At 68.6% G+C, this 111,652-nt stretch carries 115 protein-coding genes, 4 tRNA genes and 3 pseudogenes (2 of these 122 only partly in view); 63 read left to right on the forward strand and 59 right to left on the reverse strand.

Annotation, left to right across the window (positions count from 1 at the left end):
• Positions 1-587, forward strand: the 3' portion of a protein-coding gene (locus tag QE449_RS07310) for an ABC transporter substrate-binding protein (RefSeq protein WP_307092095.1). 361 nt of this gene lie to the left of the window's left edge; 587 of the gene's 948 nt are visible here — the last part of the coding sequence; its start codon lies beyond the left edge, outside the window; the stop codon is at positions 585-587.
• A gap of 154 nt (positions 588-741) precedes the next feature.
• Here QE449_RS07310 and QE449_RS07315 read toward each other — a convergent pair whose 3' ends face one another.
• The 4 genes from QE449_RS07315 to QE449_RS07330 are packed head-to-tail and all read right to left on the reverse strand — an operon-like array spanning position 742 to position 3,213.
• Entirely contained in the window at positions 742-1,209 is a 468-nt protein-coding gene (locus tag QE449_RS07315; RefSeq protein WP_307092096.1) for a preprotein translocase, read from the reverse strand.
• Positions 1,197-1,979 (reverse strand): twin-arginine translocase subunit TatC, encoded by a 783-nt coding sequence (gene tatC / locus QE449_RS07320; protein WP_307108557.1) that lies wholly within the window; start codon positions 1,977-1,979, stop codon positions 1,197-1,199. The genes QE449_RS07315 and tatC overlap by 13 nt, the downstream gene beginning before the upstream one ends.
• Positions 1,976-2,209 carry a twin-arginine translocase TatA/TatE family subunit gene (locus QE449_RS07325; RefSeq protein ID WP_027505561.1) on the reverse strand — a complete coding sequence of 78 codons (234 nt, stop codon included), beginning with the start codon at positions 2,207-2,209 and terminating at the stop codon, positions 1,976-1,978. The genes tatC and QE449_RS07325 overlap by 4 nt, the downstream gene beginning before the upstream one ends.
• Positions 2,210-2,232: 23 nt before the next feature.
• Positions 2,233-3,213, reverse strand: a complete 981-nt coding sequence (locus tag QE449_RS07330) for an intradiol ring-cleavage dioxygenase (protein ID WP_307092102.1) — start codon at positions 3,211-3,213, stop codon at positions 2,233-2,235.
• Positions 3,214-3,374: 161 nt separating this feature from the next.
• Here QE449_RS07330 and QE449_RS07335 point away from each other — a divergent pair, with 161 nt between their 5' ends.
• Together QE449_RS07335 and QE449_RS07340 are read left to right on the forward strand one after the other, a co-directional pair.
• The gene (locus QE449_RS07335) at positions 3,375-3,710 is read left to right on the forward strand and encodes a nuclear transport factor 2 family protein (protein WP_307092104.1); all 336 of its coding nucleotides are present in this window, start codon (positions 3,375-3,377) and stop codon (positions 3,708-3,710) included.
• A 12-nt stretch (positions 3,711-3,722) separates the two neighbouring features.
• Positions 3,723-4,535, forward strand: coding sequence for a MerR family transcriptional regulator (locus tag QE449_RS07340; RefSeq protein WP_307092105.1), 813 nt, complete (start codon positions 3,723-3,725; stop codon positions 4,533-4,535).
• A gap of 175 nt (positions 4,536-4,710) precedes the next feature.
• Here QE449_RS07340 and QE449_RS07345 read toward each other — a convergent pair whose 3' ends face one another.
• The 3 genes from QE449_RS07345 to QE449_RS07355 all read right to left on the reverse strand — a co-directional run bounded on the left by QE449_RS07345 (position 4,711) and on the right by QE449_RS07355 (position 6,520).
• Positions 4,711-5,046: a hypothetical protein gene (locus QE449_RS07345; RefSeq protein WP_307092107.1), complete on the reverse strand. Its 336-nt coding sequence runs from the start codon at positions 5,044-5,046 to the stop codon at positions 4,711-4,713.
• Positions 5,047-5,264: 218 nt separating this feature from the next.
• Positions 5,265-5,450 (reverse strand): hypothetical protein, encoded by a 186-nt coding sequence (locus QE449_RS07350; protein ID WP_307108558.1) that lies wholly within the window; start codon positions 5,448-5,450, stop codon positions 5,265-5,267.
• Positions 5,451-5,536: 86 nt separating this feature from the next.
• Entirely contained in the window at positions 5,537-6,520 is a 984-nt protein-coding gene (locus tag QE449_RS07355) for a bile acid:sodium symporter (RefSeq protein WP_307092111.1), read from the reverse strand.
• 70 nt (positions 6,521-6,590) lie between these two features.
• On the opposite strand from QE449_RS07355, the gene QE449_RS07360 reads away from it, so the two are divergent.
• Positions 6,591-6,920, forward strand: a complete 330-nt coding sequence (locus QE449_RS07360; protein ID WP_027505568.1) for a helix-turn-helix transcriptional regulator — start codon at positions 6,591-6,593, stop codon at positions 6,918-6,920.
• Positions 6,920-7,573, forward strand: coding sequence for a cation transporter (locus tag QE449_RS07365; protein WP_037185696.1), 654 nt, complete (start codon positions 6,920-6,922; stop codon positions 7,571-7,573). Before QE449_RS07360 ends, QE449_RS07365 begins: the two co-directional genes overlap by 1 nt.
• A gap of 63 nt (positions 7,574-7,636) precedes the next feature.
• On the opposite strand, the gene QE449_RS07370 is transcribed toward QE449_RS07365, so the two are convergent.
• On the reverse strand, positions 7,637-8,605 hold the full coding sequence (locus tag QE449_RS07370; protein WP_307092116.1) for a GlxA family transcriptional regulator: 969 nt from the start codon (positions 8,603-8,605) through the stop codon (positions 7,637-7,639).
• A 154-nt stretch (positions 8,606-8,759) separates the two neighbouring features.
• Here QE449_RS07370 and QE449_RS07375 point away from each other — a divergent pair, with 154 nt between their 5' ends.
• The 6 genes and pseudogenes from QE449_RS07375 to QE449_RS07400 all read left to right on the forward strand — a co-directional run bounded on the left by QE449_RS07375 (position 8,760) and on the right by QE449_RS07400 (position 16,014).
• On the forward strand, positions 8,760-9,392 hold the full coding sequence (locus tag QE449_RS07375) for an isochorismatase family protein (protein WP_307092118.1): 633 nt from the start codon (positions 8,760-8,762) through the stop codon (positions 9,390-9,392).
• Between the two features lie 33 nt (positions 9,393-9,425).
• A complete protein-coding gene (locus tag QE449_RS07380) occupies positions 9,426-10,076 on the forward strand; it encodes a dihydrofolate reductase family protein (RefSeq protein ID WP_222649414.1) in 651 nt (216 codons plus the stop codon).
• Positions 10,077-10,107: 31 nt separating this feature from the next.
• Entirely contained in the window at positions 10,108-12,888 is a 2,781-nt protein-coding gene (locus QE449_RS07385; RefSeq protein WP_307108559.1) for an AAA family ATPase, read from the forward strand.
• Positions 12,857-13,615, forward strand: coding sequence for a hypothetical protein (locus QE449_RS07390; RefSeq protein ID WP_307108560.1), 759 nt, complete (start codon positions 12,857-12,859; stop codon positions 13,613-13,615). The genes QE449_RS07385 and QE449_RS07390 overlap by 32 nt, the downstream gene beginning before the upstream one ends.
• 78 nt (positions 13,616-13,693) lie before the next feature.
• Positions 13,694-14,712: pseudogene (locus tag QE449_RS07395) on the forward strand (LacI family DNA-binding transcriptional regulator).
• A gap of 117 nt (positions 14,713-14,829) precedes the next feature.
• On the forward strand, positions 14,830-16,014 hold the full coding sequence (locus tag QE449_RS07400; RefSeq protein WP_222647458.1) for a phytanoyl-CoA dioxygenase family protein: 1,185 nt from the start codon (positions 14,830-14,832) through the stop codon (positions 16,012-16,014).
• A gap of 1 nt (position 16,015) precedes the next feature.
• Here QE449_RS07400 and QE449_RS07405 read toward each other — a convergent pair whose 3' ends face one another.
• Positions 16,016-16,219: a zinc-ribbon domain-containing protein gene (locus QE449_RS07405; RefSeq protein ID WP_307108561.1), complete on the reverse strand. Its 204-nt coding sequence runs from the start codon at positions 16,217-16,219 to the stop codon at positions 16,016-16,018.
• Between the two features lie 69 nt (positions 16,220-16,288).
• Between QE449_RS07405 and QE449_RS07410 the strand changes: the two genes are divergently transcribed.
• A complete protein-coding gene (locus tag QE449_RS07410; RefSeq protein ID WP_307108562.1) occupies positions 16,289-17,551 on the forward strand; it encodes an MFS transporter in 1,263 nt (420 codons plus the stop codon).
• A gap of 14 nt (positions 17,552-17,565) precedes the next feature.
• Complete coding sequence (locus QE449_RS07415; RefSeq protein WP_027505578.1) at positions 17,566-17,928, forward strand: metalloregulator ArsR/SmtB family transcription factor; 363 nt, start codon at positions 17,566-17,568, stop codon at positions 17,926-17,928.
• A gap of 6 nt (positions 17,929-17,934) precedes the next feature.
• On the opposite strand, the gene QE449_RS07420 is transcribed toward QE449_RS07415, so the two are convergent.
• From QE449_RS07420 to QE449_RS07440, 5 genes are read right to left on the reverse strand one after another with little or no spacing between them, the layout of a single operon-like run.
• Entirely contained in the window at positions 17,935-18,540 is a 606-nt protein-coding gene (locus QE449_RS07420) for a response regulator transcription factor (protein WP_307108563.1), read from the reverse strand.
• Positions 18,537-19,676, reverse strand: a complete 1,140-nt coding sequence (locus tag QE449_RS07425; RefSeq protein ID WP_307108564.1) for a sensor histidine kinase — start codon at positions 19,674-19,676, stop codon at positions 18,537-18,539. The genes QE449_RS07420 and QE449_RS07425 overlap by 4 nt, the downstream gene beginning before the upstream one ends.
• 40 nt (positions 19,677-19,716) lie before the next feature.
• Positions 19,717-20,502: an ABC transporter permease gene (locus QE449_RS07430; RefSeq protein ID WP_027505580.1), complete on the reverse strand. Its 786-nt coding sequence runs from the start codon at positions 20,500-20,502 to the stop codon at positions 19,717-19,719.
• On the reverse strand, positions 20,499-21,419 hold the full coding sequence (locus QE449_RS07435; RefSeq protein ID WP_307108565.1) for an ABC transporter ATP-binding protein: 921 nt from the start codon (positions 21,417-21,419) through the stop codon (positions 20,499-20,501). The genes QE449_RS07430 and QE449_RS07435 overlap by 4 nt, the downstream gene beginning before the upstream one ends.
• On the reverse strand, positions 21,416-21,643 hold the full coding sequence (locus tag QE449_RS07440; RefSeq protein WP_056448660.1) for a hypothetical protein: 228 nt from the start codon (positions 21,641-21,643) through the stop codon (positions 21,416-21,418). Before QE449_RS07440 ends, QE449_RS07435 begins: the two co-directional genes overlap by 4 nt.
• 123 nt (positions 21,644-21,766) lie before the next feature.
• Here QE449_RS07440 and QE449_RS07445 point away from each other — a divergent pair, with 123 nt between their 5' ends.
• The 5 genes from QE449_RS07445 to QE449_RS07465 all read left to right on the forward strand — a co-directional run bounded on the left by QE449_RS07445 (position 21,767) and on the right by QE449_RS07465 (position 25,178).
• Positions 21,767-21,922, forward strand: coding sequence for a hypothetical protein (locus tag QE449_RS07445; RefSeq protein WP_197027779.1), 156 nt, complete (start codon positions 21,767-21,769; stop codon positions 21,920-21,922).
• Between the two features lie 106 nt (positions 21,923-22,028).
• The gene (locus QE449_RS07450) at positions 22,029-22,700 is read left to right on the forward strand and encodes a TetR family transcriptional regulator (RefSeq protein WP_222629975.1); all 672 of its coding nucleotides are present in this window, start codon (positions 22,029-22,031) and stop codon (positions 22,698-22,700) included.
• Positions 22,697-23,629, forward strand: coding sequence for a TIGR01777 family oxidoreductase (locus tag QE449_RS07455; RefSeq protein WP_307108566.1), 933 nt, complete (start codon positions 22,697-22,699; stop codon positions 23,627-23,629). Before QE449_RS07450 ends, QE449_RS07455 begins: the two co-directional genes overlap by 4 nt.
• 80 nt (positions 23,630-23,709) lie before the next feature.
• Complete coding sequence (locus QE449_RS07460) at positions 23,710-24,114, forward strand: four-helix bundle copper-binding protein (protein WP_307108567.1); 405 nt, start codon at positions 23,710-23,712, stop codon at positions 24,112-24,114.
• A 206-nt stretch (positions 24,115-24,320) separates the two neighbouring features.
• Positions 24,321-25,178, forward strand: a complete 858-nt coding sequence (locus QE449_RS07465) for a cyclopropane mycolic acid synthase family methyltransferase (RefSeq protein ID WP_307108568.1) — start codon at positions 24,321-24,323, stop codon at positions 25,176-25,178.
• Here QE449_RS07465 and QE449_RS07470 read toward each other — a convergent pair.
• Together QE449_RS07470 and QE449_RS07475 are read right to left on the reverse strand one after the other, a co-directional pair.
• Positions 25,162-25,683, reverse strand: a complete 522-nt coding sequence (locus tag QE449_RS07470) for a hypothetical protein (RefSeq protein WP_222649406.1) — start codon at positions 25,681-25,683, stop codon at positions 25,162-25,164. The two genes, QE449_RS07465 and QE449_RS07470, sit on opposite strands and share 17 nt — an antisense overlap.
• Positions 25,674-26,348 carry an RNA polymerase sigma factor gene (locus tag QE449_RS07475; protein ID WP_307108569.1) on the reverse strand — a complete coding sequence of 225 codons (675 nt, stop codon included), beginning with the start codon at positions 26,346-26,348 and terminating at the stop codon, positions 25,674-25,676. The genes QE449_RS07470 and QE449_RS07475 overlap by 10 nt, the downstream gene beginning before the upstream one ends.
• Positions 26,349-26,581: 233 nt before the next feature.
• On the opposite strand from QE449_RS07475, the gene QE449_RS07480 reads away from it, so the two are divergent.
• From QE449_RS07480 to QE449_RS07495, 4 genes are all read left to right on the forward strand, one after another.
• Complete coding sequence (locus QE449_RS07480) at positions 26,582-27,001, forward strand: Asp23/Gls24 family envelope stress response protein (RefSeq protein WP_285185767.1); 420 nt, start codon at positions 26,582-26,584, stop codon at positions 26,999-27,001.
• 217 nt (positions 27,002-27,218) lie between these two features.
• Entirely contained in the window at positions 27,219-27,917 is a 699-nt protein-coding gene (locus QE449_RS07485) for an aquaporin (RefSeq protein ID WP_037185699.1), read from the forward strand.
• A gap of 92 nt (positions 27,918-28,009) precedes the next feature.
• Positions 28,010-28,651: a luciferase family protein gene (locus QE449_RS07490; protein WP_056448638.1), complete on the forward strand. Its 642-nt coding sequence runs from the start codon at positions 28,010-28,012 to the stop codon at positions 28,649-28,651.
• 87 nt (positions 28,652-28,738) lie between these two features.
• The gene (locus QE449_RS07495; RefSeq protein ID WP_307108570.1) at positions 28,739-30,238 is read left to right on the forward strand and encodes an amidase; all 1,500 of its coding nucleotides are present in this window, start codon (positions 28,739-28,741) and stop codon (positions 30,236-30,238) included.
• Here QE449_RS07495 and QE449_RS07500 read toward each other — a convergent pair.
• The 5 genes and pseudogenes from QE449_RS07500 to QE449_RS07515 all read right to left on the reverse strand — a co-directional run bounded on the left by QE449_RS07500 (position 30,219) and on the right by QE449_RS07515 (position 31,930).
• The gene (locus QE449_RS07500) at positions 30,219-30,368 is read right to left on the reverse strand and encodes a hypothetical protein (protein ID WP_235579003.1); all 150 of its coding nucleotides are present in this window, start codon (positions 30,366-30,368) and stop codon (positions 30,219-30,221) included. The genes QE449_RS07495 and QE449_RS07500 overlap by 20 nt on opposite strands.
• Positions 30,369-30,374: 6 nt before the next feature.
• Positions 30,375-30,419, reverse strand: a pseudogene (locus QE449_RS21430) (hypothetical protein); the annotation flags it as partial.
• On the reverse strand, positions 30,416-30,661 hold the full coding sequence (locus QE449_RS07505) for a hypothetical protein (protein WP_056448629.1): 246 nt from the start codon (positions 30,659-30,661) through the stop codon (positions 30,416-30,418). The gene QE449_RS07505 and the pseudogene QE449_RS21430, both read right to left, overlap by 4 nt.
• Before the next feature lie 28 nt (positions 30,662-30,689).
• Positions 30,690-30,986, reverse strand: a complete 297-nt coding sequence (locus QE449_RS07510; protein WP_027505588.1) for a hypothetical protein — start codon at positions 30,984-30,986, stop codon at positions 30,690-30,692.
• Positions 30,983-31,930, reverse strand: a complete 948-nt coding sequence (locus QE449_RS07515) for a DMT family transporter (RefSeq protein WP_307108571.1) — start codon at positions 31,928-31,930, stop codon at positions 30,983-30,985. The genes QE449_RS07510 and QE449_RS07515 overlap by 4 nt, the downstream gene beginning before the upstream one ends.
• Before the next feature lie 35 nt (positions 31,931-31,965).
• Here QE449_RS07515 and QE449_RS07520 point away from each other — a divergent pair, with 35 nt between their 5' ends.
• Positions 31,966-32,547: a TetR/AcrR family transcriptional regulator gene (locus tag QE449_RS07520; protein ID WP_307108572.1), complete on the forward strand. Its 582-nt coding sequence runs from the start codon at positions 31,966-31,968 to the stop codon at positions 32,545-32,547.
• On the opposite strand, the gene QE449_RS07525 is transcribed toward QE449_RS07520, so the two are convergent.
• Positions 32,521-33,546, reverse strand: a complete 1,026-nt coding sequence (locus tag QE449_RS07525) for an LLM class flavin-dependent oxidoreductase (protein ID WP_056448617.1) — start codon at positions 33,544-33,546, stop codon at positions 32,521-32,523. The two genes, QE449_RS07520 and QE449_RS07525, sit on opposite strands and share 27 nt — an antisense overlap.
• An 82-nt stretch (positions 33,547-33,628) precedes the next feature.
• Between QE449_RS07525 and QE449_RS07530 the strand changes: the two genes are divergently transcribed.
• A complete protein-coding gene (locus QE449_RS07530; protein ID WP_307108573.1) occupies positions 33,629-34,291 on the forward strand; it encodes a GNAT family N-acetyltransferase in 663 nt (220 codons plus the stop codon).
• A 19-nt stretch (positions 34,292-34,310) separates the two neighbouring features.
• Here QE449_RS07530 and QE449_RS07535 read toward each other — a convergent pair.
• From QE449_RS07535 to QE449_RS07545, 3 genes and pseudogenes are all read right to left on the reverse strand, one after another.
• Positions 34,311-35,184: pseudogene (locus QE449_RS07535) on the reverse strand (sugar phosphate isomerase/epimerase family protein).
• Between the two features lies 1 nt (position 35,185).
• Positions 35,186-36,220, reverse strand: coding sequence for a Gfo/Idh/MocA family protein (locus QE449_RS07540; protein WP_027505593.1), 1,035 nt, complete (start codon positions 36,218-36,220; stop codon positions 35,186-35,188).
• A 34-nt stretch (positions 36,221-36,254) separates the two neighbouring features.
• A complete protein-coding gene (locus QE449_RS07545; RefSeq protein WP_027505594.1) occupies positions 36,255-37,178 on the reverse strand; it encodes a sugar phosphate isomerase/epimerase in 924 nt (307 codons plus the stop codon).
• 161 nt (positions 37,179-37,339) lie between these two features.
• Between QE449_RS07545 and QE449_RS07550 the strand changes: the two genes are divergently transcribed.
• Positions 37,340-38,341, forward strand: coding sequence for a LacI family DNA-binding transcriptional regulator (locus tag QE449_RS07550; protein ID WP_037185774.1), 1,002 nt, complete (start codon positions 37,340-37,342; stop codon positions 38,339-38,341).
• Here the strand turns inward: QE449_RS07550 and QE449_RS07555 are convergent.
• Positions 38,320-38,589, reverse strand: a complete 270-nt coding sequence (locus QE449_RS07555; protein WP_027505596.1) for a WhiB family transcriptional regulator — start codon at positions 38,587-38,589, stop codon at positions 38,320-38,322. The genes QE449_RS07550 and QE449_RS07555 overlap by 22 nt on opposite strands.
• Positions 38,590-38,703: 114 nt before the next feature.
• On the opposite strand from QE449_RS07555, the gene QE449_RS07560 reads away from it, so the two are divergent.
• A complete protein-coding gene (locus QE449_RS07560; RefSeq protein ID WP_307108574.1) occupies positions 38,704-39,624 on the forward strand; it encodes an MSMEG_6728 family protein in 921 nt (306 codons plus the stop codon).
• Positions 39,625-39,627: 3 nt separating this feature from the next.
• On the opposite strand, the gene QE449_RS07565 is transcribed toward QE449_RS07560, so the two are convergent.
• The 4 genes from QE449_RS07565 to QE449_RS07580 all read right to left on the reverse strand — a co-directional run bounded on the left by QE449_RS07565 (position 39,628) and on the right by QE449_RS07580 (position 44,538).
• Positions 39,628-41,379 (reverse strand): ABC transporter ATP-binding protein, encoded by a 1,752-nt coding sequence (locus QE449_RS07565; RefSeq protein ID WP_307108575.1) that lies wholly within the window; start codon positions 41,377-41,379, stop codon positions 39,628-39,630.
• Positions 41,376-43,079: an ABC transporter ATP-binding protein gene (locus tag QE449_RS07570; protein WP_307108576.1), complete on the reverse strand. Its 1,704-nt coding sequence runs from the start codon at positions 43,077-43,079 to the stop codon at positions 41,376-41,378. The genes QE449_RS07565 and QE449_RS07570 overlap by 4 nt, the downstream gene beginning before the upstream one ends.
• Before the next feature lie 49 nt (positions 43,080-43,128).
• Positions 43,129-43,494 (reverse strand): PLD nuclease N-terminal domain-containing protein, encoded by a 366-nt coding sequence (locus QE449_RS07575; RefSeq protein WP_027505600.1) that lies wholly within the window; start codon positions 43,492-43,494, stop codon positions 43,129-43,131.
• Between the two features lie 69 nt (positions 43,495-43,563).
• Complete coding sequence (locus QE449_RS07580) at positions 43,564-44,538, reverse strand: IS481 family transposase (RefSeq protein WP_307108577.1); 975 nt, start codon at positions 44,536-44,538, stop codon at positions 43,564-43,566.
• 249 nt (positions 44,539-44,787) lie between these two features.
• On the opposite strand from QE449_RS07580, the gene QE449_RS07585 reads away from it, so the two are divergent.
• Complete coding sequence (locus QE449_RS07585) at positions 44,788-45,084, forward strand: hypothetical protein (RefSeq protein ID WP_027505601.1); 297 nt, start codon at positions 44,788-44,790, stop codon at positions 45,082-45,084.
• A gap of 10 nt (positions 45,085-45,094) precedes the next feature.
• Positions 45,095-45,820, forward strand: coding sequence for a CDP-alcohol phosphatidyltransferase family protein (locus tag QE449_RS07590; protein ID WP_307108578.1), 726 nt, complete (start codon positions 45,095-45,097; stop codon positions 45,818-45,820).
• Here the strand turns inward: QE449_RS07590 and QE449_RS07595 are convergent.
• Positions 45,753-46,616: a YhjD/YihY/BrkB family envelope integrity protein gene (locus QE449_RS07595; RefSeq protein WP_051613317.1), complete on the reverse strand. Its 864-nt coding sequence runs from the start codon at positions 46,614-46,616 to the stop codon at positions 45,753-45,755. The two genes, QE449_RS07590 and QE449_RS07595, sit on opposite strands and share 68 nt — an antisense overlap.
• Positions 46,617-46,766: 150 nt before the next feature.
• Here QE449_RS07595 and glgX point away from each other — a divergent pair, with 150 nt between their 5' ends.
• Entirely contained in the window at positions 46,767-48,821 is a 2,055-nt protein-coding gene (glgX, locus tag QE449_RS07600; protein ID WP_222638480.1) for a glycogen debranching protein GlgX, read from the forward strand.
• 36 nt (positions 48,822-48,857) lie between these two features.
• Here glgX and QE449_RS07605 read toward each other — a convergent pair whose 3' ends face one another.
• The 4 genes from QE449_RS07605 to QE449_RS07620 are packed head-to-tail and all read right to left on the reverse strand — an operon-like array spanning position 48,858 to position 52,298.
• A complete protein-coding gene (locus tag QE449_RS07605; RefSeq protein ID WP_307108579.1) occupies positions 48,858-49,985 on the reverse strand; it encodes a TetR/AcrR family transcriptional regulator in 1,128 nt (375 codons plus the stop codon).
• Positions 49,982-51,091: a sulfate/molybdate ABC transporter ATP-binding protein gene (locus QE449_RS07610; protein WP_285185730.1), complete on the reverse strand. Its 1,110-nt coding sequence runs from the start codon at positions 51,089-51,091 to the stop codon at positions 49,982-49,984. The genes QE449_RS07605 and QE449_RS07610 overlap by 4 nt, the downstream gene beginning before the upstream one ends.
• Positions 51,088-51,906 carry an ABC transporter permease gene (locus tag QE449_RS07615; protein WP_307109691.1) on the reverse strand — a complete coding sequence of 273 codons (819 nt, stop codon included), beginning with the start codon at positions 51,904-51,906 and terminating at the stop codon, positions 51,088-51,090. Before QE449_RS07615 ends, QE449_RS07610 begins: the two co-directional genes overlap by 4 nt.
• Entirely contained in the window at positions 51,906-52,298 is a 393-nt protein-coding gene (locus tag QE449_RS07620; protein WP_027505607.1) for a molybdopterin-binding protein, read from the reverse strand. The genes QE449_RS07615 and QE449_RS07620 overlap by 1 nt, the downstream gene beginning before the upstream one ends.
• A gap of 481 nt (positions 52,299-52,779) precedes the next feature.
• Here QE449_RS07620 and QE449_RS07625 point away from each other — a divergent pair, with 481 nt between their 5' ends.
• A complete protein-coding gene (locus QE449_RS07625; protein ID WP_261769329.1) occupies positions 52,780-53,994 on the forward strand; it encodes an Ig-like domain-containing protein in 1,215 nt (404 codons plus the stop codon).
• 4 nt (positions 53,995-53,998) lie between these two features.
• Here QE449_RS07625 and QE449_RS07630 read toward each other — a convergent pair whose 3' ends face one another.
• Positions 53,999-54,748, reverse strand: coding sequence for a M23 family metallopeptidase (locus tag QE449_RS07630; protein ID WP_231476309.1), 750 nt, complete (start codon positions 54,746-54,748; stop codon positions 53,999-54,001).
• Positions 54,749-55,263: 515 nt separating this feature from the next.
• On the opposite strand from QE449_RS07630, the gene QE449_RS07635 reads away from it, so the two are divergent.
• Positions 55,264-56,487 (forward strand): DUF4185 domain-containing protein, encoded by a 1,224-nt coding sequence (locus tag QE449_RS07635; protein WP_285185729.1) that lies wholly within the window; start codon positions 55,264-55,266, stop codon positions 56,485-56,487.
• Between the two features lie 54 nt (positions 56,488-56,541).
• On the opposite strand, the gene QE449_RS07640 is transcribed toward QE449_RS07635, so the two are convergent.
• Positions 56,542-56,614: transfer RNA gene (locus QE449_RS07640), tRNA-His, on the reverse strand.
• A gap of 80 nt (positions 56,615-56,694) precedes the next feature.
• Positions 56,695-57,297, reverse strand: coding sequence for an oligoribonuclease (gene orn, locus QE449_RS07645; RefSeq protein WP_056446378.1), 603 nt, complete (start codon positions 57,295-57,297; stop codon positions 56,695-56,697).
• Positions 57,298-57,420: 123 nt separating this feature from the next.
• Between orn and QE449_RS07650 the strand changes: the two genes are divergently transcribed.
• Positions 57,421-58,995, forward strand: coding sequence for a helicase HerA-like domain-containing protein (locus QE449_RS07650; protein ID WP_307108580.1), 1,575 nt, complete (start codon positions 57,421-57,423; stop codon positions 58,993-58,995).
• A 4-nt stretch (positions 58,996-58,999) separates the two neighbouring features.
• Here QE449_RS07650 and cmrA read toward each other — a convergent pair whose 3' ends face one another.
• Positions 59,000-59,806, reverse strand: coding sequence for a mycolate reductase (cmrA, locus tag QE449_RS07655; protein ID WP_307108581.1), 807 nt, complete (start codon positions 59,804-59,806; stop codon positions 59,000-59,002).
• A gap of 39 nt (positions 59,807-59,845) precedes the next feature.
• The gene (locus QE449_RS07660) at positions 59,846-61,861 is read right to left on the reverse strand and encodes an NADPH-dependent 2,4-dienoyl-CoA reductase (RefSeq protein ID WP_307108582.1); all 2,016 of its coding nucleotides are present in this window, start codon (positions 61,859-61,861) and stop codon (positions 59,846-59,848) included.
• Positions 61,862-61,884: 23 nt separating this feature from the next.
• Between QE449_RS07660 and QE449_RS07665 the strand changes: the two genes are divergently transcribed.
• Together QE449_RS07665 and QE449_RS07670 are read left to right on the forward strand one after the other, a co-directional pair.
• Positions 61,885-63,216: an MFS transporter gene (locus QE449_RS07665; RefSeq protein ID WP_307108583.1), complete on the forward strand. Its 1,332-nt coding sequence runs from the start codon at positions 61,885-61,887 to the stop codon at positions 63,214-63,216.
• Entirely contained in the window at positions 63,213-63,809 is a 597-nt protein-coding gene (locus QE449_RS07670) for a GyrI-like domain-containing protein (RefSeq protein WP_307108584.1), read from the forward strand. Before QE449_RS07665 ends, QE449_RS07670 begins: the two co-directional genes overlap by 4 nt.
• Here the strand turns inward: QE449_RS07670 and QE449_RS07675 are convergent.
• Positions 63,806-64,615, reverse strand: coding sequence for an alpha/beta fold hydrolase (locus tag QE449_RS07675; RefSeq protein ID WP_307108585.1), 810 nt, complete (start codon positions 64,613-64,615; stop codon positions 63,806-63,808). The two genes, QE449_RS07670 and QE449_RS07675, sit on opposite strands and share 4 nt — an antisense overlap.
• A gap of 20 nt (positions 64,616-64,635) precedes the next feature.
• On the reverse strand, positions 64,636-65,313 hold the full coding sequence (locus QE449_RS07680) for a TetR family transcriptional regulator (protein ID WP_056446144.1): 678 nt from the start codon (positions 65,311-65,313) through the stop codon (positions 64,636-64,638).
• Between the two features lie 202 nt (positions 65,314-65,515).
• Here QE449_RS07680 and QE449_RS07685 point away from each other — a divergent pair, with 202 nt between their 5' ends.
• From QE449_RS07685 to QE449_RS07700, 4 genes are all read left to right on the forward strand, one after another.
• A complete protein-coding gene (locus QE449_RS07685) occupies positions 65,516-66,637 on the forward strand; it encodes a ferredoxin reductase (RefSeq protein ID WP_307108586.1) in 1,122 nt (373 codons plus the stop codon).
• Positions 66,638-66,667: 30 nt separating this feature from the next.
• Entirely contained in the window at positions 66,668-67,879 is a 1,212-nt protein-coding gene (locus QE449_RS07690) for an acyl-CoA desaturase (RefSeq protein ID WP_027505619.1), read from the forward strand.
• An 11-nt stretch (positions 67,880-67,890) separates the two neighbouring features.
• Positions 67,891-68,139 (forward strand): hypothetical protein, encoded by a 249-nt coding sequence (locus tag QE449_RS07695; protein ID WP_027505620.1) that lies wholly within the window; start codon positions 67,891-67,893, stop codon positions 68,137-68,139.
• A gap of 211 nt (positions 68,140-68,350) precedes the next feature.
• Complete coding sequence (locus QE449_RS07700; RefSeq protein ID WP_307108587.1) at positions 68,351-69,529, forward strand: winged helix DNA-binding domain-containing protein; 1,179 nt, start codon at positions 68,351-68,353, stop codon at positions 69,527-69,529.
• Here the strand turns inward: QE449_RS07700 and QE449_RS07705 are convergent.
• The gene (locus QE449_RS07705; RefSeq protein ID WP_027505622.1) at positions 69,518-70,294 is read right to left on the reverse strand and encodes a LuxR C-terminal-related transcriptional regulator; all 777 of its coding nucleotides are present in this window, start codon (positions 70,292-70,294) and stop codon (positions 69,518-69,520) included. The genes QE449_RS07700 and QE449_RS07705 overlap by 12 nt on opposite strands.
• Before the next feature lie 66 nt (positions 70,295-70,360).
• On the opposite strand from QE449_RS07705, the gene QE449_RS07710 reads away from it, so the two are divergent.
• Positions 70,361-71,926 (forward strand): AMP-binding protein, encoded by a 1,566-nt coding sequence (locus QE449_RS07710; RefSeq protein WP_307092178.1) that lies wholly within the window; start codon positions 70,361-70,363, stop codon positions 71,924-71,926.
• Here QE449_RS07710 and QE449_RS07715 read toward each other — a convergent pair.
• The gene (locus QE449_RS07715) at positions 71,890-72,309 is read right to left on the reverse strand and encodes a DUF732 domain-containing protein (RefSeq protein WP_222647485.1); all 420 of its coding nucleotides are present in this window, start codon (positions 72,307-72,309) and stop codon (positions 71,890-71,892) included. The genes QE449_RS07710 and QE449_RS07715 overlap by 37 nt on opposite strands.
• Positions 72,310-72,349: 40 nt before the next feature.
• Between QE449_RS07715 and QE449_RS07720 the strand changes: the two genes are divergently transcribed.
• A complete protein-coding gene (locus QE449_RS07720; protein WP_307108588.1) occupies positions 72,350-72,988 on the forward strand; it encodes a YoaK family protein in 639 nt (212 codons plus the stop codon).
• 6 nt (positions 72,989-72,994) lie between these two features.
• Here the strand turns inward: QE449_RS07720 and QE449_RS07725 are convergent.
• Positions 72,995-73,070: transfer RNA gene (locus QE449_RS07725), tRNA-Arg, on the reverse strand.
• Positions 73,071-73,184: 114 nt separating this feature from the next.
• On the opposite strand from QE449_RS07725, the gene QE449_RS07730 reads away from it, so the two are divergent.
• Both QE449_RS07730 and QE449_RS07735 read left to right on the forward strand, forming a co-directional pair.
• On the forward strand, positions 73,185-74,276 hold the full coding sequence (locus QE449_RS07730) for an XdhC family protein (protein WP_373428375.1): 1,092 nt from the start codon (positions 73,185-73,187) through the stop codon (positions 74,274-74,276).
• A gap of 147 nt (positions 74,277-74,423) precedes the next feature.
• Complete coding sequence (locus tag QE449_RS07735; protein ID WP_056445944.1) at positions 74,424-76,460, forward strand: cytochrome c oxidase assembly protein; 2,037 nt, start codon at positions 74,424-74,426, stop codon at positions 76,458-76,460.
• Here the strand turns inward: QE449_RS07735 and QE449_RS07740 are convergent.
• Together QE449_RS07740 and QE449_RS07745 are read right to left on the reverse strand one after the other, a co-directional pair.
• A complete protein-coding gene (locus QE449_RS07740) occupies positions 76,457-76,858 on the reverse strand; it encodes a GtrA family protein (RefSeq protein ID WP_155957030.1) in 402 nt (133 codons plus the stop codon). The two genes, QE449_RS07735 and QE449_RS07740, sit on opposite strands and share 4 nt — an antisense overlap.
• Before the next feature lie 47 nt (positions 76,859-76,905).
• Entirely contained in the window at positions 76,906-77,568 is a 663-nt protein-coding gene (locus QE449_RS07745; RefSeq protein ID WP_222630196.1) for a TetR/AcrR family transcriptional regulator, read from the reverse strand.
• A gap of 125 nt (positions 77,569-77,693) precedes the next feature.
• Here QE449_RS07745 and QE449_RS07750 point away from each other — a divergent pair, with 125 nt between their 5' ends.
• On the forward strand, positions 77,694-79,232 hold the full coding sequence (locus tag QE449_RS07750) for an MFS transporter (protein ID WP_056445939.1): 1,539 nt from the start codon (positions 77,694-77,696) through the stop codon (positions 79,230-79,232).
• A gap of 36 nt (positions 79,233-79,268) precedes the next feature.
• Here QE449_RS07750 and QE449_RS07755 read toward each other — a convergent pair whose 3' ends face one another.
• On the reverse strand, positions 79,269-79,709 hold the full coding sequence (locus tag QE449_RS07755; RefSeq protein ID WP_027505630.1) for a MarR family winged helix-turn-helix transcriptional regulator: 441 nt from the start codon (positions 79,707-79,709) through the stop codon (positions 79,269-79,271).
• 73 nt (positions 79,710-79,782) lie between these two features.
• Here QE449_RS07755 and QE449_RS07760 point away from each other — a divergent pair, with 73 nt between their 5' ends.
• From QE449_RS07760 to QE449_RS07785, 6 genes are all read left to right on the forward strand, one after another.
• Complete coding sequence (locus QE449_RS07760; protein WP_307108590.1) at positions 79,783-81,597, forward strand: ABC transporter ATP-binding protein; 1,815 nt, start codon at positions 79,783-79,785, stop codon at positions 81,595-81,597.
• Positions 81,598-81,734: 137 nt separating this feature from the next.
• Positions 81,735-82,181 (forward strand): single-stranded DNA-binding protein, encoded by a 447-nt coding sequence (gene ssb, locus QE449_RS07765; protein WP_051613327.1) that lies wholly within the window; start codon positions 81,735-81,737, stop codon positions 82,179-82,181.
• Between the two features lie 142 nt (positions 82,182-82,323).
• Positions 82,324-84,003, forward strand: a complete 1,680-nt coding sequence (gene ettA / locus QE449_RS07770) for an energy-dependent translational throttle protein EttA (protein WP_027505632.1) — start codon at positions 82,324-82,326, stop codon at positions 84,001-84,003.
• Between the two features lie 154 nt (positions 84,004-84,157).
• Positions 84,158-89,023, forward strand: a complete 4,866-nt coding sequence (locus QE449_RS07775) for an NAD-glutamate dehydrogenase (RefSeq protein ID WP_307108591.1) — start codon at positions 84,158-84,160, stop codon at positions 89,021-89,023.
• 61 nt (positions 89,024-89,084) lie between these two features.
• The gene (locus QE449_RS07780; protein ID WP_027505634.1) at positions 89,085-89,516 is read left to right on the forward strand and encodes a thioesterase family protein; all 432 of its coding nucleotides are present in this window, start codon (positions 89,085-89,087) and stop codon (positions 89,514-89,516) included.
• Positions 89,513-90,184, forward strand: coding sequence for a hypothetical protein (locus tag QE449_RS07785; RefSeq protein WP_373428272.1), 672 nt, complete (start codon positions 89,513-89,515; stop codon positions 90,182-90,184). Before QE449_RS07780 ends, QE449_RS07785 begins: the two co-directional genes overlap by 4 nt.
• A gap of 21 nt (positions 90,185-90,205) precedes the next feature.
• Here QE449_RS07785 and QE449_RS07790 read toward each other — a convergent pair whose 3' ends face one another.
• The gene (locus QE449_RS07790; protein ID WP_373428273.1) at positions 90,206-91,819 is read right to left on the reverse strand and encodes a glycoside hydrolase family 13 protein; all 1,614 of its coding nucleotides are present in this window, start codon (positions 91,817-91,819) and stop codon (positions 90,206-90,208) included.
• A 247-nt stretch (positions 91,820-92,066) separates the two neighbouring features.
• Here QE449_RS07790 and QE449_RS07795 point away from each other — a divergent pair, with 247 nt between their 5' ends.
• Positions 92,067-92,498, forward strand: coding sequence for a cupin domain-containing protein (locus QE449_RS07795; RefSeq protein WP_222649368.1), 432 nt, complete (start codon positions 92,067-92,069; stop codon positions 92,496-92,498).
• Between the two features lie 10 nt (positions 92,499-92,508).
• On the opposite strand, the gene QE449_RS07800 is transcribed toward QE449_RS07795, so the two are convergent.
• Complete coding sequence (locus QE449_RS07800; protein WP_222630239.1) at positions 92,509-92,904, reverse strand: globin; 396 nt, start codon at positions 92,902-92,904, stop codon at positions 92,509-92,511.
• A 20-nt stretch (positions 92,905-92,924) separates the two neighbouring features.
• Positions 92,925-93,878: a mechanosensitive ion channel family protein gene (locus QE449_RS07805; protein WP_027505639.1), complete on the reverse strand. Its 954-nt coding sequence runs from the start codon at positions 93,876-93,878 to the stop codon at positions 92,925-92,927.
• 236 nt (positions 93,879-94,114) lie between these two features.
• Here QE449_RS07805 and QE449_RS07810 point away from each other — a divergent pair, with 236 nt between their 5' ends.
• From QE449_RS07810 to QE449_RS07820, 3 genes are read left to right on the forward strand one after another with little or no spacing between them, the layout of a single operon-like run.
• On the forward strand, positions 94,115-94,837 hold the full coding sequence (locus QE449_RS07810; protein ID WP_231476311.1) for an HNH endonuclease: 723 nt from the start codon (positions 94,115-94,117) through the stop codon (positions 94,835-94,837).
• Positions 94,838-94,855: 18 nt separating this feature from the next.
• On the forward strand, positions 94,856-95,131 hold the full coding sequence (locus tag QE449_RS07815; RefSeq protein ID WP_307108592.1) for a hypothetical protein: 276 nt from the start codon (positions 94,856-94,858) through the stop codon (positions 95,129-95,131).
• On the forward strand, positions 95,118-95,600 hold the full coding sequence (locus QE449_RS07820; protein ID WP_222630258.1) for a DUF5130 family protein: 483 nt from the start codon (positions 95,118-95,120) through the stop codon (positions 95,598-95,600). Before QE449_RS07815 ends, QE449_RS07820 begins: the two co-directional genes overlap by 14 nt.
• Positions 95,601-95,682: 82 nt before the next feature.
• Here the strand turns inward: QE449_RS07820 and pepN are convergent, their stop codons facing one another.
• A complete protein-coding gene (gene pepN, locus QE449_RS07825) occupies positions 95,683-98,265 on the reverse strand; it encodes an aminopeptidase N (protein ID WP_307108593.1) in 2,583 nt (860 codons plus the stop codon).
• A 188-nt stretch (positions 98,266-98,453) separates the two neighbouring features.
• Between pepN and QE449_RS07830 the strand changes: the two genes are divergently transcribed.
• Complete coding sequence (locus tag QE449_RS07830) at positions 98,454-99,065, forward strand: DsbA family protein (RefSeq protein WP_027505644.1); 612 nt, start codon at positions 98,454-98,456, stop codon at positions 99,063-99,065.
• Positions 99,066-99,104: 39 nt separating this feature from the next.
• On the opposite strand, the gene QE449_RS07835 is transcribed toward QE449_RS07830, so the two are convergent.
• Positions 99,105-99,815 (reverse strand): DUF429 domain-containing protein, encoded by a 711-nt coding sequence (locus QE449_RS07835; protein WP_231476312.1) that lies wholly within the window; start codon positions 99,813-99,815, stop codon positions 99,105-99,107.
• Between the two features lie 16 nt (positions 99,816-99,831).
• Here QE449_RS07835 and QE449_RS07840 point away from each other — a divergent pair, with 16 nt between their 5' ends.
• Positions 99,832-100,329 (forward strand): ribose-5-phosphate isomerase, encoded by a 498-nt coding sequence (locus QE449_RS07840; RefSeq protein ID WP_027505646.1) that lies wholly within the window; start codon positions 99,832-99,834, stop codon positions 100,327-100,329.
• Between the two features lie 39 nt (positions 100,330-100,368).
• The gene (locus QE449_RS07845) at positions 100,369-101,166 is read left to right on the forward strand and encodes an Fpg/Nei family DNA glycosylase (protein ID WP_027505647.1); all 798 of its coding nucleotides are present in this window, start codon (positions 100,369-100,371) and stop codon (positions 101,164-101,166) included.
• Between the two features lie 112 nt (positions 101,167-101,278).
• Here the strand turns inward: QE449_RS07845 and QE449_RS07850 are convergent, their stop codons facing one another.
• The 4 genes from QE449_RS07850 to QE449_RS07865 all read right to left on the reverse strand — a co-directional run bounded on the left by QE449_RS07850 (position 101,279) and on the right by QE449_RS07865 (position 105,417).
• Entirely contained in the window at positions 101,279-102,088 is an 810-nt protein-coding gene (locus tag QE449_RS07850) for a DUF1542 domain-containing protein (RefSeq protein ID WP_307092202.1), read from the reverse strand.
• 37 nt (positions 102,089-102,125) lie between these two features.
• Positions 102,126-103,142: an iron-containing redox enzyme family protein gene (locus tag QE449_RS07855; protein WP_307108594.1), complete on the reverse strand. Its 1,017-nt coding sequence runs from the start codon at positions 103,140-103,142 to the stop codon at positions 102,126-102,128.
• Between the two features lie 18 nt (positions 103,143-103,160).
• Complete coding sequence (locus tag QE449_RS07860) at positions 103,161-104,495, reverse strand: EAL domain-containing protein (protein ID WP_307108595.1); 1,335 nt, start codon at positions 104,493-104,495, stop codon at positions 103,161-103,163.
• 88 nt (positions 104,496-104,583) lie between these two features.
• Positions 104,584-105,417: a universal stress protein gene (locus tag QE449_RS07865; RefSeq protein ID WP_222649364.1), complete on the reverse strand. Its 834-nt coding sequence runs from the start codon at positions 105,415-105,417 to the stop codon at positions 104,584-104,586.
• A 229-nt stretch (positions 105,418-105,646) separates the two neighbouring features.
• On the opposite strand from QE449_RS07865, the gene QE449_RS07870 reads away from it, so the two are divergent.
• A complete protein-coding gene (locus tag QE449_RS07870; protein ID WP_051613329.1) occupies positions 105,647-106,063 on the forward strand; it encodes an STAS domain-containing protein in 417 nt (138 codons plus the stop codon).
• 55 nt (positions 106,064-106,118) lie between these two features.
• Here QE449_RS07870 and QE449_RS07875 read toward each other — a convergent pair.
• Positions 106,119-106,192: transfer RNA gene (locus QE449_RS07875), tRNA-Gly, on the reverse strand.
• Positions 106,193-106,384: 192 nt separating this feature from the next.
• Between QE449_RS07875 and QE449_RS07880 the strand changes: the two genes are divergently transcribed.
• The 6 genes from QE449_RS07880 to QE449_RS07905 all read left to right on the forward strand — a co-directional run bounded on the left by QE449_RS07880 (position 106,385) and on the right by QE449_RS07905 (position 111,459).
• A tRNA-Pro gene (locus QE449_RS07880) sits at positions 106,385-106,458 on the forward strand.
• Between the two features lie 115 nt (positions 106,459-106,573).
• On the forward strand, positions 106,574-107,992 hold the full coding sequence (tig, locus tag QE449_RS07885; protein ID WP_307108596.1) for a trigger factor: 1,419 nt from the start codon (positions 106,574-106,576) through the stop codon (positions 107,990-107,992).
• 241 nt (positions 107,993-108,233) lie between these two features.
• A complete protein-coding gene (locus tag QE449_RS07890) occupies positions 108,234-108,830 on the forward strand; it encodes an ATP-dependent Clp protease proteolytic subunit (protein ID WP_051613384.1) in 597 nt (198 codons plus the stop codon).
• A 79-nt stretch (positions 108,831-108,909) separates the two neighbouring features.
• Positions 108,910-109,575, forward strand: a complete 666-nt coding sequence (locus QE449_RS07895) for an ATP-dependent Clp protease proteolytic subunit (protein ID WP_027505653.1) — start codon at positions 108,910-108,912, stop codon at positions 109,573-109,575.
• 225 nt (positions 109,576-109,800) lie between these two features.
• Positions 109,801-111,081: an ATP-dependent Clp protease ATP-binding subunit ClpX gene (clpX, locus tag QE449_RS07900; RefSeq protein WP_027505654.1), complete on the forward strand. Its 1,281-nt coding sequence runs from the start codon at positions 109,801-109,803 to the stop codon at positions 111,079-111,081.
• Between the two features lie 108 nt (positions 111,082-111,189).
• Positions 111,190-111,459: a SelT/SelW/SelH family protein gene (locus tag QE449_RS07905; RefSeq protein ID WP_027505655.1), complete on the forward strand. Its 270-nt coding sequence runs from the start codon at positions 111,190-111,192 to the stop codon at positions 111,457-111,459.
• Here the strand turns inward: QE449_RS07905 and QE449_RS07910 are convergent.
• Positions 111,456-111,652: the 3' portion of an acetyl-CoA C-acetyltransferase gene (locus tag QE449_RS07910; RefSeq protein WP_056445905.1), read on the reverse strand. It continues 1,012 nt past the right edge of the window; the window shows 197 of its 1,209 coding nt (coding positions 1,013-1,209); the start codon falls outside the window, past its right edge; it ends in the stop codon at positions 111,456-111,458. The genes QE449_RS07905 and QE449_RS07910 overlap by 4 nt on opposite strands.

Consider the following 111,652-nt stretch of genomic DNA (forward strand, 5'->3'; position numbering starts at 1 on the left):
TCATCATCGCGCGTGACGAGGTGGTCGAGGAGATCTACGACCAGTTGAGCGCCGTCGCGCCTGTGCTCCCCGTGGGGTCGACCGATTCCGGGGTGTCCTGGCAGGACGACGTGACCAGGGTCGGTGCGGCACTGGGTCGCGAGGACACGGCCGCCACCCTGCTCGACGAGTACTCGGACCGCGTCGCCGCGCTCCGACAACAACTCGCAGGACCTCTCGGTGACACGACGGTGCTGTCGATCGCCACCGGAGACGGCGGTGGCATCTCGATCAACAGGGAGCGAATCACCTCGCTGGTGCTGGAGGACGTCGGAGCTCGATTCGGACAGGCCTGGCAATCGGCTCGTCCCGAGGCCGACTTCGCAGCGGAGAACATCCCTGTCGCAGCGGATTCGGACGTTCTTCTCGCGGCCATCACGTCGAGTGACGATCTACGAGCACTGGAGTCGAATCGACTCTGGGCCGATCTGCCGGCTGTGCGGGACGGGCGGGTGGTGCGAACGGACAAGTTCACCAACGACGGTGGGCCGATCACAGCGCAGTGGTCACTCGACCTCGTCGAGCAGATGTACGGGTCGGCCGGCTGAGCGGTCACCGGCGCGGAGTGCTCGGCACAGGCGTCGTCGACCAGCTGCACGGGTCGCAGCGCACCACACCCCCTCCAGCCGGCTGAAGGGGGTGTGGACGACGTGGAACCCGTGCGGCGTCCCTCATGTCGAGCGACACTGCCGACTGGAAGCCCTACAGCGTCTCTCGCTGGAGGTCTTTCGCATCAGCGGCAGGCGCGTCTGCCTCCGTCACGAGTCTCGCAGCGATTCGTCGGGGGTCGTCGGCGGGCAACGAGGCGATGAGGGTGCGGACGGGGTGCGAGGACGGTCCTGTCACCAGGTACTTCTGGCCCGGCCGTATCCGCTCCGCCTGCTCGATCATCTCGTCGGTCACGACGGTCTTCGGGGTGGTGTCGTGGAGTGCGTTGCGCACGATGCGTCGTGGGTCGTACTGCCGTAGGTCGAGCGACTCCCACTCCGAACGGTGGAGCGGCACGCCCATCTCCCGCTCCGCCGTGGCGCGCGTCGTCTCGACGAACTGCTTCAGCGTTCGAATCGCGCGGGTGAGGTGGTGTGCGGAGCCGGGCAGCCGGCTCGGTCCGAGGACGAGGCCGGCGATGACGGCGACGAAGAACATCTTCTCGAGAGTCAGTCCGAACATGGGGTTCTCCCGATCGTGGTGGGGTTCGAGGTGAGTGCCCGCCGGTCGTGCACGGTGGTGATGGCCACGGCGGCTCCGAAGAGCGCCGACATCGGCAGTGCGACGAGAAACATCGACAGCACGTCGGCCGCCGGCGTGACGAGCGCGCTGAAGAGGGCGATGACGACGACGATGGTCCGCCAACTGCTGCGTAGCCGGTGGGCGGACAGGACTCCGAGGCAGTTGAGCATCACCAGCAGCACGGGCAGGACGAACGCGACCCCGGTGGCGAGGACGATCTTCATGACGAAGTCCACGTAGTAGGAGGCGTCGAGGATGGTGCTGTCCTCCTCGGAGGAGAAGCTCGCGAGGACGGTGACCATGCGGGGGAAGATGAGGAAGCCGAAGGCGCACCCGGCGGCGAACAGTGGCACCGCCGCCGCGGTGAAGCCGAGGACGTACTTCTTCTCCCGAGCCGTGAGGCCGGGGGTGAGGTAGGCGAACAGTTCTCGCAGCCAGACCGGGCTAGACAGGATGATTCCCGAGAAGAGGCCGATCCTCATCTGCAGTTCGAAGGCCCCGGTGACGGTGTCGTAGTTGAGGCTGGCCTGACGGGACTGCGCGAGTTCCTCCACCGGTGTGCGCAGGACGTCGAGGATCTGGTCGGAGAGTACGAAGCCGAGAATCACTCCGACGACCAGCGACACCGCCGCGCGGGTCGCGCGGCGGCGTGCCTCGCTGACATGCCCGGCGAGGGGCATCGTGCCTCGCGCGGCGGTGGTCGTGGTCATGAGGCGTGTCGGTACGGCACCGGGACGCCGTCCGCGGCGGTCGTGGTCGAGTCGACGGCGTCGACGCGTCCCGTCGACGGCGTGGGGGTGTCGTCGCGGACCTCGTCCTTGAGGATGCGCATGGACTGCCCGACGCCTTTGGCGAGGGAGGGGAGCTTGGTCGAGCCGAAGACGAGAAGCAGGATGGCGAGGACGATGAGTGCGTGCCAGCCGGTCAGGTTGTGCAACATGATGATTCCTTCTGTGTGAGTGGTCAGTTGGACGGTGCGGCGGGAGGGGTCCCGCCGCCCATGGGAGGTTGTCCGCCGCCGCCGGGCCCGCCCCCTGCGGGTGCTGCGCCGGCGGCGGGTTCGGTGGTGGTGTCGACGGCGACGGCCAGTGATCCGACGTAGCCGGAGGTGGGGTCGCCGGTGAAGGTGCCCATCTCGAGGCTGTGTCCGTCGCCGAACACGTTGTCGTTGTCGAGACTGCCGATCTGCGCGAGGTTCTCGGTCGACCCGGCGTAGGTGTCCAGCTGGTAGACGGCGTCGAGCATGTCCTGGGGGAAGGCGACCTGGGAGGTGGCTATCGCGTTGTCGGCGGTGGTGGCGGAGGCGACGTCCGGGTAGACCTCGAAGTGGATGTGCGTCCAGCGGCCGGAGTAGCAGGCCGGGACGATGGTCGTGAATGTCACGACGCCGGCGGCATCGGCGACCTGGACGCCGCGCAGATATGTTTCGTCCTCGATGCCGTCGGAGTACATCGAGTACTTGCCGGCTGCGTCGCAGTGCCACAGGTAGACGGCGGCGCCGGTGAAGGGGTTGTTGTCGTTCGCGAGGTCGGTGACGGTGAAGGTCATCGACAACGGGACTCCGGCGGCGACGGTGCCGCCGTCCAGGCTCGAGGTGACGTCGGCGCGGACGATTCCCGATTCCTCGAGGACGTTGACGCCGTTGCTTCCGTCGGCCGGGTAGGGGCCGTTGGTCTCATCGGGGATCTCGTTCGTGGCGACTGCGGCGGTGGCGACAGCGGTGGCGGTCGTGGTGCTCGCGGTGTCGGACGACCCCGAGCACGCGGCCAGGGCCAGTGCTCCGGCTCCGGCGCCGACGACGCTGAGGACTCTGCGGCGTGTGACGAGAGTGGCGATGTCGAAACCGACTCCCTGATCGACGACGTCATCGTCGGGCCGGGGGAGTGGGCGCCCGGCGTAGGTGGGCCCGTCGGGTGTGGGGGTGGGTTCCGGAACGGTGCTCATTGCGGTGGCTCCTCGGTTGTCGCGGTGTGCGTTTCGGTGTGGAGTCGATACTTCGTGAGGTTCCGGGGAGCGGCCTGCACGCCAGCTGTGAGGCACCCGGGAGTGTGTGTGGTCCGGCCACCACTTGACCTTCACCTCGGGGCAGGGCTGATTCTCGACGCATGACCACCACAGATGCTCCCGACGTCGTTCTCCGCTACCTCGACGCCGCCGACCGCGACGACAGCGACTCACTCACGTCATGCTTTGCTCCGGACGGAACTGTGACGGACGAAGGCCACACCTATCGGGGCCGCGACGAGATCCGCGCGTGGCGTGAGACCGTGGCCGGCCGCTACACCTACACCACGACTGTGACGGGGTCCGAGCTCGTCGATGCGAGGAATCATCGAGTCTCGGTTCGTATCGCCGGGAACTTCCCCGGTGGGGTGGCCGACCTCGTCTACCGATTCGAGCTCGCCGACGGCGTGATCGCACGGTTGACCATCGGTGGATGAGAGACTGGGTCCGTGGCGGCGCGGGTGACCATCGGCGAGTTCTCGACGATGACGAGACTGACGCGAAAAGCGTTGCGGCTCTATCACGATGCTGGCCTCCTGGCACCGGTCGACGTCGATCCGTCGAGCGGGTACCGCTATTACGACGTCTCCCAGGTCGCGAGTGCACAAGTGATCAAGCGACTGCGCGACCTCGACATGCCGCTTCCTGATGTGCGGTCCTACGTCACCGCCGAGAACGACAGTGTTCGGCGCAGTGTGCTCACGCAGCACCTCGATCGCCTGGAGTCGGAATTGCGGCGGACGCACGACGCGGTGTCGTCTCTCCGTGCACTGGTGAACGAGTCGACGACGTCGCCGTCGATCGAGATGCGGACCGACCCCCCGATCGTCGCCGTGGCCGTCAGCGGCACCGTGACGCTGTCCGGCGTCGCGGACTGGTGGAATACCGCGCACCACACCCTGATCGAGCGCCTGAGTAGTGCTGGGATCGAGGCTGTCGGGCCGCTCGGGGCCGACTTCGACAAGGAACTGTTCGCGGACGAGACGGGCTCCGCATCATTGTGGTACCCCGTCGACGCGGCGCGTGCCGCTCGGTGCGCTCTCGACGTGGTGACGGTTGCCGGAGGCCACTTCGCCGTGGCGCTGCACGACGGTCCGGACGCCCGGATCGACGAGACGTACTCTGCGCTCGGCACCCATGTCGCAGAGCACGGCATCGGACGAGAAGGACCCGTGCGTGAGCGCTATCCGCGAGGCGTCGTCTTCGAGGGTGAACTGGTGACGGAGATCGGCTGGCCGGTCCGGGACCCCACCGCGCTGTGACCGCGACCGTCAGGGTCCGGTTGCGCGCGTTGCGTGATGACGATTGTGAGTGGTGGTGATGACCACGCTCGGAACGTAGAGGGCGAGGACGTGTGGCCGACATTCACGGCGGACACCTGGAAATCGGTCCAGATGCGCAGCGCCGCAGCGACGACGAGGACGAGTGCTGCCGCGATCACGAGGTCACCCGACCCTCGACGGCCGAATTGTGGCGGCGTGTGATGACGACGTGGGGAAGAAAGTAGCCCATCGTCAGCACGGCCGCGCTCAGCGCGATGGGTCCCGCGAAGGAGTGTGGCCACAACGCCGGTCCGAGGTAGAAGCTGCCGAGCATCAGCGCGAAGACGCCGAACGCGCGAAGCAGGCGAATTCTCGTCGTGATCCGAGTCGCGGTGTTCTCATGTGTGAGCGACACAACGACTCGCGGGTTCTCCCGAGCCGTGACCTCGGCACCCACTGCAGCAAGAGTGCTGCCGATGACGACGAGCGCGACGGCCGGGATCACGGTCATCTGCTTCTCCTCACGTGGCGGATCTCCTCAACGTACCGATCGGTTCGTACGGCGGCTCCTCATGGCCCGTCTGTGGGCGGACGCCGCGCGGCGTCCACCAACAGCGATGCCTCGCGTAGCCCCAGCCCGGGGTGCGTCTCCCTCAGTGCTTTCACTGCCATCACTCTGGACGGCGCCGACGCCACGGCAGTATCGACGTCAGCACGCGGAACCTCGGCTTAATCGAGGGCAGGCGTTCGCCTCGTCGACCGGGCGCTGCCACCGAGGAACCACGCCCTGACGAGAGCCGTACCGGCGTTGGCGACGAGGACGACGCACGCTGCTGCTTTCGCGACATGCCACCACGACGGCGCCGAGACGAGCTCGGAGACCGCGTCGGGGAGGACGAGCGCGGCGAAGAACACCAGGAAAGAACGTCGTGCCCGCTTTCTCCACAGCAGGTCGTTCGAACCACGGGCGATCTGTCATACGTCCACCATCACACACGGCATCAGGTTCGCGCGGCGGGTACGAGCCTCGGAACCAGTCGCACGTAGACCACCATGCCGAGCAGCTCGACCAGTGTCTGTGTCACCACCACGATGGCAGCGAGGTCGAGTGCCGGCGGAAGGGCGAGGGCAAGGGGGAGAACGACGAGAGAGTTACGAGTCGCACCCGAGAAGACGAGTGCCCGTGTCGACGGCACGTCCTGACCGAACACCCGACCCACGCCGATGCCGGCCGGTGCCATGACCACGAGAAACGCGACGAAGACGAGGGCCGCGACGATGAGTCGGTCGAACTCGCCTCGGACCGAATCGATCTGCGACGCGACGACCACCGCGAGCGTCGCCATCATGAGGGGCACCATCGCGGCGGCCATCACGTCCATCAGCTGCAGGCCGACCCGATGCCGTCGGGCGAGTGCTTGCGTCAGTGCGGCCACCGTCAGAGGGACGACGATGAGCAGGATGAAGGCCTCCACGAACGGTGCCACGTCGATGACGGCCACCGTCTCGGATCCGGCGAACACCCACAGCCAGAGGGGAAGCAAGGCGACCTGCAGCAGCATCAGCAAGGGAGCGGCAGCGAGAAGCCGCGTCGACGCGGCACCCGCGAGCCCACTGAACACGATGACATAGTCGATACACGGAGCCAGCAGGACGAGCACGATGCCCACGAGTACCGCACTCTCGTCCGCGACGACCCGCGTGAGGGCGAGGACGACCACCGGGACCACCACGAAGTTGAGGACCGCGACGGCTGCGAGGAAGCGGACATCGCGGAGGGATCGACCGATCTCCGCGAACGGGACTGCCAGGAACGTCGCGTAGAGCAGGGCGACGAGTACCGGATCGATGGCGTGTTCGAAGGTCGGGGCGGTCTGCGGGAAGGTCAGCCCGGCAACGGCTCCGACGGCCAGTGCCGCGAGATACAGGCCGATCTGGTGTCTGTCCCACCACTGTGCGGCGGGGCTGTTCGCCCAGTCGGTCATGCGTCGACACTAAGCGAGGGAATCACTGATCAGCAATCCATGAATTCAGAATCAGCTGTACTGTGTCGCCATGGACGTTCTCACCCCGGTGGCCGCACTGGCTCGTTTCGGCCAGGCTCTGTCCGACGAGACTCGGACACGCGTGTTGCTCGCGCTTCGTGACGGACCCCGGTATCCCGCTGAGTTGGCGGACGAACTCGAGGTGAGTCGACAGAAGCTGTCCAACCACCTCGCCTGCCTTCGTGGCTGCGGTCTCGTCGTCGCGGTGCCGGACGGACGGCGATCACGGTACGAATTGGCGGACGCCACCGTCGGCGCGGCGCTGGGAGAATTGATGACCGTGGTTCTCGCAGTGGACCCCTCGCTGTGCGCCGCCAGCGCCGAGGACGGGTGTTGCTGATGGACACGAACGCCGACACGCTGTCGCGACGGCAGGTGGTGACTCGACGCGTCCGGTGGCTCGTCGCGGCCACCATCGCCTACAACATCGTGGAAGCCGCTGTGGCCGTCACAGAGGGTGTCCGGGTCTCGTCGACCGCGCTCATCGGGTTCGGGTTGGACTCCGTCATCGAGGTGTCCTCGGCCGCGGCGGTGGCATGGCAGTTCTCGGCGCGCGACCCCCGTGCGCGCGAGGCGATCACGCTCAGGGTCATCGCCTTCTCCTTCTTCGCGCTCGCGGCCTATGTCGCGGTCGACGCGGTGGCATCGTTGCTGGGTTCGCGTGACCCCGAACCGTCGACGGTCGGAATCGTGGTCACGGCGGTGAGCGTCGTGGTCATGCCGATGCTGTCGTGGGCCCAGCGACGAGCCGGTCGCGAACTCGGTTCTGCCACGGCGGTGGCCGATTCGAAGCAGACCCTTCTGTGCACGTACCTGTCGGCCGTCGTCCTCGTCGGGCTGGCGCTGCATGCGACTCTCGGATGGTCGTGGGCCGATCCCGTTGCTGCTCTTGTCATCTCGGTTCTTGCGGTGCGTGAGGGCAGAAATGCATGGAGGGGCGACGTCTGCTGCGAGTCACCGCGGTCGGGGTGTGGCGCAGCCACCAGCAGATGACCGCCATCACCCCCTCGAGGTCGACGCAGTCCACCATCCTTCCGGCCCGATCGGACCTTCCGGTCAGGCCGGGAGGTGCGCCCGATCGCGTGAGGTGAAGTGGCGGCGGTACTCCGACGGCGTGGTCGAGAAGGAGACGGCGAAGCGTTGACGAAACGTCACCGGGCTACCGAATCCGCACGCGGACGCCACGGCGTCGATGGACCAGTCCGTCGTCTCGAGCAGCCGCCGGCTCTCGTCGAGCCGACGTTCGAGAACCCACCGCGCGGGCGTCGCGCCCGTCGAGCGCGCAAAGTGACGAACGAAGCTGCGGCGGCTCATGCGCGCATGATCGGCCAGGCGGTCGATCGACAACTCCTCGTCGAGATGGCCGAGGATCCACTCCTGGACATCGGCGATGGTCGTGTCGGCGGCAGGTTCGCCGAGAGGCCGTTCGATGTACTGCGCCTGCCCACCCTCGCGGTGCGGTGCGATCACCAGCTGCCGCGCGACCCGAGTGGCGGCGGCGGCGCCCAGATGTTTTCGGACGAGGTGCAGACACGCGTCGATCGAGGAGACGGTTCCTGCCGAGGTGACGACGTCGCCGTGATCGATGTAGAGAACGGACGGGTCCACGGTGCTGCCGTCGCTGCGCTCCGCGAGGTCGGCGAGTGCAGCCCAGTGCGTCACGACGGAGCGTCCTTCCAGGAGGCCCGCATCGGCCACGGCGAAGGCGCCCAGACACAGGCCGACGATCACGGCGCCGCGCGAGTGTGCCTCGCGGACAGCGTGTCCGACGGTGTCGCCGAGACGCGGGAGCGACGTGTGCCAGGACGGCACGATCACGATGTCGGCCGTGGTGGTGACATCTGGACCCACCACGTCACCGAGCACGTATCCCTCGGAGGTCCTGATGCTGCCGGGCGAGTCCGACCACAGCGTCGTCTCCCAGTCGGATGCCAGACCCAGCCGCTGCACCTCGCCGAACACCATTAGCGGGGCGGCGAGGTGGAACATGGTGACGTCGTCGAACGCGTAGATCGCGATACGCACGGGTGACTCCTCCGATACAGAACTCGAGTTGGCTCGAATCCATCGTAAGCGTGCATACGTGCCACTGTTCTGCGACCGAAGGCGGGAGAACACTGAGGTGGTGGGTCGGCCCGGTCGGGCAGACCACGTCACACACCGTCAGGAAAGAGGAGACATGACACCACGCCGGGCACTGATCGTCGTCGATGTGCAGCAGGAGTACTTCTCGGGGCCCCTCGAGATCGCCTACCCGCCTCGCGTCGAGTCGCTCACCAACATCGTGTCGGCCATCGAAACGGCCGTCAACGCAGGAATTCCCGTCATCGCGGTACAGCACAGCATGCCCGAGGGTGCACCGGTCTTCGCCCCGGGCACCGACGGCTACGCCCTGCACCAGGACATCGAGTCGGCGCTGCCTGCGGGCGTCACACGCGTGCAGAAGCAGTACGGCAGCGTCTTCGCGGGAACGGACGTGGCCGAACAGCTTCGGGCCCGAGACGTCGACACGATCACGATCGTCGGCTTCATGACCAACAACTGTGACCTCGCGACTGCCGTCGAGGCCGAAGGTCTCGGCTTCGCGGCAGAGATCCTGTCGGACGCGTCCGGTGCGATCGACCTCTCCAACGCGGCGGGAACCGCGTCCGCGAAGGTCGTGCACACGACGCTCATGACGCTGCTGCACTCGAACTTCGCGGCGGTGGCCACGACGACCGCATGGTCCGACGCGGTGCGCGCAGAGACGCCGCTCGACAAGAGCAATCTCGTCGAGTCCGCGATGACCGGCCGTGACGCCGTGCGAGTCTGATCACCGACCACCTTCCTCGAGTCGGGAGCAGACATGACGCAGTTGTCGAGAGTGCAGAACTTCACCGTGTCCCGCGACGGGGTGGCCGCCGGCGTCGAGCAGAGCCTCGAGAACCCGTTCGGCCTGGACCATCGTGAGCTCATGTCGTGGTATCTCGGCACCGCGAGCATGCCGGGACGCCCCGGATCCGGCGGTACGCGCGGCCTCGACGACTACTTCGCTCGGGACTTCGCCAACAACATCGGTGCCGAGATCATGGGGCGCAACAAGTTCGGCCCACAACGCGGACCGTGGACCGATCACGAATGGCAGGGATGGTGGGGTGACGAGCCGCCGTTCCACACGCCGGTCTTCGTGATGACGCATCATGTGCGGCCGTCCCTCACCCTGTCCGACACCACGTTCCATTTCGTCGATGCCGGCCCGTCCGATGTCCTGACGCAGGCGAAGGCTGCGGCGAACGGTCGAGACGTCCGGATCGGTGGCGGTGTCACCACGGTCCGGGAGTTCCTCGACGCCGACCTCGTCGACACGCTGCACGTCGCGGTCGCACCCGTCGATCTCGGACCGGGCCTGGCGCTGTGGGAGTCCGCGGACGATCTGAACGATCGCTTCGAGCACGAGGTCGTTCCCAGCGCGAGCGGTGTCGTGCACCATCTGTTCTGGAGGCGCCATCAGACGTAAGGTTCCCGCCGACCCGGGATAACTTACAACTGTGTCGCTTCCTTCTCGTGCCGTGATCCGGCTCATCGGATCGCCGCGGGTGGAGAGCGACGCGGGCGTCGTCGACGTCCGGGCCTTCGGCGGACCTCGGTGTGCGACGGTGTTCTCGTATCTGGCGATGAATCACGGACGCGGTGTGGTGTACGGCGAGCTCGCCTCGGTGATCTGGTCGACCGATCGACCCACCACCTGGTCGTCGGCCGTTCGGAGCGTCCTGTCCAAGGTCCGCGAGCTGCTGGCGACGAGTGCAGCGCTGGCGGGCACCACCGTGTCCAGTCGATCAGGAGCGGTGACACTGACGCTCGGCCCCGCGGTGATCGTGGATCTGGACCTGGCGCGTCGGCACCTGGATCCCGATCACCACTCGGCGGATGCGCGTGCCGATCGCGCCGGTGAGTTGCTCGGCCTGCTCGACGCTCCACCTCTGGACGGCCTGCACGGAACCTGGGCCGACGAGGTTCGCACCGTGTTCGGCCGCATCCGTCTTCGTGCACTGGAGGTGGACGCCGCCGCCTCGCTCGAACTCGGTCGCCACGAGCACGCGCTGGCCCGAGCGCAGGAGCTGCTCGACTCGGACCCTTTCTGCGAGGCCGCCTACCGGGTCGCCATGCGTGCGCACGACGCCCTGGGAAACCGCGCTCGCGCCCTCGGTGTCGCCGAGCGGTGCCGCACCGTGCTGGCCACCGAACTCGGCGTGGAGATGTCCGCGGAGACCCAGCGAGTGTTCGTCGAGTTGCTCCGAGATCCCGACGCGATCGAGGTGACGACACCGTCGTCGTCGCAGATGGTCGTCGTCCCGGCTCGACGAGCGGAGGTGGACCGCGTCGGGGCCACTCCTCCGAGCGATTCGCCCTTGCTCGTGGGACGTACCAGGGAACTCGACGTCATCGCGTCGGCCGTCGAGGCGGCCGCGGGTGGGGCCGGTCAGCTCGTCGTCGTCTCCGGCGACGCCGGCGTCGGCAAGTCGACGGTGGTGACCGCGGCGCTGAACCGTGCCGACTCCGCCGGCGCCGACGTGCTCTACGGGCGGTGCAGCATGGACACGGTCGTCCCGTTCGAACCGTTCATCGACGCACTCGGGCGCGAGAACGACCGGAACGACGATGCTCCCGCCGCCTCCGCCGTCCGCGAGATGCTGACGACCGGGTGGGTCGACACGGATCGGTGGTCGGCCGAGGGACCCGACGCGGATCATCGCGCGATGCTCTCGTCGGCGATGGAACGGTGGTTGACCGGTCCCACCCGTCGTCGGGTGACGGTGTTCGCGATCGACGATCTGCAGTGGGCGTCGCAGGCCACGCTCTCCGTGCTGCGATTCCTCGTACACGCGGCGGGGCGCCATCGCCTCTGTGTGGTCGTGACGATGCGCGGAGCGCAGCTCGACGGTCCTGCGGCGGACCTGCGGTCGGCCCTACCACCGTCCTCGGTGCACACGGTATCGATCCCGGCCCTCACCCTCGAGGACGTGCAGGACTGGACGCGCCGGCGCGGCAGCACCTTGGACCCGATCTGGTTGCACGGCTGGACATCCGGATCACCGATCTTCCTCGAGGCCGTGTTCGACGCGCATCGGCGCGAGCCGGACGGACCGTCACCGGCGTCCCTGGCGGACGCCGTGCTGTGGGTCCTTCACCGCCTGACTCCGTCCGCGCGGGAGATCGTGACGCTGTGTGCTGTCGCGGGAGTCAGCGCCACGCGCGTCGTCGTGCGCACCGCGCTCGCCACCCTCGACGACCGTTCCTTCGCTCGGGCGCTCGACGAACTGGCCGCCGCCGGTCTGGTGATCGAGGAACGAGCGCAGGACGTCCTGCACCTACGCCACGCGCTGATCGTCGACGTCGTCGACGCCACGCTGTCCGGGGCCGATCGCGCAGCGGCGCATTCTGCCGTCGCGGCCGCACTCATCGGCTCGGGGGCCACGTCCACCGTCGACGAGCTCGCCAGGACCGCAGGTCACCTCGAACGAGCGCTCGACGCCGACCGGTCGGCGGCAGCGGAGTATCTCCGTCGTGCGGGCGAGAGGTCCTACGCCGTCGCGGCGTACGAGGACGCCGCCGAGTTCTTTCAGAGGGCGTCTGAGCGCAGCGTTCCCGGGGGCGACACCCGCGCACGATGCGAACTGTTCATCCGGCAGGGGCGTTCGCAGCGGCGTGCACTGGACCGCGGCTACGGCGCGACCCTGCTGGACGCCGCCGAGATGGCGCGCCGACTGGGCGATCTCGATCTGCTGCTGGACGCGCTCACCGCGGACGTCATCGACGGCATCGCCCTGTTCCAGCTCTACGAACCCGACCCGAGGCGGACGGAGCACCTGCGGACAGGGCTCGATGCTCTCGAGAGGGGCGGGGCGCGGTGCTTCCGGAGCTGCCTCCGAGCTCCTGACCCAGATGGTGGAGGAACTGGCATGGACCTCGACCGGATGGTCGGGTCGTGCTGCAGACCTCGCGCGCGCGGCCGACATGGCGCGCGGTGCAGGAGACGACGACGCCCTCGCCCACGCTCTGCGCGCCGTTCTCACCGGCCTGCGGCTGCCTCGCTTCCGGCAGCAGCGGGCCGAGGCGCTCGCCGAGCTGGTGCGACTGGTGGACCTCGGACCGGGGCACCTCGATCCGTCGCTCGCCGTCACCATGGCGCGGGCGCACATCGAGTCCGGCGAGCCGCGCGAGGCCGCCGCGGCTCTCGACGCCGTGTCGGCCACGCGGCTCGCGCTGGACGAGGAGGCACTCTGGACGGTGCAGTGCATGCGGGTCGGACTTCTCGTCACGACGGGTGAGTTGCGCCGTGCCGCAGAGGTTCTCGAGGGCGACGTTCGCCGCCCGCCGCCGGCGCCGATGGGGCGGCACACGTGGGGCCGGGAGATGAATGCCGTCTTCCTGCTCGGGATGTTCCGAGACGGGCTCGGCGAGTTCGCGGCGATGAAGCGGGACATGGAGCCACTCTTCGAGGCTCTCCCCGCCTATCGAGCAGCCTTCGCGTTGTCCGCCGTGGACAGCGGCGACACGGACGGCGCCCGATCCCTGGTGCAGTGGTTCGAGAACGGCAGACTGGCGGCGCTCTCCGTCGACACCTTGTGGCTCATCACCGTCGTCCTGGCGGCGCGCGCGGCCGCGGCGACGGCATCCACCGCGGTGTGCGAGGACGCGCTCGCACTGCTGGCTCCCTACGCCGATCACACCGTCCTGCTGACTCCCGGTGTCCTCGGAGTCGTTCACCACCATCTCGCCGACCTCTGCGCGGCACTCGGACGGTGGGACGACGCGCACGCTCACGTCCGGCGTGCCCGCGCCGCGCACGCCGCTCGCGGCTATCGGATGTGGGAGGCCGAGAGTGTGCTCCTCGCCGCGCGCATCGCGGTGTCCCGCGGCGAGCCCGTCGACGCGGTCGACGTTCGTGCGGCCCGGTCGACGGCGCGAGAGTGCGAGGCGGCGGCGTTGCTCGACCGTTTCGAGGAGATTCCGCTCGGCCCGGGCACTCCCGATCGACGGCCCCGACAGCCCTGAGGACCACGTCGGACTTGATAGCGTGTCGCTGATCGGGCAGTCGCGCGGCGCAGTGCCGTCGTCACCTCAGGAGCAGCAGTGGCGCATCGTTACCGGGTCAGAGAGATCGCGCAACAAGCGGAGTTGAGCGAGGCCACGGTCGACCGTGTGCTCAACGATCGCCCCGGTGTCCGCCCGTCGACACGGGAGATGGTGGCGCGGGCGATCGCCGATCTCGACGGCCAACGAGAACAACTGCGGTTCAGTGGACGCAAGTACATGCTCGACGTCGTCATGTCTGCGCCCGACCGTTTCTCGAAGACCTTCAAGCGTGCGGTCGAGGCCGAACTGCCGAGTCTCGAACACCCGCCACGGTGCGCGCACGGTTTCATCTGCAGGAGAGCGCCACCGCCGAGGCGGTGGTCGCGCGGCTGAACAGGCTGTCGGGCAGCGGATCTCAGGGCGTCATTCTGAAGGCGCCTGCCGTACCGGACGTCGCCGCCGCGGTCGATCGCCTCGTGGCCGCCGGGATTCCCGTGGTGACCTACGTGACCGACATTCCAGGGAGCCGACGGTCCGGGTACGTGGGAATGGACAATCGTGCAGCGGGGGAGACGGCCGCCTATCTGATCACCACGATGATGGCCGATCACCCGGGTGACGTCCTGATCACGCTGAGCAGCAACGCGTTCCACGGCGAGGAGGAGCGGGAGATGGGCTTTCGCACCGCGCTGCGACGACTACCCGGACCTGTGCGGACGGTCGTCGAGATCGCGGAGAACGACGGGCTCGACGATCGCGTGGAGTCGCTGGTTCTCGACGCCCTCGACCGTCACCCCACCATCTCCGCCGTCTACTCGTGTGGCGGCGGGAACTCGGCCATCGTGCGGGCCTTCCGGACGCTGGACCGACCCTGCCGGGTGTTCGTCGCGCACGACCTCGATGCGGACAACCGGGACCTGCTGTATCGCCGACAGATCAGCGCGGTGCTCGAGCACGACATGCGCGCGGACGCTCAGCGTGCGTGTCGGATGGTGCTGCACGCGCGCGATGCCTCGACCGCGGTCCGCGGATCCTCGTCACCCATCCGCATCGTCACCCCGTTCAACATGCCCTGACCGCTCGGGCGGGTCCCGTCTCGAGGGGAAACTGAGGGTTCGAAGCCTTGTCTCGAGGTGTCCGCGCCCGGCAGGCTCGACCATGACGACAACGGCCATCGGGACCGAGGAGCAGGTATGACCAGCAACATCAGCAGCCACTCGCACCGCGCGGATCGCCTCCGCGCGGCCGACTGCGACATCGAGGAGTTCCGGGCACTGGTGTCCGAGAGCACCCAGCTCGCCGACCACCCCCACGCGTCCGACGTGGTGCAGAACGTGCTCGTGTACGACGGACCGGAGCTCGCGCGGCGGGCGACCGACGACCAGGTGCGTGCCGACATCCAGGACGAACTGGCGAATGCACTCCTGAACGGCCCCGGCATCGTGGTGTTCCGCGGTGCCTTCACGGCCGACCACGCGGTCGCGGAGACCACCCGCACGTACCGGGACGTCATTCGTGGCCAGCACGAGAGCGGTGTGAGCAACGGTGACCACTTCGCGAAGCCGGGAGCGAACGATCGCATCTGGTCGGCCCTGCAGAAGTTGGCGGTCGCCGAGCCCGAGCAGTTCGCTCGGTACTACGCCAACGATCTCCTGGCGCTGGTGGCGGAGGCGTGGCTCGGGCCGATGTATCAGGTCACGTCCGCCATCAACGTCGTCAATCCCGGTGGCGCCGCCCAGAATCCGCATCGTGACTACCACCTGGGGTTCATGTCGACCGACACGGCCGCGGCGTTCCGGGCGCACATCCACCGCCTGTCACCGGCGCTGACACTGCAGGGAGCGGTGGCGCACTGCGACATGCCGATCGAGAGCGGCCCGACGATGTATCTGCCGCACTCACAGAAGTTCGAGGCCGGCTACATCGCCTTCAACCTCCCCGAGTTCCGGGAGTACTTCGCCGACAACCACGTTCAGCTTCCGCTTCGGGAGGGCGACGCCGTGTTCTTCAATCCGGCGCTGTTCCACGCGGCAGGGCACAACACGTCGACCGACATCTTCAGGATGGCGAACCTGCTGCAGATCTCCTCGCCGTTCGGCCGCGCGCTCGACAGTGTCGACCGGCAGGCGATCGTGTCCGCCCTGTATCCGACGCTGGTGGACTGGGCGGCGCAGGGTCGTGAGCGGGACGTCGCCAACGTGATCGCGGCGTCGGCTGAGGGCTACGCGTTCCCGTCGAACCTCGACCTCGACCAGCCGATCAGCGGTCTGGCGGGGGAGACGCACGCCGAACTGGTGCGGCGCGCGCTGGCGAGCGGGCTCGACGCCGCCGAGTTCGACGCCGCCGCGGCGGATCTGTTCGCCCGCCACCGGGCGTGACTCACACCTCGGTCGCGGTCCCGCAGATTCCGCACACCTCGAGCACGCGCCGCTTCCAGCGTGCGACGGGGATGAATAAGACGCTGAGCTGCGTGTACTGCCGCATCCGCTCCCACTGGGTGGTGTTGTGGCAGCGGGGGCACGTTCGGGTGCTGCCGGCGCCGAGCGAGGACCGTTTCGTGCCGTATCCGAAGAGGAAGAACATCGGACCAGACTAGAGGCCACCGAACACCCATGTGTGCGCACGTGCGCACACATGGGTATGGTCGTCGGCATGGGTGTTCTGCAGGTTCGATCCGAGTCCGTTCTCGCGGTCCCGGCGTTTCGCAGGCTCTTCACCGCACAGGTGGTGGCACTGGTCGGCACCGGTCTGCTCACCGTGGCGCTGGGACTTCTTGCCTACGACATCGCCGGTAGTTCCGCCGGCGCTGTCCTCGGTACGGCGCTGGCCGTCAAGATGGTCGCCTACGTCGGGGTGGCTCCGGTCATGTCCGTGCTCACCGGCCGTCTGCCACGCACGACCGTGCTGGTGTCCGCGGACGTCGTACGGATCGTGATCGCGGTACTGCTGCCGTTCGTGACGCAGGTGTGGCAGGTGTACGTGCTCGTGTTCGTCCTGCAGGCGGCCTCGGCCACCTTCACGCCGACCTTCCAGGCCGTCGTTCCCGCGGTGATCTCCCGCGACGATCAGTACACCCGCGCGCTCTCGCTGTCCCGGCTCGCCTACGACCTCGAGTCGCTGGTGAGTCCGATGCTCGCCGCGGCGCTGCTCACCGTCGTGTCGTACCACTCGCTGTTCGTCGGCACAGCAGTAGGTTTCGCGCTGTCGGCCGTCCTCGTGGTGAACACCCGAATTCCGGACAGAGAGCCCCGGTCCGCTCCGGACGGGTCTCGGTCGTTCGGTGACCGACTCGTGGCCGGAGTGCGCCGCTTCGGTGGCCGTCCGTCGCTTCGGGGGCTGCTCGCACTGAACCTCGTCGTCGCGGCCGGAACGTCGTTGGTGATCGTCAACAGCGTCGTCTACGTGCGCGACATCGTGGGTGGGCCGGCCAGCGCCCTGGCCGTGGCCCTCGGCGTCTTCGGCGGCGGGTCGATGATGGTGGCGTTCGCAGTTCCCCGCATTCTCACAGTCGTCGACGACCGTCGGCTGATGCTCGCCGGTGGTGTGGTCGTCTCTCTCGGGACGACGGGTGCTGTCGCGCTCGCCGCTCTCCGTCCGAACGGTGCCGCGGGCTGGGCGTCACTCGCCGTCGTCTGGGCCGTGCTGGGCGCCGGAACGTCGATGATCTCCACCCCGTCTGCTCGCGTGATCACCCGAGACTCCGACGACGGTGACCGGGACGAGCTCTTCACGGCGCAGTTCTCGCTGTCTCATGCGTGCTTCCTGCTCACCTATCCGGTGGCGGGCTGGGTGGGCGCCGAGGTGAGCCAGGTCGTCGCCGCGTCGATCATCGCCGTCCTCGCTACACTTGCCGCGCTGGGTGCCGGTCGGCTCTGGACTCCGGCATCGACGGTGGGCGCGCCACCGACCGAGTAGACGGAAGCGGCGATATGACGGCATCGGACGAGAAGCGGGCTCACGCGAGTCTCGACCATGCCGACCGCCCGGACCGCGCGCGTCTCGAGGCCGCCGGCGACACGTTCCGCATGCTGTCCGATCCCACTCGGCTGCACCTGCTCTGGACGCTGAGCCACGGCCCAGCCGACGTCACGGCACTCACGGAGGAGACCGGCGCGTCCCGCACCGCGGTGAGTCAGCATCTGGCGAAGCTGCGCTTCGTCGGCATGGTCGAGACCGAACGCAGCGGCCGCAACGTCATCTACCGACTCGCCGACGGCCACCTGGCCCGGCTGGTGCGAGAGGGTCTCAACTTCGCCGACCACACCGTGACCGGCGAGCCTCCGCATCACTGATCGGGTCTAGATCCACCCGTGGCGCCGGGCGATCGCGCATGCCTCGTGGCGATTGGCGGCGCCCAGTTTGGCCGCGGCGGCCGAGAGATAGTTGCGTGCCGTTCCCGGTGAGAGATGTGCGCGCTGGGCGATCTCGGCGATCGTGGCTCCGTCCGCGGCGAATTCGAGCACGTCCGACTCGCGCGGTGTCAGCGGCGAATCGCCCGCGCCGATGGCCTCGGCCGCCAGGCTCGGATCGACGTAGCGTCCGCCGCTCACCACCGTGCGCACCACCTCGGCGAGGGTCGCCGCGGACGTGGTCTTCGGGAGGAATCCGCCGACGCCGGCAGCGAGCGCCTTCTTGAGGTATCCGGGCCGGCCGTGGCTGGTGACGATGATCGACCGGCAGTCGGGAAGCAGCGCGGCGATGCGTTGGGCCGTCTCGATACCGTCGATCCCGCCGAGCTGCAGGTCGAGCACCGCGACGTCGGGGGTGGTCCGCGCGGCCTCGGTCACCGCCGCCTCGCCCGAGTCCGCATGTCCCACGACCTCGATGTCGTCCTCCAGATCGAGCATCGTGCCCAGGGCCACCCGGATGAGGTTCTCGTCGTCTGCCAGCAGTACCCGGATCATGGTGTGCCCTTCGTGGGGGATGTCGTCGTCGGTGCGAATCCGACAGCGAGGGTGAAGGTGTCGGATCCGGCCTCGACGGTGAGGGAACCTCCGACCGCAGCCAGACGCTCACGGAGACCGGCGAGACCGGTGCCGTCGCCCGCACGTTCCGGCGACGTCGGCCGGTCGTTGACGATGCGGAGCCGGTCGTCACCGAACTCGATACGGCAGTAGGTGGCACGTGAGTGGCGCAGGATGTTCGTGACGCCTTCCCGCACCACCCACGCGGCCTGTTCGGCTACTGCGCCGGGGATGTCGGCAACAGTCCCGGTCAGCTCGGTCCGGATGCCGGCGGCGGACAACAGGGACTGGGCGCCGCGGAGTTCCGCCGCGACGTCGACGGAACGGTAGCCGCGCACCAGCTCCCGAGCGTCGGTCATCGACTCCCGGGCGAGCACACGTACCTCGTCCATCTGCGCGGCAGCTCGGTCGTCTCCTCGCCGAGCCAGCGCGGCGGCGAGCTCGCTCTTGACCGCGATGGCGGACAGCGCGCGACCGACGACGTCGTGCAGGTCCCGGGAGAAGCGCAGTCGTTCCTCGGCGACCGACAGGGCGGCGGCGGCGTCGCGGGTGGTGGCCAGCTCGGTGACGATGCGCAGCAACCACATCGACAGGCGCACCGTGGTGGCCATGGCGACGATGCAGAAGGCCAGGAGTGTGATCTCGAGGGCGGTCGAGCCCGATGCGGCGGCGACCACCGGGGCGACCACCGCGGCGCCGAGAGACCAGCGCAGGTCCACCAGTGCCGCGATCGGTGTCGTCACCAGGATGGCCACCCACAGGAGGTTCGGTGCGGCGCCCACCACGACGAGCACGGCGGCCGCTGCGATCTGTACGCACAACGGTGCCCGGACGTCCGCACTCGAGGCGCCACCGAGTGCGGGAATACGGTGCAGGACAACGAGTGCAGACACCACGCACACGAGCGCGGCGGCGGTCGAGACCGCGTCACCCGCCCGCGCCGAGGCCGCCATCGAGGCCACCGCGACCGCGACGACGATGAGCTGGAAGGACTGCCGGGTGTAGGTGCGAACCTTCTCGACGTCGCTGCTGCCCCGCCATCCGAGTGTCGGGTCGAGATGATCGCGCAGTCTCATGGTCTCCAGCCTTGCAGATCGGACGGTCGGTGGCGGGACGTCAGGAGCGCGGTTCCCAGCGGAAGTGGGTCCGGGCGATCAGGACGCTGCCCGCGATCCAGGCGAGCATGACGAGAGCCGGCTGACCAGCCTCCGCGAACGTCGACGCGAAGCCCACCGAGTCGGCGCCACCGGCGGCATCACCCACCGAGGTGGTGCCGAACCACCCGAGGTTCAGGAGATCGCTGACCGCGGCCATCGGTGTCAGAGCCACCACGTCGGCGAGGGACTCGGGTACCACGTCGCGTAGGAGTGACGATCCGAGCATGGCCAGCAGGATGACGGGCAGGCTGGTGATCTGTGCTGCTTCCGCGTTGCGGGTGAAGGCGGACGTGATGAGGGCCAGTGCGGCGAAGAGCGCCGCACCACCGACCAGTGCCGCCGCGATGAGCAGGACGTTGACGGGAGTGCCGCCGCCGAGGACCACCACGACCACGCCGACGATCACTCCGAGGAGGAGTGTCAGGAGGAACGACGGCACCGCGGGTCCGAGAAGGATCTGTGCGTCCGTGCTCTCCCCGGTGCGGAGACGTTTGAGCACCAACTCGTCTCGACGCGTCGCGTAGACCGACAGGAGGTTGTAGTAGACCAGGAACACCAGCAGGAACAGGGCGAAGATCTCCAGCGCGGCCGACACGCCGGCGTCGGTGAGCCCACCGTCTCGACCCGCGACGACCAGAAGGACGATCGGCAGGACGAGGGGCATGACCAGAGCGTTGAAGAGAAGGACGCGGTTGCGTCCGAGGAGCGTGAATTCCGCTCGGGACAGTGCGGTCATCGTACTCATGCCGTGATCACCTCGGGGTCGTCGAATGTGTCTGCGATGGAGAGGAACACGGTCTCGAGGGACGCGGCTCGCGCGTCGAGACCGTGCAGGGTGACGCCGCTGTCGCGGGCCCACACGAGCAGCTCGGTCAGCGTCTCCTGTACCGAGTTCGTCGTGATCGACACCGTGTCGCCCTTCCGGTCGACGTCGGCTCCCGGGAGTTGCGGCAGTGCGGTCCGCGGGTCCTTCAGCTCGATGCGCGCCGGGTGACCGGCGACCACGTCGTCGACCGTTCCGCTGCGAACGACGCTGCCGCGGTGCATGATCGCCAACCGATCGCACAGCGATTCCGCCTCGTCGAGATAGTGCGTGGTGAGCATGATGGTCACCCCGGAGTTCTTGAGCTCCTGAATGAGCTGCCACGTGTTGCGCCGACTCTCGGGATCGAGTCCGGTGGTCGGTTCGTCCAGGAACAGGACTCGCGGTCGGCTGATGATCGCGCAGGCGAGATCGAGACGACGCTGCTCGCCGCCCGACAGGAACTTCACTCGGGTGTCCGCACGGGCTTCGAGATCGACGCGCGCCAGGACGTCGTCGACAGGCAGTGGATCGCCGCACGTGCCGGCCCACATCCGCAGGCTCTCGGCCGCGGTCAGGTCCTGCGGTAGTCCACCCTTCTGCAGCATGATGCCCAGGGCGGGCCGGACCTTTCTCCGATCCGCCACGGGGTCGAGTCCCAGGATGCGGACCGTGCCCTCGCTGGGACGCGACAGACCCTGGATGACTTCCAGGCTCGACGTCTTGCCGGCGCCGTTGGTGCCGAGCAGTCCGAACAGTTCGCCCTCCGCGATGTCGAGGTCGAGGTTGCGGACCGCGTCGTACGCTGTCTTGCCGGAGCCGTAGCGGCGGGTCATTCCCGACACCTCGATGACGGTCATGACGCTCGCCCCCAGTGCCGACGCCCGACGGCGACGCGGACGGCGAGGAACGCGGCGACGACGGCAGCCGCTGCCACGGTCGGCACCGAGACTCCGACGATCGCGATCAGCACCGCGATGAGGGCCACCGAGATGACGGCCACCACCAGTTCGCGGGCCGGGGTCGGCGCGGGTCCGATCTCCATGAGGTCGGTGAAGAGGTTTCCTTCGTCTGGTTGCTTCATGAGAACAATTCTTCGGATCGTGCGGCAGGACCGGCAGTGCCAGGATGCATCGGTCGAGGTGACACCGTCACGGTCGAGCGATGACAAACGTCATGAACCGGACGGCCGAGTAGCGTGTCGACCATGAACGGATGGTTCGTCGTCGCGCTGCTCGGGGTGCTCGGTCTGGCGGCGATCGTTCTCGGCGGCGCCGACGATTCACCGGGACTCCAGTTTCTCGGGCTGATCCTCGTCGTCAGCGCGGTCGTGACGGCGGTTCGCCGTCGCCGTATCTCCTGATCGCACCCTCCCCTCGATTCTCGTCGCGAGTTCATGGTGGCACTTGTTGAACGTGTTCAACTTCGCTACGGTCGTTGTTGAACACGTTCAAGATGGGAGTCCGACAGTGGTGCGAGACACGGCGACGCGGGAGCGGTTGGTGGAGGTGGCGCTTCGACTCTTCCGGGAGGACGGGTTCCAGGCGACCACGATGCGGCGCATCGCGACCGAGGCGGGCGTCTCGCTGGGCAATGCCTACTACTACTTCGCCGGCAAGGACGAGTTGGTCCACGAGCTGTATCTCGTCGTCCAACGCGAGCATCGGACCCGCGCTATACCCCTGCTCCGTGACGGCGCCTCGCTGGCGGACAACCTCTCGGCGGTGCTGCACGCCGGTCTCGACGTGATGCACCCTTACCGAAGCTTCGGCGGCTCGTTCCTCCAGTCGGCGCTTCCCCTGCAGTCGACCTCCAGTCCCTTCTCGCCCGAATCGTCCGCCGCGCGAGACATGGCCGTGGACCTCATGCGACTGACTCTGCAGAAGTCCAAGCAGCGCGGACCGGCATCGCTGGAGAGTCGTCTCCCCACGTTGCTGTGGGTCGCGTACCTGGGTGTGACCCTGCACTGGGTCACGGACGGATCCGACGACCAACGCCGCACCCGCGCGCTCGTCGACGGTCTCGTTCCCGTCGTCACGAAGACGATCAGCCTGTCCCGACTGCCGGTCGCGCGAGGACTGCTCGGCGACATCGTCGGGCTGGTGGACACCATGACATCCGAGAAGGGAAGCGGGCGATGACGAGAGACGTACGGACCGTCGTGATCTGTGGAGCGACGGGATACATCGGGCAGTACCTCGCGAGGGCGTATCGGGAACGGGGAATCGACGTGAGATCCGTGGGCCGCGGCGCCGTCAACGACGCGTCGTGGTCGGACCGTGACCGGTTGACCCGTGTCCTCGACGGAGCCGACATGGTGATCAATCTGGCGGGCCGTTCGGTGAGCTGCCGCTACACCAAGAGTACCGCCGACGTCATCTTCTCCTCGCGGGTGGAGACGACGGCCGCACTGGGCCAGGCCCTCTCGCGTGTGGACCGCGCTCCGGACGTGTGGTTCAACGCCAGCACCGGAACCATCTACCGCGATGCTCGTGACCGGCCGATGACGGAGCGGGACGGGGACGTGGGGACGGGTTTCTCCGTCGAGGTGGCCCGCGCGTGGGAGCGCGAACTGTTCGACGCGCCCACCGGCGTCCGCAAGATCGCTCTGCGCATGGCGATCGTCCTGGGTGCCGGTGGCGGCGCCGTCAACCCCCTCATCGATCTGGCGCGGCTCGGACTCGGCGGCCGGATGGGTGACGGCACACAGATGTTCAGCTGGATCCACGTCGCGGACGTGCTCCGGTCCATCGACCATCTGTACGCGCGTGAGGACATCGCGGGACCGGTGAACCTCGCGACACCGTTCGCCGTGGACAACGCCACCATGATGCGCGAGGTCCGACGTCACCTGGGACGGTCACGAGGTGTCGCGACCCCCGCATGGTTGCTGCACGCCGGCGCCGCTGTCATCCGCACCGAACCGGAACTGGTCCTGAAGAGTCGGTGGGTGGATCCCGAGGTGTTGCGGCGCAGTGATTTCGAGTTCGAGTATCCGCGCCTCGGTCCGGCGTTGGAGCAGATCGCTCGCCACACGTCCCGCGGTCTGCTGCCGGTCACCCTGGGCTGACGCGACGTCGTACGCGCCGTTTCCGCCGACGGTCCGCGGGTAGCCGACACCGACGCGATCCGTGCGACGAAGGAGCAGCGATGACGACCGTGACGGACCTACTGGCCACCCATCCCCTCGATGGTGATCGTGCACTGGTGGCGGCCTGTGTGGAGGCGTGTCTCGACTGTTCGACGGCGTGCACCGTCTGTGCCGACGCCTGCCTCGCCGAGGATTCCGTCGCGCGACTCAGGTCGTGCATTCGACTCGATCAGGACTGCGCCGACCTGTGTGCCGCGACCGCCCGGATCATCACGCGGAGCGGTGCCCGGTCCGAGACGGCACGCGCCGCGCTGATCGCCTGTGCGTCCGCGTGCGACGACTGTGCCGACGAGTGCGCCCGGCATGCGGGGATGCACGAGCACTGCGCCGCGTGTGCGGACGCATGTCGGCGATGCGCGCGGGCGTGCCGCGACCTGCTGGCCGCGCCGGGCATACCGATGTGACGAGCTGGCGAGGAACAAGCACATCGGTTTCGGTCACCTCCGGTGTTCGGTGACGCGGTCGGGCACGGGTACGGCGGTCGGACCGACCGAAACTCCCTGATCGAGGATCTGACGGCGTGTTTCGACGCGACGATCGCGGGAACACGGGCGCCGCAGCACCACCGTCGGGTGGGGCTCGGTTGTCCGGTGACCCGTGGAGGAACTCAGTGTCCGATCTTCAGCCGTTCTACGACGACGTCCAAGCTCACTACGACCTCTCGGACGAGTTCTTCAGGCTCTTCCTCGATCCGACGCAGACCTACAGCTGTGCGTACTTCGAGCGCGAGGACATGACACTCGAGGAAGCGCAGCTCGCGAAGATCGATCTGTCGCTGTCCAAGTGCGACCTCCGTCCGGGCATGCGTCTGCTCGACGTCGGCTGCGGGTGGGGCGCGACGCTTCGGCGAGCGGTGGAGAAGTACGACGTGAACGTCGTCGGTCTGACCCTGAGCAGGAACCAGTACGAGCACGTGTCGGCGATGCTGAACGGGCTCGACACGGGACGCACCACCGAGGTGCGGCTGCAGGGGTGGGAGGAGTTCGACGAGCCGGTCGATCGCATCGTCAGCATCGGCGCCTTCGAGCACTTCACCTCCCCCCGCTACGACGACTTCTTCGCCCGCGCTTACTCGATCCTGCCCGGGGACGGCCGGATGATGCTGCACACCATCGTGCAACTCGGCCGCGACATGTTCCGGCAGAAGTCGCGCGTGACGCGGGCGGACATGGACTTCGCCGACTTCATCGGCCGCGAGATCTTTCCCGGCGGCGAGCTCCCGATCCCGCAGGTGGTGATCGAGAAGGGCGAGCGAGCCGGCTTCCGCGTGGAGAAGGTCCAATCGCTGCAACAGCACTACGCTCGAACGCTCGATCTGTGGTCGGCCGCGCTGGAGGCGAGGAAGGACGAAGCCGTCGCCATCGCCGGCGAGGCGATGTACCAGACCTACATGCGATACCTGCCCGGGTGCGCCGACTTCTTCCGGCGTGAACTGATCGACGTCCGCCAGTTCACGATGGTGAAGTAGACGCCGTCGCCTGGTCGGGGGCGTCGATCTCCGCGATCACGACGCCGATGTCGTCGGCGCTGTAGGGAAGTCCGAGGACATCCGTCAGAGCGGCAGCTGCCCGGCTCGCGACGAGATCGCCGGCCTCCTGGAGATCCGTGCCGTAGGCGGCGATCACCGTCACCAGACCGCCCGTGCACCGGTGACCCTCGGTGTAGAGCGAGATGTCGGCGGGCTCTGTGCCCGCCACCTCGGCGACGGCGCTGCGGACGGCGATGCGGACGACGACGTCACTGACCCGAAGGGTGTCGGCGTCGACGTCCACTCCCTCGACGACGCCCTCGTCGGGGTAGCGGGCGTCGAGGGGCCACGTCCGGACCCCGACGGCTCGCACGCGTGAGAGGGCGGCGGCGCTGATGTCCACCCACCCGTGGACGGGCGCGTCGCGCAGCACGCTCGCGGCTCGACGGAGCGTCGAATCCGTCTGCGGCGGTGTCGAATCAGGCTGACCCGACGTCATCTCCACGTCTCCAATCGTGTCTCGAGTGTGGCGCGTGCACGCGTGAGGTGGCCGCGGACGGCACCGGGGGAGAGGGCCATGACCGTGCCGATCTCGGTGTGCTTCATGCCCTCGACCTCACGGAGCAACCAGCAGGCCCGCTGGCGATACGGTAGCTCAGCGAGGGCATCGTCCAACGCGGACAGGAAGTCGGCGTCGGACACGGTGCGCGACGGGTCGTCCCTCGGGTCCTGGCTCGGCCTCTCGAACATCCAGTCCTCGACGGGCGCGATGCTGCGGCGCCGCCGATGATCCGTCACCTTGTGGGAGACGACGCTGAACAACCAGGTGCGCAGCGACGAGTCGGAACGGAAGTGGCGCAGTCCGCGCCAGGCGTCGACCAACGCGTCCTGGACGATGTCCTCGGCAGCGCCTCGGTCGGACAGGAGGTGGGTTGCGTATCGCAGCATGTCCGGTCCGAGTCGGCGCACGATCTCCTCGAACGCGCGTCGGTCGCCCATGCCCGCGGCGGCGGCGAGGGCGCGATCGCCGAGCTCGCGGTGGTCGGCGGCGAACGTCGGACGAGTGGACGTGTCGCGGTCCGCCGACGGTGCTGCGATGGACGGGAGGCTGACATCACCGGCCACGTCGGGACTGCCGGGATCGGGCGCGATCGACGGACGACTGAGCACTGTTCCCCCCGAACCGCCGTCGGAGTGACCCACCCCGAAGATTGATGAAGCAACTACTTTCCCCGACGTGACTGTTCCCGCGCAGGATCACGCGCAAACCGATGTGATGCGCATCACTTGATTTCCGACGTGCGTTTTCGTGGTGAGGACCCGACTCAATGACTGTGACGAGCCGTCACAGTCCAGAGAGAGGACCTGAAGTGAACGCCCCGCAGACTGCGACAGGAAACGCCGTGAGGACGTCCGTCGCATCGACCGTCGACCACAGTGACGACCGAACCGACCGCAGAAATCGCGGCCGCACAGTCGTCGCGGACGCCGTGGTCGCCACCGTCGCCGGCATCGCCGCACGAGAGGTACCGGGCCTCCACGCCCTGGAACCGGCCGGTTCTCGTGCGCTCGACGTACTCCGGTCCGCAGTGGGCGTCGACGGGGCGAGGCACACACAGGGGGTGTCGGTCGAGGTGGACGACCGCACCGCAGTCGTCTCGCTCGATCTGGTGGCGGACTACGGAATATCCATCGCCGACGTCGCAGCGGACGTCCGCCGCAACGTCTCCAGTGCGGTGACGGCACTGACCGGACTCACCTGCAGCCGCGTCGACGTCGTCGTGCACGACGTGCAGGTCGGTGGCCACCGCACGGCCGCCTGACCACAGTCTCGTCCGACCACACGCACCGACTCGCACTCCGCGGGCCGGTCGAAGAGAGGAACCATGATGACCACGATCGAGAAACGCACCGACGAGGTGCGCGCATGAGCGCCCGTCGGAGCCTGTCCAGCCGACTCTTCGAGGGCCTGGGCCGCGTGACGTGGGGCTACGCCAAGCGCAAGATCGACGAGCGCCGCACCCGACGAGGAGGACGACGATGACCAAGTTCACCGTCTACATCGCCGAGGCCATCGGCACCGCCGTTCTCGTGATCGGAGGTGTGGGCACCGCCGTCCTGGCGGGCGACGACGTCGGCACCACCGGAATCGCGCTCGCCTTCGGCCTGACACTGCTCGCGATGGTGTTCGTGCTCGGACCCGTGTCAGGTTGCCACATCAACCCGGCGGTCACGCTCGCGTTCCTCGTCACGGGCCGCATGACGGCCGCCCGCGCCGCCGGATACGCCGCCGCACAGGTGATCGGCGGACTCGTCGGCGCCCTGGTGGTCTACGCCATGGCGACGGGTCGACCCGGATACGACCGGACGGTCGACGGTCTCGGCGCCAACGGATACGGCGACGCATCGGCAGGAAACTACTCGCTTCTCGCCGTCGCGATCGTGGAGATCGTGGCAACGGCAGTTCTCGTGCTGGTCGTACTCGGCGTGACAGGGCCGCATTCCGTTGCGGCAGCCGGGGTTCCGATCGGACTGACGCTCGCGTTCGTGCATCTGCTCGCCATCGGGGTCGACTCGACGTCGGTCAACCCGGCGCGCTCCATCGGGCCTGCGCTGATCGCCGGCGGAAGCGCACTCTCGCAACTGTGGGTGTTCCTGGTCTTCCCGTTGATCGGTGGTGTTGTCGGTGCACTCGCCTACAAGGCCGTGCGGCCCGCCGAGGCGGTCGCCGCGCACTGACTCTCGTGTGCGACGAGCCCGTTGCTCGCCGGGTGCACCCGGGGCATGATGCGACGGTCGGTCGTGGGGGCCGTCGCACATGGGGGTGGGTCATGAACACGGTACGTCGTACGCCAGGTCTGCGCGCGATCCTGGACGACTATCGACGCTGGCGCGCGATCGGGCCGGGCGGGCTCCCAGACAATCCGGTCGGCTGGGTGGTCATGACCGCTCTACGCCCCCTCTGTCGAGAGACCATTCGACTGCGCGACAACGATATCCGGGCCGCCGTCGGTGCGCTCGAGTTGCCGGACCGCGGCAGTCGACCCGTCATGGCACCGTTCCCGATCCCGCACCGGCAGGTGGTGTCCGACGGCGATCCCGTCAGTGTCCGGTCGTTGCAGGATCACCTGACGATCCTGAGCTCCACCGACGGATGCCACAGCGCGCGTAGCCATCTGGAACGTCGAGGCGACGCGCTCCACGTCGATCACCCGCGCAGCGCCGCCGCTCGGCGTGCTCGCGGAGAGATCGCCCACGTGCACGACGCGCAGGGGTCGATGCACGTGGTCGCCGATCCGCGGGACGTCGCCGAGATCGTCTCGCGTGGCTGGGGAGAGCGGCATCCGCTGGCCGGGCGTTCCCTCGTGGGACTGCCGGACAGCTATCTCTACCTCTACGCACCTCGGAACGAGGCAGAGCAGCAGCAGCTGCGGCGCATCGTGGACCGAGCGATCGTCTCTGCTGGAACGTGATCGGTTCCCGGGGTCACGGGCCGTGCGGTGTCCAGACTTCGACGACACCGGCGCTCGCGGGCGGCACTCGCACCTAGTCTGAGCGCCATGAGATTCGACGAGTATCGGGCCCACGACGCGACCGGGCTCGCCCAGCTGGTCGCGTCCGGCGACGTGACGGCCGCGGAGTTGGTCGAGGTCGCGATCATGCGAGCGCGCGAGGTGGATCCCACCCTGAACGCCCTCGTGCAGTGGCAGGAGGATGCCGCGCGAGTGCGGGCCGCGGGCGCCTTGTCCGGTCCGATGGCGGGAGTGCCGTTCCTGCTCAAGGATCTCTTCCAGGCTCAGGCCGGGATCGTCGAGACGTCGGGGTCACGCTCGGGGGCGTCGTCCAGGCCCCGGGTCACGGACACCGTGGTGCAACGGTGGCTCGACGCCGGGGTCATCGTCTTGGGACGCACGGCCGTACCCGAATTCGGCGCCAAGGGAGTCACCGAGCCGCAGGCGCACGGTGCGACCCGCAACCCGTGGGATCCCGCTCGCACACCGGGTGGCTCCTCCGGTGGTTCGGCCGCCGCGGTGGCGTCGGGCATCGTGCCCGTCGCCGGCGCCAGTGACGGCGGCGGCTCCATCCGCATCCCCGCGGCGTACTGCGGCCTGTTCGGACTCAAGCCTGGCCGGGCAGTCGTCCCTGCCGGGCCCCGCGCCGGGGAGATGCTCTTCGGGAGCGCCGTCACCGGTGTGCTCACCCGCTCCGTGCGCGACTCGGCCGCGTTCCTCGACATCGTGCGCGGCGCGGACGACGACGCGCCCTTCGAGTTCGCGGCCCCGTCGACGCCCCATGTGGAGGCACTCGGCCGGCCGGGTCCTCGGCTTCGGATCGGGGTCGCGGCGCGATCGGCGCTGAACGACGCACCCCACCCGGACGTCCTCGCCGCGCTCGACCGCGCCCGCGACCTGCTCGTCGAACTGGGCCACACCGTCGAGGAGGTCGCCTCGCCGTTCGACGAGGAGCAGCTGGCCAGAGACTTCCTCGTGCCGTGGTTCGTCCACCTCGCCGCCGAGGTGTCGTCCGCGTCGGCCACGGCGCGGCCCACCACGACGGAGTTCGAACTCGACACGCTGGTCCTCGCCGAGATCGGGCGCGCCACGAGAGCGGTGGATCACGATGCGGCGCTGGCACGCTGGCAGGACCACGTCCGCGCCATCGCTGCATTCCACCGCCGCTTCGATCTGCTCATGACACCCACGACGGCGGGTCCCGCGCCGCTGATCGGCGCCTTCGACACCCCGTTCGTCGAGAGGGTGGGCGCCCGGCTCGCGCTCGCGCTGCGACTCGGACCGATTCTCGGACGGCTCGGCGCGGTGCAGGACGCGGTGATGCGCAGCCTGTCCGCTGTCCCGTACACGCAATCGGCCAATCTGACCGGGCGGCCGGCGATGAGTGTTCCGCTCTCGGCGACAGTCGACGGTCTGCCAGTCGGCGTGCACTTCCTGGCGCCACCGGGTGGGGAGACTCGGCTGCTGGTGCTCGCCGCGGAGCTCGAGGTGGCGCGGCCGTGGTTCGACAGGATCCCCGCGGACGTGGTCAGTGAGCGAGTCGGATGACGCCGTCGACGATCTCCACCTGCGCGGTGGTGAGCGGTACGGCGCGTCCGACGGCGGCTACCACTGCGGAGTAGGGCGGGAAACCGAAGATCACTCCCTTGGGCCCGGACACCATGGACCCGTCGGTCACGTCGAATTCCGCCCTGTGCCAGGGGCACTGGAGGCAGCCGTTCTCGGTCACCCGCCCGCGCCGAGCTTGGCGAGTTGGTGTCGGCACGTGTTCCCGACGGCGAACGGTGTCCCGTCGGGCCGGATGCCGACCGCGAGCACCCCGTGGTCGTCGGTGCGCACCTCGGCCACGCCCCTCTCGTCCAGATCGGCGACACGCACGAGGTCGCGCCCGCGTGCCCGGATCGGCTGATCGTGGAGCACGGGTGGGAGCACGCTGCGCGGTCGCGGGGCGGGGGCGCGGTCGTCGGCCATGGGCGGGGGTTACCCGGACGGCGGCCGACTACGCGTCGTCGGTACCGGGCCTCGGGACGTCGGTCTCCCAACGCGCGCGGCGTTCGTCGTCGGACTGTTCCCACCACGGCGTGCCGCGTTCGCCGAGAGCGACCTTGGCGGCCTGTACACCGGCGCGGGACTCCGCGGCGCCGCCGGTCCGGCGGACGTCGCGTCGCCACGCCATCAGGATCGACCGCAGTTCGGCGCCGCGCTCCTCGGGAATGTCGGGATCGGTGGCGCGCCACTTCCGCCCGTCGATCACGATGTGGTGGCCGTCCTCGGTGTACTCCCGGCCGTCCGTCATGACACCGATGCTAGCGACGACTTCGGGATGTCCCGTCGGGTTCCGGCCCGAAGACGCATCGTGACGACAGTGATGGCCACGAAGGTCAGCGCCAGACCGATCGCGGTGAGGGCGGTGAACGGCTCGCCGAAGAGCAGGGCGCCCCACACGGTGGTGACGGGCGGTACGAGGAACATCAGAGCGTTCACCCTCGTCACCCCCACCCGGTCGAGCAGATACCAGTACAGCCCGTACCCACCGAACGTCGCGAACACCACCAGTCCCGCCGTCGCCGCCCAGAAGTCGAGTGTCGTCGGCGGTACCGCGGTGCCCGTCGCGACCGCGCCGGCGGTGAAGACGACGGCCGATGTGGCGCAGTGGATTCCGAGGGCGCTGACGGGTGCCGGTCGCTGGGCGCGACGGTCGACGAAGGTCGCGGCGACCAGAGACATCATTCCCACCAGTGGAACGAGGTAGGCCCACGCCGGGGTGGTCGCGGTGGTCGCCGTGGCGTCCGCAACGGTGGCGAGCGCGACGCCGAGAGCACCGATCAGGAGCCCGATCCATTGTCGGCCCGAGGCCGCCGCGTTCAGCAGGGGGCCCGCCAGCGCTGCCGCGACGAGTGGCTGCACTCCGTCGACGAGGGCCGTGGTGCCGGTGGAGACCCCGAGGCCGATGGCCCAGTACACAGTGAGGAGGTAGCCGGACTGCGACAGAAAGCCCACGATCACCTGCCGCCGAAGGTCCGGGCCTCGAACTCGGCGAGACCCGAAGAGCCACGTCGGTGCGAGCAGCAGGGCGAGGGGGAGGAACCGCCACATCAGGACGGTGGTGACGGCAGCGTGCTCACCGCTGATCTTCGCGCCGATGAAACCGGACGACCAGCAGAGTACGAACGCCGCGCCCGCCAGTACCGACCCGACGGCAGTGCGTCGATCCACAGGTATACCGATCTGTCTACTCATGACAGCAGACTACACAGATCGGTATAGTTCGAAACATGACATCCGAGGTCGCCTGGACGCCGAAGGCACGTGCCGTGCTGGCCGCGGCCGACGAGCTGTTCTACGAGCTGGGCATTCACGCGGTCGGCGTCGACACGATCGCGGCGCGAGCCGGCGTCACGAAGAAGACGTTGTACGACCGTTTCGAGTCCAAGGAACGGCTCGTCGTGGAGTACCTGCGGGAAAGAGACCGTCAGTGGCGCGAGTTCCTCGCCGTCCGGCTGGGTGCCGTCTCCGCCGACGACGCCGGCGATCGGATCGATGCGGTGCTCGTCGCCTCGGCCGAGTGGACGGCGCAGCGAAGTGGCAAGGGATGCAGCATGGTCAACGCGCACGCGGAGATCAGCGACCCCGCCCACCCGGCCTATCCGGTGATCATCGGGCAGAAGCGCTGGATGGCCGATCTGTTCGTCGACATCCTCACGGCCGCAGGCGTGCCTGACCCGGTGGGCACGGCCGACCTGCTGATGCTCGTGCACGAGGGCGCGCTGGTGTGCGCGGGAATGGGAGTGGTCGAGCGGCCCTTCGACCGTGCGCGTGCTGCAGCGCGTCTACTCCTCGAGCCCACCGGCCGGTGACCACCCGAGCGCCGGCCCGAGCGTCGTCGCCATGTCGGTGAGAATCTGCACGTAGTCGTCGTGGTCGAAGCTGAAAGGCAGAGCGAACGCCACCTCGTCGATCTCCCGGAAGGCTGCGCGCGCCTGCAACTGCTCCACGAGCTGCTCGGTGGTGCCCACCAGATCGGGAGCGAACAGCAGGCGGGCCGGGCCGACCGGTGACAGGGTGCGGCCCAGACGGGCATCGGCGTACTCCTGGTAGCGGGCACGCTGGCTCGGTGTGGCCGAGTCGGTCGGAATCACCACCAAGCCCTGCGAGACCCGAGCACCGTTCCCCGCCGAGTGTGCCGAGCGGAACGCCTCGATGTGGGAGAGCTGGATGCGGTCGAAGTCGTCGTCCTCCTCGGCCTTCACGACGCTGCTCGTCAGGAAGTTCATACCGTTCGCGCCGGCCCAGCGAGCCGACCCGAGCGACGCGCCGCCGTACCACATCCGGGACGCGAGACCGGGCGAATGAGGCTGTGCGCGTGAGGAATGCACCTCGATGCCGTCCATCCCCTCGAAGTCCGTCAGACGATCGCCTCGGATCGCGGCGAGGAGCCGCTCGACCCGGGCGTAGCTGAAGTCCTCCCGATCGGCGGTGTCGGGGTACAGCGCATCCCTGAGCCGGTCGAAGTTCATCGGCGGGCCCACGCTGACCCCGGGATTCAGGCGCCCGCCGGACAGGATGTCGACGGTGGCGAGGTCCTCGGCCAGCCGCACCGGGTTCTCCCACCCCAGCGGAGTCACGGCGGTGCCGAACTCGATCCGCGAGGTCCGCTGCGATGCGGCGGCCAGCACGGCGACGGGGGAGGAGATGCCGTACTGCAGGTGGCGATGCCGCAACCAGGCGCTGTCGAAGCCGAGACGTTCGCCCAGCTCGATGATCGCGAGCGTCGACTCGTGCCCGGCCGCGGGGTCGTCCCCGTCGAACAGTCCGATCGTGAGAAAACCCATCCTGCGCAGCGGTCTCGGGTGCATGGGTCCATGATCCCCCCGTGAGCCTTTCGCGCATCCCCGAGTACGCAAACCGCGCACGGGGGCGAAGCCCTATGATCACGCGATGACCGATCACGATCATGTTGCCGCTCGCCGAGAGATCACGTCCGCCCTACTGGCGGCCTTCGAACGTCGTCACGAGGTGCTCGACGTCATCGTCGAGGCCGAGACCCGGCCCGACGCCGTGGAGGCGATCGCCACCCTGCTCGGCACGTCACGGTTGGGCGGCGAGGCCGTCATGGGCATGTCGTTCTCCAGCCTCACCAAGGACGCCCGCCGGAGCAACGCCGCCGAGCTCGAGGACCTGGACAGTCGCCTGAACTTCACGTTGGCCGAGCGTCCCGCCAGCGCGGGAGAGACCCTGGTGCTGGAAGCGTTCTCGGACGACGACCGCGACCTGTTCGCCGCCCGCCTCGCGGACGTCGGTTCCGCGGGTGACGGATCCGGCGGAGCAGCCGGTGATCTGGACACCGAGCTGGCGGCGGCACGGGACCGCCTCGACTCCGAGCAGGCCGCGTGGTTCGTCGCACGCGAGGGCGCGGAGAAGGTGGGCATCGTCTTCGGCGAGCTCGCCGGTGGCGACATCGATCTCCGGGTGTGGATCCACCCCGGACACCGGAAGAAGGGCTACGGCACTGCGGCGCTGCGGAAGTCGCGCGCCGAGATGGCGGCGGTGTTCCCGGGGGTGCCCATGATCGTGCGCACCCCCGGGGTCCAGCCGTCCTGACACTTCTCGTGAGAGGCGATCAGGCCCGGTACTTCTCGACGTACCGGGTCATCGTCTCGAGCTGGTAGCGGGAGACGTCGTGGGCGTTCTCGTTCTCGGCGAACACACTCGACACCATGACGGTGTCGTTGTCGTAGAACCCGAGTGAGCCGAGACCGCCGAAGAACTGGTCCCAGTCGACGTCTCCGTCCCCGATCTTCAGATGCTGGTGCACCCGCACCGCGTTGCCGGGTGGGTTGGTGATGTACCGCAACCCGTGCGAGCGGTGATGATCCATCGTGTCCGCCACGTGCACCAGACGCACCATGTCCCCGGCGGCGGCCATGATCGCCGGCAGGTCACCACCCATGTGGAACTGGTGGCACGCCACGATGACCATGCCGATGTTCGGGGAGTTGATCCCGCGGATGGTGCGGATCGCGGCGAGCCCGTCCTCGACGAAATCGTCCGGATGCGGATCGATCAGGACGTCGAGACCCTCGCGCTCGATGATGGGGACCAGTTCCTCCATCGACCGGTAGAACGCCCGTTCGGACTCCTCCGGCTTCTCCGGTCGCCCGGAGAACTCGGTGTTCATCGTCGACACCCCGAGGTCGACGGTGATCTGGATGGCGCGTTTCCAGTAGCGGACGGCCGCCTCGCGGGCGTCCTCGTCGGGACCGGACCAACCGCAGCACCGGCAACACCGAGGCGATCCCGACGCCGGCGTCCGAGCACGCCTTGCGGAACTTCGCGACCAACCCGTCATCGGCCTTGGGATGGTTGAAGAACGGGATCATGTCCACGTGCGGCGTCAGCTGCAACCACTCGTACCCCAGATCGGCGACCACGGCGGGCAGCTCGAGCAGCGAATGCGAATGATGGAACGGCGTCGGATCGAGCGCGATCTTCATCTCAGGCTCCGACGATGGACGAGCGCTGCACCATCTCGACGGCGACCGGGGCACCGGACTCGAGCGACTTCACGCCGGCCTCGCACACCGCGGCTGCAGCGTATCCGTCCCACGCTCCGGGGCCGTCGACGTAGTTGCCCGTCTCGGCGCCGGCCTTCACCGCGTCGACCCAGCGCTGGATCTCGGTGTCGTAGGCCTGGCCGAAGCGCTGCACGAAGCCGGGAGTGATGGTGCCGCCCCAGGTTCCGGGAGCGGACTTGCGGACGAGGCCGACGTCGAGACCGATCATCGCGCTGCCGTGCTCGGCCACGACCTCGGTGCGCACCTCGTAGGCGACGCCGGTGGTGACGAACACCTCGGCGTCGACGTGTCGACCGGACTCCGTGGTGAAGATGGCGATCTGCGGATCCCGCAGGCCCTGCGGTGCCGACGGATTGGCCGACGGGCTGATGATCTGCACCGACGTGATCTCCTCGTCGAGGAGGAAGCGCGTGACGTCCACCTCGTGCACCAGCGAGTCGCGCACGATCATCGCGCTGTCGAAGTGCGGCGGCACGGCGGGGTTGCGGTGTGCGCAGTGCACCACCAGCGGACGGCCGAGCTCGCCGGAATCGATGAGTGCCTTGAGCTGGTCGTACTCGGTGTCGAAGCGGCGCATGAATCCGACCTGGATGAGCTTCTTGCCCAGCGCGGCCTCAGCTTCCACGACGGCGAGGGACGTGGCCACATCGGTGGTCAGCGGCTTCTCGCACATGACGGGCTTGCCGTGCTCGAGACACGCGAGAAGCTGCTTCTCGTGGGTCGGGCCGGGAGTGGCCAGGACGACGGCGTCGACCTCGGGGTCGGCGATCGCGTCGAGGGGATCCTCGACGACGCGGCAGCCGGGGATGGTCGCGGCGAGCTCGTGGGCCTTCGCGCTGACGTAGTCGTTGATCACGGCGACGCGGGCGCCGGTGATCTTCGAGGTGATGCGGGCGACGTGATCGGCACCCATCATGCCGACACCCAGGACCGCGATGCGGAGTTCGGTGGTCATCGTGTCAATCCGTTTCTGTAGGTGCGAAGTGTGGTCAGGCGAACGTGACGGCGGGAATGCCGCAGGAGCCCAGGTACTTCCGGGTGCGCTGCGCGATCGGCAGGGGAGCGTCGACGGCGCACGGGTACATGTCCTGCTCGACGATCGCGAAGATGTCCGCGGTGAGCTTGCCGTCGTCCGCGAGGCGCTCGATGGTCTTCAGGAGCGGGGGCATGTCCGGGATGCCGAGCGGCGGTTCCGTCATGGCGCCGAGCTTGACGGCCTCGCCGAACGGCAGATCCTCCGCTGCGACCCTGGCGCGGACCTCCTCGTTCACCTGCTTGAGGTGGAGGTACCCGATGCGCTCGGGTGCCCGCTCGATGATCGCGATGTTGTCACCGCCGCAGTAGCTGATGTGGCCGGTGTCGAGGCACAGGTTCACGAACTCGCTCGAGGTGCCGTCGAGGAAGCGGTACACGTTCTCTTCGGTGTCGACGTGGCTGTCGGCGTGCGGGTGGTACTGCGCCTTGACGCCGTACTGCTCGAACATGCGCTTGCCGAGCTCGTTCATGCCCTCGGTCTTCTTGCGCCACTGGTCTGCCGTGAGGTCGCGGTCCTCGAGCACCGCGCCGGTGGAGGGGTCACGCCACATCTCGGGGATGACGACGACGTGCTTGCCGCCGGCGGCGGCGGTCAACTTGGCGACGTCCTCGATCTGCGTCCACACCGCGTCCCACGCGTCGTCCTGATGCAGGTGTTCGAACACCGTGCCGGCCGACAGCTTGAGACCCCGAGAGCCCAACTCCGACAGCAGCTTCTGCGGATCAGTGGGCAGGTAGCCGTACGGTCCCAGTTCGATCCACTCGTAGCCCGACGCCGACACCTCGTCGAGGAAGCGGCCGTACGGGGTCTGCTGAGGATCCTCGGGGAACCACACTCCCCAGGAGTCGGGGGCGGATCCGACGCGAATCGTGCTCATGTCTCGGGGGTTCCTCTCGAAGAATGTCCGGCGCTCGTGCTTTGGCACTAACGCGCTTAAGTAACGCGCTTAAGCTACTATGAGGTGGATCACGCTTCCGTGTCAAGCCCCGTCCCAGAGGAGTGCCGGTGTCCACGCCGCCCCGCAGCCGCAAGACGACGATGAGTGACGTCGCCGCTCTGGCGGGAGTGTCCCGGACCCTGGTGTCGTTCGTCCTCAGTGGCAAACCGGGTGCGAGTGACGACACTCGCGACCGTGTCCTCGCCGCTGCGCGCGAACTCGACTATCGACCCGACAACGCTGCGCGACTCCTCGCGCGCGGGCGGAGCAGGACGTTGGGGGTCGTGATCGACGTGCGACAGCCGTTCCAGGCCGATCTCGTGACCCACATCTATCCCGTGGCCGAGGCGGCCGGGTACGAGGTGTTGCTGTCCGCGAGCGCGCCCGGCCGGGACGAGACGAAGGCGATCGAGGCGCTGCTCAGCCATCGCTGCGAAGGCGTGATCCTGCTCGGTCCGTCGTCCTCACCCGAGTACGTCGCGCATCTCGAGGAGCGGGCGGTGGTGGTCATGATCGGACGGGCCCTGCCCGCCACCGACTTCGACATCGTGCGCAGCGCCGACGACCACGGAGTGCGTCAGGCGGTCGACCACCTCGTCGGTCTCGGGCACGTGGACATCCACCACGTCGACGGTGGTACCGACTCCGGTGCGACCGAGCGTCGCGCCGCCTTCCGTGCCGCGATGGACGAGCGCGGTCTCCCCGCCGTGGTGTGGCCGGGTGCGCACACCGAGGAGGCGGGCAGTGCCGCCGGAACGCGCATGGTGGCCGAGCGGCGGGTGCCCACCGCGGTGATGGCCGGCAACGATCTGTGCGCGGTGGGACTGATGGACGCGTTCCACCGTGCCGGAATCGCTGTGCCCGATGATGTCTCGGTAGTGGGATACGACGACAGCGAGCTGGCGCACCTCTCGCGCATCGATCTCACGACCGTCCGGCAGGACGCCGAGGGTCTGGCCGCGACGGCGGTGCGGTTCGCCATCGCCCGCCTCGAGGACGAGAGCCTCGCGCCCGCCGAGCTGGTGGTGGAGCCGTCACTCGTCGTGCGCGGGAGTACCGGGCCCGTGCGCACGGTCGCGCGTCAGACGGCCCGGCGCACCTGACGCCGTTCGCGGGCGGTCAACCCGCCCCACACTCCGTACGGTTCGGCGGACTCGAGAGCCACTTCGCGGCACCGAGCGATCACCGGGCAGTGTGCGCACAGCCTCTTCGCGATCTCCTCGCGTTCGCGGGCAGCTCGTCGTCCCTCTCCGGCGGGGGAGAAGAACAGGTCGCTGCGCTCGCCGCGGCACACCGCGGCGAGACGCCACTGCCCGGAGTCGGTGGAGCTCGTCTCGACGGAGATCGTCATGACACACGATGCTGTCGCAGTGAGAGGGGTCGGCACAGGGTTCGACTCGAGCAGGTCGCAACTCCGCAGAGGCACCCTCGTTTCGACGCGGCCCTCGTCGGTCACCCTCTCGAAATGCAGACGTTCCTCCCCGACCCCGGCTTCGCCCGCAGCGCACAGCTGCTCGACGACAAGCGGCTCGGGAAGCAACGCGTCGAGACCTTCCAGATCCTGCGCGCCCTGGTATGGCCCTCCTACGGGTGGAAGAACCACCCGGCGGTGGTGATGTGGCGGGGATTCACCCCGGCGCTCGTGGCCTACGGGATCGCGACCTGCCGGGAGTGGGCGGCCCGCGGGCGGGCGGAGGCCCTGGAGGCACGGCTCCTCGACTACAGCGACGGGCGTGCGTGGACGTACGACGAGTTGCGCGACGACGGCCGACTGCCGCCCTGGCTCGGTGACGACTCGGTGCACGCGAGCCATCGTCGCGCCCTGGCCGCGAAGGCGCCGCAGGCGTACCCGGCCGACTGGGCGGGGGAGACCGGGTACGTCTGGCCCGGATCCCTCTTCCCGCGCTGGCCTCTGACGGTCGGCGACACCACGCCCAGTGCCGTGGTGTCCTCGATGATCGAGATGGGCGCGCCCGCAGAGCTGTTCGACCCGGGTACGGAGGAGTGGTCCGCCCTGCGGGCCCTGCACCGTGGCCGATCCGCGCAGGTGCGGACGACGAGCCACCGTCTGCTGACGGTCGCTGCAGCGCTGGTGCGGCCGGGCCGCACGGCTCTCCTGCTGGACACCGACCCGCTCGCTCCCGACCTCCCGCTGCCCGAACCGTCCGCCGAGCCGGGTGGCACGGTGTCGGCGTCCGTCGCGCGCGAGCCGACCCCCGAGGACGTCGAGGCGATGCGGGCAGAGGGCCGCGATCCCGGGCGTCTGCGCGTGTTCCGCCGTGGCGCGACCGTGCGCGATGCCGGGGAGTACGCGCTGGTGGTCACGTCCGATGCCGCGGTGCCGGGCGAGCTCGCGGCTGTTCCGTCGCTCCGTCTGACGACGTGAGGACTAGCGCCCTCGCCACGCGGACCAGAGTTCGGAGTACCGGCCGCCGGCCTCCACCAGGTCCCGGTGCGGCCCCTGCTCGACGATGCGGCCGTGCTCGAGCACCACGACGCTGTCGGCGCTCGCCGCCTGGGTGAGGCGGTGGGCGACGACGATCGTCGTCCGTCCGCGAGTGGCGGCCCGGGCGGCCTCCTCGAGGTCGCGCGCGCCGGCGCTGCCGGCCTCGGCGGTGGCTTCGTCGAGGACGGCGACCGCCGGATCGGCCAGGACGATGCGGGCCAGTGCGATCTGTTGCGCGCGAGACGGAGTCAGCTCGACGCCGCCCTCGCCGACCACCGTGTCGAGACCGTCCTCGAGGGTGCTCACCCACGAGTGCGCGCCGACCGTCCGCAGCGCGTGTTCGACCGTCTCCCGATCCGCGTCCGGTGCCGCGAGCCGCAGATCGTCGATGAGCGGTCCGGCGAACACGTGCACCTCCTGGCTGACGATCGCGACGTGCCGGCGCAGTCGATCGGAGCCGATGTCGTCGAGCGACACCCCGCCCACCCGGACCGATCCGGAGTCCGCTCGCATCGAGCCCGCCACGAGCGCGGCGATGGTGGACTTGCCGGCGCCGGTCGAGCCGACCAGCGCCACCGTCGTGCCGTCGTCGATCCGCAGATCGATCCCGTGCAGGACGTCGTCGACCCCGTCGTAGGAGTGGCGGAGGTTCGTCACGACGACGGTGCCGTCCGCGGGCTCCGCCTCGGTCCCGGGGGAGCGGTCGTCGGGCAGATCGATGACGCCCACCAGTCGTGCGAGGGAGGCCCCGGCCGACTGGATGTCGTCGAACGAGTACAGCAGCATGCCGATCGGGTTGAAGAGTCGGTGGAACAGCAGTGCCGCCGCGGTGGTCTGACCGACGGTGACGGCGTCCTCGCGCACCAGGAGGAAGCCGACGGTGAGGATGACCGAGAGGCCGACGCACTCGGCCCGGTTGCTGCGCGAGCCGAACCGGGTGAAGAGACGGAAGACGGTGACGGCGATGTCGCGAGCCTTGCCGGACGATGCGTCGATGCGCGCGAGGTGCTCACCCTCCATGCCGTACGCCCGCACGGTGCGGGCCCCCTGCATGCTGCTGACCAGAGACTGGGCGCGCTCGCCCATCGCGACGCGCTCGGCGGCGTACATCGGGGCGGACCGCGGCAGATACCAGTGCAGGGCCATCACGTACATCGGGATCGCGACCATGCCCGCGAGTCCCAGACGCCAGTCGAGCCCGAGCATCGTGATCAGACTGAGCAGGACCAGCAGCACGGCGGCGAGGATGTTCGGCACCACTTCGCCGAGCGATTTCGCCATCACCGCGATGTCGTCCCCGACGCGGGAGAGCAGGTCTCCCTTGCCGACTCGCTCCAGTGTGCTCACCGGGAGGTGGAGTGCGCGACCGAGGACGCGCTCGCGCAGCGAGGCCAACATCTTCTCGCCGAGCAGACTGACGGTGTAGGCGCCGATCCCGGTGAAGACACCGCCCGCGACCGCCGCGGCGCCGATGACCGTCACGACACCGACGATCGTGGACGTCGGTGCGCCCTCGGTCACCCGATCGACGAGCATGCCGAAGACGTACACGGGAATCAGCGCCATCGCCGCCGCGACCACGCCGATGGCGACGGTGAGCGCGACCGATCCCCGCCGCGCACGGAGTTCGCCGCGAAGGAACGTCCAGCATCGCCGTCCACTCGCGATGGGCAGCAGTGCGGTCGGTTCGGTCATCGCAGAACCGCCTCTCGGTAGCGCTCGTCCGTCTCCGCCAACCCGTGGTGGGTGCCGACGGTCGCGACGCGCCCCTCGTCGAGCACGACGACGCGGTCGGTGACCGCGAGGAGCGCGGGGCTGGTGGTGATGAGCACCGTCGTCTGGGTGCGGGCGTCGCCGTCGTGACGCAGTCCCGCGATGCCGGTGGCGATGGCGTGTTCGGTCACCGCGTCGACGGCGGTGGTCGGATCGTGGAGGACGAGTACCGGTGGCTGCGCCGCGAGTGCGCGGGCGAGGGCGACTCGTTGGCGTTGCCCACCGGACAGGCTGGCACCGCGGTCGGTCACCGGATGGTCGAGACCGCCGTCGTGCATGGCGACGATGTCGGTGACGGCGGAGGCGGTCACCGCGGCGTCGAGGTCGCTCCCGCGGTCCAGGGCGATGTTGGACCGCACCGTGCCGGCGAACAGATCCGACGTGTGCGGTTCCACCAGCACGGTGCGGCGGACCTCGGGGAGCGCGAGCTCGGTCACGTCGACGCCGCCGACCGTCAGCCGTCCGGTGACGTCGTCGGGCGACACCTGCCCGGAGAGGACGGCGGCCAATGCATCGGCGTCCTGCGGCCGGTAGGCGACGACGCCGACGATCTCGCCGCGCCCTAGATGCAGGTCGAGATGCGTCAACGTCCCGTAGGACAGGTCGTCGAGTCCGACGGACGAGGTGTCGGGGGACCGCGTACCGGTGGAGGTGACCACCGGGTCGGCGCCGAGAACCAATGCCAACCGGTCCGCTGATCCGCGGATGACCGCGAGGAAGCCGGGAAGTCGGGAGAGCGAACTCAGCGGCTCGATGAGGAATTGCGCCAGTCCGACGACAGTGATCAGCTCGGCGACGGAGATCCGGCCCTCGAGAGCGAGGAACCCGGCCGTGCCGGCCACGGCGGCGGACAGCAGCGCGCCCACCGTCGCCGAGACACCGAGGTACACGCTGTTGCCACGGGCCAGACGCATCGTCGCGGCCAGTGCACGTCGGCTCGACTGGACGAACCGCCGGGACGCGACGTCCTCGGCGCCGATACCGCGGAGGGGCCGTACGCCGCTGACGAGATCGGTGGCGAGACCTGAGACGCGGGCCACCTCCGCCTGCTGATCGGTCGCGGCGCGGGTGAGGAACGGCGCACACAACTGGAGGAGAAGGAGAAGGACAGGCGTGCCGATGACGACGGCCAGCCCGAGCGGCACATCGATGACGAGAAGTGCCACCGCCGTGACGACGAGGGCGGTGACCGCGGCGGCGACCCGGGCGATGGCGTCGAGCGCCCACGAGGTCTTCTCGGCGTCCGAGGTGCTGACCGTCAACAGCTCGCCGGAGCCGAGATCGACCTGGACGCCGCGCGGGTCGAGCACGCGTCCCGCGACCTCCACGCGTAGCAGGTGTGCTTCCCGCTCGATCGCGACGACGATGATGCGGGCGCCGATGCGGTACGCGTAGGAGAGGACGACGAACAGGCCCGCCAGCCCCAGCAACGAGACGATCATCGCGGTGACGTCGCCGGTCTCGACCGCGCGGCCGATGATGAGACCGATGGCGACCGGCACCATCGTCTCGCAGAACTGGTGCACACAGAACAGGGCCGACGAACCGACGAGTCGCACACGGTGGCGCCGGGTGGTGCGGCGCAGGATGGCCCCGCCGGTCGACGGAGGTGCGTCATGCATTAGCCGACCCTAACCCACGTGGCCGACCGGTCGGGACGACGCGTACGCGTCAGTCGTGCTCGGGATTCCTGGTGCGACGGGCGGCGTCGCGCTGCTGCTGAGCGCGTTCCCGGCACCGACGCAGGAACTCCTCGTCGGACTCGGAGTTCGTCGCGACCGCGCGGCCGGGACGGACGTCGTACTCGGGGAAACGGGTCGCTCTCGGTCGGCGTCCCGCGTCGGGACCGCCCCAGATGCCGCCGCCGACGGGCCGGCCCGCCACGAGCCAGGCCACGGACCCGGCGAGAGGAAGGAACACGACGAGCAGGAGCCAGACCGTCTTCGGGAGGTGACGGATGCCACCCTCGTCGGCCGTGATGACGTCGATGAGGCAGAAGATCCAGAGCACGGCGACGATCAGGCCGAGATAGGGCACGGGCGCGTCCTCACGTAGAGCGGTTCACGTCCCGATTCACGAACCGCATGGTCTGTTGACGCGCTCACCCTAGCTGTTCTTCGCGGGGAGGTTGTGGACGGTGAGTCGCTCGATGGGTGACTTGCCGTCGATGCCTGTGTGGGGTCGGTGGTGATTGTAGTGATGGACCCAGTCCTGGTAGGTCGCTGCGCGGGCTTCGTCGGAGAGGTAGGTGTGGGCGTAGGCCCATTCCTGGTTCAGGGTGCGGTTGAACCGTTCGACTTTGCCGTTGGTCTGCGGCCGGTAGGGCCGGGTGCGCTTGTGCACCACCGATCCGAGTGCTTCGGCGAACAGTGTTGACCGGTAACAGGATCCGTTGTCGGTGAGCACTCTGGCGATGGTGATGCCGTGGTCGGTGAAGTACGCAGCGGCGCGCCGGTAGAACCCGGCGGCGGTCTCCTTGCGTTCGTCACCGAGGATCTCGGAGTAGGCGAGCCGAGAGTGGTCGTCGACGGCGTGGTGGACGAACGCGTAGCCGCGGCCTTGTTTCTTGTTGTGCCGGTTGCCGATCGTGCGGCCGAGTTTGCGGTGCCCGCCGCCGTCGGGGATCCGGCCGAGTTTCTTGATGTCGATGTGGATCAGGTCGCCGGGGGCGGGGTGTTCGTAGCGGCGGGGTGCGGGGCGGCGCACCGCCAGGCCGGTGTTCTGGTCCAGGTGGCGCAGCAGCGGCATCCGGTAGCGGGCCAGGACCGCGGAGACGGTGCTGCGCGGCAGGTGCAGGTGGTAGGCGATCCGGTGCGGTCCCCACCGGTTGGTGAAGCGCAGCGCCACGATTCGTCGTTCGGTGCGTCTCGGTGTGCGCGCGGGGCTGCGGCGGGGCCGGCTGGACCGGTCGATCATCGCCGGCGCCCCGCCGGCCCGGTACCGGTCGGCCCACTTCTTGGCGGTGCTCGGTGAGACCTGGAAGCGTTCGGCGGCCCGCCGGATGGACCAGTGGTCGTCGACGATCGAACTCGCGAGCTTCAATCGTCCCTTAGGGGTGAGGGAGGCGTTAGCGTGGGACACGAGGACCTCTCGGTTGTCGGTGCAGTTGTGGTAACCACACCGATACCGGAGGTCCTCACCTATCTGTTGTCGCCACGCCGTCCACAACGTCCCTGGCCATTACACCTAGCGCCCGACGTCGCCCTCGTCACTCCGTACGAGCCGTCGCGGGGGTAGGTGGTTCCGAATGCCCTCTGTGAGCGCCCACCGACCGGGTTTCCCCCGGCGGTCCGACGGGCATGCACGGATGTATCGACGAAAGGACAAGTCGTGGTCGCGCAGAACGAGAACGAGCAGCCGCAGGATTTCGCACGCACCACGCGTGCGCACGCCGGTGAGGCCATCACCGACAGCCGCGCATGGCCGGGCTACTTCCTGATGGCGCTGGGCTTCGTCGCGCTCGGACTGGGCCTGACCGCAGCGGGCGGCGGCTTCGAGGGATGGGTGCTGGTCGCCGGCATCGCCTGCCCGGTTCTCCTGCTCGCCGGCCTCGCCGTGGTCCTGCTCGAGCGCAAGCGCGTCAAGGCGGCCGAGGGCAAGTCCCTCACCGATCCCGGTGGTCACTGACCACGATCACGTGACGGGTTCCGATGCGTCGGAACCCGTCGTCATCGTGCCGAGAACTCGCACGCAGTACTTCCGTGCGTGGTCCGAGCTGCACGGAGGGTACGACGTGCACTCGTCGGCACTGGTGCACGGCTGGCTGACCATCACGTACGTTCTGGCCCGCCCGCTCGCGCGGGCGCGCGTCGCCCCCACCGCGGTCACCGCTGTGGGGGTTCTCTTCGCTGTCCTGGCTCTCGCCGTCGCGGGTTCCGGTCCGTGGGGTGCCGGCGCGGCGGCACTGCTTCTCGTCCTGTCGGCGCTGGTGGACAGCCTCGACGGCGCCGTCGCACTGCTCCGCGGTCGATCGACGGCATTCGGCTACGTTGCCGACTCGGTGGCCGATCGACTCTCGGACATGCTCGTCTTCGCGGTTCTCCTGGTGCTGGGAGCACCCGCACCCCTGGTGGTCGCGGTCGCGCTGCTCACCCTGTTGCACGAGACGGCGCGGGCTCGCGCGGTGTCCGCGGGGATGGCGTCGATCGGAGTCGTGACGGTGTGGGAGCGCCCGTCCCGCGTGATCGCCGTCGTGGTGACTCTCCTGGGAGCCTCGGTGGTGGACACCGGTCCGCTGTTCGGCACCATCGGTGCCGCCGTGTCCCTGATCCTCGCCGTCGTCGGCTTCAGTCAGATCAGCGTGTCGATCCATCACGCTCTGAGTGCGCTTCCCGCTCCGCGACCCGGTCGCACTCGAGAGTGAACACCCAGCCGATCAGCACGATGATGTGCAGCAGGAACAGCCACAGCACCGTGGCGACGGCCGCTCCGACGGGTTCGAGGCCGCCGAACGGGCCCGACCAGTCGATGGGTATCGCGAGGAACAGCACGTAGCCCTGCAGGAATCCCGAGACGAAGGACGCGGTGGTCAGGGCACCGATCGCGACTGCCGTACGCGAGAGGGTGGTCGGCGCGACCACCCGGTACGTCCATCCGATGGGTACGGCGAGCACCAGCCAGACGGTGACGAATCCGAGCCAGACGCGGAACGCTCCCGCGCCGATGCCGCCGTTCACCGAGGCGAGTGCGTTGCCCACCACGAGAACGGGGATGGTGAGCAGCGGCGTGACGATCAGGACCGGGAGCGCCGACGCGCGACCGCGCCAGCCGACGAACGATTCGCGCACGGGCTCGTAGACGAGCAGGGCCCGTCGCATGCCCTCGCCATAGAAGGTGGCGGGCAGGATCGCGACCAGGCCGCCCAGCCACCCGAGGTGGGTCCCGGCGTCGAACAGGGTCCGCACTGCACCCGGGGCGCCCGCCGCGCCCGGCAGAAGTCCGGCGATGGCGTCTCCGTACCCGACGACGGTCTCCTCACCCAGCAGCAGCGTGGTGAGGCGCAGACCCAACAGCAACATCGGCACGACGGCGATGCCGCCGTAGAACGTGATGCCCGCCGCCACCAGGGCCGTGTCGCGCGCCGCCAGCCGACGTCGCATTCCCGCCGCGACGGCCGTTCGTTCACGCACGATGCGTCGAGTCGTGCGGACGCCCGTCATGGGGCATGTCTACCCGGTGGCCCGTGCGCTCAACCTGCACCGTTTCGTCCGGGCGGTGCGCGGGTAAGAACGCTGGGACCCGCACGACTTCCGTGGGTGACTTCCGGTCCCTCCACGAGCTGGACCTACGACAGAGAACTGGTGCCATCAGTGACACGACAGCCTTCCACCCCCTACCCCCCGGGTGTCAGTCTTCGACCCGACGGGAGCGCGAACGTCGCGGTCTACACCGAGACGGCCGAGTCGGTGACCGTCGTCACGTACGACGAGAACGGTACCGAACTGTCGTCGACGACACTGCCCGAGTACACCGGCCACGTGTTCCACGGCATCGTCGAGAACATGTCCGTCGGAACGCGATACGGATTCCGGGTCGACGGCCCGTGGGATCCGGCCGCCGGGTTGCGCCACAACGCCGCCAAGCTCCTCCTCGACCCCTACGCTAAAGCCGTTGCGGGGTCCGTGGAATGGGACGAAGCGGTGTTCTCCCACCATCACGACGAGCCCGAGACCCGCAACGACGCCGATTCCGCGCCCTTCATGCCGCGGTCCGTGGTCGTCGACGACTCGTTCGACTGGGGAGACGACGCCGCGCCGAGAATCCCGTTGTCCGAGTCCGTCGTCTACGAGGTGCACGTCAAGGGGTTCACCCAGCTCGACGAGAACGTGGACGAGGCCGTCCGCGGGACCTACGCGGGCCTCGCGCATCCGTCCGCCATCGAACACCTGACACGGCTGGGCATCACCGCCGTCGAACTGCTGCCCACGCATCAGTTCGTCCAGGACTCGCACCTGCTCGAGGAGGGTCGCCGGAACTACTGGGGATACAACTCGATCGGCTTCCTCGCGCCGCACAACGAGTACAGCAGTGCGGGCGACACGGGTGGGCAGGTCACCGAGTTCAAGTCGATGGTCAAGGCGCTGCACGCGGCCGGCCTCGAGGTGATCCTCGACGTGGTCTACAACCACACCGCCGAGGGCAACCACCTCGGACCCACCCTGTCCCTCAAGGGAATCGACAACGCGTCCTACTACCGGCTGGTCCCCGAGGACCACAGCTCGTACTACGACACGACGGGAACGGGCAACAGCCTGAACGTCGGCCATCCCGCCGCACTCGCCCTCATCATGGACTCGTTGCGCTACTGGGTCACCGAGATGCACGTCGACGGCTTCCGCTTCGACCTCGCGAGCACCCTGACCCGTCAGGACGAGGACCTCGACCGACACAGCGCGTTCCTCGACATGGTGCATCAGGATCCGGTGCTCGCCCCGGTGAAGTTGATCGCCGAGCCGTGGGACACCGCCGGCTATCAGGTCGGCGGCTTCCCGGCGCGCTGGTCGGAGTGGAACGGTAAGTTCCGCGACGACGTCCGCGACTTCTGGCGCGGCGAGGAGGGTAGCCTTCCCGCTCTGGCGCAACGTATCTCGGGTAGCCCCGACGTCTACGAGAACGATCGCCGGCCCACCCTCGCGAGTGTTAACTTCATCACCGCGCACGACGGCTTCACTCTCGCCGACCTCACGATGTACGACGAGAAGCACAATGAGGAGAACGGCGAGGACAGCCAGGACGGCGAGTCCGACAACCGGTCGTGGGGATGCGGCGCGGAGGGTCCGACGGACGATGCGGACGTCAACGCGCTGCGCGATCGCCAGCGCCGCAACTTCCTCGGCACGCTGCTTCTCTCGGCCGGCGTTCCGATGCTCCTGGGAGGCGACGAACTCGCGCGCTCGCAGGGCGGCAACAACAACGCCTACTGCCAGGACAACGAGATCTCGTGGTTCGACTGGGCGGTCGCCGACGACGCACTCGTCGAGTTCACCACGGCGCTGATCACACTCCGCCGCGAGCATCCGGCGCTGCGTCCGGTGTGGTTCCGCCACGGCGAGGACGACACCACCACCGACACGAGCGGCGGTCGACCCGACACGATCGACTTCCAGCGCGCGGACGGCGTCGCGATGGGTGACGACGACTGGACCACCGGATCGAACAAGTCGATCGCCGTGCTGTTCAAGTCGTCGGCCGAGGACACCGTGTTCCTGTGGCTGATGAACGCCTCCGACACCCCGGTCGAATTCACCCTGCCCGACGAGACGTGGTCGCTCACGATCTCGAGCGACCCCGAGCAGGAGGTGGGCGAGGACCCGACGTCACTGCTGGTACGAGACAGGTCGTTCACGCTGCTGCAGGCTCAGTAGCCGGTCGCGGCACGGCAGATCCGACGCGGGCCCCGATCACCGATGTGGTGATCGGGGCCCGCCGTCGTCCACACCCAGCATCGCGGTGATCACCGCGGCGAGCCGGCGCTCGTCGACGTGCCGTGACAGGTCGTCCACCACCGTGAACGCTGCTTCGACGAGAACCGACGACTGTGCCCGCGAGCGTCCCGGCATCGTCGACGCGAGGAGGTGCACCCACTCTCCGCGCTCCTGGCGAGCCATCACGGTGAGCTCGCGTGCCGTCGCCGGACCGGTCGAGAGGCCGTGGCGCCGGAGTACCCGCAGTGCCGGCGCCCGCGTCGCGAGGGCCACGCGCCGCCGCGCCAGTCCGGCCAGCGCCTGGTGCGGCGTGTCCGACCGGGCGAGCACACGCGCCGTCTCGTCTGCCGCCCGGCGCGCGGCGCCGAGGCACACCTCGTCCAGCACCACGGTCTTGCCGCCGAACCAGCGGTACGTGCTCGATGCCGCGATGCCCACCGAGGAGGCGATGGCCGCCATCGTCACGTCGGCGGGCTCGTTCTCGTCGAACAGCGCCGCGGCCGAGCGCAGGAGTGCGTCCCGTCGCCCGACGGGCGGGACGCCGCGCGGGAGATCCGGATCGTCGACGGCGTCCGGCAGGTCCGCCGAGAGGACCGCGGCGCACGCGGAGTCGAGAACCTCGAGCACCGCGGCGGCGGGGACGGCGAGGCGGTGCGTCCCGATGCTGGAGAGGGTGGACAGCACCGCCCGAGTCGTGACGTCGGAGTCGCGAGAGGGCCGAAGGATCGGATCGGCACGACGTGCTGCCGCGGTGACGGCATCGAGAACCGTGGTCACCGTACCGATGTCGGGGTCGTGCAGATGCGGGCGGTCGCGGCGCAGCGTGCCGAGCGAGCGGCGCACGGTGAGGGCGCCGAGAGCGAGCGCGTGGTGATCGGCGGGAGCGCCCTCCCGAGCGATGCGCCGTTCGAGGCGTGCGACCGCGGTCAGATGCAGCGTGCGGAGCAGGTCGTACTTCGAGTCGAACCACCGATACACCGACGGCCCCGAGACGCCCGCGGCCGCCGCGACGTCGTCGATGCCGACGGCCGCGTAGCCGCGGGCGCCGAACAGATCCGCTGCCGCGTCGAGCAGTCGCCTCGGCCGTGGCGACCCACCGGTCACCGCGGTGTGGGCGCGCCGGGAGCCGCGGCGTGCAGTGCCACCTCGCCGGCCTTGACGACGAAGTGGACGCGACGGCCGGGCACGAGGTCGAGTTCGGTGGCCGCCGCGACGGTGACGTCGGCGTGCAGCGCGGGCAGACCCGCGGCCGCGGTGGACGTGATGCGGACCGACGAGCCGGTGGACTCCACGTGGCCGATCTGCACGGGCAGCACGTTGCGGGGGCTGCCCCGCGGTGGGTCGACGAAGACGGAGACGGCGGTGGGATGCAGCAGGGCCACCGCCGATGAGCCCGCGTCGAGAGGATCCGGGGCGCGGCCCTGCACCGCGACACCCGACGCGGTCGTGAGCGTGTCCGGAGCGGTGATGGTGCCCTCGATCGAGTTCACTCCGACGAGGGCGGCCGCGAACCGGGTACGCGGAGCCGTCAGAACGTCGCGGACGGTGCCGTGTTCGACCACTCGTCCGGCGTCGACGACGGCCACCTCACCGGCGAGCGTCAGGGCGTCGACGCGGTCGTGGGTCACCAGCAGGGTGGTGCGCGAGGTCTCGGCGAGCACCTCGCGGAGCACGCGGCGCATGGCCGGTGCGGACTCGGCGTCGAGGGCCGCGAACGGCTCGTCGAGCAGGAGCACGTCGGGGTCCGCCGCGAGTGCGCGGGCGAGGGCGACGCGTTGGGCCTGTCCGCCGGACAGTGCGCGCGGCCGCCGATCGGCGAGGTCTGCCGCGTCGACGGCCTCGAGCCATCGGCGCGCGAGTCGCTCGGACTCGGCTCGTCCGGCACCTCGTGCGCGGGGAGCGAAGGCGACGTTCGCCAGCGCGGACAGGTGTGGGAACAGCAGCGCGTCCTGGGCGAGGAGAGCCACCCGTCGGCGATGCGGCGGGACGTCGATGCGCTGCGCGCTGTCGGTGAGGGTGCGCGCTCCGATGCGGACCACGCCGTCGTCGGGCCGGACGAGTCCGGCCACCATCGACAGCAGCGTCGACTTCCCGGCACCGTTGGGTCCGAGGATCGCCACCACACCGCCCGACGGCACCGTGAGCGTGAGGTCGGCGCCGCGTGCTCGGTGACGGACGTCGAGGACGACCGAGGTGTCGGTGGGTGTCACAGCACGCCTGCCGGACGCCGACTGCGAGTGAGGATCACGATGACGATCGCGACGACGATGAGGACCAGCGAGAGGGCCACCGCCGCATCGGGATCCGTCTCGCGCTGGAGGTAGATCTCGAGCGGGAGGGTGCGGGTGACGCCCTGGAGCGACCCGGCGAACGTAAGGGTGGCGCCGAACTCGCCGAGCGCACGGGCGAAGGAGAGCAACGCACCCGACGCCAGCCCGGGCAGGACCAGGGGGAGGGTGACCCGCAGCAGGACGGTGCCGGGTGAGGCCCCGAGGGTCGCGGCGACGACCTCGTACCGCGTGCCCGCCGTGCGCAGTGCGCCCTCGAGACTGATCACGAGGAAGGGGAGGGCGACGAACGTCTGCGCGAGGACCACCGCGGTGGTGGTGAAGGCGATGTCGATGCCCCACGCCCGCAGGTGTTCACCCAGCAGTCCCTGCCTGCCGAACGCGTAGAGCAGGGCGAGCCCACCCACGACCGGGGGCAGGACGAGGGGGAGCAGGACGAGTGCGCGCACGACGGCGACGATCCGCCCGGTCGACCGCGCGAGGACCAGGGCCATCGGCACCCCCAGCAGGATGCAGAGGACAGTGCTTGCGGCCGCCGTGCGCAGGCTGAGCAGCAGCGCGGCCCGGGACGACTCCGAGGTGACGAGCGGAACGAAGCGAGCCACGTCGACCGAGAGCAGCATCGCCACGAGAGGGAGCACGACGAGCGCCGTGCCGAGGCTGGCCGGCACGAGGATCCAGGCGGGCGGACGCACCGCGTCGCGGTGGCCGCGCGTCCCGCCCGCGAGGACGGAGATCACGGTGTCTCGACGATGACGGTGGTCGCCTTGACCACCGCGACGGCGACGCTGCCGGGTTCCAGTCCGAGTGTCCGCACCGATTCTGCGCTCATCAGCGACGTCACGGTGAACGCGCCGCACTGCATCTGTACCTCGGCCATCACCGTGTCGACGACCACCGAGGTGACGAGTCCGGCCAGACGGTTGCGCGCGGAGCTGACCGTGCCGCTCGGATCCGGCGGTGCGGCGGCGCGGGCCCGAGCGTGCGCCGCGAGCGAGGCGCCGTTCACGACGGTGCGTCCGGCCGAGTCCTTCGACGTCTCGACGACACCACTCTCGATCCACCGGCGGACGGTGTCGTCGCTGACACCGACCAGGGCGGCGGCGTCTCGGACACGCAGATCACTCATCGGGTCGCACGCCGGAACGAGACGGGGCGCGGCGCAGATGCGGACGACGTGGGACCGAGGGCGCGCATCCACGTGATGCTAGCGGCCGGGAACAGACTCGGGGGTGTCGGCGTTGCACAGCTCGACGGAGTCGGATCCATGCCCCGGGTACCACCCCTTTCGCCGCTACGAGCGGCCTTCTGCCGAGAGGCGCACGGCCGACTCCGTCCTCGACGCCGCCGAGTTCACGCTCGGCGGCGTCGTGCTGTCCGGGGTCGCTTGTGACGCACACCAACAGCACCCGCGATCATCGAAACGGGACGCCCGGTCCGCATTCCCGCTGGCAGAGGCTCCGGACCGCTGGTGAGGAGCCGGGTCGATGCTCGATCGGTACTCGACCGTGACCGTGTTCCCCAGCTCCGGAGTGGTGAGAAATCCCAGGTGGATGGCATCATGTGCGTGATAGCTGATGGTTCGGGCGCAGGTGAGTGGAGTCGAGAGAATGACGATGTCGTGGGGTAGGACCCGTCGTGGGCGCTCGACTCTGGTGGCCGCGATGACGGTGCTCGCACTCTCCGCGGCCGGGTGCACGGCGGGGTCGGGTCAGACACCGACGGCGGCTCCCGCACCGATCGACTCCAACCCGTTGTCCGAGCTCATGAAGCCGAAGGTGTCGTTGCCGGCGCCCGACGCGTCCGTCGGATTCTCCCCGAGTGCTCCGGTCGCGGTGACCGTGGCGGACGGCACCCTGTCCGAGGTGACGCTCACCGACGACGCCGGCACCCCTGTCCCCGGAGCACTGTCCGAGGATCGGTCGTCCTGGACGAACAGCGAGGTGCTCGACTACAACGGCACCTACACGTTGCGTACGCGGGCCTACGGTCTGGGCGGTGAGGCGTCGTCCGTCTCGTCCTTCACCACCAGTTCGCCGGACAACGTCACCAAGCCGTACCTGCTGCCGTCCGAGAACGAGATCGTGGGCATCGGCCAACCGGTCGCCGTGCAGTTCGACGAGCCGATCCCCGACAAGATCGCCGCGCAGAACGCGATCACCGTCGTGACGGACCCGCCGGTCGAGGGTGCCTTCTACTGGGTCAACCAGAAAGAGGTGCGGTGGCGCCCGCAGAACTACTGGGCTCCCGGCACCCGCGTCACCGTGACGGTGGACGTCTTCGGTCGCGACCTCGGCGAGGGACTCTTCGGCCAGGAGAACGCGTCGTCGTCCTTCTCGATCGGTGACGCCGTCATCGCCACCGCGGACGACGCCACCAAGCAGGTGACGTTCTCCGTCAACGGAGTCGACGTCAAGACCATGCCGACGTCGATGGGCAAGGACAGCTCGCCCACCGACAACGGGGTCTACATCATCGGTGACAAGTTCGCGTCCATGGTCATGGACTCGTCGACCTACGGCGTCGCCGTGGACTCCGCGCAGGGCTACCGCACTCCGGTCGACTGGGCGACGCGAATGTCGTACAGCGGCATCTTCTTCCACTCGGCGCCGTGGTCCGTCGGATCACAGGGCTATTCGAACGTCAGCCATGGTTGCCTGAACCTGAGCCCGTCGAACGCGAAGTGGGTCTACGACAACACCAAGCGTGGTGACATCACCGTCGTGAAGAACACCGTGGGTGGAACGCTGTCGGGTACCGACGGACTGGGCGACTGGAACATCCCGTGGGACGAGTGGAAAGCCGGCAACGCCCAGTCCGTCTGAGCCGCTAGACCTTCAGGCCCAGAGCGGTGAGGTAACCGACCGGGTCCACGGCCTCGCCGCCGCGTCGCACCTCGAAGTGCAGGTGCGGGCCGTTGGAGTCGCCGGTACTGCCGACCGCGCCGATGGCCTGACCGGGAGCGATGGTGTCACCCACGGCGACATCGATGCGACTCTGGTGTCCGTAGAGGACCTCCGTGTCGCCCTTCTGGATCTTCACCAGGTTGCCGTACCCGTCGCCCGCGTCACCGGCCTGCGTGACGGTGCCGCCGGTGACCGCGTAGATCGTGGTGCCCTGCGCGGCTCCGAGGTCGATGCCCTCGTGGTTCTGCCGTCCGCCGCCGGTCGGGTTGTTGCGCCCGCCGTAACCGGACGTGACCTCGAAGGTGCCGGGCGTCAAGGGGAGTCGTGATCCGCCGACGCCCAGCGGGGCCGCCTGGAAGGGCGACGTGGCGTCCGGCGCGGCGTCGGGAGTCACCGGGGTGAGGGTGATGTCGCCGAGAACGAGCCCCGCGACCTCCTGGACCAGCACGCCCGTCGCGTCGAAGACGGCGGCGAGGATCGCCGCCTGCTGCTTGGCGCTCAGCGGAACACCGGGAATCTGGAACGCGGGCAGAGCGGGGAGCGGCGGAAGCGCGGGTGCTGCTGCGGCCGTGGGTGTCCCGGCGAAGAGCAGAGCTCCGGTGGCCGCGACGCCCACCATGGCGGCGGATCCCCAGCGACCACGGCGGCGCACCGGTGACGGCGATGCGTCCACGGTGTCCTGTGATGCGGTGTTCGAGTGTGATGTTCGGTGCACGAGCTACCTCCGTATGCGCCCACGGGCGTCGCCATTCGGTCTGCGCCGACCCGGGGGAGGAGTCCCGTCGCTGCTGCGCTGTCCACGGCGGTACGGCCGTCGACGTCCCTCTGTCCCGCACCGGTCTCACCGACCGGTACCGGACGAGCAGTCGCCCACGGCGCACCGCTCGGCGAAGTCGAATGCCCTTCCCTTGGCATTCACGTCCGTCGAGCGAACAACACGAGTAACACACGGCGCACCTTCCCCAAGAGCGCCACGGGTCACTCTACGGGACAGCAGTATCGCTCGGTAACACGAATGCTCAATTACACCAACGTAATTCGGTTGTGCCGACCTACCTGCGAAAACACATACATGTAATTCGTCGGTGGGGCCGTCCCGGTGCGGAGATCGGACCGTGTCCGGACTGGTACCTTGCGTTCGGGGGCGGGTTACTGCCGCGTGTGGCGCGACTGTGGGGGATGTTCTGTATGCGACGACAACGGGCGATGGCGGCTGCGCTGGCACTGGCACTGGTGGGGGGAGTGAGCCTGGTGCTCGCGCCCGTGGCGGCGGCCGAACCGTGTGGAGGACTGCCCGGTACCGGGATCGACGGAACAGGTTTTCCCGGTCAGCCACCTGCGGGACGGCAGGGTCCGGTGCCCGCCTACAACGGGCCGTCGACGTCCACCGTGGGGTGGGTGACCGGTCAGGAGAGTGTGAACCGGACGTTCGATCGTTTCGGAATCTCGGGGACCGATCTCGGCATCAGTTGGGACAACGGAGCCGGTCAGACCCTCATGGCGTTCGGCGACACCTTCGGGAACTGCGCGGTCCCGGGCGGGCAGTGGCGGCACAATGTTCTGTTGCGCAGCAACGACACCGACCTGTCGGACGGCATCACGTTCGCCGACGGTGTGCCCGGTGACGTGAACTCCGGTGCGGTGGTGGCCGGGAACGATCCGCGATTCGCGACCCAACTGCTCTCGGCTCTCGGGCTCTCACCTGTCGAGTACACGATCGTTCCCACGTCGGCGATCGCCGTGAACGGCGTGCAGTATCTGCACTTCATGTCGGTCCGCGAGTGGAGCGGCTCGGTGTGGTCGACGAACTACGCGGGAATCGCGACGTCGCGCGACAACGGGCAGACGTGGTTCCCCGAGCCCGGCACGATCCGGTTCAACAGCGGCGTGGCCGTCCCCGGTACGGAGCAGTTGGACGCCCGCTTCCAGCAGGCGGCGTTCGTCCGCGGCCAGGACGGGTTCGTGTACCAGTACGGGACACCGAACGGCCGTCTCGGTGCGGCCTACCTGGCCCGCGTCGCACCCGACGCGATGCTGGACCTCACCCGGTACGAGTACTGGAACGGTGGGTCCTGGACCTCCGACCTGGCCGCCGCCGCTCCTGTGGTCGGCCAGCCGGTCGGGGAGATGTCCGTCGCGTGGAATGCGTATCTCGGTCGCTACATCATGCTGTACGGCAACGACGTCGAGGGCCGCATCATGGCGCGGACCGCGTCGGCGCCCGAGGGGCCGTGGAGCGCTCCCACCGCGCTGGTGGTGAACAACGACATCGGCAACTACCCGGGCGGTGGCCTCTACGCGCCCTACATCCACCCGAGGTCGGCCGGTGACTCGCTGTACTTCACGGCGTCGCAGTACTCGTCCTACAACGTCATCCTCATGCGGACGGACCTCGACGCGCTGCCCCGCTGAGCCCCACGCACGACGAAGGCCCCCGACTCGCGAGTCGGGGGCCTTCGTGTTCGGGGTGGACGACGGGACTCGAACCCGCGACAGCCAGGATCACAACCTGGTGCTCTACCAACTGAACTACGCCCACCATTGCTGCACACCCTGCGGCGATGCAGCGCGTTCGATACTAGCGTGACCGATACGCGGGAAGCCAATCGGTTCCCTGTGTCACGCGTCGCCACCGGTCAGCGTCGTCACGACGGCGCTGATCTCCTCGGTGGTCGGTCCCGGAGCCGCCACGAAGGCCGTCTGCCGGTAGTACTTGAGCTCCCGGATCGACTCCTCGATGTCCGCGAGTGCCCGGTGCGCGAGGCCCTTGGGAGGCTGACCGAAGTAGATGCGTGGGTACCACCGGCGGCACAACTCCTTGATGGAGCTGACGTCGATCATCCGGTAGTGCAGGTAGTCGTTCAGTTCCGGCATGTCCCGCGCGATGAAGCCGCGGTCGGTGCCGATCGAGTTGCCGGCGAGCGGCGCGGTGCCGGCGGGAACGTGCTGCCGGATGTACTCGAGCACCTTCTCCTGCGCCTGCTCCATCGTGACCGTCGACGCACGGACCTCCTCGGTGAGCCCCGACTTGGCGTGCATCTCGGTGACCACGTCCGGCATCGAGGCCAGTGCGTCGTCGTCGCAGTGGATCACGATGTCCACGCCGTCGCCGAGAACGTTGAGGTCGCTGTCGGTGACCAGGGCCGCGATCTCGATGAGCTTGTCCGAGCCCAGCTCGAGGCCCGTCATCTCGCAGTCGATCCACACCAGTTTGTCGTTCACGCACATCCTCGGTATCCGTCGTGTCCATCGGTACCGCTGCCACAGTAGACCCGCACGTGTCGGTACCGGCGATAGAGTTCAGCCCGTACCGCCGGCGACACGAGAACGGGAGCACGAGTGACGATGACGGAACCGACGGAGGGTGGCCGCGCGGCCGCGATCGCAGCGGGGTACGCCACGGAAGGTCCCGCCATCGAACTCGGCAGTGTGGTGCTGGACGGCGTCGCGGATCCGACCGCACGGGTCCGGTTACCGCTGAAGATGGTGAACCGTCACGGCCTCGTGGCCGGCGCCACGGGAACCGGCAAGACGAAGACCGTGCAGGTGATCGCCGAACAGCTCTCCGCGGCCGGTGTTCCGGTGGTGCTGGCCGACGTCAAGGGCGACCTCTCGGGACTGTCCGCTCCGGGCGCCGACTCGGACGGCCTGCGCGGCCGGGCCGGCGAGACCGGCGCGGACGGGTGGGCGCCCACGGGATTCCCGGTCGAGTTCCTCTCCCTCGGTACCGAGGGTGGCGCGGTGCCGGTACGCGCGACCATCACGGCGTTCGGCCCGATCCTGCTCAGCAAGGTGTTGCAGCTCAACGCGACTCAGGAGTCGACCCTCGGACTGATCTTCCACTGGGCGGACACGCAGGGGCTCGCGCTGCTCGATCTGAAGGATCTGCGTGCCGTCATCACGCACCTCACGAGCGACGAGGGCAAGGCCGACCTGGAGGGCATCGGCGGCGTCTCGTCGTCCACCGCCGGTGTCATCCTGCGGGCACTGGTGAACCTGGAGGCCGACGGCGGCGACACGTTCTTCGGTGAGCCGGAGATGCGGACGGAGGACCTGATCCGCACCGCACCGGACGGACGCGGCATCGTCACCCTCTTCGAACTCGGCGCTCTCGCAGCGCGTCCCGTCATGTTCTCCACGTTCCTGATGTGGGTGCTGGCCGATCTCTTCCAGACCCTGCCGGAGGAGGGGGACCTCGACGCACCGAAGCTGGTGTTCGTGTTCGACGAGGCACATCTGCTCTTCGCCGACGCGTCGAAGGCGTTCCTCCAGCAGGTCGAGCAGACCGTGAAACTGATCCGCTCCAAGGGTGTCGGCATCTTCTTCTGCACGCAGCTGCCGTCGGACGTTCCCGGGCCGGTGCTCTCCCAACTCGGCGCGCGGGTGCAGCACGCGCTGCGCGCCTTCACCCCGGACGACCAGAAGGCGCTGACCAAGACGGTACGGACGTATCCCAAGAGTGCGGACTACGACCTGGAGGAGGCACTCACCACCCTCGGGACCGGCGAGGCGATCGTCACGGTGCTGTCCGAGCGGGGCGCGCCGACCCCCGTGGCCTGGACCAGGATTCGTCCGCCGCAGTCGCTGATGGACACCATCGGAACGGACGCGATCACGGCCGCCGCGACCGCCAGTCCGTTGTACGCGACGTACGGCACCACCGTCGACGGCGAGTCCGCGTACGAGTTGCTGAACGCACGGATGGCCCCCGAACCGACGCCGCAGCAGCCGGAGTTCCCGCCGCTGCCGCAGACCTACGACCTGCCGCCGCTGCCCGCGCCGGAGCCGGAAGGGCCGTCGGCCGCAGAACGCATCATGGCCAACCCCGCCGTGAAGAGCTTCCTGCGGTCGGCAGCCAGTGCGGCCGGTCGCGAGATCTCACGGAGCATCTTCGGGACCGGACGCCGCCGTCGGAGGTAGAAGGTCAGGAACCGCCGAGCTTCTTGTAGAAGCTGCCGATGATCGGAGCGCTGATCGAGCGCGGACTGTACTGGCCCGCAACGGACATGCCCTTGCTGAGGATTCCGGGAACGATGCGCATCTTGTTCTTCTCGAGCCCGTCGAGAGACAGCCGTGCCGTGTACGCGCTGTCGATCCACAGGAAGTCCGGCACCAGCTTGTCGACGATGGAGGCGTCCGTGGGATCGGGCGTCTCGGTGCGGACCGGGCCGGGTGCGAGGAGCGTGCAGTGCACGCCGGTGCCGGCGAGCTCCGATCGCAACGACTCGGAGAACGTGTTCACGAACGCCTTGGTGGCGGCGTAGGTCGCATTGTTGGGGATGGCCATGTTGCCCGCGGCCGAGCCGGTGACGAGGATGCCGCCGGCGCCGCGCTCGATCATGCCGGGCAGGACCGCCAGCGTGAGATCGTGCACCGCAACAGCATTGAGCTGCACCTGGGCGCGCTCGTAGGCGGGATCCAGCGCCGACACCGGACCGAAGGTGGCGATGCCGGCGTTGTTGCAGAGCACCGAGATGTCGCGGCCGGCCAGTTCGTCCGCCAGGGTCTGGCGTTGAACGGGATCGGACAGATCGTTCACGCGGACCTCGACGGTGACGCCGTGCTCGGCGGTCAGCTTCGCCGCCAGCGCCTCGAGCAACTCGCCTCGACGGGCGACGACGATCAGCGAATGACCACGGGCGGCGAGTTCGGTGGCGAGTGCTTCTCCGATGCCGGACGACGCTCCGGTGACGACGGCACGGGACTCTGCGGTGGGTGCGGGGAGGCTCACGGTCACCGAGGCTAGCGTGACGCTGCGGAGCACGCGACGTCAGAGGGCGGCCGCGAGGCGGGTCCCTTGTTCGATCGCCCGCTTCGCGTCCACCTCCGCCGCCACGTCGGCGCCGCCGATGACGTCAACTACTGTTCCCGCAGCTGTGAGATCGTCCAGAAGATCGCGCACCGACTCCTGACCGGCGCACACGACGATCGTGTCGACCTCCAGTGCGCGTGTCCGTCCGTCGACGGTGATGTGAAGTCCGTCGTCGTCGATCCGGTCGTACCGCACCCCCGACAACTGCGTCACGTTCCTGCTTCGCAGGGCAGCGCGATGCACCCAGCCGCTGGTCTTGCCGAGTCGCGTCCCGATCCGTCCCGCCGTCCGCTGCAGCAGGTACACCTCGCGAGCCGCGGGGGGAGCGACGGCGGTGGCCACGGCACCCGCGGCCGCCGGATCGTCGGTGACTCCCCATTCCCGACGCCACTCCGCGGTGTCCAGAGTCGAGGAGTGTTCCGTGGTGAGGAACTCGCAGACGTCGACACCGATGCCGCCTGCCCCGATGACGGCCACGCGCCTGCCGACGTCCCGTTGGCCGAGCACCGCCTCGGCGTACGTGACGACGCTGGGGTGATCGATGCCGGGAATGGACGGGATGCGCGGCACCACACCCGTGGCCAGGACGACGCGATCGAAGTGCACGAGGTCCGCGGCGCCGGCCGTCGTGCCGAGCCGAACGTCGACCGTCGCTGCGGCGAGTGCGTGGGTGAAGTAGCGGACCGTCTCGGCGAACTCCTCCTTGCCGGGGATGCGCTGCGCGATCGCGAACTGGCCGCCGATCTCGTCGCGCGCCTCGAAGAGGGTGACGCGATGACCACGCTGCCCCAGTGCGACCGCGGTGGCGAGTCCCGCCGGGCCGGCGCCGACGACGGCGACCGTTCTCGCGGAGCGAGTCGGGGACAGCACGAGTTCGGTCTCCCGCCCGGCCCGCGGATTGAGCAGGCAGGACGCCTTGCGGTGGACGAAGACGTGGTCGAGACAGGCCTGGTTGCAGGCGATGCACGTGTTGATCTCGTCCCGTCGGCCGTTCCTCGCCTTGAGCAGCCAGTCGGGATCCGCCAGCATCGGGCGGGCCAGCGACACCAGGTGCGCGCTGCCGTCGGCGAGCAGCAGGCGTTCGGCGACCTCCGGCATGTTGATCCGGTTCGCCGCCGCCACCGGCACCGTCACCACCTCGGTGAGGCGGCGGGTGAAGTCGATGAACGCGGCCCTCGGTACGGACGTCACGATGGTGGGCACGCGCGACTCGTGCCAGCCGAAGTCGGAGTCGAACAGATCGATCCCGGCTCCTTCGAGTTCGGTGGCGAGTGCCACGATCTCGTCCCACGTCTGACCGTTCTCGACCAGATCGGCCAGCGAGATCCGGAACGAGAGCAGGAAGTCCGGTCCGACCGCTGCTCTGATGCGACGCACGATCTCCACCGGAAGGCGGCGCCGGTTCTCGGCGGACCCGCCCCATCGATCGGTGCGACGGTTCGTCCTCGGTGCGAGGAACTGGTTGAGGAAGTAGCCCTCGCCGCCCATGATCTCGACGCCGTCGTAGCCTGCGCGCTGCGCCAGGCGCGCGCACCGGACGTAGTGGCTGATCTGCCGTTCCACGCCCCGATCGGTGAGGCCGCGGGCGCGGAACGGGGTGATCGGCGACTTCCCACCCGACGCACTCACGGAGAGCGGATGGTAGGAGTAGCGGCCCGCGTGCAGGATCTGCAGCACGATCCGACCACCCTCGCGGTGCACGGCATCGGTCACGCGTCGGTGGCGACGGGCCTCGAGACGGTTGGTCAACTTGGCCGCGAACGGAAGCAGCCAGCCGGTGCGATTGGGGGAGTAGCCCCCGGTGACGACGAGTCCCACACCACCTCGGGCGCGCTCGGCGAAGTACGCGGCGAGCTTCTCTACGTCCTTCGCCCGATCCTCGAGTCCAGTGTGGATCGAGCCCATCATCACCCGGTTGGGCAACGTCGTACGACCGACCGTGATCGGCGACAGCAGAACAGGGAAGTCGGTCATCTCGGCACCCTATGCTGCGAGACATGGTGGTCGTGGGCGCGCCCGGTGTCGTGACGAAGAAGCAGGTGCTGGCGTGGGGTTTCTGGGACTGGGGCGGCGCCGCCTTCCAGGCCGTGATCCTCACGTTCGTGTTCTCGGTGTACCTGACCGACTCGGTGGGTGCCGATCTGCCCGGCGGAGTGTCCGCCACGTCGTGGTTGGGGTGGTCGCTCGGCATCGCCGGAGTTCTGGTCGCGGTCCTGGCTCCCGTCTCCGGTCAGCGCAGCGATGCCAGAGGTCGCCGCAAACGGCTCCTCTTCGTACTGTCGACCGCGACCGTCGTGTGCATGGCGGCACTGTTCTTCGTGAAGGACGACTACCACTACCTGTGGCTGGGCCTGATCCTGCTGTCCGTCGCCTCGGTGCTCTTCGAGGTGGCGCAGGTGCCCTACACCGCGATGCTGCGTCAGGTCTCGACGCCCGACAATCTGGGTCGGGTGTCCGGATTCGGCTGGGCAATGGGCTATTTCGGCGGCATCGCCCTGCTGTTGATGTGCTACTTCGGGTTCATCGCCGGCGACGGCGACGAGCGCGGCCTGCTGGGCATCACCACCGAGGACGGCCTCAACATCCGGCTCGTGGCGCTGCTCGCGGCGGTGTGGTTTCTCGTGTTCTCGCTTCCCGTGCTCTTCGCGGTTCCCGAACTCCCCGTCACCGACCCCGAGGCGGCGGCCGCGCGAGCCGGCTACCTCGAGTCGTACCGCGTGCTGTGGCGCGACGTGTCCGAGCTGTGGCGCACCGACCGCCGCACCGTGTGGTTCCTCGTCGCGAGCGCTCTGTTCCGTGACGGTCTGGCCGGGGTCTTCACCTTCGGAGCGGTGTTGGCCGTCACCGTGTACGGCATCTCCAGTGCCGACGTGCTGCTCTTCGGGGTCGCCGCCAACGTCGTCGCCGCACTCGGCGCCGTCGTCGCGGGGCGTGTCGACGACGTGCTGGGGCCCAAGCTCGTCATCGTCGTCTCGCTCGTGTCGATGATCGTCGCCGGGCTGGTCCTGCTCGCCGTCTCGGGTCCCCTGATGTTCTGGATCTTCGGACTGATCCTGTGCCTGTTCGTCGGACCCGCACAGTCGGCGTCGCGCACCTTCCTGACCCGCATAGTCCCGCCCGGCCGGGAAGGCCAGATGTTCGGCCTCTACGCCACGACGGGACGCGCGGTCTCGTTCCTCGCTCCGAGCCTCTTCGGACTCTTCGTCTTCCTCTTCGACGCGGATCGGGCCGGCATCATCGGCATCGTGTTGGTGCTGGCGGCCGGGCTACTGGCCCTGCTCCGCGTCGCGGCACCCGAGGGTGATCGGGGGAGGGACGCGGCGGCGTGAAGGTCGACCACAAGAAGGAGATCGCGACGTACAGCGCTCGACTCGGGGTGTTCGACGTGGTCGAGGTGCCGCCCCTGCAGTACCTCACGGTCGACGGGGACGGTGATCCGAACACGACCGCCTGGACCGACGCGGTGTCGTCTCTGTATCCGCTCGCGTACGGCCTGAAGTTCCTCGGCAAGCGCGAACTCGGCAGAGACCACGTGGTGATGCCGCTCGAAGCGCTGTGGTGGGCGGACGACTGGGCGTCGTTCACCCGCGAGCGGGACCCGTCGCGATGGCGATGGACCGCGATGATCATGACCCCCGACTGGATCACGGCCGAGCATCTGGAGACCGTCCGCGAACAGAAGGCGGGCCCGCGGACAGGCGACGTGCGCCTGATACGTCTCGACGAGGGGCTGTGCGTGCAGACGCTGCACGTCGGGTCCTACGACGACGAGGCGCCGGTGCTCGCGCACATGCACGACGTCGTCGTCCCGGCGCACTCGCTCCGGATGACGGGACGTCATCACGAGATCTATCTCGGCGACCCACGGCGTGTGGTGGCCGACAAGCTGAGAACGATTCTGCGACAACCGGTCACGCGCTAACGCGCGAGGATCTCGTCCGCCAGTCGGTCCGGATCGTCCTCGGGCACCCAGTGGCTGACACTCAACTCGACGAACTCGTACGGGCCGGTGACGTGCTGGGTGCACCGCTCGGCGGCGGCGCGGCCGACCGCCGTGTCCTGGTTACCCCACACGTAGGTGGTCGGCACCTCGACGGACGGGAGATCCGCGAAGTCGCGCGTCATGGCGCGGTACCACTCCAGCGCGGCGGTGAGCGTCTCACGCCGGCCGACCACCGGAAGATGCTGCGAGACGATCGTCGGATCGGCGGCACCGGAGAACATGGCGATCAACCGGCGGGCGTCGTCCTCGAGCAGCAGATCCTCCGCCTTGCCGGGCTGACGGAAGAGAGTCATGTACTCGCTGCGCTTCTTCTGGTCCTCGTCTTCGCGGATCGCCCATCCGAAGGCGGCCGGGTGCGGGACGGACACTGCGGTGAGGGTGCGCACGCGATCCGGATGCAGCGCCGCGACGTACCAGGCGACGATCGACCCCCAGTCGTGCCCCACGAGATCGACTGCCGCGAAGCCCAGTTCGTCGAGCATTCCGATGACGTCGGCGACCAGCAGGTCGATGCGGTAAGCGTCGGTACCGGTCGGACGGGCACCGGGGGAGTACCCGCGCTGGTTCGGCACGACGACGTCGCGGCCCACGTCCGCCATGCGGATCGCCACGTCGCGCCAACTCGCGGACGTCTCGGGAAAACCGTGCAGGAGAAGGGCCGGGCGGTCGCCGGGGGTTCCGTAGCGGTCCGCGTCGAAGGTCAGGTCACCGACTGAGATCTGCATGGGGAAAGGCTATCGGGTCCTCACGCTCCGAGGGCGGCTGCCGACGTCCGTGCGCCGCGGACGTTCCGAGGCTGCCACTGGCCCATTCCCAGCATGATCACGCGCAGCTGGGACAGCGCGCGTTCGACGATGTCGCGTTCGGCCGCGCCGGCGGGCGTCACCTCGACCAGGTCCACCACCGTCGCCAGCATTGTGTTGACGATGAGGTCGGCGACCATCTCGAGATCATCGCCGGGCCACGACGACAGGGCGGGGATCCGGGACAGGTCCTGAGTGAGCTCGTGCACGATCATTCGCAGCTCGGTCTCGATCGCGCGCCGGACCTCCACCACCCCGCCGGACCGCTCGCGGATGAGGAAGCGGAACTGGACGTCGTGTTCGCGGATCTCGCCCACCAGCAGTTCGAGCGACTCGCGCGCGTTGTCCGCGGACGGGTGACGACGGACGTCGCGCAGGATCTTGCGAAGGACGCGCATGCTGTCCTCGACGACCGCGACTCCGAGGTCCTCCATCGACGCGAAGTGGCGGTAGAAGGCTGTCGGCACGATTCCTGCCGCGCGCGTGACCTCCCGCAGGCTCACGCTGGAGAAACTGCGGTCCGCGATGGCGTCCAGCGTTCCGTCCACGAGTGCCCGCCGGGTGCGTTCCTTGCGTTCGGCCCTGCTGGCCGTCGTGGAACCTACGGAATTCTCGGACATTCCTCGACATTAACCGACATCGGTGTATGGGTGTGCACTTCCGCCGCGCGAGAGCCTGGCGGGTCACTGCTGCTCACGGTACGTGTCCGTCGTCACATTGGCCTTGAAAGTTGCCGGTACGGGCTGTCACACTCGGTTCCAGTGAACGAGTGTGCACTGGAGAAGTGATCCAGTCACCGGCCCGTCATTCGAGGAGGACGACTTGAGCATCGCCACCACCCCCACATCGCGCGGCCGTCGCAGTTCGCTGCTGTCCAGGTTGCGGCCCCGGTTGCTCGAGACGCTGACGACGCCGCACGCGGTCGATCGGTACCTCGAACTCGTCGACCCCATGATGACTGTCGACGACATGCGCGCCGAGGTGGTGGCCGTCCGTCACCAGACTCCCGACACCGTCACGCTGACGCTGCGCCCCACGTGGCAGTGGAAGGGGTTCTCCGCCGGCCACTTCGTGCAGATCGGCGTCGTGGTCGACGGCGTCCGGCACACGCGTTGCTACTCCCCGGCAGGTACCGCCGGAACCGACGACGACACGATCGAGCTCACCGTCAAGGCTCAACCCGACGGCATCGTGTCCAACTACCTGGTCGCCTCGGCGAAGCCCGGTCTCGTGGTCAATCTCGCGCCGGCCACGGGCACCTTCGAGCTCCCGAGCCCGCGGCCGGACCACGTTCTGCTGATCAGTGGTGGAAGCGGCATCACCCCGGTGATGTCGATGCTGCGCACGCTGGTGCACGAGGGGTACACCGGACGCGTGGCGTTCCTGCACTACGCCTACACGGAGAACGACGTCTGCTACCGCGCCGAACTCGACCGCATCGCGGCCGAGAACGACAACGTGGACGTTCTGTACGCGTACACCGATCAGCAGAACGGTGGTCATCTGCACGGATTCTTCGACACCGAGCATCTGAACGTCGCAGCACCCTGGCACGCCTCGGCGCAGACGTTCCTGTGCGGGCCGCCCGGGTTGATGAAGGGTGTCAGGTCGGTGTTCGACGAACTCGGACTCTCCGAGTCGTTGTTCTCGGAGGAGTTCGTCACCGCAGTTCCGGTCGTCGACGGGGATGCCTCGGGAACCGTGTCGTTCTCGGGTTCGTCCGTCGAGGCGGAGAACGACGGCGCCACCCTCCTGGAGCAGGCCGAGAATGCCGGGCTGACACCGGAATTCGGCTGCAGGATGGGAATCTGCTTCACCTGCACGGCAATCAAGAAGTCGGGATGCACCCGCAACGTCAAGACCGGTGAGCTCGACTCCGATCCGGACAACGAAATCCAGCTCTGCATCTCCGTCCCCGTGGGCGACGTCGACATCGACGTCTGACCCATCCACATACTCGAAGAGGAGGTCACCATGTTCGGACTCTCACTGTCCTTTCTCCCGTTCATCGGTTCCAGCTCGGCGCCCGACACCGCGACGTCCGGCGTCGACGTGATGGACGAGCCGGGAACCGACGGACCTGTCGTCCTGAGCTACGAAGCCGTGGAGGAACTCGGACGCAAGCTCGACGACCTGCGCGCCCGCACCGTCGCGGATCTGGGTCAGGAGGACCGCGACTACATCTTCAAGATCATCAAGGCGCAGCGCGGACTCGAGGTCGCCGGTCGCGGACTGATGTACTTCGGCTTCTTCCCGCCGGCCTGGATCGCCGCCGTCAGCGCCCTGAGCCTGTCGAAGATCCTCGACAACATGGAGATCGGTCACAACGTCATGCACGGCCAGTACGACTGGATGCGTGAGCCGGGCCTGAACTCCAAGGTCTTCGAGTGGGACAACACCTGCCCCGGTGACCAGTGGCGCCACTCGCACAACTACATGCACCACACGTACACCAACATCCTCGACATGGACCGCGACATCGGTTACGGCATCCTGCGGATGGACAGCGCGCAGAAGTGGAACCCGTACTACCTGGGCAACCCGATCTACGCGTTCCTGCTCATGACCTTCTTCGAGTGGGGCGTCATGATGCACGACCTGGAGGCCGAGAACGTCATCCAGGGCAAGCGCAAGTGGCACGACGTCAAGCCCCTGCTCGAGGGCTGGTGGAAGAAGGCCGGACGACAGGTCCTCAAGGACTACATCGTCTTCCCCGCGCTGACCGGGCCGATGTTCGTTCCGACGCTGGTGGGCAACTTCACCGCCAACATCGTCCGCAACGTGTGGGCCTACTCGATCATCTTCTGCGGCCACTTCCCGACGGGCGTGCAGACGTTCACCGTCGAGGAGACCGCGCAGGAGACCCGCGGCCAGTGGTACGTGCGTCAGATGCTCGGCTCCGCGAACATCGAGGGTGGGGACCTGTTCCACATCATGTCCGGCAACCTCTCGCACCAGATCGAGCACCACCTTTTCCCCGACCTGCCCGCGCACCGCTACCCGCAGATCGCACCCGAGGTCAAGGCGCTCTGTGAGGAGTACGGCCTTCCGTACAACACTGGTGGCTTCTTCCATCAGATCGGTACTGTGTGGGGCAAGATCTTCCGACTCGCCCTTCCCGACCGGTTCACCGGTGTGGACAAGGTGACCGGTGTGATCATCGAGCGCGAAAAAGCTGCAGCCTGAGAGGTAGTGCCATGGTCGGCAAGTTCGAACGCAACAAGGACACCGTGCAGGAACTGACCGAGTCCGCGGCGACTCACGTCGGACGCATCGCGGTCATCATCGCCACGGCAGTCCGCGACGTCACCCGCGAGATCGGTGACCTCGTCACCGACGGCATCGAGATGAGGGAAGCGTCGCGCCGGGCACAGTCCGACACGCGCACCTTCGAGGTGATCGAGGGGGACTTCGAGGAGTCGTCCAGGCGGTCGAACGGTCGCTGACCCGGAGCCTCACGACGGCGCCGCACCCATGACGGGTGCGGCGCCGTCGTCGTGTGTGGGTGCCGGCTCGGTAGTTGCCGTTGGGCTGGGCTTCGCGCACCGCGGTTCGTCCCGTGCACTCCCCATCGGGGGAGCACCACGCGAACTGCGCCGCGGGGTATGTGCGCCCGGCATGGGTGCGCACGGCGGCGGGGTCGGTCACACTGTCCCGATGAAGGTGACGGACGAGGAGCGGCGCAGAATCCTGGTGCGTCGGCATGCCGTGGGTCTGGGGTCGTCGCTGACACCCGAGGACGTGGTGCAGCGCATCGTCGCGCTCCACGCCACGGATGCGGCGAGCGTGTCGTTGCAGGTTCTGGCGCGATCGACCACCGCGACCCTGGACGACGTGCGCGACGCTCTGTACACCCGCCGCTCGCTGGTGCGGGTCATGGCGATGCGCCGCACCCTTTTCGTCATCGACAAGCAGTTCATGCCCGTCGTGCAGTCCGGTTCGAGCGCCGGGGTGGCCAGAACCCTGAGAACGCGTCTGGCGAAGCAACTCTCGACCCTGCCCACCGACCCGGTGATCGATGATGTGCCGGCGTTCCTCGACCATCTCGAGTCGGGTGTCGATGCGGCACTGGCTGCGTCGGGCACCGCGACGGGAGCCGAGTTGTCCACCGCCGTACCGGAACTGCGCACCGCGTTCCTCCCGACCACGGACAAGAAGTACGACGTCCGTCGCTACGTGACGTCGTCGTTGCTGACGTTGCTGTCGGCGGAGGGGCGCATCGTGCGCGTGGAACCGCGGGGGAACTGGACCTCGCGCCACCACACGTGGGCACCGGTGAGCGCGTGGTGGCCAGACGGTGTGCCGCCGATCGAGGAGGCGGATGCGCGAGTTCGCCTGGCGCGCACCTGGCTGGAGGCGTTCGGTCCGGCGACTCCCGAGGACCTCCAGTGGTGGACCGGATGGAACAAGGGTCACACCGTCAAAGCCCTCGCCGCTCTCGACGTCGAGGAGGTCGAGCTGTCGTCGGGTGGGGGAATCATGCTGCGCGGCAGCGACATGAGCGGTGCCGACGGGGGTGTGGCTCTGCTGCCCGCGCTGGATCCGACGCCGATGGGGTGGAAGGATCGGCGGTGGTTCCTGCCGGACGAGTACCGACCGGATCTGTTTGACACATTCGGCAACGTCGGCCCCACGGTGTGGTCGAACGGCCGGGTGGTCGGCGGTTGGGCCGTACGGGGCGCCGGTGAGGTGGTGTTCCGGTTGTTCGAGAAGGCCGACGAGGAGCAGGTCGCGGCGGAAGCTGCACGTCTCGAGGCCCATCTCGACGGCGCGTCCATCACCCCGACCTTTCCGACTCCGCTCGAGAAGGCGCTGCGGACAGGATCAGGGAACTAGGCCTGCACGCCGGGCGGCGTGCGCGGCTTCGTGTCTGGTCGACGCGTCGAGCTTGGCCATGATCGACTTCATGTAGCTCTTGACTGTGGACACGGTGAGGCCGAGCTCCTCGGCGATGGCGATGTTCGACCGGCCCAGCGCCACCAGCGACAACACGTCCCGTTCGCGGGCCGTCACGTGCGGAGCGGACGGTATCGGTGCGGCGGGTTCCAGGAAGGCGCGCATCGAGTCGAGCACGGACGTGAGCTCGGGTGCGTCCGACCGTGCCGCGACCGCCCGCAGCCGCGTGTACGTCTGACGGACGTCCTCGCGCAGCCGGTCGGCATCGCGCCGCGCCTCGTCGACGGCGAGGTCCTGGCCCAGAACCCCCGCTTCGAGGGTCAGCACGTCGAGCACGCGATCCCCGATGTGGCCGGCCGTGTGCATCGCGCCGTAGAGCACGCCGACGGCTGTCCGCCCGACGACGACGGGGGCGGCGATCATGGCGCGCAGGCCCTCGGCGGAGATGATGGCGTCGTATCGGTGGCTGATCTTCGGAGTCCGCATGTAGTCGTCGAGCGCGACGGTGCGATTGACCTGCAACACCTTGCCGCCGAGACCGTGACCTGCCTCGAGTTCGACACCGTCGAGCGCCCCGACGGACTGCCCGGCGAAATGGCGCAGCGTCAATCGCCGTCCCGCGGTCATGACTCCGCCGAAAGCGAGCGTGACGCCCGAACCGGCGCGCAACCGGTCCACGGCGGCGTCGAAATGTGTGTCGATCATGGTCTCCGTCTTCCTACCCTCTTCGGAGGGTATCGGGCCGCGAGTGTTCCGCGCCACACTCTCACCATGACGACCTTGACCGACGATGTCGCACGCCTGCTGGCGACCTACGGATCCGCCGACGCCGACCTCGCCGCCCTGCTGTGCGACGACCACGACCCGGCGGCGATCGCGTTCACCTTCATCGAAGGCGATCTCACGGCGCGCGACCTCACCTACGGCGAGCTGCACGAGCTGTCGGCGCGATTCGCGACGGGCCTCGCCGAGATGGGCGTCGGCCGGGGTGACCGCGTGGGAGTGTTGATGAGCAAGCGGCTCGAACTGGTCGTCGCCCTGCTCGGGCTCTGGCGACTCGGCGCGGTGCACGTCCCGCTGTTCACCGCCTTCGCTACTCCGGCGATCGCGATGCGCGTCGAGGCCGCGCAGGCGCGCGTCGTCATCACCGAGACCGACCAGCGCGAGAAGCTCGACTCGATCGAGGGCATCACGGTGATCGAGACGGGGGAGGGCTTCGACGCTCTGGTTCGTGAGCACGAGCCGATGGCGGCCTCGGTGGCCGTGGGCGGCGACGGTGTGATGATCCAGCTCTTCACCAGCGGCACGACGGGAAAGCCGAAGGGCGTGCCGGTGCCTGTGTCGGCGCTGGCGTCGTTCGTCGCCTACATGACCTACGGCCTCGACGTGTCCGAGGACGACGTCTTCTGGAACGCCGCCGACCCCGGCTGGGCCTACGGGCTCTACTACGCCATTCTCGGCCCGATGGCGATGGGCCGTCGCAGTCTGATGCTGCATGCCGGCTTCACCCCCGCGCTCACGGTCGCGGTGATGCAGAAGTTCGAGGTCACCAACTTCGCGGCGGCGCCGACGGTGTACCGGAGCCTGAGCAAGGACCCGTCGGTCGGTGGCATCACGTTGCGACGGGCGTCGTCGGCGGGGGAGCCGCTGACGCCGGACGTTCTGGTGTGGTCGGAGACGGCGCTCGGCGTGCCGGTGCGGGATCACTATGGCCAGACCGAGCACGGAATGGTCATCGTCAACGCCTGGCACGACGCGGTGCGTGAGCCGCTGATCCCTGGTTCGATGGGAAAGCCGTTGCCGGGCTTCACCGCCGGAGTCGTCGAGGATCAGATCGGCTTCGAGGTGGCGGGCAGCCCGCTGATGTGGTTCACCGGGTACGTCGACGCTCCCGACAAGACAGCCGAACGGTTCACGGAGGACGGGTCCTGGTACCTGACGGGCGATGCCGGACGAATCGAGAACGGCTCCTACTTCTTCTCCGCGCGTAACGACGACGTCATCATCATGGCCGGCTACCGGATCGGGCCCTTCGACGTCGAAAGCGTTCTCGTGGAACACCCGTCGGTCATGGATGTGGCGGTGGTGGGCCAACCCGACGACATCCGCGGAGAGGTGATCGAGGCGTACGTCGTTCTGGCGGAGGGCGTCTCGGGTACCGCCGAGTTGGAGTCCGAGCTGCAGCAGCTGGTGAAGTCCAACTTCGCCGCGCACGCCTACCCGCGCACGGTGCACTTCGTCGACGCACTGCCCAAGACGCCCAGCGGCAAGGTGCAGCGCTTCCTGCTGCGCCGGAGCCGTCAGCCGGGCAGCAGCGCTCGGAACTCGGGGCAGTAGGCGCCGATCGCGGTACCGACGATGGCGCCCGCGGCGCTCTCGTCCCATTTGCCGCGGCTGCCCGTCGTGACGGCGTCCACCTCGGCGATCACCGGCTGCCCCTGCTGCAGTTCGGCGCAGATGCCGCGTCCGAGAATCTTCATCGTCTCCGGGTCGGTGTACTCGATGGCGCCACTGTCCAACCCTGCGATGAAGAGGTCGTCCGCGGCGACGGCGTCGGGCCCCGTCGGCACGGAGGGACCGGCCACCGACGGCGTGCTGGGCGCCTCGGACGTCGAGGTCGCCGGAGCCGGGTCGTCGGCCGGGGGTGTCGCCGGGTCACCGCCGCACCCCGCCACGCTCAGAGTCGCGAGGAGGAGAAGGGTAGCGGTGCGGCGGGTCACCGGTCCGACGTTACCGCTCTCGTGGTGATCCAATGACCGCGTGAAGCGCACCCACGACCGCCGCCGCGATGCCCACGTGGCGCTGGGTCTCGCCGCTGTGGCGGGCTTCGTCGACGCCGTCGGCTTCCTCGCTCTCGGCGGCTTCTTCGTCTCCTTCATGACGGGCAACACCACTCGGGCGGCCGTCGAACTCACTGCGGGACATGTCGGTGCGGCGTCCGTCGGGCTCGTGGTGATCGTGTCGTTCGTGGGCGGGGTCGTCACCGGGTCGCTCGTCGGCGACCTCGCCGGCCGGCGTCGTAAGACCGTCGTCCTCCTGCTCGTCGCGGTACTGCTGGCGGCGGCCGGCGTCGTGCACCTCGGCGGCGGCGCGACCCTGGTGTCCGCTCTGATCGTGGCGGCAGCGATGGGCGCCGAGAACGCGGTGTTCGAGCGGGACGGCGGCATCAGCCTCACGTACATGACCGGGACGCTCGTGACCATGGCACGCACGATCGCCGCTCGGATCCAGGGGCGCAGCTCGGAATCCTGGGTCCGCCCGCTGTTGATGTGGGCGGCGCTCGCGGGCGGAGCGATTCTCGGCGCCGCGGCCTTCGCGATCGTCGGACTCGGCGCACCCGTGGTGGCGCTGATCGCGGTGCTCGTGGCTGCCGTCGTCGTCTTCTCGATGGGCGAATGAGCGCCGTGGTGCCCCCGGCAGGATTCGAACCTGCGACCAAGGGATTAGAAGGCCCTTGCTCTATCCCCTGAGCTACGGAGGCGTGCATCGGTGTCCGATGCGCCGTCGAGTGTAGCGAGGCGCTGCGCCCTGCCCGGGCCGGAGGTGCGGCTTAGACTTCTCGCTCCGAGGGAAGGCATCAGGCGTGCAGGACGTGATGGACCAGGTGCTCGCGGCGTGGCGCGCGGGGGAGTCCGTGGGCGTGGGCACCGTGGTGCGCACGTTCCGATCGGCACCGCGTCCGCCGGGTGCGTCGATGGCTGTGCTCGCGGACGGCAGAGTCGTCGGGTCGGTGTCCGGTGGCTGCGTCGAGGGCGCGGTGTACGAGGCCGCGCAGAACGGTGAGGCGGGTCTGCATCGCTACGGAGTCAGCGACGACGATGCGTTCGCGGTGGGTCTGACCTGCGGGGGCATCCTCGACGTCTTCGTCGAGACCGTGTCCCGATCGACCTTTCCGGAGTTCGGCGCGGTGGCGTCGGCGATCGCGGAGCACCGGCCGGTCGCGGTGGCCACTGTCCTCGAGCACCCCGATGCTGCGCGGGTCGGTTCTCGCCTGGTCGTCGACCCGGTGGCGGCGTCCGGCACGCTCGGGTCGCCCCGTGCGAATGCCGCGGTGATCGACGACGCCCGTGGTCTTCTCGAAGCGGGCCGCACCGACGTCCTGCACTACGGCCCCGACGGTCAGCGGCGCGGCGAGGGAATGACGGTGTTCGTGAACTCCTTCGCGCCCCGTGCTCGCATGATCGTGTTCGGTGCGATCGACTTCGCGTCGGCGGTGGCGCGTCAGGGTGCGCTGCTCGGCTATCGCGTGACCGTCTGCGATGCGCGGCCGGTGTTCACGACAACCGAGCGATTCCCGACGGCCGACGAGGTGGTCGTCGAGTGGCCGCACCGCTACCTCGAGCGACTGCAGGCCGAGGGTGAGATCGACGAGCGCACCGTGATCTGCGTACTGACCCACGACCCCAAGTTCGACGTGCCGCTGCTCGAGGTGGCGTTGCGGCTGCCCCGCGTCGGCTACGTGGGTGCGATGGGGTCGCGGCGAACCCACGACGATCGGGTCGCGAGACTGCGCGAGGTGGGAATCGGCGACGACGAGCTCGCGCGACTGTCGTCCCCGATCGGGCTCGACCTCGGCGCCCGGACACCGGAGGAGACGGCGGTGTCGATCGCGGCGGAGATCGTCGCGAGGCGGTGGGGCGGGAACGGACGGCCGCTGGGGGAGCGCGAGGGACGCATTCACCATTGACGCCCCTCGCGAGTACGTCCGAACTGCTGCTGCAGCACGGAGGATCACGACGTTTCCGGCGTACTCGCCGGAGGGGGTGACGTGTGAGTTGCGCGTCTACTACGTCCCGTAGGTGCTGCGATGCCGGTCACCTCCTACCCTGGAGGTATGGCAACGACTGAGGCACCGCGTTCCGCGACCGCGGAACCGGACGGTGGGGCGCGACGAGCCGGATCGGCAGGCGTGTTCGCGAGTGCCGGACTGATCGCCGCGGTGGTGGCCGGCCTGATCGTCGCGCTGTCCGCATCGCAGGCGTTGGTCCTGCTCGGCATCCCGGATCCGGGTCCGGTGACGACGTACGGTCTGCCCGCTGTGCGCGCACTCGGGGAGGTCGCGGCCGTCATCGCCGTGGGCTCTCTGCTGCTCGCAGCCTTCCTCGTGCCGCCGCAGAGATCGGGCGTCCTCGACATCGACGGCTATCGCGCGCTGCGCACCGCGTCGTCGGCGGCAATCGTGTGGGCGGCCTGCGCGATCGTGCTGGTGCCGCTGACCCTCTCGGACACGTCCGGTCAGCCGGTGTCCGAGGCGCTGCGTCCCGAGAACCTGTGGTCGGGCCTGTCGCAGATCGAGTTGGCCCGCGCGTGGCAGTGGACCGCGATCATCGCGATCGTGCTCGCACTCGGGACACGTGCCGTGCTGCGGTGGTCGTGGACGCCGATCCTGCTGGTGGTCGCGCTCGGCTCGCTCATGCCTCTCGCACTGTCGGGGCACTCGTCGTCCGGTGGATCGCACGACGTCGCCACCAACAGCCTCATCCTGCATCTTCTCGCCGCGTCGCTCTGGGCGGGCGGACTGTTCGCCGTCCTGGCGCATGCCCGTCGCGCCGGCGCGCACACCGATGTCGCGGCGCGCCGCTTCTCCGCGGTCGCCACGGTGGCGTTCGTGGTCATGGGTGTCAGTGGAGTGGTCAACGCCTTCGTCCGCGTCGAGCCCGCAGATCTGTTCGACACCACCTACGGCCGACTCGTACTCGCCAAGGTCGTCGCCCTGGTCGTCCTCGGCGTGTTCGGCTACACCCAGCGTCGACGCGCCCTGCCCGCGCTCGCCGCGGACCCGACGTCGCGCGCGAATCTCGTGCGTTTCGCCGGTGCCGAGGTACTGGTCTTCGCGGCCACGATCGGGCTCGCGGTCGGACTCTCCCGGACACCGCCCCCGCTGGGGAGCGCTCGGGAGCTGACGCTCACCGAGGCGGAATTGGGATACGACCTCACCGCGCCCCCGAGCCTCGGGCGTTTCCTCTTCGACTGGCGGTTCGACCTGATCTTCGGCACCGCCGCCGTCGTCATGGCCGTCGTCTACCTCCTCGGCGTTCGTCGACTGCGGGCCCGTGGCGACGCGTGGCCGGTGGGTCGCACGATCGCCTGGGTCCTGGGCTGCGCGACGCTGCTGTTCGCGACGTCGTCGGGTGTCTACCGCTACTCGATGGCGATGTTCAGCGTGCACATGGGCTCGCACATGGTGCTGTCGATGCTCACCCCGGTGCTGCTCGCGCTCGGCGGCGGCGTGACCCTGGCCCTACGGGTGCTGCCTGCGGCCGGCCGGGACGGTGTGCCGGGACCGCGCGAGTGGATCCTCGAGGCCCTGCACAGCCCGGTGTCCCGGTTCCTCACCCAGCCACTGGTCGCGGCCGTCATCTTCGTGGGTGGCTTCTACGCGCTCTACCTCGGCGGCATCTACGGCGCGACCGTCGACTCGCACGGCGCCCACCTGCTGATGAACGCTCACTTCCTGCTGAGCGGCTATCTGTTCTACTGGGTCGTCATCGGCGTCGATCCGGCACCGCGTCGACTGTCGCCCGTGACCAAGCTGGCGATGGTGTTCGGATCGCTGCCGTTCCATGCCTTCTTCGGTATCGCGCTGATGAGCACCGAGACGGTGATGGGCCAGACCTTCTTCCGCGGCCTGTCGCTGCCGTGGAACTCCGACCTCCTGGCCGATCAGCGACTCGGTGGCGGCATCGCGTGGGCGACGGGCGAGATCCCGCTGATCCTCGTCATGCTGGCGTTGCTGGTGCAGTGGTCCAACACGGACCGGAAGGAAGCGGTCCGCACGGACCGGGCGGCCGATCGCGACGACGGTGCGGACCTCGCGGCGCACAACGCGATGTTCGCGGAGCTGGCGCGCCGCGAGCGTGAGCGCAGTTAGAAGACCAGACCGCGCAGGGCGAGGAAGCGGAGCCCGCCGACGAGGGCGGTGACTCCGACCAGGATCAGGGCCGACAACGCGGCGCCGGCGGTCGGCAGTGCGACGTCGAGCGCGGTCAGCGCTGCGGTGCTGGCGCCCAGACCGATGAGTGCCAGTCCGCCGCCCTCCCACTGCGCGGTGAACCAGCCCACCCGATCGGCGGCGTGGAACGTGAGACGGCGGTGCAGTTCGTTGGCGAGAACGGTCGACGCCACTGCTCCGACGGCATTGGCCACGATGGAACCCTCGCTGTGCATCGCGACGAACACGGCGACGTAGAGGACGTTGCTGAGCCCGCCGACCAGTGCGAAGCGGACCAACTGGGGGAACGCTCCGTCACTGCGCAGCGCCACCAGCATCGGATGCCCGGGGTGCGAGGGAAGCACGGGGGAGACCACGTTGTCGATCACGACGCCCTCCCGTGCAATCTGCTCTTGACGCTGACGATCTCGTCCGGTGTCAGCGCTCGACCCGGCAGGGGCACCGACCGATCCGGCACCGCCGCGAGGGAATCGATCACCAGGGCGAAATAGCGTCGCCAGTTGTCCTCGTCCACCTCGTCTGCAACCTCGGCGCCGGCCACGATCATCCGCACCAGGGTGAAGAGGTCGCCGGGCTGCACGTCCGGGCGGAGCTTCCCGGCCTTCTGGGCGCGCTGGATGAGAGTGTTGATGGTCGGTTCGAGCTTGGACCGGACTGCCGCGATGCGGTCGAGGCCGTCGTCGCACCCGAGGACGACGTGACCGAGACCACGGTCCGCGGCCATGTGTCGACACATGAATTCGAAGAAATCGACCATCGCAGCCCAGGGATCGTCGGCCTCCGCGGCCACCTCTGCGCGGCTGAGCACGTCGACCAGACGCTGCTCGAGGATGCCGTCGATGAGTTCCTGCTTGTTGGCGAACCGCCGGTACACGGTGCCCACACCCACCCCGGCGCGCGCAGCGACATCGTCGAGCGTGATCTCGAGACCCTTGCGTGCCAACAACTCTCGCGCACAGTCGATGATCTTGAGCTTGTTCCGCTCGGCGTCCGCTCGAAGCGGCTTCGCCGCTGTGGTGGGTTTCACAGTCCGTTTCGTCCTGGTTCGTCGGTTAACCGGAGGGCATACCTCCGCATCGCTGCTATCGTCGTGCTATCCGGAGCGTACGCCTCCGTATAGCTCCATTTCACGCCGTACCGAAGCGAGGATCAATGTCTTCCACCACATCCGACGTCGGAAACGTCCAACCGACGATTCGGTCGAGCGCGCACGACGCGCCCGACCGCACTCGCTGGCTCATCCTGGGCGTACTCGGCCTGGCCCAGCTGATGGTCGTGCTCGACGCGACCGTCGTGAACATCGCGCTTCCCGCCGCACAGCTCGATCTCGGCTTCGACAACGCGGACCGCTCGTGGGTGGTCACCTCCTACGCTCTGGCATTCGGCAGCCTCCTGCTGCTCGGTGGTCGACTCAGTGACCTCTTCGGTCGCCGCACCACCTTCCTCGTCGGACTCGTCGGCTTCGCGGTGATGTCCGCCGTCGGCGGCGCAGCCGTCAACTTCGGCATGCTGGTCGCGGCCCGTGCGGGACAGGGTGTCTTCGGCGCCCTGCTCGCTCCCGCAGCGCTGTCCCTGCTGACCACGACGTTCACGGATCCGAAGGAACGTGCGAAGGCGTTCGGCATCTTCGGCGCGGTCGCCGGTGCCGGCGGCGCCATCGGCCTGCTTCTCGGCGGTGTGCTCACGGAGTGGGCGAACTGGCGCTGGAGCCTGTACGTCAACTTGATCTTCGCGGGAATCGCGTTCGTCGGCGGCTTCCTCCTGCTGGCCAAGCACCGCGCCACCGAGCGTCCGGTACTCGACATCCCCGGCACCCTCACCGTGTCCGCGGCGCTGTTCTCCATCGTCTACGGATTCGCGCACGCCGAGTCCGACGGGTGGAGCAATGCGGTGACCATCGGTTTCCTCGCGGTCGGTGTGGTCCTGCTCGGTGTCTTCGTCTACCTGCAGACGCGGGCGACGCATCCGCTTCTCCCGCTGCGCATCGTGCTCGACCGCACCCGCGGCGGCGCGTACCTCGCGGTGTTCGTCATCGGTGCCGGCATGTTCGCCGTGTTCCTGTTCCTCACGTACTACCTGCAGAGCACGCTCGGCTACACGCCCATCACCACCGGGTTCGCGTTCCTGCCGATGATCGCGACCCTCGTGGTCACGGCCACCGTCGCGACGTCGGTCATCCTGCCGCGCTTCGGGCCTCGCGTTCTCATGTCCGCCGGCATGCTGATCGCGTCGGCCGGCATGGCCCTGCTGACCCAGATCTCGATCGACAGTTCCTACGCCGCGCACATCCTGCCGAGCCTGCTCGTCATGGGCGTGGGCATGGGCGCCACGATGGCCCCGGCCATGCAGGGCGCCGTGTCCGGAGTCTCGCCGGACGACGCCGGCGTCGCCTCCGCGACCGTCAACACGATGCAGCAGATCGGCGGATCCATCGGTACGGCGCTGCTCAGCACCATCGCGGCGACGGCAGCGACGAACTACGCGACCGACAACCAGGCGGCCGTGGCTCAGGCCGCGGATCCGCAGGCCGCCGCGACGCTGCTCCGGATGAACGCGGAGATCGCCAGCTACACCACGACGTTCTGGTGGGCGTCGGGCATCTTCCTCGCCGGCTCGGTGATGGCAGCGCTGCTCGTCCGCTCGGGCAAGCTGCCCGACGGACCCGAGGGTGCCACCGTCGTCGCTCACTGACGTACACAGTCACCGGATCCGGTGCAGAGAACCGTGTCAGACGCGGTTCTCTGCACCGGATTCGTCGTGGATGCGGGTGAGCAGGTCGGTGAGGGTCGCTCGGTCGTCCGCGCTCAGGCCGGCGAACATCGCCTCGGACGCGCTGCGCTGCGCCTGCGCGATGGTGTCCGCGAGTGCCCGCCCCTCGTCGGTGAGGTCGAGGAGAACCGCGCGACGATCGGTGGCATCGGCGTGCCGTGCGACGTAGCCGGCCGACTCCAGCGCGTCGACGACATCGGTTGCCGATCGGGGTGCGATGCGCAACCGTTCCGCCAGATCTCCGGGCCGAAGTGGTCCCGCCGCGCCGGACAGCACGCGCAGTGCCCGTCCGTGTGAGGGCGAGAGTCCGAAAGGTTCGAGTGCGGCCATGTGGCGGCGCCGCATCGACCTGGCCACCATCATGACCAGATCGGCCGGATCCTTCTCGTGGGAATGCACGGGACGATACTAGCGTTGCAGCGGTCGACCTCATAATGAGGTAACCTCAGTTCTACCCGATCAGGGAGGTCATATGCGTTCCTCCACCACACCGGCAAGGCCGGTGCAGTCCCCCGTGACATCTGCGGACCACCAGCCCGCACCGCTCGGGCGCGTCGTCGCCCTCTTCCGGCCCTATCGCGGCCGGGTCGCCGCGGTGAGCGCGGTCATCACCCTCAGCGCCGTCGTGGCACTGGGATCGCCGCTGCTCCTGCGCGACATGCTCGATCACGCCATCCCGAACGCCGACGTCACGCTGGTGACGATCCTCGCGGCCGGCATGATCGCGATCGCCGTCGTCACCAGCTGTCTCGGCGTCGCCCAGACCTGGATGTCCAACAGCATCGGGCAGGCCCTGATGCATCAGCTCCGCGTGCAGGTCTACTCGCACCTGCAGCGTCAGTCTCTCGGCTTCTTCGCGCGCACCCGCACCGGCGAGGTGCAGTCGCGCATCGCCAACGACATCGGCGGCATGCAGTCCGTCGTCACCAACACGGCCACGTCGATCGCTCAGAACGCGACAACCGTCATGGCCACCGTCGTCGCGCTCTTCCTGCTCGACTGGAAACTGGCCCTCTTCTCGCTCGCCATCCTGCCGGTGTTCGTCCGCATCGCTCGGCGGGTCGGCGACGAGCGTCGCCGTATCTCCACCGTGCGGCAACGCCTGCTCAGCGATCTGTCCGTCCAGGTGGAGGAGTCGCTCTCGGTGAGCGGCATCCTGTTGGGCAAGACGACCGGCGCGTCGTCGGTCCTCACGAATCGGTTCACCGAACGCTCGTCCGAGGTCGCCGACGTCGAACTCCGCTCGATGATGGCGGGCAAGTGGCGCATGGCGACCATGTCGATCAGCTTCGCCGCGATGCCGGCCCTGGTCTACTGGTTCGCCGGCATCACCATCGGCAACGGCAGCGCGTTGACGGTGGGAACGCTGGTCGCGTTCACCACCCTCCAGACTCAGCTGTTCCGCCCCACGATGATGCTGCTCAACACCGGCGTCGAGGTGCAGAGCTCCCTGGCTCTGTTCGGCCGAGTCTTCGAGTACCTCGATCTCCCGGTGGACATCGACGAACCCGCCGTACCGACGCCGATCGATCCGACGGCCCGACGCGGTGAGGTGCGCTTCCGCCACGTGGGCTTCGACTATCCGGGTGCGGCACATCCGACGCTCACGGACATCGACCTCACGGTCCCCGCCGGGAGCACCCTGGCGATCGTGGGAGCGACCGGCGCCGGCAAGACGACACTCGGGTATCTGACGGCGCGGCTCTACGATCCGACGTCCGGGTCGGTCGAGGTCGACGGTGTCGATCTCCGCGATCTCTCGCTCGCCGACGTGTCCGCGACGGTCGGGGTGGTGTCGCAGGAGACCTATCTCTTCCACGACACGATCCGCGAGAACCTCCGCTTCGCGCGGCCCGACGCCACCGACGCGGACATCGAGAATGCCGCTCGCGCAGCGCAGATCCACGATTTCATCGCCTCGCTCGACGACGGCTACGACACGATGGTGGGGGAGCGTGGCTACCGGTTCTCCGGCGGCGAGAAGCAGCGCCTCGCCATCGCGCGCACCGTACTGCGCAACCCGCCCGTCCTCGTTCTGGACGAGGCCACCAGCGCTCTGGACACCACCACCGAACGTGCTCTGGCCGACGCGATCGACCAGCTCGAGCAGGACCGCACCACCATCGTGGTGGCCCACCGACTCTCCACCGTGCGGTCGGCCGATCGCATCGTGGTGCTCGATCACGGGCACGTCGTCGAATCGGGATCCCACGACGAACTCGTCGCCCGCGGCGGTGCCTACGCCGCACTGCTGGCGGCGTCCGGCGACTCGCTGGTCACTGCCTGACCACTCCTCCTGTCAACCCCCGCGGCGCTCCTGTGGACGGCCGTCCACAGGTGCTCGCGGGCCCTTCTGTCCGCGGTGCGAGCGGCGCAGAGTCGGGGGCGCGGTCGGTACCGGATCGACCGCGAGAGGGGGGAACGATGTACGAGTCGTATCTGACCGTGGTGGGCACCGTCATCACCGATCCGATCAAGCGCACCACGCCGTCCGGCGACGAGGTGCTCAGCTTCCGCGTGGCCAGCAATTCGCGCCGCATGGACCGCGAGAGTGGGGAGTGGCAGGACGGGGACACGCTCTACGCCTCGGTAAGCTGCTGGCGACGTCTGGTGTCGGGGGTCGGAGCGTCGCTGATGAAGGGCGATTCGGTCATCGTCTTCGGGCAGGCGCACACCAACGAGTACACGACCAAGGAGGGCGTGGGCCGAGCCGATCTCGAGATCCGAGCCACCGCGGTGGGACCCGATCTCGCTCGGTGCCACGTCAAGGTGGACCGGCCGCGTCAGGCGGCCGAGCGGCAGGAGTCCGGCGAGACCGTCGCCGAGGCCGCGGTGGACACGGCCGAGCCCGAGCCGGTGCCGGTGGGCTGACCGCGAACGGTTTCACGGGCACCGGTCGGTCCCGGTAGACTTCCGCGTCGAGCACATCTCCCAGTTGTCGGCCCCGTCGTCGGCATCTCAGCCGGCGCGATCCGCCCGGCACACACGCTGGTGAGCACATCGAGAGGAACTCGTGGCGGAATTCATCTACACCATGAAGAAGGTGCGCAAGGCGCACGGCGACAAGGTCATTCTGGACGACGTGACGATGAGCTTCCTGCCGGGAGCGAAGATCGGCGTCGTCGGCCCCAACGGCGCCGGCAAGTCTTCGATCCTCAAGATCATGGCCGGGATCGACCAGCCCGGAAACGGTGAGGCGTTCCTCGCGCAGGGCGCCACCGTCGGCATCCTCATGCAGGAGCCCGAGCTCGACGAGAACAAGACGGTTCGCGAGAACGTCGAGGACGGTCTCGGCGAGACGATGGTCCAACTCAAGCGGTACAACGAGATCGCCGAGCTGATGGCCACCGACTACTCCGACGAGCTGATGGAGGAGATGGGCGAGCTGCAGGAGAAGCTCGACCACGCCGACGCGTGGGAGATCGACTCGCAGCTCGAGCAGGCCATGGACGCACTGCGCTGCCCGCCGCCGGACGAGGGTGTGACCCACCTGTCCGGTGGTGAGAAGCGTCGTGTGGCGTTGTGCAAGCTGCTGCTGAGCAAGCCGGACCTGCTGCTGCTCGACGAGCCCACCAACCACCTCGACGCCGAGTCGGTTCTCTGGCTCGAGCAGCATCTGGCCGCGTACCAGGGTGCCATCCTGGCCGTGACCCACGACCGGTACTTCCTCGATCACGTCGCGCAGTGGATCTGTGAGGTCGACCGTGGTCGCCTCTACCCCTACGAGGGCAACTACTCCACCTACCTGGAGAAGAAGGCCGAGCGTCTCGAGGTCCAGGGCAAGAAGGACCAGAAGCTGCAGAAGCGACTCAAGGACGAACTCGCCTGGGTCCGCTCCGGCGCCAAGGCTCGCCAGGCCAAGAACAAGGCACGTCTCGATCGCTACGACGAGATGGCGGCCGAGGCCGACAAGATGCGCAAGCTCGACTTCGACGAGATCCAGATCCCCAACCCGCCGCGCCTCGGCGACGTCGTGGTCGAGGTCAAGAGCCTCGACAAAGGCTTCGACGGCCGCGTGCTGATCAAGGACCTGTCGTTCACGCTTCCGCGAAACGGCATCGTCGGTGTCATCGGCCCCAACGGCGTCGGAAAGACCACGCTCTTCAAGACCATCGTCGGTCTCGAGGAGCCGGACGGCGGCGAGGTCAAGATCGGTCAGACGGTCAAGCTGAGCTACGTCGACCAGAACCGATCCGGCATCGATCCCGCCAAGACCGTGTGGGAAACCGTGTCCGACGGCCTGGACTTCATCACCATCGGTACGCAGGAGTTCCCGTCGCGGGCGTACATCAGCTCCTTCGGGTTCAAGGGTCACGATCAGCAGAAGGCGGCCGGAGTCCTGTCCGGTGGCGAGCGCAACCGCCTCAACCTGGCGATGACGCTCAAGCAGGGCGGCAACCTGATCCTGCTCGACGAGCCCACCAACGACCTGGACGTCGAGACCCTCGGTTCACTGGAGAACGCCCTCGAGGAGTTCCCCGGTTGCGCCGTCGTGATCTCGCACGACCGGTGGTTCCTCGACCGGACGTGCACGCACATCCTGGCGTGGGAAGGTGGATTCGGCGACAACGAGGCCGCTTGGTACTGGTACGAGGGCAACTTCGAGGGCTACGAGGCCAACAAGGTCGAGCGCCTCGGTCCCGACGCCGCTCGCCCGCACCGCGTGACGCACCGGAAGCTCACGCGCGACTGAAATGTACTGGTAAGTAACCTATTTTCATCGCACGCCACGTCACCGCGGTGTTCGGCTCCCGGCCTCGCGAGGCTAGGGTCGGGAGCCGAACCCCACGGACAACGTCGCCCCGACCGGTGGATCCGCCGCTCGTGGTGATCGAAAGGCGACAGCGATGACTTCAGCGGGAGAGCACTCCGAGGCGGCAACGGCGCCGAACTCGGTGCTCGATCGGGCGGACGACCTCCGCGCGGTGTACTTCGGGCACGTCGATCTGGACGTGTTGCGGACCACCACGGGAGCCGACCCGACCGCAGTGGTGCACCGACATCTCGAGCTCGCCGAGCGTCGTGATCCCGGCGTCGCCTCTCTCGCCCTGCACCGCGGACCCGACAGCACCGTCGGCGTGGCCCTGCAGATCGTCACCGACGACATGCCGATGCTTGTCGAGTCGGTCACCGCCTGGCTCACCGGAGCCGGCATCGCGGTCGTCGAGGTGGTGCACCCGATCCTGCGCGTCGTGCGCGACGAGTCCGGCACGCTCCTCTCCATCCGAGGCGGAGCCACCCCGTCCGATGTCGAGACCGGCGATCTCGCGGACGGCAGCATCCTCGAATCGTGGATCCACGTGGCTCTGCACCCCGCGGCGAGCGAGGAGGCCTTCGCCTCGCTCGAGAGCTCGCTGGCCGACGTGCTCGCCGACGTCCGTCGCGTCGTCGACGACACCGAGGCCATGCAGCGTCGCCAGCTGGAACTGGCCGATCGTCTGGAACGACCACGCCGCGGAGACGCGGACGGAACCGAGTCCGTCACCCCCGAGGCGCGGCACGACGCCGCCCGCCTGCTGCGGTGGTTGTCCGAGGGCAACTTCCGCGTGCTCGGCAGCCGCCGGTACACCGCGACGGAGGCGGGTCTCGAACCCGTCGCCGAGTCCGCGCTGGGCATCCTGCGATCCGACGATCCGGGCGCCGTCGCGGGCTTCGACCTGCCGATCGACCGAGTGGTCGCTCGCGAGGACCTTCTCGTGCTCACCCGCGCATCGAGCTCCACGTCGGTGCACCGCGCCGTGCACCCCTACTTCGTCGGTGTCCATGACCTGGACGACGAGGGAAACACGGTGGGAGAGCACCGGTTCACGGGGCTGTTCACCATCTCCGCACTGCACGGCAACGTCCTCGACATCCCGGTCGTGGGTGATCGCGTGCGCACCGTCATCGAGCGCGCCGGGCACACCCTGTCGTCGTACTCCGGCCAGGCCATGCTCGAGTCGATCCAGTCCTTCCCGCGCACCGAACTCTTCTCGGCGGACAGCAGGTCGCTCTTCGACACCATCTCGGCCGTGGAGCGCAGTGCCCTGCGCCGCGAGGTGCTGCTCTTCCTGCGCCGCGACGGGTACGGCCGGTTCGTGTCGGCGCTGGTCTACCTTCCGCGCGACTCCTACACCACCCGCCTGCGTCTCGAGACCCGCAGGATCCTGCTGCACGAGCTCGGCGGTACCGACGTCGAGTACGAGGCACGCGTCTCGGACAGCCCACTCGCGTTGGTGCACTTCACCGTTCGCTTCGACGGACAGAGCGCGGACGCCGTCGACGTCTCGGACGCCAACCGCGACCGCATCCGGGCCCTGATCGCCGACGCCACCCGCACGTGGGACGACGCTCTGCGTGAGGCGGCCGCGGCCGACCCGTCGGTGTCGCCCGACAACGCGGCGCGCTATGCCGTCGCCTTCCCCGAGGCCTACAAGCAGGACTTCGACGCGGACCGGGCGCTCGTCGACATCGCTCGACTCGACGCGCTCGTCGGCGACGACATCGACATGTGCCTGTACCGCCCGCGCGACGCCGAGGCGGGTCACTGGCGTTTCTCCCTCTACGTGACCGGCAGCGAGGTCTCGCTGAGCCAGGTGCTGCCCGTCCTGCAGAGCCTCGGTGTGGAGGTGGTCGACGAGCGGCCGTACGCCGTGGTGCGCAAGGACGGAACGCGCTGCTGGATCTACGATTTCGGCCTGTCCGCGGAGCCCGAGGTCATCGAGGGCGCCGAGAACCAGACGAGTGTGGTCAGCCGACGATTCACCGACGCGTTCGCTGCCGTGTGGAACGGCCACGCGGAGGCCGACCGCTTCAACGAACTGGTTCTGCGGGCCGGTCTCGAGTGGCGCCGCGCGGTGGTGCTGCGGGCGTACGCGAAGTACCTGCGCCAGGCCGCATTCCCGTTCAGCCAGACCGGCATCGAGGGTGTTCTCCTCGCCAACCCGGTGACGGCTCGACTGATCGTCGACCTGTTCGACGCGCAGTTCGATCCCGCCTCGGCGTCCGAGGAGCGTGCCGACGAGATCGCGTCGGAGCTCGCCGAACTGATCGATCAGGTGGTCAGCCTCGACGCCGACAGGGTGCTGCGTGCCCTGTTCACCCTCGTGCGAGCGACGCTGCGCACCAACCACTTCGTCGTCGACGAGCAGGGTCGCGAGCGCGATTTCCTGTCCCTGAAGTTCGACCCTCGCGGCATCGACGTGCTGCCCAAGCCGCGCCCGCGTTTCGAGATCTTCGTGTACTCGCCGCGCGTCGAGGGCGTGCACCTGCGCTTCGGCACGGTCGCGCGCGGTGGTCTCCGCTGGTCCGACCGGCGCGAGGACTTCCGCACCGAGGTGCTCGGACTGGCCAAGGCGCAGGCCGTCAAGAACGCGGTCATCGTGCCGGTGGGGGCGAAGGGCGGCTTCGTCGTCAAGCAGCCGCCGTCTCCGACCGGCGATGCTGCGACCGACCGCTCCGCGACCACCGCCGAGGGGAGAGCCTGCTACCGCATGTTCATCGCGGGGCTGCTGGACGTCACCGACAACCTCGACCGCGCCACTCGCGCCGCGATCCCACCGCAGCGCGTGGTGCGACGTGACGACGACGACTCGTACCTCGTGGTCGCGGCGGACAAGGGCACTGCCACGTTCTCCGATCTCGCGAACGAGGTGTCCGCCGAGTACGGCTTCTGGCTCGGCGACGCCTTCGCCTCGGGCGGGTCGGTGGGGTACGACCACAAGGCGATGGGCATCACCGCCAAGGGTGCCTGGGAGAGCGTGAAGCGTCACTTCCGCGAGTACGGCATCGACACGCAGTCCGACGAGATCACCGTGGTCGGTATCGGTGACATGAGTGGCGACGTGTTCGGCAACGGGATGCTGCTCAGTGAACATCTCCGCATCGTCGCCGCGTTCGACCACCGGCACATCTTTCTGGATCCGGCACCCGACGCGGCCGCCTCCTTCGCCGAGCGACGGCGACTGTTCGAACTGCCGCGCTCGTCGTGGGCGGATTACGACACCTCCCTGAACAGCAGGGGTGGCGGAGTACACGAACGCACCGTGAAGTCGGTGCCGGTCAGCGCCGAGGTGCGCGCGGCTCTCGGACTGGCGGACGACGTCACCGCCCTGTCACCGCCCGAACTGATGCGCGCCATCCTCACGGCGCCGGTGGACCTGCTGTGGAACGGCGGCATCGGCACCTACGTGAAGTCGCGCACCGAGAGCGATGCCGACGTGGGCGACAAGGCCAACGACCCGGTGCGCGTGAACGGTGCGGACCTGCGGGCGCGCGTGGTCGGAGAGGGCGGCAACCTCGGGGTGACCGCGCTCGGCCGCATCGAGTACAGCGCCGCGGGCGGCAAGATCAACACCGACGCCGTGGACAACTCCGCCGGCGTCGACTGCTCCGATCACGAGGTCAACATCAAGATCCTGCTCGATTCCACCGTGACGTCGGGTGACCTGGCCGCGGAGGACCGGGAGTCCCTGCTGGCCTCCATGACGGACGAGGTGGGCGCCCTCGTTCTCGAGGACAACGTCGCGCAGAACGAGCTGCTGGGTGTCTCACGGGCACACGCCCCCGAACTGCTGGGCGTCCACGCTCGACTGATCGCCGACCTGGTGGCGTCGGGGCGGGTGGACAGGTCGCTCGACGCGCTGCCGACGAAGTCGGAGATCTCGCGACGCCTGCAGAACGGGCTGGGTCTCACCTCGCCCGAGCTGTCGACTCTCATGGCTCACGTGAAGTTGGCGCTGCAGGAAGACCTGCTGGCATCGGATCTGCCGGACAACGACGTGTTCGCCCCGCTCATGACGGACTACTTCCCGACGCCGTTGCGCGAACGTTTCGCCGGTGCCATCAAGGCGCATCCGCTGCGCCGGGAGATCGTGGCCACGCGGGTGGCGAACGAGACGGTCGACCACGGCGGCATCACCTACGCCTTCCGCCTCGCGGAGGACTCGGGAGTCGGGAGCACGGATGCGGCGCGAGCGTTCGCGGCGACGAGCGAGATCTTCGGTCTGCACGACATCTGGGCCGCGATCGCCGCGGCCGACATGCCCACGGACGCGTCCGACGAACTGGTGCTGGAGTCTCGTCGCCTCCTCGACCGAGGATCCCGCTGGCTGTTGTCGAACCGGCCGCAGCCCATCGCTGTCGGTGCCGAGATCACGAGGTTCGCGCGCAAGGTGCGGATCCTGGAATCGCAGCTCCCGACCTGGCTGAAGGGTCGGCAGGCACGCAGCGGACTCGACCGTGCCACGTCCGCCATCGAGAAGGGCGCGCCGGAAGAGCTCGCGCACAGAGTGTTCCGGCTCCTCGACGTGTTCTGCCTGCTCGACGTCATCGAGACGGCGGACATCGCGAACGAGGACGACGAGGTGATGGCGAGCCTCTACTACGCCCTCAGCGAGCACCTCGGCATCGACTGGCTGCTGTCTGCGGTGTCCACGCTCGAACGCGGCGACCGCTGGCACTCCCTGGCGCGGTTGGCGTTGCGGGACGACCTGTACTCGTCGCTGCGTGCCCTCACGCTCGACGTGACGGGCGGCGGCGAACCGGGGGAGACGGCGGACGAGATGATCGCCGACTGGGAGTCCACCAATGCCTCCCGGCTCGCTCGTGCCCGAGCGGCCCTGACGGAGATCGGCGAGTCCGGAACGCTGGATCTGGCGACGCTCTCGGTGGCGGCGCGGCAGATCCGCAGCATGGTGCGAGGAGCGGGTGCGCGGACCGACGTCTCGCGTTGACCACGCCCGGGGGACGGACGTGCCCGGCCCGGCGCCGCGCCGGGCCGGATAGGTTGGGGGCGTGACAGACGACGAGCTCATCGGCTTCCACTGCCCCGTCGAGGTGCGCTGGTCGGACATGGACGTGTACCAGCACATCAACCACGCACGCATGGTGACGCTGCTGGAGGAGGCCCGAATCCCGTGGCTCATGGCCGACGGTGTTCCCACCGCGACCCTGCGGAACAGTGCGGTGATCGCCGACCTGCACGTGCGCTACCGCGGCCAGTTGCGCCACGAGGACACGCCTCTCGACGTGTTCATGTGGGTGGAGCAGTTGCGGGCCGTCGACTTCACGGCGGGATACGAGGTGCGCCCGCACGGCGCACCGATGAGTACTCCGCCGGCCATCGTGGCGTCGACGCAGATCGCAGCCTTCGACATCGACACCCAGCGCCTGCGCCGGCTGTCCGGCGACGAGCGTGAGTACCTGCAGCGCTGGCAGCGGCCGTGACGGGTGCACTGGCCGAGCGGTCGGTGACCGTCCCGGACTCGCGGGACCGGGACGATCTGTCGACCTTTCTGACCCACGCCGCGCGGCTCGACCCGGGCGCGGTGGTGCGCCTCCGGCGCCGCGGTGACAGTCACGTGGTCGCGTGGATCGAGACCGGATTCGACGTCCTCGCCGCCCGCGTGATCCGCGCCCGGGTGCTGCCGTCGGACGTCACCGTGGCCGCGGACGGGCTTCTCTCGGCGATGCGATCCGCCGGACCTGCACCGTTCGATCCCGGCTTCGGCATGGACTCCGCCTGGCGCGGCCCGGTGCCGCCGGACGTCGGGTGGACCCATGTGGACGACGTCCCCGGTCCGGTGTTCGTGGAGCTGGCCGAGCGTGGTGTCGCCCTGGCCCGCGAACACGGAACCGATCACGGCCCGCCCGTGTCGCTGCTCGATCAGGACGTGGTGACCGTCGAGGCCGACGGCGAGGCGGTGCCCGTGTCGATGCGCATGATCTTCGCGCTCAACGCCATGAAGTTCGTGCCCACGGTGTCCGACTCGTCGCGGAGTGCGGACGACGCGCGCGTCCGGGTGCGAATCGCTCGGTCGTGGATCCGGCTCGACGCCCGCTACGGATCGGTGTTCCGCAGCCGGGGCGCCACGATCCCGCTCATGGTGTCCTGACCGACCCGCACCGCGACTCGTTCAGACGAGCCAGGCCGCCGCGTCGGCCGGAAGCAGCCCGTCCTGCAGCGGTGCGCTGGCGAGCAGCAGCGCTCCCGGCGGCAGGGTGATGGGCTCGGACGTGGTGTTCAGAGCGCAGATGACGCCGCCGCGGCGCCGGAACGCCAGACACCCGGGAGGGCTCCCGTACCACTCGACTCCGGGCTCGCTGAACTCCGGCCGCGCGGCCCGCAGGCTCAACGCCGTCCGATAGAGGCTCAGCATGGAGTCCACGTCCTCGAGTTGGCTCTCCACGGTCAGCGGGGCCCACTCGGCGGGAATCGGCAACCAGGTCTCCCGCGCCGTCGAGAATCCGAACGGCGGCTCGGTGCCCTCCCACGGCAGCGGGACGCGGCACGCGTCTCGTCCGCGTTCCTGGCCGCCGGATCGGAACCAGGCGGGATCCTGCAGAGCGGAGTCGGGGAGGTCCGCGTTGGGCAGCCCGAGCTCGGAGCCGTTGTAGACGAACACGACACCGGGGAGCGCCAGCAGGACCAGGGCCATCGCGCGTGCGCGCTGCAGACCCTGCTCACCTCCGCCGTACCGGGTGACCTCGCGGTCGACGTCGTGGTTGGACAGGGTCCACGTCGGCGTGCCGCCGACACGGTCGACCGCGTCGAGCGAGTTGTCGACGGCATCCCTGATGGCCGAGGCGTCGAACGCGGACTCGGCCAGCCGGAAGTTGAAGCCCAGGGTGAGCTCGTCGGGACGGATGTAGCGACTGAAGCGTTCGTTGTCCTGGACCCACACCTCGCCGACCGTCATCGCGCCGTCGTACTCGTCCACGACCCGGCGGATGGCGCGGTGGATCTCGTGCACCCCGTCGTCGTCGAAACGGGGGTCCCCGTCCTCGTTGCGCATCAGCTCGTTCACGGACAGATCCATGTCCGGAAGATCCGCCGGCTTGGCCATGCCGTGGGCCACGTCGATGCGGAACCCGTCGACACCGCGGTCGAGCCAGAACCGGATCGTCGCCTCCAGGTCGGCGAGCACCTCGGGTTCGGTCCAGTTCAGATCCGGCTGCTCGGGCGCGAAGATGTGGAGGTACCACTGACCGGGTGTGCCGTCCGCCTCGATGACGCGGTGCCACGCGGGACCGCCGAAGATGCTGGGCCAGTTGTTCGGCGGCTCGGAGCCGTCGCCCTTGCCGTCCCGGAACACGTAGCGGGCCCGCTCCGGGCTCCCGGGCGCCGCGGCCAGAGCGGCCCGGAACCATTCGTGCTGATCGCTCGTGTGGTTCGGGACCAGGTCCATCGTGACCTTCATGCCCCGCGCGTGCGCCTCCGTCACCACGGCGTCCATCGTCTCGAGAGATCCGAACAGCGGATCGATGTCGCGGGGATCGGACACGTCGTATCCGTGGTCGACCATCGGCGACCGCATCACCGGACTGAGCCAGAGTGCATCGACGCCGAGCAGTTCCAGGTATCCGAGCTTGTCCCGGATGCCACCCAGATCACCGATCCCGTCGCCGTCGGAGTCCGCGAACGAGCGGGGGTAGATCTGGTAGAAGACGGCGTCGGACCACCAGGGGGCCGGGGCGGACGGGCCGTCGGCGGGGGACGGGCCGGCGGACGCGTCGATCGGAGTGCTCACAGGCGCAATAGTGCCAAAGGCCGAGCCGCGAGGGGCGGTGCGCCCGTCACCACGACCCCTCCGGCCTGCCCGGCCTGTCCCGACGACCGGCCTCCGGCCTGCCCGGCTCCCACGAGAATCACCACGCGTCCGCTGTTCATGCCATGGGGAGGTCAAGAAAATCGGAACGATCGGCGTGAAAACTACCCAAAGTTTGTTTGGTGGGGTATTTTCAGGCGGAACTTCAAGCGACGGTAAAGGAACCTCCATGACGACTCCTGTTTTCGAAGCCGTGAGTCTCGACTCCGTCGAGCTCCTGCCGGCTCCGATCGATCCTTCGTGGATCCTCGAGGGTGCTCCCGTCGCGCGCAGCGGTCAGTGGTCCTGCAGCCCGGACACCACCACGTCGTCGTGGGTCTGGGACTGCACCGCCGGCACCTTCAACTGGTACTTCGAGCAGGACGAGACCATCCACGTGATCGAGGGCGAGGTCGTCGTCCAGTCCGCGGGCAACGAGCCCCGCGTGCTCCGCGCCGGGGATGCCGCTCTGTTCTACGCCGGCACCTGGGCCGAGTGGCACGTGCCGCACTACGTGCGCAAGCACGCCATCCTGCGCCCCCACATCCCGCGTCCCCTGTGGTTCGCGATGCGTGTCGCCCGCAAGCTGCGGGGCAAGAGCCGCTCCGGCGCCCTCGGCTGAGCGCGCAGCACTACAACGGCGAGTTCACCATCGAGTTCGCCGCCATCTCGATGTAGTCGACGAACTGCTGTCGATGCACATCGTCCATCGTGTCCGAGTCGATCGACGCCAGGGCCGTGTGCATCGCGCGCAGCCAGGCGTCGCGCTCGAACGGCCCGATGACGAACGGCGAGTGCCGCATCCGCAGACGCGGGTGGCCGCGCTCGTCCGAGTAGGTACGCGGACCACCCCAGTACTGCTCGAGGAACATGCGCATCCGGCGCTCCGCCGGGCCCAGGTCCTCCTCCGGGTACAGCCGCCGCAGAATCTCGTCCCGCTCGACCTCGGCGTAGAAGCGCGCGGTCAGGGTGCGAAACGTCTCCGCACCGCCGACCGCGTCGTAGAAGGTCTGTGCCGGCTCGGTCATGGCTCCATTGTTCTCCACGATCACGTGCTCATACTCGGGGCGGGTCCGAAGGGCCGCCCGTTGGGGTAGGGCGCCGCGATGCCGGACTCGTCGAAGGCGTCCAGGATCTGACGATGCAACTGGCGCTGCACGGCCCACTGCCGGCCGGGTCGGACCTTGATGGTCAGGCGCAGCGTCACCGTGTCCGACGTGACGGCGTCGACGCCGAGCATCTGCGGGGCCTCGAGAATGTCCTCCTGGAACTCGCCACGCTCGATGGACTCGCGCGCCGTGCGCTCGGCCACCTCGCACGCGACGTCGATGTCGGCGGAATGACTGACGGGGAGGTCCAACACCGCGACGGCGTGACCCTGGCTCATGTTGCCGACACGCAGCACCTCGCCGTTGCGGACGTACCAGAGCGTCCCGGAGATGTCGCGGACCGTGGTGACCCGCAGGCCCACGGTCTCGACCGTGCCCGATGCCTCGCCGAGATCGACGATGTCGCCGACTCCGTACTGGTCCTCGAGCAGCATGAAGATGCCGGAGAGGAAGTCGCGGACGAGGTTCTGCGCGCCGAAACCGAGCGCGACACCCACGATGCCTGCGGACGCGATGAAGGGGGCGACGTTCACACCGACGATGGAGAGCGCGGAGAGCACGAACCAGACCAGGATGCCGACGGAGACCGCCGACTTGAGCACCGAACCGATGGTGCGGGCGCGCTGGTTGCGGCGCTCGTTCAGGATGGTGGTGGTGACGCCGGCGGGGGCACGTTCGCGCAGCGGCCTCAGCAGGGGCGGTTTACCCGCAGCGCTGCGACCCGCGCCGGGTGAGCGGCTGGTGAACCGGTCGATCATGCGGTGCAGGATGTAACGCAGAACCACGGCGAGCAGGGCGTACCCCAGAACCTGGAGCGGGCGTTGGATCAGCCAGTCGCGACCGGTGTCGGAGAGCGAGAGGGCGAGGACGTCGTTCGGGTCGAAGGAATACACCCGAAAAGTCTACGGATCTCCTCGGCGCACGCCACCTGTCACCACCCGTCTCGGCACCCACCCCGCCACCCGTGCGGGGGGACACCCGGAGTTCACCGCGTGGCCGTCGGCCGGACCTCGAATGAGCGTGCGAACGGCACCGATTCGTGATGCACTGTGGTTGGTCTTCACGTGCGGGCGGTGGCTGTAGCAAACCAGTGGTAGTCGCGCCGCGCGCAGTGGTCACTGGAGGTGGCATGAAGAAGAGCGGGACTGTCGCGAAGGTTCGGGCCGGGCATCGACAACTGTCGCCCACCGACGCCGTGCAGGGCGGCGCGTCGGGGGCGCGACCCCAGTCCGAACACCCTGTCGTCTTCGGCGGCGCGTCGTTGCACGCCGTCACCGATCACTCCGATCCGGCCGACGTCGACGGGCACCTCGATCACGAGGACGCCGTCCCCGCCTGGGTGAAGCGGCGCGTACTCCTCCTGAACGCCACGTTCGAACCACTCACCGCGCTGCCCATGCGGCGTGCCGTCGTCCTGCTGGTCTGCGAGAAGGCCGTCGTGGTGCACGACGACGACGACGGTCCCGTCGTCCACTCGGCGGACATCGCTCTGCAGGTGCCGTCGGTCATCCGCCTCCGCTCGTACGTGCGGGTGCCCTACCGGGCGCGCATCCCGATGACGCGGGCGGCTCTGATGCATCGGGACCGTTTCCGGTGCGCGTACTGCGGTTCCAAGGCCGAGACCATCGACCACGTGGTGCCGCGCAGTCGCGGCGGCGGTCACTCCTGGGAGAACTGCGTCGCGTGCTGCGCTTCCTGCAATCACCGCAAGGCGGACAAGATGCTCAGCGAGCTGGGGTGGACCCTGCGCGCCGCGCTGGTCCCGCCGAAGGGTCCGCACTGGCGACTGCTCGCGAGCATCAAGGAACTCGATCCCACCTGGCTGCCGTACCTGGGTGAGGGCGCGGCCTGACACCCGTCCACTAAGGTGATGGGCGTGAGCATCCTCGAAACCGCGCTGATCTTCGGACTGATTCCGTTGGCACTGTTCCTCGCGCTCTTCGTGTTCGCGAAGATCACGTCGACCGATCCCGCGCCGCGTCCCGCCCCCTACCGACTCGGGCAGCAGTGGGACCACGCCCCGGTGCTGTGGTCGGCCACGGGCGAGGTGACGCCGTACTCGCAGCACGCTGCGCATTCGACACACGCCGAACTCACCGCGGGTTCGGCTTCGCTGGTAGGAGGCCGGGCAAGTGGCAAGTGGTGAACTCTCGACCCGTCGGATCGACGAGGAGAACCTTCCCGTCGGCCATGTGGTGACCGCGAGCGGTCGAGTCTCCGGTGTGCACCAGGTGGGCACCGTCAACCCCGACCTGTCCCCGTTCGCGACCGACGAGCTGATCCAGCTCGACGAGTCGCTCATCGAGGCCACCCGCCGTACGGGCATCCGCTTCAACGTGCTGGTCGGTGACCTCGGCCCCGACACCGCCGCGGGTGCGGACGCCGCTCTCGCGGGAACGCCCGAGGCCGAGTACTCGGTGCTCATCGCGGTCTCACCGAACCAGCGCGCCATCGAGGTTCGTTCCGGTCGAGGCGTCGCCCATCTCGTCGACGACCGCATCGCGCAGCTCGGTATCACCGCGGCCACGGGATCCTTCCGTGACGGCGATCTGATCGACGGCCTCGTCGCCGCCGTGCGCGTCATGAGCGCGGCGATCACCGGCCCGTCCGCCTGACACGGCGCCACCCCGGCACAGAGACAAGGGCCCATCATCCGCGAGGATGATGGGCCCTTGTCCGTGCGCGAGTCAGGTGCGGTCAGGCACCGTCCGCCGCTCGAGCGGCGAGCGACCGCACCACGGACGCGCGACCCTCGACGACGAGGCGCGCGAGGGCCGGCGGGTGGTCGCCCGCCAGGAACTCGTCCGCCGCCGCCACCGACTGCTCACTGATGGACCAGGTCGGGTACAGACCGACGACGACGGTCTGCGCGACCTCGCTGGAACGACGTGCCCACACATCGGAGATGGCGTCGAAGTAGCGGGAGACGAACGGCTCCAACAACTCTCCCTGGCCCGCACCGGGGAACGCGCCGATGATGGCACGTGCGGTGATGTTGGGTAGGGAGTCGTTGTCGATGACCGTGGTCCACGCCTCCTCCTTGACCGAGGCCTGCGGGCGGGCAGCTCGCGCCGCCGCCGCGTTGCGGGCACCGGCCGCGGTGTTGTCCTTCTCGGCCTCGGCGTCGATCACGGGTGTGTCGGACCCCGTGTCGATCGCGCCGCTGCGAGCCAGAGCGGTGACGAACCGCCAGCGCAGATCGGTGTCGACGGTGAGGCCGCCCAGATCCTGGCCGTCCACGTCTCCGTCGAGCAGCGCCTGCAGCACTGTCGTGTGGCGCTCGGCCAGCACGGACGAGGCCAGCGCGTTGACGTAGGCCAGCTGATGATCCGACCCACCGTCGGCCGCGCGCGCCAGCTCGAGGAGGCGGTCGGCGAACTCGGGCCATCCCGTGGACTGCGCCCACCCCGGCTCGGCATAGCTGCCGAGCGCGGTCTGCGCCTGCAGCAGGAGCCGCTGCACGACTCCGACCTCGGTCTCGGAGGTGATGCCGCGCTGCACCAGTGCGACGAAGTCGCGTGCCTTCAGATCGGCCTGCCGGGTCATCTCCCACGCCGCCGACCACGCCAGGGTGCGGGGAAGCGACTCGGTGATGTCGCCGATGCGCGCGATGAGCGTCTCGAGCGAGGTCGGATCCAGCTGCAGCGAGCAGTACGTCAGGTCGTCGTCGTTGACGAGCACCAACCGGCCGGCGGGCGTGCCCACCAGCGCGGGAACCTCGGTGCGCTCCTGCGGCTCGACGTCGAGCTCGACCCGCTGGGTGCGAGTGAGCGCGCCGGAGTCGTCACCGTCGTAGATGCCGACGGCGATGCGGTGCACGCGGCGCTCACCCTTGCCGGGTGCCGCGGCCCCCTGCACGACGGAGAAGGACGAGTAGTTGCCGTCGTCGTCGATCTCGAATTCCGGTGTCAGGGTGTTCAGGCCGGTGGTGCGCAGCCACTGATCACCCCAGTCCGACAGGTCGCGACCGGACGAGGCCTCGAGAGCCGACAGCAGATCCGAGAAGGTCGCGTTGCCGAAGGCGTGGTCGCGGAAGTAGCTGCGCAGGCCCGCGAGGAAGTCCTCGAGCCCGACGTAGGCGACGAGCTGCTTGAGGACGCTGGCGCCCTTGGCATAGGTGATGCCGTCGAAGTTGACCTCGACTGCGGCGAGATCGGGAATGTCCGCGGCGATGGGGTGCGTCGACGGCAACTGGTCCTGGCGGTAGGCCCAGCTCTTCTCGACGTTCGCGAACGTGGTCCACGCGCTGGTGTACTCGGTGGCCTCCGACTGGCAGAGCACCGACGCGAACGTGGCGAAGGACTCGTTGAGCCACAGGTCGTCCCACCACCGCATGGTCACGAGATCGCCGAACCACATGTGGGCCATCTCGTGCAGCACGGTCTCGGCGCGGCGCTCGTAGGAGTAGCGCGTCACCTTGGACCGGAAGACGTAGTCCTCCAGGAAGGTCACCGCGCCGGCGTTCTCCATGGCGCCCGCGTTGAACTCGGGCACGAACAGCTGGTCGTACTTGCCGAAGGCGTACGGGACACCGAAGTTACGGTGGTAGAACTCGAAGCCCTGCTTGGTCTCGGTGAAGAGGCGATCGGCGTCCATGTACTCCGACAGCGATGCGCGGCAGTAGATTCCGAGCGGAATGGTGCCGTGGTCGTCCGAGTAGGAATCGGTCCACTGCGCGTACGGGCCGGCGATGAGCGCGACGAGGTAGGTGCTCATCACAGGAGTCGTCTCGAACACGTGCGTCGTGGCACCGGACGCCTCGGAGGTCTCCGCGGCAGCCGCGTTGGAGATGACGGCCCAGTCCTTCGGTGCCGTCACCGTCACGTCGAAGGTCGCTTTGAGATCCGGCTGGTCGAAGCACGCGAACATGCGCTTGGCGTCCGCGGTCTCGAACTGGCTGTACAGGTAGACGGAGCCGTCCGACGGATCGACGAAGCGGTGCAGGCCCTCACCGGTATGGGAGTAGACGCACTCCGCGACCACGGTGAGCTCGTTGTGCTCCGCGAGGTCGGTGAGCGCGATGCCCGTCGACTCGTCGTAGGAGGAGACGTCGACGTCGGTTCCGTTGAGCGTCGCGGAGCTCACCGAGGCGGCGACGATGTCGACGACACTGGAGGCTCCGGCGGTCGCGTCGAAGGTGACGGTGGTGGTCGAGGAGAAGGTCTTCTCGCCCGGGCCACCGGCTCCGTCCGTCAGGTCGAGAGTGATGGAGTAGTGCGTGACCGTGAGCAGCGAGGACCGTTCCTCTGCCTGGTCCCTGGTCAAATTGGGGGCAACCACGTGCACCCTTTCTGTCGATTTCTTCTGCCACCGCCGAACTGCGGTCGCGGCTGTGTCCATCCCATCATGACGCCGGTCGCCGCGGGCGGGTAGAACAGGTGTGCAGAGTTCGTGTCACCGGCCCACTGTGCGGGACGCTCCGCAGACCAGCCGAACACCGAGCACTACCCGACGACGAAAGGACCGACGTGAGCGATAGCAAGGACGTGGCAGATTTCTGGTTCGACCCGCTCTGCCCGTGGTGCTGGATCACCTCGCGCTGGATTCTCGAGGTGGCGAAGGTTCGCGACATCGAGACGAACTTCCACGTCATGAGCCTGGCGGTCCTCAACGAGGGACGCGATCTTCCCGACGAGTACCAGGACATGATGAAGAAGGCGTGGGGTCCCGTCCGCGTCGCGATCGCGGCCGCGCAGGAGAAGGGCGACGAGATCCTCGCGCCGCTCTACACCGAGATGGGGACGCGAATCCACAACGAGGGCAACAAGGACTTCCCGGACGTGATCCAGAAGTCGCTCGCTGCACTGGACCTCCCGGCCTCGTTGGCCGAGGCCGCCGCGAGCAGTGAGTTCGACGACGCGCTGCGCAAGAGCCACCACGCGGGAATGGACAAGGTGGGCAAGGACGTCGGCACGCCGACCATCCACGTCAACGGTGTCGCCTTCTTCGGTCCCGTGCTGTCGAGGATCCCGCGCGGCGAGGAGGCCGGCAAGCTGTGGGACGCGTCGGTGATCTTCGCGTCGTACCCGCACTTCTTCGAGCTCAAGCGTTCTCGCAACGAGGACCCGCAGTTCGACTGAGTCGACCGCGCACCCCGTCGGTGATGCCGGCGGGGTGCGTCAGACCACGATGAGGTCGGGACGGCCGCGGCGATCGCGAGTGCCGTCCCCGAACTCCAGTGCCTCGCCGCCGAGCCAGCGGCGCGCGGACCAGGCGGCCGCCACCGCGTCGAGTACGTCGTCCATCGCGGGCCCGTCCTCGATCGCACTCGTGGCCTCCAGCAGCGCCGGCACGTCCACCACCACCGAGAGTGCTTGCAGCCGTTGCGCGATGCCGCGGGCTCGTTTCTTCGACGTGAAGCGGGTGGCGGGGGCGAGTGCCCGGAACGACGATTCCGGGTGCACCTCGATCACCCGCGCGATGTCGGGGTCGGCCGCGTCCCAGGCCCGGATGTGGTCGGTGAGGTACCAGGACTGCTTGCTGATGGCCTTGCCCGTGCGGGCGCGGGCGATCACGCAGGCGTCCTCCCAGGAGGCCGCCCACACCGCGTCGCGTACCGGCGTGGGGAAGAGCGACGATCGCGCCGGGCCCAGGAACGTCCGAACCTGGAGTTCGCTCGCCCGCACTCCGGCGTCGGGAACGGTCAGCGGCATGTCGACCCCGACGGCCGCGCAGTCCCGGGTGGTGTCCAGGACGGCCGCGACGGTGTCGACCAGGGTCAACGACACTCGTCCCTCGTGGAGGCGAGCCACCACCCACCGGCCCGCGGCGCCGTCCACCCCGGCGACGGGGCCCCACCCGCACGGTGGCGTCGGGGCGGAGGGGGGCACCTGTCAAACTCTAGCCATGCGCGTATACCTGGGTGCCGATCACGCCGGCTTCGAGTTCAAGAATCAGATCATCGACCACCTGCGGGAATCGGGACACGAGCCGATCGACTGCGGTGCGTTCACGTACGACGCGGTGGACGACTACCCGGCGTTCTGCATCGAGGCGGCTCGCCGCACGGTCGCTGACCCGGAGAGCCTCGGACTGGTGCTCGGTGGCTCCGGCAACGGTGAGCAGATCGCGGCCAACAAGGTCCCCGGCGCGCGGTGCGCTCTCGCCTGGAGCGTCGAGACGGCCCAGCTCGCGCGTCAGCACAACAAGGCGCAGCTGATCGGCATCGGCGGCCGCATGCACACGCTGCCCGAGGCGCTCGCGATCGTGGACGCGTTCCTCGAGACCCCGTGGTCGGGCGAGGAGCGCCACCAGCGCCGCATCGACATCCTGTCCGAGTACGAGCGCACCGGCGACGCGCCGGCCGTTCCCGGTGCACCCTCGGCCGACGGCGGCTCCGAATAAGAGGGTCCGCACCACAGCCCGAGTAGTCAGGTACCACCCATGCCCGAGGGGCACACTCTCCATCGTCTGGCGCGACTGCACCAGAAGCGTTTCGGCGGCCAGGTCATCGAGGTGTCCAGTCCGCAGGGACGTTTCGTCGACGGTGCCGAGTGGGTCTCCGGGCATGTCCTGAAGCGTGCCGACGCCTGGGGCAAGCATCTGCTCCACCGGTACGACAACGGGGCGATCGTCCACGTCCACCTCGGGCTGTACGGAAAGTTCGGCGAGCAGTCCGTTCCCATGAAGGAGCCCGTCGGCCAGGTGCGGATGCGCATGGTGGGGGAGGAGTACGGCACCGATCTGCGCGGCCCCACCCGCTGCGAGATCTTCGACGACACTCAGGTCGACGCGCTGGTGGCGCGCCTGGGTCCCGATCCGCTGCGCAAGGAGTCCGACCCGGAGAAGGCGTTCCACCGGATCCACAAGTCGGCCATGGCGGTCGGCGCGTTGCTGATGGAGCAGGACGTCATCGCCGGCATCGGCAACGTCTACCGGGCCGAGCTGCTGTTCCGGCACCGCGTGAGCCCGTTCCGCACGGGCAAGCACCTCGACCACGAGGAGTGGGACGAGATGTGGACGGATCTCGTCGAGTTGATGAAGGTGGGCGTGCGACGCGGGCGCATCATCACGCTGGACAAGGAACACGACTCGGGCACAGGGTCGCGTGGACCGGGACGCCCGCGTTCCTACGTCTACAAGAGGAACGGCCAGCCGTGCCTGATCTGCGGCACGACGATTCTCACCGCGGACATGAAGGGCCGCAACCTCTTCTGGTGCCCGACGTGTCAGGCGACGTGAGGTCGGTCGAGCACTGATCCGTCCGCACGAGTTCCGGGGGGCGCGCACCCGGTTCCGCTGACTGGACGGGGTGCACGGCACCGGGGGGTGTGCGGACCGGCGCCCGTGGAGGTCAGAAACCTCCGAAGTCGCCGCCGCCCCCGAAGTCGCCACCACCGCCGAAGTCGCCACCGCCATCGAACCCGCCGCCGTCGTCGAACCCGCCGCCGTCGTCGAACCCGCCGCCGTCGGAGTCGCCCCCACCGTCGTAGCCCCCGTCGCTCATGTCGGTCCCGTCGCCCTCACCGCTGGCGAAGTTGTCCGCCCCGTAGCCCACGCCGGCCATCCCGGAGAACATCGCGGAGAACAGGAACATGGATCCCATGCCCCACGCGCCGGCCACGAGGGCGGGCTTCCACCACGGCTCGGAGTACCAGCCCGCAGGGACGGGGCGACCCGCCACGCGTCCGCCGGGGTAGTAGTTCGGCGTCTTCTCGGACGGTCCGGGGCTCGCGGTCACGGCCCGACCCTCGTAGTCGACGGTGCGTTCCTCGGTGACCTCGCCCGCGGACTTCTGTCCGTCGATGGTGGGGACCTCGGGGCCGGGGTCCATGCCCATAGCCAGCCGGGCAGCGCGGATGTAGTAGAGCCCTTCCAGCGCAGTCTGTTTGGCCAGACGCGCCTGGGTGGGGGACTGCGCCTGATCGATCTGTGAGCCCGCGGCCGTGTAGCGCTCGGACGCGTCGGCCAGAGCCTGCTTGGAGGCAGTGTCCGAGCCCACCAGGTTGTACACCTGGCCGCCGAGGCGCTCGATGGCCTGACGCGCGTCGGCCTTGGCGTCGTCGAGCGACTCGAGACTCCGTCGGCCGGACCTGCGCTGGGACACGACGACGACGCCGACGACCAGAGCCACGACGACGATGATCAGGAGCAGAGGTTCCATGGTCCCAGTGTACGGAGAGTCCGGTTCCGGTCGCGGATCACGACGCGGGGCGCAGCGACTCCCGGCCGTTGCTCCACGCGTCCATGAGATGGTCCGCCAGGACGTCCTCGACGTGGTCGATGGCGCGCATCCCGAAGACGACGTCCGCCTCGAGTTCCGGTTCGCGCGCGATGAGGTCGCCCACCACGTCATGTCGCATGACCTGCTCGTGCACCGCGTCCGCCTCGACGTGCTCGGCGTAGAACGCGACGCACTCGGCCGGGAACTCCAACCGCTGCAACGCTTTCACCAGCCGCTGCGATCCGGGTGAGGAGGTGATCTCGGTCGCGGCGAGGTGTCCGACGGCGGCACCCCGCAGCGATCGGTGCAGACCGAACATCGACATCAGGTTGACCGGTGCGAGGGTCGGTGCACCCACCCGGTCGAGGTAACCGAGGTAGGTCGCGTCGAGTCCCGCCGCTGCCAGGAGGTCGCGAAAGAGGTTCTGGTGCATCCGGCTTCCGCGCCCGCCGCCGAACTCGTCGAACTCGACGGCGACGTAGGAGGCCTTTGCCTGACCCTGCAGCCGCGGGATCGTCCACGCGTGGGGGTCGGCCTCCTTGAGGTGGTACAGCGACCGGTGCGCGAGGTACTCCCGCATCTGCTCGGCGGTGCCGGTGTCGCGGAGGTGGAAGGACGGGCCGGACCCGTCGACGTGCTCCGTCGACAACAGGTCCATCTCGTCGGCCGCCGAGCCGCCCACCGTCACGTGCGCACGGACGTCGGCGAGGAAGGCGCTCTCCATCTCGGCACGCAGACGCAGGAGGTCGGGATTCCACTCCCAGGCGTCGTCCACACCGGGGAGCCCGCGGTAGTGCAGTTCGTAGCAGAGGTACAACGCGAGATGAAGGTCGTCGCCGTAGGGATCGGCGTCCGTGACGGGGGCGACGACGCTGCCCGCGTCCGACGGGGACTGCACGAGTGCGGACAGGACGGCGGAGGACAGCGGCCCACGCGCCGTCGGCAGCGCGGCTGCGGTCGGCGGGGTCGAGGTGGTCGGGGTGTCGTTCAGCATCGCGGTCACCTCGTCCGACTACCCGTTTCGACCGTGTCCGAACATGCGTGGCGGTCGCTGGGGTCCGAAGACGGGCAGCGGACCCGATCCGGGTTCGGTCGGTACGGGCGTGGTGCGGCGGAGCAACAGGGTGGCCGCGTCGAGCACCAGTTCGCGGTCGTACGTCAGGCGGTAGTCGAAGACCGGGTCCGACTCGGTCGATCCGCCGCCGTCCGCTTCGGCTCCGATGACGGCGGCAGTGAAGTGCGGGCTCACGACGATCACCGACAGTTCCCGCAACAGCGGGTCCCCGGCCGGCAGCCTCATGGCGTGCAGGCCGGGCACCGGCGGTGTGGTCGCGGCGCCGCCTCGTCCGAACAGGGCGACGAGCGTCCCGGACGCGGCAAGGTGCGCGGCCTGATGCATCTGCTCGGCGGACACCTCGAACGAGTGCGGAACCGTGGCCAGCACGATGGTCGACGGTCCGGTGGCCGCCGCGTGGAGCGCGAACTGGTCGATGATCGTGGAGAGCAGGGACAGACGCCCGCGGCGGATGCCACCGGTGGCCGCGGCGAGTGCGAAGGGCGTCGGCGCGGACGGCATGCGGTGGGTGAGCCCGACGGCGAAGGGGGAGTCCGACGGCAGGTCGGCGGCGGTCGGGCCGGCGTGTGGCTCACGGCGCGGCAACGGAGCGGGCGTGCCGAAGAGCCAGCCCTGGCCGAGAGCAGCGCCCATCTCACGCGCGAGATGGAGGTGTTCCTCGGTCTCGATGCCCTCGGCGAGGACCACCGCGCCCGTGCGGTCGGACTCCGCCGAGACCGCCGCGAGCACCCGCGCGGTGTCCGCCGTCGCCCGCTGCTGGGTGAACGTCATGTCCAGCTTGATGATGTCGGGCCGCAGGAACGGCAGCAGGGCCAGGCTCGCCGTCTCGGCTCCCACGTCGTCCACCGCCACGAGCCACCGTCGGTCGCGCACTCGTTCCACTGCCTCGAGCAGCGATGCGGGGTCGGCGAGCAGGTCACGTTCGGTGATCTCCACGACCACCGACAGTCGCGACGCCTCGGCGAGTAGAGCGGCCACCCCCGCGGGAGGCGCGAGGTTCATCGCGCTGGGTTCCATGTTGACGAACAACTGCAACCCGGTCGGCAGATTGGCCTCCAGCGCCCCCCGGAGCGCACTGACGCGGCACATCCAGTCCAGCTGACCGACGGTCCCGTGCGCACGCTCCGACTTGAACAGTGCAGCGGGTGACTCCCAGGGTGTGCCGACGGGGCCGCGGGCGAGGGCCTCGTAGCCGACCAGCGCGCGCGTCGAGAGGTCGACGACGGGTTGGTAGAGGGAGTGGACCGTCAGGCCTGCGGGGATCTCTTCCACGCCCGGTCCTCTCGTCGGCGGACCGAGTCCGCGTGCCTGCAGCATCTGAAACAGTAGGCCGATCACCCCTCGCGAGGGCGAGGACGGATCAGACGGGCGACGGCACGACGGTGACAGGGACGTCCACCGAGTGCATCACGGCTCGGCTGGTCGATCCCAGCAGAAGCGAGGTGAATCCACCCCGCCCGCGGCGACCCACGACGACGAGGTCCGCCTCGGCCGATCTGGCCACGAGTTCCCGCACCGGCCGGTCCTGGACCACCACGCGCTCCACCTCGACGTCGGGGTAGTCCTGCGACCACCCGGCCATCGTCTCCGCGAGGACGGCCTCCTCGTCCTCGGCAGACCGACCGCGGCCGCCGGGAACGTCGATGTCGCTCCACGCGTGCACGGCGATCAGCGATGCCCCACGTGACGAGGCGATCTCGAACGCCCAGCGGACGGCGGGCACGCTGTTGTCCGTGCCGTCGACGCCGACGACGACGGCGTGTCCCGTGCCCTCGTTCGGCGGCGTGTCCAGAGGCACCACGGTGACGGCGCACGAGGCGTGTGTCGCCACCGCCGTGCTCACCGACGCGGAGAGTCCTCCGGTGAACTCGCCGAGCCCCCGCGTCCCCACGACGATCATCGCGGCGTCCGTCGATCGTTCGACCAGTACTCCGGCGGGGGTGCCATGGTGGGTCTCGGTGGAGACCGACACGTCGGCCGCCACGGCCCGCGCCGCGTCCACTCCGTCGGCGAGAATGCGGTCGAGTGCACTCGCTGCAGTGTCGTCGACGTCCGCGAAGGCCGGCGCGGACACCGCCGTGACCAGCACGAGGGGCAGGCCGCGAGCGGTGCAGAGCCGCGTGGCCCATCGCACGGCCGCGAGCGCTGCGGACGATCCGTCGACTCCGACGACGACGGGGTGGGACACGGGCATGCAGGCCTCCAGCGGTTCGAGCGGACGGTGCCGAGATGACCACAGTGTTCCCGACGCGAGGCGATGTCATGCCCGGAACAGGCAGTTGAGTCTGCAACGGCGTTATCTCGATGTGCTGTGAACGTTATCGGATCGTGATGCTCTGCACGCAGCCTCGTCACTCTGGCGGGCGAATCTAAGGCAGACGCCGAGGAACGAGATCGACGCACACGAACCGGGAGACACAGCAATGACCGCACACGGACTCGACACCCACTTCTCTTTCGACGCTGCCGATCTCACCGTCCTCGAATACGAACGCGGCGACGTCGCCGTGGTGTCGGTCGGCGGCGAGATCGACATGAGCACCACGCCCGAACTCCGCGAGGTCCTGGCACGCGTGGCCGCTCGCGGCCACGAGGACGTGGTTCTCGACCTGTCGGACGTCACCTTCCTGGGCAGCGCCGGCGCCGTCCTTCTCCTCGGCGCGGCGTCCTCGCTGTCGGTCCGTCCGATGGTGCTGGTGGCCACCGATCCCGCAGTGCGGCGCCCGCTCGAGCTCCTCGGCGTCTGCTCGCCGATCACCGTGTGCGGAAGCATCTTCGAGGCAGTGTCGCTGGTCACCTCGGCGCGCGACGGCGCCGGAGTCCTGTCCGACGCCGGCTGACCCCCGAACACACGAGAGCCCCCAGATTCGGTGAATCGGGGGGCTCTCGCGTTCGTGGAGCGGGCGACGGGAATCGAACCCGCGTAATCAGTTTGGAAGACTGAGGCTCTACCATTGAGCTACGCCCGCATGCCTGCGGCGGTGCTGGGATCGCCAGCTCCTGCCGCCTGCGTTGAGGAACTGTACCGAACGTCGCGCGCGATCGAGAAATCGGCCCGCCGTCGGCGCCTCCGCGATACCGCCGTAGGATCGTCGGCGCACGTCGCTGTGGCCTTGCCGGTGCGAATCGCCACGATCGAGGGTGACGGCGTGCACGAGGAACGGGATGTGGCGCAGCTTGGTAGCGCATCCGCTTTGGGAGCGGAGGGTCGCAGGTTCGAATCCTGTCATCCCGACAGACGTCGGTCGCCGCGATCGAATGGTCCAGATCCACCTTCCCACCGGAACCACCCCGCACCACCACAGTCCGACACCGAGTCACTGCAGTCGAGCAGATGAAGGAGCACGTTCGTGAAGAGCACTGTCGAGCAGCTGAGCCCGACGCGAGTCCGTATCAACGTCGAGGTGCCCTTCGAGGAGCTGAAGCCTGATTTCGACCGCGCCTACAAGACGCTCGCGCAGCAGATCCGCCTGCCCGGGTTCCGGCCCGGCAAGGCGCCCGCGAAGCTTCTCGAGGCACGCGTCGGCCGCGCGAACGTCCTGAACCAGGTGGTCAACGACGCGTTGCCCGCCAAGTACAACGACGCGCTCAGCTCGACCGAGCTGAAGCCCCTCGGCCAGCCGGACATCGAGATCACCAAGCTCGAGGACGGCGAGGAGATCGTCTTCACCGCCGAGGTCGACGTGCGTCCCGAGATCACGCTGCCCGACTTCTCGAGCGTCACCGTCACCGTCGACCCGGTCGAGATCACCGACGAGGCCGTCGACGAGCAGCTGCTCTCGCTGCGTCAGCGTTTCGGCACCCTCACCGGTGTCGAGCGCGCTGCGCAGACCGGCGACTTCGTCTCCATCGACCTGTCGGCCACGGTCGACGGCGAGGACGTCGCGGAGGCCTCGACCGAGGGCCTGTCCCACGAGGTCGGCTCCGGCCAGCTCATCGAGGGTCTCGACGACGCGATCGTCGGCCTGTCCGTGGGTGACTCCAAGGAGTTCCCGACGACGCTGCTCGCCGGTGAGCACGCCGGCAGGGAAGCGCAGGTCACCGTCACGGTGAAGTCGGTGAAGGAGCGCGAGCTGCCCGAGCCCGACGACGAGTTCGCCCAGCTGGCGAGCCAGTTCGACACGTTCGACGAGCTGATGGCCGATCTGCGCGAGCGCGTGGCCCGCGTCAAGAAGGTCGAGCAGGCCGGACAGATCCGCGACAAGGTGCTCGAGGCTCTGCTCGAGTCCGTCGAGGTCCCGGTTCCCGAGGCCTTCGTCAAGGCCGAGGTCGATTCCGCGCTGCACGACGCGATCCATCCGCTCGACCACGACGAGGACAAGCTTGCGCAGCAGCTCAAGGCCGCAGGCTCCTCGCGCGAGGAGTTCGACACGAACGCGCGTGAGAGTGCCGAGAAGTCCGTGCGCACCCAGCTGTTGCTCGACACCATCGCCGACGCCGAGTCGGTCCAAGTCGGACAGGAAGAGCTGACCCAGAACATCGTCTTCCAGGCGCAGCGGTACGGCATCGCGCCGGAGGAGTTCATCCAGCAGGTCCAGCAGGCCAACCAGCTGCCCGCACTGTTCGCCGACATCCGTCGCAGCAAGGCGCTCGCCGCGATCGTCGATCGCGTCTCCGTGACCGACACCGCCGGTGCGAGCGTCGACACCAAGGAGCTCTTCGGAGATCCCGAGGACGAGGCCACCGACGAGACCGAGTCGGCGGAGATCGAGTCGTCCACGGACGAGTCGGCTGCGGACGATTCGTCTGCGGGCGAACAGCAGAAGTAACGCTCACAGCGAACGACGGCGGTTCCGGGACTCCGGGGCCGCCGTCCTTCGTTAGTGTCGGTGACAGAGAACGTGAGCGTTCCGTCCACAGGGAACGTTCGCGCTCACGGCGAGAAACTCGTTCAGGCGAGACCACATCGAGCACGAGAAGGCAGGTACCGTGACCACCACGAACCCGGCGACCAACACCGACCAGGCAGGGCCGTCCCGTCAGGCAGGGTCGATCGTGACCGCTCCGGCCATGACGTCCGCGACCGCCGGACTCAACCTCAGCGACTCCGTCTACGAGCGTCTGCTCCGTGAGCGCATCATCTTCCTCGGCACCCAGGTCGACGACGACATCGCGAACAAGCTGTGCGCCCAGATCCTCCTGCTCTCGGCAGAGGACCCCACTCGCGACATCGCGCTCTACATCAACTCGCCCGGCGGTTCCGTCTCGGCCGGCATGGCGATCTACGACACGATGAACTTCGCCGAGTGCGACGTCGCGACCTACGCGATGGGCCTGGCGGCGTCGATGGGCCAGTTCCTGCTCACCGCCGGGACCAAGGGCAAGCGCTACGCCCTGCCGCACGCCCGCATCATGATGCACCAGCCGTCCGCAGGAATCGGCGGCAGCGCGGCGGACATCGCCATCATGGCCGAGCAGTTCGCCCTCACCAAGCGCGAGATGGCCGAACTGATCGCACAGCACACCGGCCAGTCGTTCGAGCAGGTCACCGAGGACTCCGACCGCGACCGGTGGTTCACGGCGCAGCAGGCCCTGGAGTACGGCATGGTCGATCACGTCATCACACGCGCCGAGCAGGCCGGCGGAACCAGCGGAGCCGACAACTGATCGGACCGGACAGCGCAGCGCGCGACGCGCTCGCTCCTGTCGGTCGTCCGATCTCTTCACCCACACCCTTGGAGTACTGATGTCCCAGCTCTTCGATCCCCGTTCTCTCCCCGGCTCCAGCTCGCCCGCCGGGCCCGATTCCCGCTACATCCTCCCGTCCTTCGTCGAGCACTCCAGCTACGGCGTCAAGGAGTCGAACCCGTACAACAAGCTCTTCGAGGAGCGCATCATCTTCCTCGGCGTGCAGGTCGACGACGCCTCGGCGAACGACATCATGGCGCAGCTGCTGGTGCTCGAGGGTCTCGATCCCGACCGCGACATCACGATGTACATCAACTCGCCCGGTGGCTCGTTCACGTCGCTGATGGCGATCTACGACACGATGCAGTACGTGCGCGCCGATGTCGCGACCGTCTGCCTCGGTCAGGCCGCGTCGGCCGCCGCCGTGCTGCTCGCAGCGGGTGCCCCCGGCAAGCGTGCGGCACTGCCGAACGCTCGCGTCCTCATCCACCAGCCGTCCACCGGCGGTGTGCAGGGCCAGGTGTCGGACCTCGAGATCCAGGCTCGGGAGATCGAACGCATGCGTCGTCTGATGGAGACCACCCTCGGTCGCCACACCGGCAAGGACGCCGACGTCATCCGCAAGGACACCGATCGCGACAAGATCCTCACGGCCGAGGAGGCCAAGGACTACGGGATCATCGACACCGTCTTCGAATACCGCAAGCTCTCCGCACGCAAGTGACGCCGGCCGGCCGGAGGCCGCTCCCGACACGCCCGGACGACGGGTGGTCGACGGGTGGCTCCGGCCGGTTCCGAGCCCCCGGACTGCATCGATTCACCCACGTCCGAGGGGGTGCGACGCCGCTCCGACATGCCTGCTCGGGTTGCGTCAGAAGTCGACCTCCGACCGCGAAGGCGGGTACGGTCGCACGCAGAGATTCTCTTTCACTAGTGAGGACTAACGCTCATGGCACGCATCGGTGACGGTGGTGATCTGCTCAAGTGCTCTTTCTGCGGAAAGAGCCAGAAGCAGGTCAAGAAGCTCATTGCCGGACCAGGTGTCTACATCTGTGACGAGTGCATCGATCTGTGCAACGAGATCATCGAGGAAGAACTGGCCGAGTCGAGCGAGGTCAAGCTCGACGAGTTGCCCAAGCCCGCGGAGATCCGCGACTTCCTGGAGAACTACGTCATCGGTCAGGACACGGCGAAGCGTCGTCTCGCCGTCGCGGTCTACAACCACTACAAGCGCATCCAGGCCGGCGACAAGGCCCGTGACGCCCGTGGCGAGACCGTGGAACTGGCCAAGTCCAACATCCTGATGCTCGGCCCCACCGGTTGCGGCAAGACCTACCTCGCGCAGACGCTGGCGAAGATGCTGAACGTCCCGTTCGCCATCGCCGACGCCACCGCGTTGACCGAGGCCGGGTACGTCGGTGAGGACGTCGAGAACATCCTCCTCAAGCTGATCCAGGCCGCGGACTACGACGTCAAGCGTGCCGAGACCGGCATCATCTACATCGACGAGGTCGACAAGATCGCTCGCAAGAGCGAGAACCCGTCGATCACGCGCGACGTCTCCGGCGAGGGTGTGCAGCAGGCCCTGCTCAAGATCCTCGAGGGCACGCAGGCCAGTGTCCCGCCGCAGGGTGGACGCAAGCACCCGCACCAGGAGTTCATCCAGATCGACACGACCAACGTGCTCTTCATCGTCGCCGGTGCGTTCGCCGGGCTCGAGAAGATCGTGTCGGACCGCATCGGCAAGCGCGGCCTCGGCTTCGGCGCCGAGGTCCACTCCAAGGCCGAGATCGACACGCAGGACCACTTCGCCGAGGTCATGCCCGAGGATCTGATCAAGTTCGGTCTGATTCCCGAGTTCATCGGTCGCCTGCCGGTCGTCGCGTCGGTCACGCATCTCGACAAGGAGTCCCTCGTGACCATCTTGTCGGAGCCGAAGAACGCTCTGGTGAAGCAGTACACGCGCCTGTTCGACATGGACGGTGTCGAATTGGAGTTCACCCCGGACGCGCTGGACGCGATGGCCGAGCAGGCCATCCATCGCGGCACGGGCGCTCGTGGACTGCGCGCGATCATGGAGGAAGTGCTCAACCCTGTCATGTTCGACATTCCCAGTCGTGACGACGTGGCGAAGGTGGTCGTGACGGCGGAGACCGTGAACGACAACGTGCTCCCCACCATCGTGCCGCGCAAGCCGGACCGGCCGGAACGGCGCGAGAAGAGCGCCTGACCCCCTCAGCTCGATCGAGAGCCCCGACGACCGATGGTCGCCGGGGTTCTCGTGCGTCGGGGCTCTGGAGCGTCGGGGCTCTGGAACGTCGGGGGTAGGGTCGCCGCCATGCGCGTCGCGATCACGTACTGCACCCAGTGTCAGTGGCTCCTGCGAGCCGGATGGATGGCGCAGGAACTGCTGCAGACTTTCGGATCCGACCTCACCGAGGTGGCGCTGATTCCCGGCACCGGCGGAGTCTTCCGCGTCGTGGTGGGGGAGTCCGTGGTGTGGGATCGCAAGGAGCGCGGCGGTTTTCCCGAGATCACCGTCCTGAAGCAACTCGTTCGAGACGAGGTCGACCCGGAGCGCGACCTCGGGCACGCGGACCGTCCCTAGACGCGCTCGAACACCGCCGCGAGTCCCTGGCCGCCGCCGATGCACATCGTCTCGAGGCCGTACCGCACGTCTCGTCGCACCATCTCGTGAGCGAGGGTGGTCAGGATGCGTGCGCCGGTCGCGCCGACCGGGTGGCCGAGGGAGATGCCCGAGCCGTGCGGGTTGAGCCGAGGGTCGGCGGGGTCCATCGACC

This window comes from Rhodococcus sp. SORGH_AS_0303 (assembly GCF_030819335.1).
Lineage (GTDB): Bacteria > Actinomycetota > Actinomycetes > Mycobacteriales > Mycobacteriaceae > Rhodococcoides.

Coding starts and splice junctions, on each gene's coding strand:
- QE449_RS07315 (WP_307092096.1), bottom strand. CDS start 1,209: ATGTTCGGACTGACTCTCGAGAAGATGTTCTTCGTCGCCGTCATCGCC.
- tatC (WP_307108557.1), bottom strand. CDS start 1,979: ATGACCACGACCACCGCCGCGCGAGGCACGATGCCCCTCGCCGGGCAT.
- QE449_RS07325 (WP_027505561.1), bottom strand. CDS start 2,209: ATGTTGCACAACCTGACCGGCTGGCACGCACTCATCGTCCTCGCCATC.
- QE449_RS07330 (WP_307092102.1), bottom strand. CDS start 3,213: ATGAGCACCGTTCCGGAACCCACCCCCACACCCGACGGGCCCACCTAC.
- QE449_RS07335 (WP_307092104.1), top strand. CDS start 3,375: ATGACCACCACAGATGCTCCCGACGTCGTTCTCCGCTACCTCGACGCC.
- QE449_RS07345 (WP_307092107.1), bottom strand. CDS start 5,046: ATGACCGTGATCCCGGCCGTCGCGCTCGTCGTCATCGGCAGCACTCTT.
- QE449_RS07355 (WP_307092111.1), bottom strand. CDS start 6,520: ATGACCGACTGGGCGAACAGCCCCGCCGCACAGTGGTGGGACAGACAC.
- QE449_RS07360 (WP_027505568.1), top strand. CDS start 6,591: ATGGACGTTCTCACCCCGGTGGCCGCACTGGCTCGTTTCGGCCAGGCT.
- QE449_RS07365 (WP_037185696.1), top strand. CDS start 6,920: ATGGACACGAACGCCGACACGCTGTCGCGACGGCAGGTGGTGACTCGA.
- QE449_RS07375 (WP_307092118.1), top strand. CDS start 8,760: ATGACACCACGCCGGGCACTGATCGTCGTCGATGTGCAGCAGGAGTAC.
- QE449_RS07380 (WP_222649414.1), top strand. CDS start 9,426: ATGACGCAGTTGTCGAGAGTGCAGAACTTCACCGTGTCCCGCGACGGG.
- QE449_RS07390 (WP_307108560.1), top strand. CDS start 12,857: ATGCGGGTCGGACTTCTCGTCACGACGGGTGAGTTGCGCCGTGCCGCA.
- QE449_RS07400 (WP_222647458.1), top strand. CDS start 14,830: ATGACCAGCAACATCAGCAGCCACTCGCACCGCGCGGATCGCCTCCGC.
- QE449_RS07405 (WP_307108561.1), bottom strand. CDS start 16,219: ATGTTCTTCCTCTTCGGATACGGCACGAAACGGTCCTCGCTCGGCGCC.
- QE449_RS07410 (WP_307108562.1), top strand. CDS start 16,289: ATGGGTGTTCTGCAGGTTCGATCCGAGTCCGTTCTCGCGGTCCCGGCG.
- QE449_RS07415 (WP_027505578.1), top strand. CDS start 17,566: ATGACGGCATCGGACGAGAAGCGGGCTCACGCGAGTCTCGACCATGCC.
- QE449_RS07420 (WP_307108563.1), bottom strand. CDS start 18,540: ATGATCCGGGTACTGCTGGCAGACGACGAGAACCTCATCCGGGTGGCC.
- QE449_RS07425 (WP_307108564.1), bottom strand. CDS start 19,676: ATGAGACTGCGCGATCATCTCGACCCGACACTCGGATGGCGGGGCAGC.
- QE449_RS07430 (WP_027505580.1), bottom strand. CDS start 20,502: ATGAGTACGATGACCGCACTGTCCCGAGCGGAATTCACGCTCCTCGGA.
- QE449_RS07435 (WP_307108565.1), bottom strand. CDS start 21,419: ATGACCGTCATCGAGGTGTCGGGAATGACCCGCCGCTACGGCTCCGGC.
- QE449_RS07440 (WP_056448660.1), bottom strand. CDS start 21,643: ATGAAGCAACCAGACGAAGGAAACCTCTTCACCGACCTCATGGAGATC.
- QE449_RS07445 (WP_197027779.1), top strand. CDS start 21,767: ATGAACGGATGGTTCGTCGTCGCGCTGCTCGGGGTGCTCGGTCTGGCG.
- QE449_RS07455 (WP_307108566.1), top strand. CDS start 22,697: ATGACGAGAGACGTACGGACCGTCGTGATCTGTGGAGCGACGGGATAC.
- QE449_RS07460 (WP_307108567.1), top strand. CDS start 23,710: ATGACGACCGTGACGGACCTACTGGCCACCCATCCCCTCGATGGTGAT.
- QE449_RS07485 (WP_037185699.1), top strand. CDS start 27,219: ATGACCAAGTTCACCGTCTACATCGCCGAGGCCATCGGCACCGCCGTT.
- QE449_RS07490 (WP_056448638.1), top strand. CDS start 28,010: ATGAACACGGTACGTCGTACGCCAGGTCTGCGCGCGATCCTGGACGAC.
- QE449_RS07495 (WP_307108570.1), top strand. CDS start 28,739: ATGAGATTCGACGAGTATCGGGCCCACGACGCGACCGGGCTCGCCCAG.
- QE449_RS07505 (WP_056448629.1), bottom strand. CDS start 30,661: ATGGCCGACGACCGCGCCCCCGCCCCGCGACCGCGCAGCGTGCTCCCA.
- QE449_RS07510 (WP_027505588.1), bottom strand. CDS start 30,986: ATGACGGACGGCCGGGAGTACACCGAGGACGGCCACCACATCGTGATC.
- QE449_RS07515 (WP_307108571.1), bottom strand. CDS start 31,930: ATGAGTAGACAGATCGGTATACCTGTGGATCGACGCACTGCCGTCGGG.
- QE449_RS07520 (WP_307108572.1), top strand. CDS start 31,966: ATGACATCCGAGGTCGCCTGGACGCCGAAGGCACGTGCCGTGCTGGCC.
- QE449_RS07525 (WP_056448617.1), bottom strand. CDS start 33,546: ATGCACCCGAGACCGCTGCGCAGGATGGGTTTTCTCACGATCGGACTG.
- QE449_RS07530 (WP_307108573.1), top strand. CDS start 33,629: ATGACCGATCACGATCATGTTGCCGCTCGCCGAGAGATCACGTCCGCC.
- QE449_RS07540 (WP_027505593.1), bottom strand. CDS start 36,220: ATGACCACCGAACTCCGCATCGCGGTCCTGGGTGTCGGCATGATGGGT.
- QE449_RS07545 (WP_027505594.1), bottom strand. CDS start 37,178: ATGAGCACGATTCGCGTCGGATCCGCCCCCGACTCCTGGGGAGTGTGG.
- QE449_RS07550 (WP_037185774.1), top strand. CDS start 37,340: ATGAGTGACGTCGCCGCTCTGGCGGGAGTGTCCCGGACCCTGGTGTCG.
- QE449_RS07555 (WP_027505596.1), bottom strand. CDS start 38,589: ATGACGATCTCCGTCGAGACGAGCTCCACCGACTCCGGGCAGTGGCGT.
- QE449_RS07560 (WP_307108574.1), top strand. CDS start 38,704: ATGCAGACGTTCCTCCCCGACCCCGGCTTCGCCCGCAGCGCACAGCTG.
- QE449_RS07565 (WP_307108575.1), bottom strand. CDS start 41,379: ATGACCGAACCGACCGCACTGCTGCCCATCGCGAGTGGACGGCGATGC.
- QE449_RS07570 (WP_307108576.1), bottom strand. CDS start 43,079: ATGCATGACGCACCTCCGTCGACCGGCGGGGCCATCCTGCGCCGCACC.
- QE449_RS07595 (WP_051613317.1), bottom strand. CDS start 46,616: ATGACGGGCGTCCGCACGACTCGACGCATCGTGCGTGAACGAACGGCC.
- QE449_RS07620 (WP_027505607.1), bottom strand. CDS start 52,298: ATGAGTGATCTGCGTGTCCGAGACGCCGCCGCCCTGGTCGGTGTCAGC.
- QE449_RS07625 (WP_261769329.1), top strand. CDS start 52,780: ATGACGATGTCGTGGGGTAGGACCCGTCGTGGGCGCTCGACTCTGGTG.
- QE449_RS07635 (WP_285185729.1), top strand. CDS start 55,264: ATGCGACGACAACGGGCGATGGCGGCTGCGCTGGCACTGGCACTGGTG.
- QE449_RS07650 (WP_307108580.1), top strand. CDS start 57,421: ATGACGGAACCGACGGAGGGTGGCCGCGCGGCCGCGATCGCAGCGGGG.
- QE449_RS07660 (WP_307108582.1), bottom strand. CDS start 61,861: ATGACCGACTTCCCTGTTCTGCTGTCGCCGATCACGGTCGGTCGTACG.
- QE449_RS07665 (WP_307108583.1), top strand. CDS start 61,885: ATGGTGGTCGTGGGCGCGCCCGGTGTCGTGACGAAGAAGCAGGTGCTG.
- QE449_RS07675 (WP_307108585.1), bottom strand. CDS start 64,615: ATGCAGATCTCAGTCGGTGACCTGACCTTCGACGCGGACCGCTACGGA.
- QE449_RS07680 (WP_056446144.1), bottom strand. CDS start 65,313: ATGTCCGAGAATTCCGTAGGTTCCACGACGGCCAGCAGGGCCGAACGC.
- QE449_RS07690 (WP_027505619.1), top strand. CDS start 66,668: ATGTTCGGACTCTCACTGTCCTTTCTCCCGTTCATCGGTTCCAGCTCG.
- QE449_RS07695 (WP_027505620.1), top strand. CDS start 67,891: ATGGTCGGCAAGTTCGAACGCAACAAGGACACCGTGCAGGAACTGACC.
- QE449_RS07700 (WP_307108587.1), top strand. CDS start 68,351: ATGAAGGTGACGGACGAGGAGCGGCGCAGAATCCTGGTGCGTCGGCAT.
- QE449_RS07705 (WP_027505622.1), bottom strand. CDS start 70,294: ATGATCGACACACATTTCGACGCCGCCGTGGACCGGTTGCGCGCCGGT.
- QE449_RS07710 (WP_307092178.1), top strand. CDS start 70,361: ATGACGACCTTGACCGACGATGTCGCACGCCTGCTGGCGACCTACGGA.
- QE449_RS07730 (WP_373428375.1), top strand. CDS start 73,185: ATGGACCAGGTGCTCGCGGCGTGGCGCGCGGGGGAGTCCGTGGGCGTG.
- QE449_RS07735 (WP_056445944.1), top strand. CDS start 74,424: ATGGCAACGACTGAGGCACCGCGTTCCGCGACCGCGGAACCGGACGGT.
- QE449_RS07740 (WP_155957030.1), bottom strand. CDS start 76,858: ATGCTGGTGGCGCTGCGCAGTGACGGAGCGTTCCCCCAGTTGGTCCGC.
- QE449_RS07750 (WP_056445939.1), top strand. CDS start 77,694: ATGTCTTCCACCACATCCGACGTCGGAAACGTCCAACCGACGATTCGG.
- QE449_RS07760 (WP_307108590.1), top strand. CDS start 79,783: ATGCGTTCCTCCACCACACCGGCAAGGCCGGTGCAGTCCCCCGTGACA.
- ssb (WP_051613327.1), top strand. CDS start 81,735: ATGTACGAGTCGTATCTGACCGTGGTGGGCACCGTCATCACCGATCCG.
- QE449_RS07775 (WP_307108591.1), top strand. CDS start 84,158: ATGACTTCAGCGGGAGAGCACTCCGAGGCGGCAACGGCGCCGAACTCG.
- QE449_RS07795 (WP_222649368.1), top strand. CDS start 92,067: ATGACGACTCCTGTTTTCGAAGCCGTGAGTCTCGACTCCGTCGAGCTC.
- QE449_RS07800 (WP_222630239.1), bottom strand. CDS start 92,904: ATGACCGAGCCGGCACAGACCTTCTACGACGCGGTCGGCGGTGCGGAG.
- QE449_RS07810 (WP_231476311.1), top strand. CDS start 94,115: ATGAAGAAGAGCGGGACTGTCGCGAAGGTTCGGGCCGGGCATCGACAA.
- QE449_RS07815 (WP_307108592.1), top strand. CDS start 94,856: ATGGGCGTGAGCATCCTCGAAACCGCGCTGATCTTCGGACTGATTCCG.
- QE449_RS07840 (WP_027505646.1), top strand. CDS start 99,832: ATGCGCGTATACCTGGGTGCCGATCACGCCGGCTTCGAGTTCAAGAAT.
- QE449_RS07845 (WP_027505647.1), top strand. CDS start 100,369: ATGCCCGAGGGGCACACTCTCCATCGTCTGGCGCGACTGCACCAGAAG.
- QE449_RS07850 (WP_307092202.1), bottom strand. CDS start 102,088: ATGGAACCTCTGCTCCTGATCATCGTCGTCGTGGCTCTGGTCGTCGGC.
- QE449_RS07855 (WP_307108594.1), bottom strand. CDS start 103,142: ATGCTGAACGACACCCCGACCACCTCGACCCCGCCGACCGCAGCCGCG.
- QE449_RS07865 (WP_222649364.1), bottom strand. CDS start 105,417: ATGCCCGTGTCCCACCCCGTCGTCGTCGGAGTCGACGGATCGTCCGCA.
- QE449_RS07870 (WP_051613329.1), top strand. CDS start 105,647: ATGACCGCACACGGACTCGACACCCACTTCTCTTTCGACGCTGCCGAT.
- QE449_RS07890 (WP_051613384.1), top strand. CDS start 108,234: ATGACGTCCGCGACCGCCGGACTCAACCTCAGCGACTCCGTCTACGAG.
- QE449_RS07895 (WP_027505653.1), top strand. CDS start 108,910: ATGTCCCAGCTCTTCGATCCCCGTTCTCTCCCCGGCTCCAGCTCGCCC.
- clpX (WP_027505654.1), top strand. CDS start 109,801: ATGGCACGCATCGGTGACGGTGGTGATCTGCTCAAGTGCTCTTTCTGC.
- QE449_RS07905 (WP_027505655.1), top strand. CDS start 111,190: ATGCGCGTCGCGATCACGTACTGCACCCAGTGTCAGTGGCTCCTGCGA.